Below are 86728 nucleotides of genomic sequence, written 5' to 3'. Positions count from 1 at the left end.
TGTCACCGATGTCCTTAGGCAGAACTGTCACCGATGTCCTTAGACATCACACATCCGGCGGAGGGTGTGCTGCCGGTATGTACGCACAGGCCCCGAATCGATGCTTCCCGTCGACCGGCAGGAGGCCGACCGGTGGAAGCTCGACCGCCGAGCCTCTAGCGTGTGGGTCCCAGTCGATCGAGAGGTGCGAAGATGACCAACGCCCGACCGTCAGACCCTGATCCCGCCCAGAGCCCGGACGTGGACAACACCGGTTCCGCGCCAGCGGGAATCACCCCGGATTCCGACTCCACCTCGATGCAGTCGGACAGCGCCACCGAGAAGCAGAGCCCGACGCAGCGGCAGAGCCCGACACCTCAGCCCGGCAACAAGGGCGCCGTCGTGTGGATCGTGGTCATCGCCGTCGTGGTCCTCCTTCTGGTGGTCGGGCTCGTGGGCTACGCGTTCGAAGTGTTCTAGAGCGATGCCTGCCTCCTTCGACACCGTGATCATCGGGGCGGGCAATGCCGGGGTCTCCCTGGCCGCTCGCCTCCAGCGCGACGGCGTACGCGGCATCGCGCTCATCGACCCCAGCCCGGTCCACCGCTACCGGCCGATGCTCAACTACGCCGCGGCGGGGCAGGCCCGCATGTCCCGCTACGAGCGGCCCATGGCGACGGTCGTCCCGGACGGGGTTGAACTCATCCCGCACGCGGCGACCCGCGTCGATCCGGACGCCCGGACCGTCACACTCGAGAGCGGCGCGTCCGTCAGTTACAGCGACCTCGTCCTGTGCCCCGGGCTCACCCCGCACTGGGACGACATCCCGGGACTGCAGGACGCCTTCGTCGACGGCTGGGCGGTGTCGGCCCACGTACCCGAGTACGCCGGCCGCGCGTGTGCCGCCCTGGTCCGCGAGCGCGAGGGGACCGTGGTGTTCTCGGTGCCGCCCGAGCCCGCGTCCTGTGGCGGGACGGTACTCAAGGCGATGTTCCTGGCGTGCGACCGGTGGCGGCGCAAGGAGGTCCTCGACCGGATCGACGTGCACCTGGTGACCCCGTTCGGAGGGCTGCTCGGACTGGAGGAGATCGACGCGCGGCTGCAACCGTTCATCGAGGACTACGGCATCACCGTCCACGCGAACACGCGCGTGGCCGCCGTCGACCACCGGGCCAGAACCGTTTCGCTGGACGGCCCGGCCCCGGTGACGCTCGAGCAGGTCAACCTGGCCTACGTCACCCCGCACAGCCGCACCCCCCGGTTCGTCGCCCAGTCGGAGCTGGCGACATCCGAGGCCTCCGCACTCGTCGACGTGGACCCCCGCACCCTGCGGCACGCCCGATTCGAGACCGTGTGGGGCCTCGGGGACGCCGCGACTGTCGGCACTCGCCCGTCCGGTGGTGCGTTGCGCGACCAGGTCGCGGTGGTCGCGGAGAATCTGCGCGCCGCCCGCGAGGGTGGAGCCCTGACGGAGTACGACGGCTACACCGTCATCCCCGTGGCCGTGAGCAGGAACCGACTGGTGCTCGACGAGCACGACCGGGACGGCCGGCCCGCCCCGTCGGTGCGCGGGATCGACCTCACGGTCCCCAGGCGGATGACCTACGTGTTCGACCGGTTCGTCCAGCCCGTCGTGTACTTCCGCAAGCTGCTACGCGGACGCGTTTGACCCGGTGACAGGCGCCGTCGCCGCGCCGGTCGCCTCCCCGGCCTGGACGTGGTCTCCCCCGGCCCCGGCCTGGAGGCGGTCTCCCCCGGCCCAGGCAGGGGCCTCGTGGGATCCGATCCCGGCGCGCAACGCTGCCTCGACCATGTCGTAGAGGTGGGCGACGACTTTCTCGAACTCGCTGTTGACCACGGTGTTCCGCGCGTCCCGGCGATCCTCGTAGACCGCGAGCGCGCCGGTGAACATCTGGGTCGCCAGGTCTATACGCTCGAACGCCACCCGTCGCGGCAGGTGGGAGCACACGTCCATGAGGCGGACCACCACGTCGTCGGTGGCGGTGCGCAGCTGCGCCTCCGGGATGCCGGGGGCCATGACCGGTCCGACCCGCTGCAGGAACCGCGCGTAGTAGGTGGACTCGGGCTGAGCCCGGAGCAGGTCGACGATCGGCTCGAAGAGAACCCGCACCAGTGACGTGAGGTCGGCACCCAGACCCTGCTCGTCGATCTCCACGAGTCGCTGCTGGCGGACCGCGTCTAGGGCGGTCAACCGACGGCGCAGCACCTGCAGGATGAGGCCGTCGCGGCTGCCGAAGTGGTACTGCACCGCCGAGTTGTTGCGCTGCCCCGCGGCGGTGGCGACATCGCGCATCGAGACCCTGTCCAGGCCCCGTTGGCCGATCAACTCCTCGGCGATCTCGATCATCGCCGTCTTGGCGTCCTTCGTCGGGATGGCACCGTCGGCCGGAACACCACTCATCACGTCCATCGTGCTCCTTCCGCTACGCGCCCATTGTCCACGCACCCGCCCCATTTCTGATCCGCCACGTGTGCGGGGACTCAGATCTTGGCGGCTCCGGGGCTCCACTTGCGGCCCGCCGCCTCGCCGAGCTGGTTGAAACTCAGCACGGTGAGGAAGAGGACGAACGCGGGGATCCCCACGAGGGCGGGGTACCTCTCGAAGTCCGGCTGGCCGGCGCTGATCATGTTGCCCCAGGTCGGTTCGGGTCGCGGGATGCTCAGTCCCAGGTAGCTCAGCGACGCCTCCGCGACGATCAGCACCGCCACGAGCATGAAGCTGTAGGACAGCACCGGCGCCACGATGTTCGGAGCGACCTCGCGAAGCATGATCCGGGTCTCGCCGGCACCGAGCGAGCGGGCGGCGGTGACGAACTCACGGCCGGCGAAGCTCATCGCGTTGGCGCGGACGAGCCGCGCAAAGGACGGCACCACCATGATCCCCAGCGCCAGGGTGACGTTGACCAGGGTCGGCTCGAGGACCGTGACGATCGCGATGAGCAGGATGAGCGACGGGAACGCCAGCAGGACGTCGCTGATGACGGAGACGATCCGGTCTGCCCAGCCGCCCTTGTAGCCGGCCACCAACCCCAGTGCGCCGCCGATGAGTGCGCCGATGACGACGCCACCGATGCCCACGACGATGGAGACGCGGGCCCCGTAGAGCAGACCGCCGAGGACGTCGAGGCCCTGACGATCGGTGCCGAGGGGGTGCGCCGTGAACAGGTCCGCGGGGAGCAGGGACCGGGTGGTCAGCGCGAACTGCGGGTCACGCGCCTCGGCGAGCGGCAGGAAGTCGACGACCAACGCTCCGAGGACGATGAGGACGGTCCAGCCCAGGGCCAGCAGGGTGCCGACCCCGGAGAGCTTCGGCAGGCGGCGCCGCCGACGGACGGGCGCCACCGCGCCGGCCGCGCCGGCCGCGCCGGCCGCGCCGGCCGCGGTGGCCGCGGTGGCGCTCGTGGCCGAGCCCGTGTCGGTGGCGCTGGTGGCCGTGTCGGTGGGCGTAGCGGTAGCGGTGGAACGGGTCGGGTCGATGTCAGCCACGGCGGATCCTCGGGTCGATGAGTGCGTAGGTGACGTCCACGGTCATGTTGACCACGACGTAGAAGACGGCGATGACGATCACGCCGCCGAGCACCACGGGAAGGTTGTCGTTCTGGACGGCGTCGACGATCATGCTGCCCATCCCGGGCAGGTTGAACAGTCGCTCGACGACCACCGTGCCGCCGATGAGGCGGCCGAGGCTGATGCCGGCGAGGGTGATGATCGAGACCGTCGACGGCCGCAGGGCCTCTCTGACCAGGACGTGGCCGGTGGGCATGCCCTTGGCGCGCGCCGAGAGGACGAAGTCCTGCTGCAGGGTCGAGATCATGTCGGTTCGCAGGACGCGGGTGAAGATCGCCACCTCCATCAGCGCGAGGGTGAGCGCGGGCAGGGCGATGCTGCGCAGGTTCTCCCCCAGCCCCTCGGCCAACGGCACGTAACCCTGGCGCGGGAACTCGGGGAGGAGGAGCGCGATCGACGCGAGCACCCCGCCCACCACGAGACCGGCGATGAGGGACCGACCCCACATGACCCCGGGGGCTCCGGGCCCGCCCCGTCGGCCCAGCGGCGACAGAGCCACCACGAGCCCGACCACGACGGCGACGCCGAGGATGAGCTGCTGCGCGAACGAGTGATTGAACACCAGCAGGTAGATCAACAGCAGACCGGCCACGAAGCTGGGGACCGAGATGAACGCGAACGCGACGACCGAGGCGACCCGGTCGAACACTCCGCCGCGGCGGTAGGCCGACCACACCGCGACCGGCACCGCGATCGCCAGCGACAGGATGATCGACAGGAACGCGAGCTGGAGGGTCACCGGCAGGGCGTTGCCGATCATCTCGGTGACCGGCTGGTTGGGGGGGATCAGGGAGTTGCCGAGATCCGCGGACGCCATGCTGCCGGCCCAGTCCGCGAATCGGGTCGCCAGTGGCTCGTCGAGACCCAGCTCCTCCCGGGCCGCCTGGTACTGCTCCGCGGTCGCGCCCGGCCCCACGGCGGACGCCGCGGAGTCCCCGGGAACGGCCTCCATCAGGAAGAACGCGCCGATGGTGGCGAGTATGACGACGACGGCCGCGTGCAGAGCGCGTTCGCCAATGAACCTGAGCACGTGGGGAGTCCCCTTCGTCTGAGTCACCGCCTGAGGCGGTTTCTTAATTGTCTTGACGTGGACACACTATGCCGTGATACTCGTCACAGCAACACGTTCTAAGCCGTTGTCTTAGACCCCCGTCCGAGACACCACACCCAGGAGGCAGCCATCGCCGCCGCAGCACCCAGCGCGCACGGGTCACCGGACCCTGACCTGCTGCTCGAGGTCCGCGACCTCCGCACCCACATCGACACCCCCGACGGTCGCATCACTCCCGTCGACGGCGTCGACATCTCCCTGCGACGCGGTGAGACGATCGGGATCGTGGGCGAGTCGGGTTCCGGCAAGTCGATGCTCGTCCGGTCGATCATGGGCATCGCACCGACCACGGCCCGGGTCGACCCGGCCTCGACGGTCCGCTTCGACGGCCGGGATGTGCTGTCCCTGTCCCAGCGGCAGGCACAGAAGTTCTGGGGACGCGAGATCGCCATGGTCTTCCAGGACCCGCTGACCTCGCTCAACCCGATCCGGACGATCGGCCGTCAGATCACCGACCCGCTGCGACACCACCTGGGACTGAGCCGCCGCGAGGCCACAGACCGGGCGGTCGAGATGCTGACGCGGGTGCGCATCCCCTCTCCCCGTGCCCGACTCTCCGAGTACCCGCACCAGCTCTCGGGCGGCATGCGCCAGCGCGTCGGCATCGCGATCGCACTGTCCTGCTCCCCCAAGTTGCTCATCGCCGACGAGCCCACCACCGCGCTCGACGTGACGGTGCAGCACGAGATCCTCGACCTGCTGCACGGACTGCAGGCCGACTCCGACATGGCGATGATCCTCGTCAGCCACGACCTCGCGGTGGTCTCGCAGCACACCGACCGGATCGGTGTCATGTACGCCGGCCGGTTCCTCGAGGTGGGTGACACGCGGGCCCTGCTCGACGAGCCCGCGCACCCGTACACCGGCGCGCTGCTCGACTCGATCCCGCGGCCGGACCTGCCGCCGCACACCCTGCTCACCGTGATCGAGGGACGCCCGCCCAATCTGCGCGAGATGCCCGCGGGCTGCCGGTTCGCTCCCCGCTGCCCGCGCGTGGCCGACGACTGCCTCGCCGTGGACCCGCCGCTCGAGGACCTGGCGACCACGCCGGGCGTGATGCCGCGGTTCGCCGACCCCGATGCCGGTATCCGCAGCACCGAAGTCCACCGAGCCGCGTGCCACCACCCGCTCGTCCCCGCCACTGCCAGCACACCCAGCGAGGCATCATGACCGTCCCCTCGAACGACCTCACCGGTTCGGCCGGGTCGGAGACCGCGGGCCGTCCGGCGGAAGCCGACCTCGTCGTCGTCGACACCGGGGCTGCCGACACCGACGCCGTCGACAAACTCGTGGTCGACGGCGTGACCGTCGAGTACCACACCCGCAAGGGCACGGTCCACGCCGTCTCGGACGTCTCCCTCACCGTCCCCCGGGGCTCCACACTGGCCCTGGTCGGCGAGTCCGGCTGCGGCAAGTCCAGCCTCGGGCGGGCCATGCTGCAGCTGCCCCGCCCCTCGTCCGGACGCGTCATGGTCGACGACACCGACCTGTGTTCGCTGTCCGGGGCGGCCCTGACCCGCGCCCGCAGGATGATCCAGATGGTGTTCCAGGACCCCGTCTCCTCGCTCAACCCGCGCCGCAAGGTCCGCGACATCGTGGCCGAGGGGCTGGAGATCCAGAGCGTCGACGGCGGTCGCGAGGAGATCCGGCGCCGTGTGGACGCCGCCCTCGAGGCGGTCGGCCTGGACCCCGAGCACGCCGGCGGCCGGCGCCCGTCCGAGTTCTCCGGCGGGCAGTGCCAGCGCATCGCCCTGGCCCGCGCCCTCGTACTGGAGCCCGAGGTGCTGGTCTGCGACGAGCCCGTCTCCGCACTCGACGTCTCCGTCCAGGCGCAGATCCTCAACCTGCTCGAGGAGATGAAGGAGCGCTACCACCTGACGATGGTCTTCATCTCCCACGACCTGTCGGTCGTCCACAACATCGCCGACCGCGTGGCGGTGATGTACCTCGGCACGGTGTGCGAGGTCGCCGACACCGAGTCGCTGTACCGGGCCCCGGCCCACCCGTACACGATGCTGCTCATCTCGTCCGCGCCGACGCTCGGCGGGACGCTCGCCGACACGCTCGGCGAGGACTCCATCACCGCGACCAGCTCCGAGCTGCCCTCGCCCCTGAACCCCCCGTCCGGATGCAGATTCCGAACCCGGTGCCCACTGGCCACCGACATCTGCGCCACCGACCGTCCTCCCTTGGTCGACATCGCGCCCGGCCACCAGGTCGCGTGCCACCACCCTCTCCAGGAGAATCGATGAAGCGCACCACCAGCGCCCTGGCCGTACTCGCGGCCGCCGCCCTGACCCTGTCCGCATGCGGCGGCGGGGAGGAGTCCACCTCCGCCTCCGGCGGCGCCGAGGGTCAGGCCCCCGACCAGTCCGAGCGGTGCACCGAGGACCTCGCCGGCGGCACGATCACCGTGGGCGAATTCTCCATGCTCCCGTCCTTCGCCCCCGGTCAGGGCCAGTACGGTGTCCGCGGCGGAGCCCAGTCGGCCGCCGTCTACGACCGGCTCATGGTGTGGAACCCCGAGGCCGAGGAGTTCGAGCCCAAGCTCGCCGAGTCCCTCGAGGCCAACGACGACAACACCGTCTGGACCATGACGCTGCGCGACGGCGTCACCTTCTCCAACGGCGACCCCCTCACCGCGGACGACGTCGCGTTCACGGTCGGCCTGCACAAGGACCCCGCCACCCGGTCGGTCGCGATGACCGAGGCCATGCAGATCTCCGACGTCCGCGTGGTGGACCCGCTCACCGTCGAGTTCACCCTCGCCGACCCGTGGGCCGGGTTCCCCATCACGCTCGCCGGCACCGTCGGAGAGGTCATCCCCCAGGACGCCTACGAGGCCGCCGATCCGCGGGACTGGGCGCGTAACCCGATCGGCGCCGGCGCGTTCACTGTCGCCAACTACGTCCCCGACCAGGAGACGGTCCTCGAGCCCAACCCGGACTACTACGGCGGCCCCGTCTGCCCCACCCTGAAGTTCATCCGCATCCCCGGCTCCCAGGGCACCTACGACGCCTTCCAGACCGGGGAGCTCCAGGTGGCCTTCCTGCGTGGCGCCAAGTTCATGAACATGGCCACGTCCGACGACGTCCGCGGCTTCGAGGAGATCATCAGCTCCGGCTCGGTGATCAACATGAACTCGGGCAAGGCCGGCTACGACGGCATCCTCACCGACGTCCGCGCCCGCCAGGCCGTGGCAGCCGCCATGGACCGCGACCTGTGGAACCAGCGCCTGTACGACGGCGAGGGTCAGGCGACCTCCGCCCTGATCGCCGAATCCTCCCGACTGTTCGACGGCCAGGAGGGCCCGGCGTACGACGTCGAGAAGGCCAAGGCGCTCGTGGCGGAACTCAAGGCCGACCGCCCGGACTGGGACGGTTCCCTGCGGATGCTCATCTCCGACGGTCCCGAAAACATCGAGGCGGGCGTGGTGGCCAAGGCCCTGCTGGACGCGGCCGGGTTCGACGTCCGGATCGACAACGCCCCGGTCTCCCAGGTCACCGCGCGTCAGTTCACCGGTGACTACGAGATCGTGATCGGTGGCCTGGCCACCTCGGACGCCGACCCGGCGGCCGCGTTCGCCAGCGGCATGCTCCCGACCGGCGCGACCAACCTCACCGGCATCGACGACCCCGAGCTCACCGCCGCGGTCAACGACCTCAAGGCCGCCGGTGACCTCGACGCCCAGAAGGAGGCGCTCACACGCCTGCAGGAGGTCTTCAACGAGGTGCAGCCGTTCACCGTGATGGCCAACGCCGAGCAGTACGTGGCCGTCTCCGACACGGTCGGCGGACTCACCCCGACCCTGTCCTCGACCGTCCTCTACGACGGGGCCTTCGTGAAGGAGTGACCGTCACGGGGGTGTCAGTCACGGAGTGACCACTCCCCCCGCGGCCCCGACGGGCCGCCCCCGCACCACATCGACGTGCCCCGGGCTCTCGCCCACCGGTGAGAACCCGGGGCACCTCTCTGCCGACAACACCGACACACGTCGGGCCGACCGGCCCGCCGCCCCTCACCACCAGGAGAAAAGATGACCCGCGCCACCAGCGCACTGGCCGTCCTCGCCGCGACCACTCTCGCCCTCACCGCCTGTGGAGGCGGCGGAGCCGATCCCACCGCATCGGCCTCCGGGGCCACCGCGCCGGACCAATCCGAGCGCTGCACAGCCGACCGGGCCGGCGGCACCATCACCATGGGCGAGTACGCCATGCTCCCGTCCTTCGCGCCCGGCCAGGGCCAGTTCGGCGTCCGCGGGGCCACCGAGTCCGCCGCCGTCTACGACCGTCTCATGCGGTGGAACCCCGAGGCCGCGGAGTTCGAGCCCAAGCTGGCCGAGTCCCTGGAGTCCGCCGAGGACAACACCGTGTGGACGCTCACGCTCCGCGACGGCGTCACCTTCTCCAACGGCGATCCGCTCACCGCTGAGGACGTGGCGTTCACGATCGACCTCCACAAGGACCCGAAGACCGTCTCCAACGCGATGACCGACGCGCAGCAGGTCGAGTCGACCCGCATCGTGGACCCGCTGACCGTGGAGTTCACGTTGGCCGAGCCGTGGGCCGGCTTCCCGATCCTGCTGGCCGGGACCGCGGGAGAGGTGATCCCCAAGGACGCCTACGAGGCCGCGGACCCCGCCCAGTGGGCCCGCAACCCGATCGGTGCCGGCGCGTTCACGGTCTCCGAGTACATCCCGGACCAGGAGCTCGTGCTGGAGCCCAACCCGGACTACTACGGCGGGCCCGTCTGCCCCACCCTGGAGTTCATCCGCATCCCCGGCTCGCAGGGTACCTACGAGGCGTTCCAGACCGGCGAGGTCCAGGTGGGGTTCCTGCGTGGCGCCAAGACCGTCACCGCCGCCCAGGACGCCGGCGAGCGGGGCTTCGAGACCATCACCAGCGCCGGCTCCATCGTCAACCTCAACGCCGGTAACGCGGGCTACGATGGCGTCCTCACCGACGAGCGGGCCCGTCAGGCGTTCGCCATGGCACTCGACCGGGAGCTCATCGATCAGCGCCTGACCGGCGGTCTCGGCCAGCCCACCTCCGCCATCATCGCGGAGTCCTCGCGCTTCTACGACGGGCAGCAGGGCCCCGAGTTCGACGTCGAGCAGGCGACCGCCCTCATCGACGAGGTCAAGGCCGACCGACCCGACTGGAACGGCGAGCTCACCCTGCTCGTGGCGGACAGCCCGGAGAACATGGAGTCCGGCGTGGCCGTCAAGGCACTGCTCGATGCGGCCGGCTTCGACGTCACCATCCAGAGCCAGCCCGTCGCCCAGGTCGTCGCCCGGCAGTTCACCGGCGACTATGAGGCCGTCATCGGCGGACTGTCCCCCTCGGACGCCGACCCGGCCTCCACCTTCGCCAGCGCCATGACGCCCGGTGGCTCACTCAACATCCCGGGCGTCGACGACCCCGAGCTCACCGAGGCCGTGACCGCGTTCAAGGCCGCCGGAGACCTCGAGGCGCAGAAGGCCGCCGCGACCGACCTGCAGGAGGTCTACAACCGGGTCGTGCCGTTCGCGGTGCTGGCCAACGCGCAGGAGTACGTGGTGGTCGACGACTCCGTCAAGGGCGTCTCGCCGAGCCTGTACTCCACGATGTTCTTCGACGGGGCGTTCGTCCAGGAGTGACCGCGCGGGCGGCCCGCCTCTCGAACGCCGGCGGCCCCGGATCCCGGAGACATCTCCACGGGATCCGGGGCCGTCGGCTTCTGCGCTCCGCCCCGCCCCGCCCCGCCAGAAATCCGCCCCTCCGAATTCGATGCGCGGCCGGGCCCCGCGGGGCGGATCGAAATCCGAAGGGCGGATCGGCGCCCAGCCCGGATCGGCGGCCAGCGATCGGCGTCCAGCCGGATCGGCGCCCAGCCAGGCCCCGTCACCGCCCGACGAGAGGCCGCCTCACCACCCCTCGTACCCCGGGGCCACGGTCGCCCACGGCGCGACGGCCTCGAGCTGCCCCGACAACCGCAGCAGCAGGTCCTCGCGGGCGTAGTCGGCGACCAGCTGCACGCCCACCGGCAGTCCCCGCTCGTCGGCGCCGAGCGGCAGTGAGATCGCCGGCTGACCCGACAGGTTGAACATGCCCGTGCACGCCGAGTACGCCGACGACCGCGTCCACATCGCGCCCGGGTCGGTGACGTCCAGGTAGCCCAGCTCTGGGGTCGTGGAGGGCAGCGTCGGCAGCATCAGCACGTCCACGCCGCCGGGCCCGAACAGCTCGGCCACGCGCCAGCCGGTCCGGGTGGCGGTCTGCAACGCTCGGGCCACGTCAGGTGCGGAGTGAGTCATGGCGTTGTCGAGGATCACCCGCGTCCAGGGCTCGATGTCGTCGTCGTCGAGGTCCCTTCCCAGCGCGGCGAGGCGCGCGTCGACGGTCGCCCGCAGCTGGGCGCCCATGATGACACCCACGGCGGACATCGCCTCCAGCACGTCGACGCCCAGCTCGACCTCCCGCACCTCGTGGCCGAGCCCGGTGAGCAGCCCGGCGGTGTGGTCGACGACGGCGGTGCACGCGGCGTCGGTGGGGAACGGCCCGGGCGCGACCCGCAGCATCCCCACCCGGAGACGACCCGGGTCGGCGCCGACCTCCTCGAGGAACGGCCGCGGCGGCGTGGGCGCACCGTAGGCGTCGCCCGGGCGGTGGCCGGCCACGGCGTCGAGCAGCGCGGCGCTGTCGCGGACGGTGGTGGTCAGGGCGTGGTGGTAGGACAACGGCGAGGCCAGTGCGTCGGGGTGCGGCCACGTGGGGACGCGTCCGCGGCTGGGTTTGAGGCCGACCAGTCCGCACATCGCGGCGGGGATGCGGATGGAGCCGCCGCCGTCGGTGCCGTGCGCGACCGGCACCATGCCCGAGGCGACCGCCGCCGCCGACCCGCCGCTCGACCCGCCGGTGGAGTACCCCGTGTCCCACGGGTTGCGGCACGGGCCGTGCAGCAGCGACTCGGTGGTGGTGGACTTGCCCATCTCGGGCACGTTCGTCGTGCCGAGCACCACCATCCCGGCCGCCTTGTAGCGCTGCACGACGGTGCTGTCCACGTCCGCGACGACGTCGGCGAGCAGCCGGGAACCGTCGGCGGCGGGCAGCCCGGCCACATCGGTGCCGAGCGCCTTGATGACGATCGGCACCCCTCGCAGCGGGCCGTCGGGAAGCCCCGCCTCCACCTCGGCGCGCGCGGCGTCGAAGCGGGTCGCGACCATGGCGTTGAGCTCCGGGTCGAGGCGCTCGATGCGGGTGATGGCCTCCTCCAGCACCTCGGCGGCGCTCGTGGCGCCGGCGCGGATGTCGCCGGCCAGGGCGAGCGCGTCGCGAGTCGGGGTGGGGGTGTCGGTCACGGGGTGGCCTTTCGTGGGCGCGGGGATGGTGGGACGACGACGAGAACGACGACGACGAGGTCAGCCCCAGCGGGACTGGCCGCCGTCCAACGGGATGGTCGCACCGCTCAGATACGAGGCCTCGCCGGAGCACAGCCAGGCGACGGGCCGGCCGATGTCGGCGAGGGGGTCGCCCACCCGGCCGGCTGGGATGCCGGCGACGAACTCGGCGGCCTCCTCCGGGTTGTTCTCCATCCACCAGTCGAGCCCGGGGCTGTGGGCGTGCGGGGCAACGTTGAGCGCGCGGATGCCCTCGGCTGCCCACTCGTAGGCGGCGGCGCGGGTGAGGGCTCGGACGGCCTCCTTGACCGCGGAGTAGATGCCGTAGTTGGCGGCGTCCCAGCGCACGGCGGCGGAGGTGACGAGGTTGATGATCGTGCCGCCTCCGCGCTTCGCCATCTCGGGCCGGGCGAGCTTCATCAGGGTCAGCGAGACGCGGGGGCCGCCCTCGAAGGCCTTGCGGAAGTCGTCGTCGGGGTAGTCGGACAGCGGCAGGGGCATGGCCATGTTGGCGTTGTTGACGAGGATGTCCACCCCGCCGAGGCGCTCTACGGCTGTGGCGATGATCTGTTCCGGTGCACCGTCGGTGACGATGTCGGCGGCGAGGCACTCGGCGGTGCCGCCGGCGGAGCGGATCTCCTCGGCGACGCGTTCGAGCTTGTGCATCTTGCGGCCGACCAGGAGGACGGCCGCGCCGGACTCGGCGAGGCCGAGTGAGATGCCACGGCCGACGCCCTGGCCGCCGCCGGTGACGATCGCGACCTTGCCGGCCAGCCGGTTGTCGCGGTCGGCTCCCGGCTGAGCGGTGGTGCCCGGCTGAGCGGTGGTGCCCGGCTGGGCGCCCGCCGCGGGCGTGGTCTGGGTGGGGTTCTCGGTCATGGGGTCCTCCGTGGTTGATCTGGATGTCGGCGAGCGGTGATCACGCCGTGACGATGGTGAGCAGGCCGGCGACCACCACGAGGGCGATCACGGCCGAGCGGAACACGTGGGTGGGCAGGCGTTGAGCGATCGCGATACCCAGCTGGTTGGCCGACACCCCGGCGACGGTGCACACCAGGAGAAGTGGTGCCAGGCCCGGCAGGTCGATGCCGGTTCCGGTCCACAGCAGCGTCAGCGAGACGACGCTGGTGACGACGAAGTAGCCCGCGAGGTCGGCGATGAACGCCAGGGGCGGGAGTCTGGCCCTGCCGAGCAGGAGTACGACGGGCGGCCCGTTGAGCGAGGTGGTGGTGGACAGGTAGCCGCCGATCGCCCCGACCGTGGCCGTGACGAGCGCCGAGGGCGGGCGGGCGTGGTGGGTGGTGGGCAGCGCCATCGCGAGGCCGCACAGGACGGTGATGGCGCCGGCGGCCGGCTGGAGGTGCTGCTCGGGCAGCAGGCCCAGTGTCCGTACGCCCAGCCACGCCCCCGGCACGCTGGCCGCGCCGAGGACCGCTACGCATCGCCAGGTGATGTGTCGGCGCAACTGCACGGAGACGCCGACCCGTGTGACCAGCGCGACCACCAGGTTGACAGCCACGGTCTCCGGCAATCCGATCCCCGCCGTGAGCATGAGCGGGGTGGCGATGAGCGCGGTTCCGAAGCCGGTGGCCCCGCCGATCACCGAGGCGGCCGCGACGCACAGCGCCGCGATGACGATCAGGCCCACACGTCACCTGCTCGTGCCGTCACGTCGCGTCGGCGGGTGCGAGGTGGTTGTCGTTGAGCTGGAAGCTGGGCACGTCCTTGAGGTTGATCATCGCCTCGTAGGTGCGCTTGTAACCGGTCTTCGTGATCATCCAGCGGCCGTCGATGCGCGCGTAGTTGTCGGAGTAGAACGCGCTGCCGAAGATCATCGTGTCGAAGGCGGGCACGATCACCCGGTCCTGCAGGTACCAGCGGCCCGTGGCGGTGTCACCGTCGACCTCGATCTCCGGGTGGTGGGCCTGGTGTTCGGTGATGACGTCGTCGGTCATCTGGCCCTGCAACCCTGTGACCACCTCGTCGCGACCGGTGTAGGACAGCCGCTTGCCGTAGGACGCGGTGACGTCGGGCGCCAGCGTCTGGGCGAGCTCGTCCCACAGCCGCAGGTCGACGCAGCGCAGGTAGCGGTACTTGAGTGATTTGATGGCGTCGATGTCGTCGCGGCGGTCGGGAGTGCTCATCGCGGGCCTTTCGGAAGGGGTCGGGGCGCGCGTGTCGCGCGCACAGCAGAGACTGTAGTCAATTGTGTACAGTTCGGGAATGGAAACCGGGAAGAATGCCGTCGGAGGCGCGTCGGGCGCCCGGAACGGCGACGACAACCGCCGCGACGACGACAACCGCGACGACGACAACGAGGGCAGCCCGTCCCCCACACGCCCGACCGGCCGCGACGAGGTCCGCTCGGCCGTCATGCGGGAGGCCCGCCGGTTGCTGTCCGAGCGCGGTCCGAACGTCCCGCTGCGCGATATCGCCGATGCGGCGCAGGTCAATCTCGGTCTGATCCACCGCCACATTGGCCGCAAGGACGCGCTGCTCACCGAGGTGATGCAGGACGCCGTGCGCTACGGCGCCGCCCGCCTGGAGAATCTCGACGACGCGGGCGAGGCCGTCCGCGGGATGCTTCTCGGCGCCTCGTCGCACCCGGAGATCAGCCGACTGCTCGCGTGGCTGGCCCTGGACCGGGAGGCGGCGTTCCCGCCGATGGTCGATCCCTCGCAGCGGCCGGCCGCCGCCCTGCGCCGCATGACCTCTCCACCTCCCGCCGGTGATGTCGAGCTGCTGCTGGTCTTCACCGCCGTGTACGGCTGGCCCGTGCTGCGGGGGGCACTGCTGGACGCGCTCGACATCCCCGAGGCCGACCGCGACGGCATCGACGAACGCCTCGCGGACCTGCTGGCCCGCGTCGTCACCGGCGCGGCCGGATCCGACCGGTAGCCCGGACGCCGGCCCGGGGACCCCGTGTCAGGCGTCTGCCGGGCCGGGCTGCTCCCAGGCGGCCGGGCCGGGTTGCTCCGAGGCGGCGGGCACCGGCTCGGTCGGCCCCTGGTCGAGACGGAACGGCGGGTACTCGTCGCGCAGGAGCAGGACGTACGAGGCGACGCGGCAGACCCAGCGGTTGAGGCCGACGTTCAGCGCGAACAGCCCCGGCGGGTAGCGCCCGGTGAACAGCAGGCCGATCGCGGCGATGAGGACCAGCAGTCCCAGCAGGGTGAAGCCTGCGCTGACCCCGCCGGTGTCGGTCGAGGCGTTGGCGGCCACCGAACCGCCGCCGGTGATGATCCCGACGATCAGCAGGTGCGGGATGACCAGCAGCCACCACTTGACCAGCACCAGTCCCCGCGACAGGTGCTCGGGGTAGACGATCTCCAGGTCGGCGGGATAGTCGACCCGACCGAGCGCGAACGGCGGGTAGCGGTCGGTCCCCAGGGCGGCGTACGCGTAGAAGCCGACCCGCCAGTGCCAGCGCATCGCCCCCTCGGTGAAGGTGAACCACGAGCGTGGGTAACGGCCGGTGAACAGGATCGTCAGGCCCGCGGCCACGGTCACGACGACTGTCGCGAAGCCGAGGATCGCCAGGACGAGGTAGTGCGGGATGGCGAGCAGCCACTTGATCAGCCACAGCCCGCGGGAGACGCCCGGGTCCAGGTGCCCGGTCAGCCGCAGCGGGTCAGGGCCTGTGACAGCGCCCGCCGCACCCCCGGCCGGGTCACGGCGATCCACGTCGCGCCCCAGTCCGGCCGCGCCGAACAGGATCAGTGGGATTCCCAGCGCGAGGGCGACGAGACCGGCGATGAAGGTGCCGGGATTGGCCAATCCGAAGAGCTCGGTGTGCGCTCCGGCCTGCACGTCTACCCATACCGGACGACTGCCGTCCCCGTTCATCACCACGATCACCCAGGTGCCGGACTCCGGGGTCACGGTGAGCGTCTGCTGCGCGGAACCGATGGTGGAGTGCTCCCAGAACCCCTCCTCGGCCGGAGGTCCGGGCACCCGCGTACCGGGGATCTCGTCGAGGTCGTCGGAGGGAGTCGAACTGGTCGACCAACCCGCGGTGTCGACCCCGTAACCCTCGGCCCAGGGGTCCGCCCCGAACACCGCGTGCGGCACATCGCGGAGGTATCGGTCGACGTCCTCGACGGACGCGATCCCCAGGAACACCCGCTGGCCCGGGATCACGGGGGTCGCGCGGACCTGGACGCTGATCACGTCCTCGGCGTCGATCGACCCCAGGGTGCCCTCACCCTCCCCGAGGTCCACGGTGAACGGAGCGGTCACGATCGCGTTGCCGACCGATCGGAACTCCTCGGTATCGGTGTAGGCGTACCGCCCGTCCCGTTGTGAGTTCTCGGCGGCGGTGAGGAAAATGCCCGCTGCGCTCAGCGCCAGGCCGAGCGAGGTGAGCAGCACGCCCACGACGAGCATGACCCAGTTGAGTGGACGGGTCCCCCGTTCCGATGGGGCCGGGGTCGCCGTGCCGGGGGTCGAGTAGCGGTCGGACGGAGAGGGTTGCGGAGCACCCATTGTGATTCCTCGGATGTAGGCATCACAGCCCGCACCGGGATCGGCGGAGCCGCTGAGAAATAACTATATAGTTATTTAGCGAGTACGGCGGTACCGATTGGGTCTCGTTTTGCCGACGTCGCCTCACCCACCCCACGAGGTTCCCCGACCTGCACCACTCGCCGCCGGGGTCCGTCACCGACCCCGGGCCGGGAACTGCCCTAGGGTGGCGGGGTGATCCGCCGACTCGTCTCCCGCCTCTACTGGTTCTTCAGTCGTTGGGAACTGTCGACCCGACCGGCTCCGGATCGACCGACGGTGCTGCTGGGCGCACCCCACACGTCCAACTGGGACTTCGTGTTGATGCTCGGCATCGCCTGGCGACTGGGCCTCGATATCCACTGGCTGGGCAAGTCCAGCCTCTTCACCGGGTGGCGTGGGCCGATCATGCGGGCACTCGGAGGGGTCCCCGTCGATCGGGCGAACCCTGCCCGGGTCGTCGAGGACATGGTCCGGCAGGTCGACGCGGGAGAGACGTTCGGCCTGGTCGTCACCCCGGATGGCACCCGCAGCGGCCACACGCACTGGAAATCGGGTTTCTACAGGATCGCCCGGGAGACGGGCCTGCCGGTGACGTTGGGTTACGTGGACCGCACCACGATGACGACCGGGCTGGGCCCGACGATCGACCTGACCGGTGACGTGGCGGCGGACATGGACCGGATCCGGGCCTTCTACTCGGACAAGGCCGGGTTCCATCCCGACAAGCGGGTGGAGCCGCGCCTGGTGGACGAGAGTCGGACGGCGACCCCGGACGCCGGGCTGCCGCAGGAGCAGTTCGACTCCTGAGATTCCGCTCGCGCCCGTCCGTGCGCGACACTGGTGACGTGGACGGCCTGCGCGTGACCCCGGGGCCCGGCGCGCCCCGTGGCCTCATGGTGCCGGCGGCGGAACTGATCGAGCGGTTCTCGCGCTCGTCCGGGCCCGGCGGCCAGCACGTCAACACGGCCGATTCGCGGGTGCAGCTGAGCATCGACCTGGGCACCACGACGGCGTTGGACGAGGTCCAGCGTGAACGGGTACTGCGCGCTCTCGCCCCGAGGCTGTCCGGCACGGTGCTCACCGTGAGCGCCGAGGAGCACCGGTCGCAGCGCCGCAACCGCGCGGCGGCTCGGCAGCGCCTCGAGGAGTTGTTACGCGAAGCGGTGGCGCCGCCGGTCGCCAGGCGTCCGACCCGACCCACCCGCGGTTCGCAGCGGCGGCGTGTCCAGCATGAACGCCGCCGGGCCGAGGTCAAGCGCAACCGCAGACGCCCCGGCCTCGACTGACACGAGCCGGAACGCAGGAACGAGTCAGCGCTGCGGCCCGGCCAGCCCCGTCGCGGGGAGCGAGACGAACCCGCGGGTGAACGGCGAGAGCGCTCGCACCGCCGAGCCCCGGTCGACCCCCACCGTCGGGTGCGCGACGTAGAGCTCCTCCACCGCGATCCGGGCCTGGAGGCGAGCGAAGTGCGAACCGATGCAGAAGTGCGGGCCGCGGGCGAACCCCAGGTGCCCGGCGATCTCGCGGGTGATGTCGAGTTGCTCGGCGGTGGGACCGAACTCGCGCTCATCGCGATTGGCCGAGCCGTAGAGCATCATCACCTTCTCCCCCGCCGGGATCGTCGTCCCGCCGACGGCCACCTCGCGGGCGGTCGTCCGCGCGAGCGCCTGCACGCTCGACTCGAAGCGCAGGCACTCCGAGAGCGCCCCGGGGATCAACCCGGGGTCGGCCGCGAGCATCTCCCGCTGCCGCGGATGGGAGTCGAGCAGCGCGACTGTGTGCGAGATGAGGTTGCCGGTGGTGTCGTTGCCGCCGGCGACGATGACAAAGCAGAAGCCGAGGATGTCCCAGTCGTCCAGCCGCTCGCCCTCGATCTCGGCCAGCGTCAGTGCGGAGATGAGGTCGTCGCCCGGGCGGGCCCGTCGCTCGGCGATGAGCTCACCGAAGTAGCCGAACATCTCCGCCACCGCGTCCACCGCCCCGCCCTCGAGACCAGCCGGGCGGAATCCCTCCTCCTGCAGGGTCGTCAGCGCGCTGACCCACGGGCCGAACAGCGGGCGGTCCGCTGCCGGCAGGTCGAACAGGTGGGCCAGCACGAATGTCGGGATCTGCGCGCTGAAGTCGCGGTGGAGATCGACCACCTCGTCGTCGTCGTACCTCTGGGCCATCTCCGCCAGCCGCCCCCGGACGAACTCGCGGATCCGCGGTTCGGTCGCGGCGACGCGCTTCGGGGAGAACGCCTTGGCCAGCAGCCGCCGTTTCCCGGAGTGCTCGGGCGGGTCCATCATGACGATCGTCGGCGCGAGGCCCAGCTTCTCGATCTCGTCGCGGTAGAAGGTCAGGCCGCTCGCGGAGGAGAAGGTCGCGGGGTCGCACACGGCGGCATCGACGTCGGCGTAGCGCGACAGCGCCCAGAAGTCGGGCTGGGCGGCGGTTCCGTCCCCGGGGTGGAAGTGCACGGGGTCGGTCTCGCGCAGCAGACGGTAGCCGGGGTACGGATCGGCGAGGTGCGCGGGGTCGAACGGGTCGAACGTGGGGGCCGTCGCCGGCTGCTGCATCATGGCGGGCTGTGTCATGGCGCGCGGGGTCATGGCGCCATTTAACACTGACTGTTAAACAATGGGAAGGGTCGATCTAGACTCGGGACGTGCCCCGCTCCACCGCCACCCGAGGATCCGCCACCTCACCGCGTTCCACTACCACGCGTTCCACTACCCCACGCGCCACTACCCCACGCGCCACCGCCACCCGGGACGCGCTCTACCTCGCCGGGCTGCGCCGCTTCGCCTCGGACGGCTGGCGGACGGCTCGGGTCCGCGACATCGTGGCCGATGCCTGCCAGGGCAACGACTCGGCGATCAATTACCACTTCGGCGGTCGCGCGGGACTGCTCGGGGAGGTACTGCGCCGCGGGGTGTCGCGGATGGAGGACGAGCGACGCGCGGACCTGCACACGTGGGCGTCGTCGCCGCCCGACCTCGCCGAGATCGTGCGGGCGGTGGTGTCCCCGTTGGCGGACCTGTTGGACGACGACGAGGGCCGCTGGACGCTCCGGGTGATCGGCCAGCTGGGAGCGCTCGCGGAGGTGGGCCGGACTGTCAGCACCGGACCGGTCGCGGACACCGCACTGCAGGACCAGCTGGAGATGCTGGTGGCGGCCGCGACCGCGGCGTGCGGCCCGGACCTGGCCCGCCACCGGGTCCGGCAGTTCATCGTGATGCTCACCGCCGAGCTCGCGGCGCGGGCGTGCGACCCCCCGGAGGTCGGACCCGCGCACACGACGTACGTAGCCGACCTGATCGACGGGTTCGGGCGAGGGCTCGCGCGGCCCGCTCCCTGACCACGGTTGCGCAGCGCACGCCCTGAGGCGTCGAACTGTCGGCCGTGACCGGGTCGCGCCCCAGGGCGGTCGTGCGTGTCCGGGTTGCAACCGAATAGCGGCCGAACCTCTCTCGACGACGGCACCGAATCGGCGCACACTCCTAAGCATGTTAGGTAAGCCGAAACGCGATAGGGTCGCCGAACGCCGTGAGGCAACGCGCCGCGAGATCATCGACGCCGCCTGGCAGGTGGCCCGTGAGCAGGGCTTGTCCCAGCTCACCCTGCGCGACGTGGCGGCCCGCGTCGGGATGAAGGCACCGTCGCTGTACTCCCACGTGGCCTCCAAGAACGCCATCTACGACGCGATGTTCGCCCAGGCCTGGGACGAGGTCTGGGACCGCATGCGTGAGGTGGACGCGCAGAGCCCGGCGGACGCGCGCGAGTGGGTGCGTCGCTACGCCCGCGCCTACTTCGACTACTGCCTGGCCGACCCTGCCCGCTTCCAGCTGTTGAACCAGCGCACCATCCCGGGCTTCGAGCCCAGCCCCGAGGCCTACGCACCGTCCGTCCGCGTGCTCGAGGGGCTCCGCGAACGCTTCGCCCGCCTGGGCATCACCGCGGACGAGGACATCGACCTCTACGTCGCCGTGGTGCTGGGACTGGCCGACGCACAGCTCGCCAACGACCCCGGGGGCGACCGCTGGGCTCGGTTGTTCGACCGGGCCATCGACATGTACCTCCACGACGTCGGCATCCCGTTCGGCGTCGCCACCTCCCCACCGGAAGGACAGCAGCCATGACCACCACGACCGGGCGACACAGCTCGAAGCGGGCCCCCCGCCTACCGCGGCTCGAGCGGGACGTCGCAGAACGACTCGCCGCGACCGAGTACGACCGGGTCGCCGCCACCCTCGACGCGCTGAGTCCCGAGCAATGGCGTGCCCGGACCGACTGCACCGAGTGGGATGTGCGGGCGATGGCCGGGCACATGCTGGGCATGATCCAGATGCTCGCGAGCTGGCCGGAGATGCTGCGCCAACAGGTCGTCTCCGCCCGGCGCGCCAAGCGGGAGGGCCTCCTCGCGATCGACGCGCTGACCGCACTGCAGGTCGCGGAGAACGACGAACTGAGCACGGACGATCTGATCCGACAGGTCCGCCGCCTGGCCCCGAAGGCCGTGCGGCACCGTCGGCGGGCGCCGGGCCTGGTGCGCAGGCAGGTCATGGAGGACAACGGCGAATGGTGGTCGATGGGCTACCTGTTCGACGTGATCCTCACCCGCGATCCCTTCATGCACCGCGTCGACATCGCCACCGCGACAGGACTGCCCATGACCGCGACCGCGGACCACGAGGGAGTGATCGTCGACGACGTGGTGGCCGAATGGGCCGGCCGCCACGACTCGCCCTACGACCTCGAACTCACGGGCCCAGCCGGCGGACGGTGGCAACGTGGCGACGGCGCGGGCGAGCACATCGTCATGGATGCGTTCGAGTTCTGCCGCGCGCTCAGCGGCCGCACGTCGGCCGACGGACTCCTGCGGACCCAGGTCCCGTTCTGATTCGGATCCGCCCGGACCGATGGACGGAGATGGCGAGATGATCACGCCCCATCCGAATCCGACCGACGGCCTCGACGTGGAACTGCTCGCCGAGGCCATCGATGCGCGGACGTCTGCCGCGGACGTCTGCGCCCGACGTTTGCACCGCCACCGCCGCCCTGCTGAGCCGCCGGACCGGCAGCAACCTCAACGTCCTCAAGGCACAGTTGACGGCGTGCCGGACCGCCTGCGCGGCCTGCGCCGACCTGCTCGCCGCGATCGAGCGAGCCTGCGCTCGGCGAACCGCCGGTGGGCACGCGCCGCCGGCGGCCACGTGGGCTGTCAGCTGCGAGTGGTGACCTGCTCGGGCGAGAGGTCCAGGCGGCGGAGCAGCTGCGCGTTGACCGCCACCACCACCGTCGACAGCGACATGAGGATCGCGCCGACCGACATCGGCATGATGACGCCCACCGGCGCGAGCACGCCCGCGGCCAGCGGGACTGCCAGCAGGTTGTAGCCGCCCGCCCACCACAGGTTCTGCACCATCTTGCGGTAGGTCGCGTCCGAGAGCGCGGCGACCGAGACCACCGAGCGCGGGTCGTCGGAGGCGAGCACCACTCCGGCGGAGGCGATGGCCACGTCGGTGCCCGCCCCGATGGCGATGCCCACGTCAGCCTGCGTCAGCGCGGGTGCGTCGTTGACGCCGTCACCGACCATCGCCACCCGGCGGCCCTCGTCCTGTAGACGCCGGACGGTGGCGGCTTTGTCCTCGGGCCGGACGCCGGCGAAGTAGCGATCGATGCCCAGTTCGTCGGAGACGGACGCGGCCACGGCGTCGGCGTCGCCGGTGATCATCTGCACCTCGACACCGCGGTCGTGCAATGCGGCGACGGCGTCCGCGGACTCGGAGCGGACCTCGTCGACCAGCCGCAGCGCGCCCACGACACGACCGTCGACCAGCACGTGCAGGATGGTCGCGCCCTGCGTGCGCCAGTCCCCGACCGCGCCCGCGAGCGCGTCCACCTCGACCAATCCCTCTTGTTCCAGCAGGTACGGCCCGCCGACCTGGACCAGCCGGTCCTCGACGCCGGCCTGCACGCCCACCGCCGGCGACGAGCTGAAGTCCGTCGCGGCGGGCACGTCGAGCCCCTGCTCGACCGCTGCGTCGACGATCGCCCGCGCGAGCGGGTGCTCGGAGTCCGATTCCGCGGCCGCGGCCAGGCGCACCACGTCGTCCGTGGCCCACCCTGCGACCGCCTCCGCCCCGGTGACCGCGGGCGTCCCCGTGGTCAGGGTGCCGGTCTTGTCGAACAGCACCACGTCGACCGTCCGCATCCCCTCCAGGGCGAGCCGGTCGGTGATGAGCACGCCACCGCGGGCCGCGCGCTCGGTCGCGATCGACACGACCAGCGGGATCGCCAGCCCCAGTGCGTGCGGGCACGCGATCACCAGGACGGTGATGACCCGCGCGACGATCTGGTCGGGCGGGCCGACGAACCACCACACGAGGGCCGTGATCACCGCCGCGCCGAGGGCGTACCAGAACAATAATGCCGCGGCCCGGTCGGCGATCCGCTGCGCCCGCGACGACGAATTCTGCGCCTCGTCAACCAGCCGCCGGATGCCGGCCAGTGCGGTGTCGTCACCGACCGCCGTCACCCGCATCCGCACACCCGAGTCCGTCGCGACCGTTCCCGCCACTACCTGCTCGCCCTCGCCCCTGCGGACCGTGCGGGACTCGCCGGTGATCATCGACTCGTCCATGCTCGCCGAGCCCTGGGTGATCACGCCGTCCGCGGGAACTGCACCACCGGGGCGGATGATGACCTCGTCGTCGTACCTCAACTCCCCCGGTGCCACCTCCTCGACCCGGTCACCCACGACGCGTTCGGCGCGGTCCGGCAGGAGGGAGGCCAGGGAGTCGAGCGCGGACCCGGTCTGGGCGAGCGAACGCATCTCGACCCAGTGGCCGAGCAGCATGATCACCACCAGCAGCGCGAGCTCCCACCAGAATTCGAGCTCGGCGCCCAGCAGGCCCAGCGTGGCGCCCCACGAGGCCAGGAACGCCACCGTGATACCGAGGCTGATCAGCAGCATCATGCCGGGTTGCCGTGCGCGGAGCTCGTCCACGCCACCGGTCAGGAACGGGCGGCCACCCCAGACGTACATGACCGTGCCCAGCACCGGCGCGACCCACAGGCCCCAGCCCGTGACCTCGTACCCGAGCAGGTGCCCGAACATCGGGGAGAACGCGACCGTCGGGATGCCGAGCGCCAGCATGATCCAGAACAGGCGGGCGTAGAGCTGCACGTGGTGCGAGTGGTCGTGGCCGGCGTGGTCGCGGCTACCAGCCGCCGGGTGGTCGGCGTGGCCGTGGTGGGCCATCCCTCCATCCGGATCGACGTGCTCCGCAGAATCGTGTCCGTGGCTCATCGGTGTCAGCCTCCCGTAGTCGCCGCTGACCTGACCGTGTCACGGACCCACGACAACGTCCAGCACGCCGACGTGCGGCGACCGCAGAACGACCCCGCGGCGCGCACCGGAGGATCGCGGTGACGTGATCATGTCCTCGCCCCGGATTCTCCGCGTCGGCCAGCTGGACGACCAGATGTGGATCGGCCGTCAAACAAGTTCTCGGAGTTCACAGCCCACCCGACCACCCATCGTGAAGTAACGCTCACCAAACCCGCCGCGATGTTATCGCTGGGAGCAGGGGTGGTGAGGGTCTCCCGCGGTTGCACCGGCCGATCCGCGGCGGTGCCTGACGCAGGGAGACACGATGGTCGGCTTCAGGCGGTCCAAGTACAGAATCCGCCACGGTGCCGGTGATGCCGCCGTTGCACCGGACGCCTCTACCCCGGCCCACGACGCGCCCGCCTCGGGTCCCCACACGGGCTTCGGCTGGGCGGTGCTGGGAGTGGCCGCCTTGTTGGGCGTGGTCTTCCTGGTGCCGTCCGGCCTGGAGAAATCGTCCGCGGTCGTCCCGACAACCTCCAGCGACCGCGCGTCGCAGACGTCGGGTCCACAGACCTGGGTCCTCTCGTCGACCGTCGCCAGCCCGGGTCCGGCGGCGGGCGAGTCGGAGTCTCTGATCATCCGGGTCCCGGCCGGCAGTCCCACCTCGGGTCCGGGGACCGACGCGCCGACCATCGCGCGGCAACCCGCCGACCCGTCTCCCACCGCCGCGGCGCCCTCGACCAGCGCGCCCGCGCCCGCGCCGGTGCCCGCGCCCTCAACCACTGTTCCGGCGAGTGAGGCGACCTGCCCGCAGCCCACTGTGACGGGGGTCGCGCCGCGACTCGTCGACAGACTGGGTGGGGAACTCGGGTCGACATCAGGCACCGGCGACGAGGCCGGCGGGCACTGCGCGGGCTGACCGTCGCCAGCAGAGCCCGGACTCGAGCCTGCCTAGAGGCCGTAGTCGATCAGCGGCTTGCCCTGCGCGTCGACGAGCACGGTGAGGCCGCCCCCGCTCCCGCCGACCGAGCGCCACAGGTAGCAGACACCGGTGCGGGTGTCGCGCAGGATCTCCACCGTCCCGCCGAATCCCATCGACTCGGAGTGGATCTTCTCGAAACGCTTGTCCTTTTTGGCCATGAGCCCATGGTGGCACCGGCGGGGTGTGCGGGCCAAAGGTGCGACGACGACGAGGTCACCCTCCCCTGGACCGGGCTCAGGAGTCGATGTGGCGGAACAGGCCGCGGGTGGCCTCGGCGACCGCCCGGTCGGGTGCCCGGAGTTCGAACGGGATCGCGGCGGCGGGCTCGGCGTCGCGCGTGCGAGTCCGGGCCTCGGTGGTCTGCGGGCCGCGGCGTCCGCCGATCAGGTGCACGGCGACGACCATCCCCACGAACACCATGACGGTGAACAGGGCGGGCAGCATCCAGGTGGTCCGGGAGACCAGGGCCGCGCCCGCGGCGAGCTCGGCGGAGGCGACCGCGGTGGACAGCGACGACCCGAGTGTCAGCATGCCGGACCCCAGCGCGAGGACCGCGGCGGTTGCACCGAGGGCGATGGTGGCGGCCGATCTGATCGTGCGGTGGCGACGTGTGGGGACCGTGCTCATGGTGGATCTCCTGTCTCGGCGTCTACACAGGATTCGGAGACCCCCGCATACCGGATGGGTCCGGGCCGGGGACGTCGTGAGAGACGGCCGAATCGCGGCTCAGGGTGACCCTGATCCGACCCTGAGATCGGGAGTGACCGGTGTGAACGGGGTGCTGCCGGGGGCTATCTTGGAGACGTCCCCACCCGCCAGCGACCCCTCGAATCGAGTCAGCATGGACGAGCAGTACGCGCGGCGGCCGGACGGGCCGTGGACCGAGGGCCGGTACGACCCGGCTGCGACACCGGACCACTCCAGCCCGACCAAGCAGTTCCCGACCGACTCGTCGGCCACGGCGCAGTTCCCGCCCGCCGAGCGCTCCGCGCCCCTCGAGCCCCGTCGTTTCGAGGCCGAACGCTACGAACCCCGGCGGTACGAGCCCGAGCCCTACGATCCCCAGCGTTTCGCCGCCCCGCCCCACCCGGCCCAGCCCTACGCGCGTCCGGCCGAACCGTTGGCCCACGAGGGCGGGTTCCCGTACGGCATGCCGCCCGCCGCCCCCTACGGTCCGACCGCTCCGTATGGCCCCACGACGCCGTTCGGGTACGCCGATCAGTACATCCCGCAGCACCTGCACGTGGCGCCGCACCAGTTCCCGCAGGGGCCCTACCCACAGCAGTTCGGCTATCCACCCATGCAGCAGACGGTGTACGTCCACGGCGGGCAGGTCAAGCGTGTCAACCACGCGTTGCACCTGATCCTCACACTGCTGACCGCCGGGCTCTGGCTGCCGGTCTGGATCATCCTGGCGATCGCCAACTCGTAGGTCGGCTCCTGACCTTCGAGCCGCGAGGTGGCCAAGACCTCGTCAGCCGCCGGCCCGCCACCGCCCGGTGATGAGCGAGGTCAACTCCTCGACCCACTCGTCGTCGAGCGCGGCGTGCGGGCTCACCAGAATTCGGAAGATCGCCGCCCCGGCGACGACCTCGGCCAGCACCGGGAGGTGGTCGCCGCCGCGTCCGGTCTGGCCGAAGCGTGACTCGAAGGCGGGCAGGTTGCCGGCGAGCCGGGCGATCATCCGGGCGTGCAGTTCGGGGTCCGCCACCGTGTCGGCGATGAGGCCGGGCAGGGCCACTCGCACCTCGGGCCGGTCGAACAGTTTGCGGACCGTCTCGACCAGCGCACGGATGTCGGCGGCGGGCGGGTCTCCGGCGGCGGCGGGCGGGTCTCCGTCGGCGGCGAGCGGATCCCCGGCAGCGGAGTCGGCCCCGACGCCAGCGCCATCGGGTAGCTCGAACGCCGGGATCGCGTCGGCCTCCAGCACCGCCTCGTGCACCAGCTGCGCCTTGCTCGACCAGCGACGATACAACGCGGCGGTGGTCGTCCCGGCGCGCGCCGCGATGGCGGACAGCGTGAGCGCGGGATAGCCCGTCTCGAGGAGGAGCTCACGGGTCGCGGCGATGATCGCGGCGTCGATCCGACCGTCGCGCGGCCGTCCGGGCGCGGACTTCGCCGATCCGCCGCGCGCGCTGTCGCCGTCTGCTGTCATGTTCTCACCCTAGTTCCGATACGCCGCACATCGTATTCCCCGCCGTCGGCGCGAGACGCCACCACCCAGCACCCCAGGGAGAGCCCCGTGCATCTGAGCCCGCTTGACGAATACCCCATCCACCAGACGCCCGCCCCCCTGACCTGGCCGGCCACTTCGGACCGCAACTTCTACGACCGCTCCTACTTCAACGTGCTGGACCGGCAGGGCCGCTTCATGGTGCTCACCGGGATCGGCTACTACCCGCGCCTCGGCGTGAAGGACGCGTACTTCGTGGTCCGCCGCGGCGACACGCAGACGGCGGTGCGGATGAGCGATGCCATCGACGACGACCGCCTCAACCCCCAAGTCGGCGGCTACCGGCTGGCGGTGATCGAGCCGCTGCGGGAGATCCGGCTGACGCTGGAGCCGACCGAGGGCATCGCCGCAGACCTGACGTGGCGGGGCCTGTTCCCCGCCGCGCTCGAGGACCCGCACGCGATGCTCACCGACCGGCGGGTGACGCTCCAGGCGAGCCGGTTCGCCCAGGTCGGCTCGTGGGAGGGATGGATAGAGGTCGACGACGACAGGCTGGAGGTCACCCACGACTCGTCGGTGGCCGCCCGGGATCGCTCGTGGGGTATCCGCCCGGTGGGCGAGGCCGAACCGGCCGGCAGGCCCGACACGGCCTTCCGGGGCATGTGGTGGCTGTATCTCCCGCTGGCGTTCGACGACTTCCAGCTGTTCCTCATCCTGCAGGAGGACCCCGACGGCCACCGCAGTCTCTACGACTGCACCCGCCGCTGGGCCGACGGCCGGGTCGAACAGCTCGACGGCGTGCGTGTGGCCGTCGAGTACACGCCCGGCACCCGGATCCCGACGGGCGTGCGTGTGGAGTTCATGAACCGCGCGGGCGAGCAGATCCGCCTGGAGGTCGAGTCCCGGCTGTACGCGCCGATCGCGTTCGGCTCCGGCTACGGCGGCGATTCCACGTGGGCACACGGCAGTTGGAAGGGCGAGGGCTTCACCGACCGCGTGACCTTCGACCTCACGGACCCGCAGGTCATGGCCGGCGCGGCGTTCAGTCTCATCGATCACGTGGGCCACGCGGTGTGCACGGAGGCCGACGGCACCACCCGCGAGGGTGCGGGCCTGTTCGAGCACGGGGTGATCGGCCCGCATCACCCGTCCGGGTTCTCGGACTGGACCGACGGCGCGGGCGCCGACGCGGACTCGGGGGCGCACGCATGAAGGTCATGACGGCACTGTTCGCCCCCACCGACGCGGTCCGGCGCGCCGAGGCGCTCAGGGAGGCCGGGGCGTCCGGCGTCTTCACCTTCGAGGGTCCGCACGACGTGTTCACCCCCCTCGTGTTGGCCTCGCAGGTCGGCGGCCTGGACCTGATGTCCAACGTGGCGATCGCGTTCCCCCGCAATCCCATCCAGCTGGCGCACCAGGCCCACGACCTGCAGACGCTCAGCGAGGGCCGGTTCATCCTGGGCCTGGGCACGCAGATCCGGGCGCAGATCGAGAAGCGCTACGGCACCGAATTCGACCGGCCCGTCGATCGCATGACGGAACTGGTCGGCGCGCTGCGGGCCATCTTCGACACGTGGGCCACCGGCGAGCGCCTGAACTTCCGCGGCGAGTTCTACCGCCACACCCTCATGACCCCGACGTTCGTGCCGCCGCCCACCCCGTACGGCCCGCCGCCCATCTACCTCGGCGCTCTCGGCCCGCGCCTGACCCGCGCGGCTGCCGAGGTCGCCGACGGGCTGCTCGTGATGCCGTTCGGCACCACGCGATTCCTCCGCGAGCACACCATGACGAACGTGCGGGCGGGATTGGCGGCCGCCGGGCGGAGCGAGGAGGATTTCGAGGTGGTGCCCGAGGTGATCGTGTCCGTGACGGACGACAAGAGCGACGACGACGACCACATGTCCACCCGCCGACTGTTGGCGTTCTACGGCTCGACGCCCGCCTACAAGCCGGTGTTGGATGCGCACGGCTGGGGCGATCTCCAACCCGAGCTCAACGCCATGAGCAAGCAGGGGCGGTGGCAGGAGATGACCTCGCTCATCAGCGACGAGATCCTGCACACCATCGCGGCGTGTGGCACCCCGGCCGAGGTCGCCGCCCACGTGCGGGACCGCGTGGACGGCGTCGGCGACCGGGTCTGTCTCTATCAGACGGGGCCGATCGCCACCGACGCCCTCGCGCAGATCGTCGACGAGCTGGCGGGCCGGCCGTGAACACCGTCGAGTTCGAGCAGGTCACCGACGACCGCTACGGCGGCAAGGCCGCGGGTCTGGCCGAGCTCATCCGCCTGGGCCTGGACGTGCCGCCGGGGTTCGTCATCGCGGACGCGGGGGCCGACCTCGTCGTCGTCGACCTTGTGTCCCGGTGGTTCCGACGCATGGCCGACGCGGGGGCCACCCCGGTCGCGGTCCGCTCCTCGGCCGCGGGCGAGGACGGCGCGCAGCAGTCCTTCGCCGGACAGTACGACACGGTGCTGGGCGTGGACTCGGCCGCGGCGCTGGCGGAGGCGGTACGCGCGTGTGTGGCCTCGGCGGCCTCGCAGCGCGCGACGGCCTATCGCGACGCGGACTCCGGCGGCACGAACCCCGACTCCCCCGTCGCCATGCACCTCGTGGTTCAACAGATGGTGGACGCCCGCGCGGCCGGCGTCGTGTTCACCGCCGACCCCACCACGGGGCGGCGCGACCTCATGGTGATCGACGCCGTCGCCGGGTTGGGCGAGTCCCTGGTGGACGGCACCGCTTCCCCCGACCACCTCGTGCTCGATTCCGACGGAAACGTGGCGGTCCGTGAGATCGGCGAGCGTCCGGTGCTTCTCGGCGAGGACATCGAGGCCATCCGGTCCGGTGCACTGTGCGCCGAGCGGCACTGGGGCCGGCCGATGGATCTCGAGTGGGCGATCGACCGGGCGGGGCGGCTGTGGTGGCTGCAGGCGCGGCCCGTCACCACGCTGCCCGCCGACCTCGGCGGGATGGACTCGACGCTCGCCGGCGCCGACCACGTGTACACGCGCTGCAACATCGGCGAGATGATGCCGGGCGCGTACTGCCCGCTCACCGCGTCGGTGTCGGGGTATGCGATCGACCACGCTATGCAGATGATCCAGGTGGTCGCCCGCGCGCAGCCGAGTTACGAACAGCCGTGGCTGCAGGTCGGCTACTTCTCCGGGCACATGTTCCTCAACCTCACCGAGGGCACGGCGCTGAGCTCGGGGCTGCTGGGCAACTCGCTGGAGCAGTTCTCCACGTCGATCTGCGGGCGGGTGGTCGACGAGCTGGTGCCCAAGCCGCCGCAACCCTTCCTGCGGCGGCTGAGCAATACGGTGCGCTTGTCCACGTTCGCGCTGACCGCGGGGTCGGCCGTGCGGCGGCTCGGCGAGCAGATCGCCGCGTTCGAGGTACCCACCAACGACGACCCACTACAGGTGTGGGGGCAGCTCGAGGACGGGATGCGCCTGTACTGCGAGGTGACGTTGACCCATGTGCGGTCGTCGTCGCGGGCGGCGGTCGCGGCCAACGTCCTGGAGAGCGTGCTCATGCGGCGGGCCGTGGCTGCGGGCGGCAGCGAGGACGACGGCCGGGCCGAGGCCTCCCGGCTCATGGCCGGTGCGGCAGATGTGGAGAGCGCGGTCATGCTGGCCGAACTCGACGCCGTGGTGCGCGCGTTGGCGGCGGACTCCGCTGCCGCCGAGCGGTTCCTCGGCGCGGATCCCGGCGCGGCGGTCGAGGCGGTGCTCGCCTCGGCCGACGGGTGGGGCGTCGCGCTGCGGCGCTTCCTGTCCCGGCACGGCCATCGGGGCTACCGCGAGCTGTGCATCCGCGACGCGTCGTGGGCCGACGATCCCGAGGGGCTGGGCGCGATCATGCAGGTCATGGTGCGGTCCACGCTCGAGCGGCGCGGGCAGTCGTCCGAGACCGCTGCGGTTCCGGAGCCGGAGTCCCGCGCGATCCGCCAGCTGGCTCGGTTGGCCCGGGGCGGGGCGCGGGGCCGCGAGGAGACCAAGTCGAAGATGGCGCTGATGGCGCATTCGCTGAAGCGCGGTTATCGACGTCTGGGTGAGGTGCTCGCGGCGACCGGCCGGCTGCCGGATGCGGATCTGGTGTACTTCTTCGACCGGCCCGAGCTGGCGCGGATCGTCGGCGCGCCCGGCCCGGTGACCGGCGGGCTCGGCGACCACGGCTCTGACGGAGACGCGCCGGCCTCTCCGGAGTCGCTGGTCGCGCGGGCGGTCGAGCGACGGAAGGCACTGGCGTTCCAGGATGCGTTGGAGTTCGCGGACGTGTCCGTGGGCCGGCCGGTGCCGCTGATCGCTCGACCACCGCGGGAGGCTGCAGGCGGCGAGATCGTGGGCCGTCCGGCGAGCCGCGGGACGGTGGAGGGCGTGGTGCGGGTGGCCCGGTCGATCGTCGACGCCCGCGAGGTGAAGGCCGGTGAGGTCCTGGTCGCGCCCGTGACCGACGTGGGCTGGACGCCGTACTTCACGGTGATCGCCGCCCTCGTCACCGACATCGGCAGCTCCGTCTCCCACGGCGCGGTGGTCGCCCGCGAGTACGGCCTGCCGTGCGTGGTCAACACCATCGACGCCACCCGAACGCTCCGCACCGGCGACCGCGTCCGAGTGGACGGCGACCGGGGTGTGGTGACGCGGCTGGAGGGGTGAGGGGCGGCCTCTCATCCACAAGACAGTTCCGCACACCTGCCTCTCGGCCGACGTGTGCAGAACCGTCTTCGCGATGACCGTCACCTCGACACCATCGGAACGTCGCTGTGCGTTCCACCACTGGCGCCGACCACGGGAGGCTGCTAGAGGTGGAGTCACGCGCCCCTGCGTCAGGAGGAGGACGAGATGATCACCGAGGACCGCATCGACCCGGACGAGTACACCCCCGGCCCGGATTCAGTCACCGCCGCCGAGGAGTACGAGCCCGAGGTGACCGTCGACGATCCCTCCCGCGAGGCGAACCCGGCCGACGTCGCCGAGCAGGCCATCGAACTGCCCGCTGACGACGGCGACACGGAGGATGACGACGACGAGGTCGCCTGACTGCGCGAAGGGTCGAATGTTTTCATTGCCGGGCGTACGGTCCGGGGACATGACATCCCTTCGAGCTCGTCTGGTGATGGCTGGACTGCGGGCGCGCCGCAGCAAGCGCTTCTATTCGGACCCGGATTCAATGCGGCAGTCGCTGCCCGAGGCGCAGAATCCACACAAGACCGTTCCCCCGCCGAAGCGGACCAAGGGCCTGTCGGTGCGTACTGAACAGGTCGGCGGGTACGGCTGCCACGTCTTCTCGCCGGAGGACCCCACCAAGCGCTCTGACACGTTCATCCTGCATCTGCACGGCGGGGCGTTCGTCTCGGAACCCGATAACCACCATTGGGACTTCGTGCGTGACGTAGTGCTGAGCACGGGCGCGACGATCGCGTTCCCGATGTACCCGTTGGCGACGAGGGCGGGACACAAAGAGATCCGTGACTGCGCGATGGCAGCATACGATCGCTTTCTCGCAGACCACCCGGGACACCGGTTCGTGTTCGGCGACTCAGCCGGCGGCGCGTTGGCGGTGTACCTCACGGAGACCCTGCAACGGCGGGGGGACAGCCTGCCGACAGCCCTGGTGCTGCTCTCGCCATGGCTGGACATGGAGGTGTCGGACCGGCGGTCGGAACAGATCGATCCGGACGACCCCGAGCTCGACATCGACGGGCTGCGCCTGGCCGGCGAGTGGTACGCGGCGGGGGACGATCCGACCGCGCCGGAGATCAGCCCCGTCTACGCCGACTACTCGCGATTCCCTCCGCTGCAGATCTTCACCGGAACCCGCGACATCCTCAACCCGGACGCGCACAGGGCCCGGGCCGCGGCCACACGCAGCGGCGTAGACGTGGAGTTCCACGAATACCCGGGCATGTTCCACAACTGGACCATGCAGCCGATCCCGGAGGGAGACCGCGCCCGCCGTCAGCTGTACGCGTTCCTCGCTCGCCACCAGAGCTGAGTCGCGCTATTCTGACCCCACCAGAAGGGGAGTATCCCTCACGCGCTTCGTCGTCATTCCGGCCCTCGGGCCCGGCGGAGCGGGCCGGACCGGCCGGGAGAGACCTTCGATCATCCACTGATCGAAAGGTCCTCGATAATGCACACCCCTCTTTGGATCTGGCTCGCGGTCATCGCGTTCATCGTCGTGATGCTGGCCATCGACCTCGTCGCCCACCGCAAGGCCCACGTCATCGGCGTGAAGGAAGCCGCGGCGTGGTCGGCGGTCTGGATCGCGCTCGGCGTCGGCTTCGGCGCGATCGTCTGGGCGGTCTGGGGCGCGGACTTCGGCCAGCAGTACTTCGCCGGGTACCTCATCGAGAAATCTCTGGCCGTGGACAACGTCTTCGTCTGGGCGATCATCTTCGCCCACTTCGCGGTGCCCGCCGAGTTCCAGCACCGGGTCCTGTTCCTCGGAGTGTTGGGCGCGCTGGTGTTCCGCGGCATCTTCATCGCGGGCGGCGCGCTGCTCATCCAGAACTTCTCGTGGATCCTGTACATCTTCGCCGCGTTCCTGCTGTACACGGGCTTCCGCATGATCCGCCAGCGCGACGAGCACCTCAACCCGGACCAGTCCCGAATTCTCGGGGCGTTCCGCCGGCTGGTGCCCATCACGGACACCTTCCACGGTCAGCGACTGCTGGTCCGCAAGGGCGGGTTGATCATGGCCACTCCCCTGCTGGCCGTGCTGGTGCTGGTCGAGACGACGGATGTGGTCTTCGCCGTCGACTCCATTCCCGCCATCTTCGCCGTCACCGACGAGGTGTTCCTGGTCTTCACGGCCAACGCGTTCGCGATCCTCGGGCTGCGCGCGATGTACTTCCTGCTCGCCGATCTGGTCCACCGCTTCGTGTACCTCAAGATCGGGCTGGCGCTGGTGCTGATGTGGGTGGGTGTGAAGATGCTTCTCAAGATCGACGTCTTCTACATCCCGACCCCCATCTCGCTGGCCGTCATCGCGACGATCCTCACCGTGTCGGTCGTGGCGAGCCTGCGGGCGACGCGCGGTCAGGAACGTCAGAGCCTGCCGACGCCGGCCGACCCACCGTTCCGCGTCGCCACCGCCGAGGAGGACGCCCAGCTCGAACCGCTGTTCCGTCTCGGACGCGAACACTCCTCTGCTTCCCGTGACGCCTTATAACTTCCTGCCAACGGGAGTATGGTCGGCCGTATCGCCGGTGACCGTCGTCACTAGCACGGGCCCCACCGGCGCCTCTACGGAAGGGCCGGCCATGAGTGCCAACAGCTTCGATTCGAGGGATTCGCTGACGGTCGGGGGCGTGGACTACGAGGTCTACAGACTCGACCGCGTCTCCACCACGGTCCCCCTCCCCTACAGCCTCAAGGTCCTGCTGGAGAATCTCCTCCGCAACGAGGACGGCCGGGTGGTGACGGCCGAGCAGGTCGACGCACTGCGGGAGTGGACACCCCGGTCCAGGCCCGAGCGGGAGATCCAGTACACACCCGCCCGGGTGCTGATGCAGGACTTCACCGGGGTGCCGTGCGTGGTGGACCTGGTGGCGATGCGCGACGCGATCACCGATCTCGGCGGCGACCCCAAGAAGATCAATCCGCTGATCCCCGGCGAGCTGGTGATCGACCACTCGATCATCGCGGACGTCTTCGGCCGCCCGGATGCGTTCCAGGTCAACGCCGAGTTGGAGTTCGGCCGCAACCAGGAGCGCTACCAGCTCCTCCGGTGGGCGCAGCAGTCGTTCGCCGACTTCGTTGTGGTCCCGCCGAACACCGGTATCTGCCATCAGGTCAACCTCGAGTATCTGTCCCGCGTCGTGTTCACCCGCGAGGGGTCCGACGGCACGATCCAGGCCTACCCGGACACCCTGGTCGGAACCGACTCGCACACGCCTATGGTCAACGGACTCGGCGTGCTCGGCTGGGGCGTCGGCGGCATCGAGGCCGAGGCCGCGTTGCTCGGCCAGCCGATGAGCATGCTCATCCCGGAGGTGATCGGGCTCAAGCTGACCGGCGAGTTGCGGGAGGGCACCACGGCCACCGACCTCGTCCTCACCGTGGCGGAGCTGCTGCGCCAGACCGGCGTGGTGGGCAAGTTCGTGGAGTTCTTCGGCCCCGGCGTCGCCGCGGTCCCGCTGGCCAACCGGGCCACGCTGGGCAACATGAGCCCGGAGTTCGGCTCCACGTGCGCGATCTTCCCCATCGACGACGAGACGCTGGACTACCTGCGGCTGACCGGCCGCCCGGAGCAGCAGATCGAGCTGGTCGAGGCCTACGCCAAGGAGCAGGGCCTGTGGCACGACCCGGACAACCCGGCCGAGTACAGCGAGGTCATCGAGCTGGACCTGGGGACGGTGGTCCCGTCGATCGCCGGGCCCAAGCGGCCGCAGGACCGCATCGCGCTGGGCGATGCGCCGGCCGTGGTGCTGGGCAATCTCGACGAGGAGAAGAACCGGTCGGAGAAGGACGACGGGAGTCTGGATGACGCCTCGGCGGACTCCTTCCCTGCCAGCGACCCGGTCTCCCCCGGTTCCACTACGGCGAAGAACGAGCCTCCCCGCCACTACTCCGAGGAGCAGCTGACCGCCAACGCCGAGCTCGGGTGGCCGAGCGATCCGGCGGAGATCATGATCGACGGCGACGAGTCGCCGGTGATCTTCGACCACGCGGACGTGGTCATCGCGGCGATCACCTCGTGCACCAACACGTCCAACCCCTCGGTGATGATCGGAGCGGCGCTGCTGGCCAAGAAGGCCGTGGAGCGTGGTCTGAAGCCCAAGCCGTGGGTCAAGACGACGTTGGCCCCCGGGTCTCGGGTCGTCACCGACTACTACGACCGGTCCGGCCTCACCCCGTACCTGGAGGAGCTCGGGTTCGATCTGGTCGGCTACGGCTGCACGACGTGTATCGGCAACTCCGGGCCGCTGACCCCGGCGGTGAGCAAGGCGGTCAATGACAAGGACCTCAACGTCGCCGCGGTCCTGTCGGGCAACCGCAACTTCGAGGGCCGCATCCACCCCGAGGTCAAGATGAACTTCCTGGCGTCCCCGCCGCTGGTCATCGCCTATGCGCTGGCCGGGACGATGCGCAAGAACCTTCTTGAGGACCCGCTCGGAACGGGCTCGGATGGAGAGCCGGTCTACCTGCGGGACGTGTGGCCCACCTCGGCGGAGATCAAGGAGGTCGTGGACGCCAATCTCGAGGCCGACATGTTCACCAAGGGCTACGCCGACGTCTTCGACGGGGACGACAACTGGCGCGGCATGGACGTGCCGGGGGGTGACAAGTTCGACTGGACCGAGGACTCCACCTACATCCGCCGGCCGCCGTACTTCGACGGCATGGCGGTCGACCCCGAGCCGATGCGGGACATCACCGACGCCCGCGTGCTGGCGCTGCTGGGCGATTCCGTGACCACCGACCACATCTCACCGGCCGGGGCGATCAAGCCCAGTTCGCCCGCGGGCGAGTACCTCCAGCAGCAGGGGGTCGAGCCGGCGAACTTCAACTCGTACGGGTCGCGGCGCGGCAACCACGAGGTGATGATCCGCGGCACCTTCGCCAACGTGCGTCTGCGGAATCAGTTGGCGCCGGGCACCGAGGGCGGGGTCACCACCCACTTCCCCAGCGGCGAGCAGACCAGCATCTATGACGCGTCGATCCGCTACGCCGAGGAGGGCGTGCGGTTGGTGGTGATCGCCGGCGCCGAGTACGGCTCTGGGTCGTCGCGGGACTGGGCTGCCAAGGGGACCTCACTGCTCGGGGTCCGGGCGGTGATCGCGCAGTCGTACGAGCGGATCCACCGGTCGAACCTCATCGGCATGGGAGTACTGCCCCTGCAGTTCCCCGAGGGCGAGTCCGCCGAGAGCCTCGGCATCAAGGGCGACGAACTCTTCTCAGTCACCGGGCTCGAGGGACGGGACAGTGTTCCGGAGGAGGTGACGGTCCGCGCCGGGGAGGGCGACTCGGCGATCGAGTTCACGGCCAAGGTCCGCATCGACACCCCGGCGGAGGAGGCGTACTTCGAGCACGGCGGCATCCTGCCGTACATGCTCCGGCAGATGCTCTGAGCCCGCGCTTCGAGCCCGACGCCTCTCATCGAAAAGAGCGTTCCGCACACGTTCCGCGAGAGGTGGGTGCGCGGAACCGTCTTGTCGATGAGGCGCGAGGTGGCTCGCGGAGTGTCGACGACGACGAGGTGAGCACTCACGCGCGCCCCGCGTCGTCGAGGACTTCCGAACCGGCTCAGGCCGCCCGTGAAGAGATGTGGTCGATCCAACCGGGGCCGCGTCCCTGCGCAGGTAACGTCCGACCACATGCAGCCCTCGCCTGATCAGGCTTCCGAGAACCCGCCCGACCAGCCCGAGGTCATCCTCGACCGCCACGGTGAGATCGCCGTGATCCGACTCAACCGCCCGAGCAAGCTCAACGCGGTGACCTACGAGAATCTGACCGACCTCATCACCGCACTCGACAACTGCGACGCGGATGATGACGTCCGCGCCGTGGTCCTCACCGGCACGGGCAGGGCGTTCTGCGCGGGAGCGGACATCTCCGGCGGGGGCGACACGTTCGCCGCTGATCCCGACGCCGACACCGGCGACGCCCCACCCGACACGGGCGGCCGGGTCGCGCTACGCATCTTCCGCATGACCAAGCCGGTCATCTCGGCGATCAACGGGTCGGCGGCCGGGGTCGGGGTGACCATGACCCTGCCGACAGACGTGCGTATCGCCGCGGACAACGCCAAGTTCGGGTTCGTGTTCACGCGTCGGGGCCTGGTGCCGGAGGCGTGCTCGTCGTGGTTCCTGCCCCGCATCGTCGGCATCTCCGCGGCGGTCGAGTGGGCCGTGGGCGGCAGGACGATCCTCGCCGCCGAGGCACTCGAGCGTGGTCTGGTGCGGGAGTTGGTCCCGGCCGACGAGGTTCTCCCGCGAGCCATCGAGGTCGCTCGCGAGATGACGCGCGGCACGTCGCCGGTGTCGGCCGCGCTGACCCGTCAGCTCATGTGGCGCATGCTCGGCGCGCCCGACCCCGAGGTGGCCCACCGCGCCGAATCGATCGGCATCTTCACCCGCGGCAGGTCCGCCGATGTCCGCGCCGGCGTCACCGCGTTCCTCGCCAAGGAGGATCCGGAGTTCCCTGATCGGGTCTCCGACGGGCTGCCCGACCTCTTCTCCTGACCCGACCTCTTCTCCTGACCCGACCTCTGCCCCACCACGGATAGGACCCCACCATGACTCCTGCCGATCTCACCGGCCGCGTCGCGATCGTCACCGGATCGACCGCCGGCCTCGGCGCCAGGTTCGCCCACGTACTCGCAGGTGCGGGTGCGACGGTCGTCGTCACCGGGCGGCGCACCGAGCGGATCACCGAGGTCGTCGAGTCGATCGGCCGGAGCGGCGGTAAGGCACACGGAGTCCGGCTCGATGTCACCGATCCCGGCTCGATCGAGGACTGCCTCACCGTAGTCACCGAGCAGATCGGCATCCCGCAGATCCTGGTCAACAACGCGGGCATCCCGGACGCGCAGCGGGCGCACAAGATGTCGTTGGGGCTGGTCGATGCGGTGCTGGACACCAACGTCCGCGGCCCGTGGCTCATGGCGACAGGTGTCGCCCGCCGTCTGATCGAGGCGGAGTTGCCGGGTCGGATCGTCAACATCACCTCGATGAGCGCTTACCATTACGACGGCAACGGGGCGGCGCTCTACTCGACCACCAAGGCGGCGGTCAGCCGGATGACCGAGGCCCTCGCCGTGGAGTGGTCGCGCAAGTTCATCAACGTCAACGCCATCGCTCCGGGGGTCTTCGCCTCGGAGATGACGGACGGCATGCTCGCCCGCGTGGGCGACATCGCACCAGGTCTTCCGCGCAAGCGTCTCGGCCAGCCCGAGCAGATCGATTCGACGCTGCTCTACCTGGTGTCCGACGCCTCTGAGGCGGTCACCGGCACCGTCATCAAGATCGACGACGGGCAGCTCCCCCGCTGACCCCCGCTGACTCCTCAGCCGACGAGCGGTCCCCTCACACCGTGCACTTGCTCAGGTCGTTCTCGAGGAGCTCCTTGCCCGCCGGGGTCACGTAGGTCGCCATCAGAACCACGTCCTCAGTACCGCGATTCCGGCTTTCATAGATCGTGCCCGCTTCCTCGATGTTCGAGTCCCCGACGCGGTAGATGCGGGGGCCGCCGGGGTGGCGATCGGAGTAGTGCGTGAGTTCGCCTTGCTTGACGACCGCGATGAGAGATCCGTAGTGGCAGTGTTCGCCGGTGCTCGCGCCGGGCTCGATCGTGATCTCGCGGAAGGTCACCGATACCCCCTGGTCGCCGCCGTCCACCTTGAGGTCGACGGGGCGGGCCTGCCGGCCCTGCACGATGTCGACGGCGAGGAAGGGCTGCGACCCCGCGATCGTCGAGGCGGGCGGGAGCACCTCGGTCGGGTTCGCGGTCCTCGCCTCGGGCGTCTCCGGCGTCGGGCCGTCCGAACTGCACCCGGCCGCGGCGAGGACGCAGACCCCGGTGAGTAGCGGGATGACGGATCTGGTCACTCTGAGGTGCATGGCGTGTTTGTCCCTGCGTCGGCTCGGACCGTAGGGAGATTACGGTCGGCCCTTTGCACGTTATCAGCGAACGAGGGCGATTTCCGGTCTACGTCGTCCCGCGCAGCTGCGATAACGCATCGCTTCCTGCGCCGATGACGACAACCGGGCCGACCCGCACGTCCGCGAATCGGCCCGGGAGCCGGTGATCAGTCCTCGCCGACCGAGACGGTGACGTCGATGTTGCCCTTCGTGGCGCGGGAGTACGGGCACATCTCGTGCGCCAGCTTCGCCAGCTCGTCGGCCTGCTCGGACTCGAGGCCGGGGATGATCACCTCGAGGTCCACGGCGATGTCGATGCTCTCCTCGCCCGAGCGCACCAGCGACACCCGCGCGCCCACGGACGAGCCGTCGATGGTGACCTTCTTCGCCCGCGCCGCGCTCTGCAGGGCGGAGTGGAAGCAGGCGGCGTACCCGGCGGCGAACAGCTGCTCGGGGTTGTTTCCCTCGCCCGAGCCGCCGAGCTCCTTGGGCGGGGCCATCTCCAGGTCCACGGCCTTGTCGGCGGTGGCGACGTGCCCGTCCCGGCCGCCGCCGGTGGAGAGGGCTTCGACGGTGTACAGCGCATCGGACATTCAGGATCTCCTCGGGTGGGGGGCGTGCAGGTGTGGCCCAACGTACGCCGCGGCAGCGGGCGATGTCGGGGTCGTGGCGCCCGGTCGGGGCGGCCGGAAGGGATTCGGAGTCACCCCCGCCGCGGACTACTCCACGCTCGGTCGAACCGCTCAGAGGTCGGCCGCGGCCGCGTACGCCCCGGCGAGCTGGCGGAGTGTGTCGTGGTCGCGTCCGAGCAACCGCATGGGCGAGCGACGGTCGGGCAGGGAGTCGGCCGGCGCGGTCCACCATGCGGTGGCGGCCTCGGGGTAGTGGCCGGCGTCGAGCATCCGGTTGATCACGGCGACGATGTTGTCCGGGTCGCGCGGGTCGAAGTGGTCGAGCTGGAAGCGCGGGTACACCCACCGTCGGTCGCCGCGGAGCACGATGAGTCGGCCGTCCCGCGCGAACGTCCGCAGCGCATCGGCAGGCGTGGAGGTGGACACCACGCCCCGCTGGACGAGGATCTCGCAGGCCTCGGACGAGCAGGCGTGGGGCACCTGCAGGACTGCGCTGTGGACTGCGGAGGCGATCATCGCGCGACGGGCAGCGGCGGCGGGGTCCGCGGGCGGGCGGAACGGGTCCCCGATCGGGAACCGCGCTGTCCGCAGGGCGCCGTCGACCTGGTCGGCCACCCTGAGGAACGTCCGGCGGCGCCGCAGTTCGCGCAGCATGACCTCGGTGAAGTGGCGGTCGTCGAGGTCCCGCAGCGCACGCTCCGCGGTGTCCTCGGACACGGACTTCCGGGACGCGACCCGGTTCTGAAGAGTCATCGCGAGCACCTCGCCTTCTCCGGCGAATGTTAGACCTCGCGTACGGCCACGGCGAGGGGCTCGGCCGACTCGAAACATGCTGGAAACGTGGGCCCCGGATCGGCCGCCGCCGAGATCACCACGGTCCCGTCATGACGACGCCCGGCCCAGGTCAGCGGCCTTGCGGCCCAGGTACCGACGCTCGGCCATCGACGTCGCCTCGGTGGCGGCCCGGCCGTACAGCTCGGCGGCGGGTCGGGGCTCCCCCGCCAGCTCGTGGAGGTACGCCCGGGCGGCGGCGAGCCGGGGCAGCGATTCGGGCAGATCGGCGAGCGCTGCCAGCCCGGCGTGTGGCCCGTCGGCGTGTCCCACGGCGACGGCCCGCCCCAGCCGCGCCACGGGATTGTCCGCCAGAGCGAGTAGCTCGTCGTACCACTCGACGATCTGCACCCAGTCGGTCTCGGCGGTCGACGGGGCGTCGGCGTGCAGGGCGGCGATCGCGGCCTGAGCCTGATACTCCCCCGGCTCCTCGCGTGCGAGCGCTGCCTGCAGGATCGCGACGCCTTCCGCGATCGCGCGGGCGTCCCATCGGGTGCGGTCCTGCTCGGCGAGGGGGATCAGCTCGCCGTCGTCGCGGGTCGCACCTCCGCCGCCGATCCGCGCCGCCCGGCGCGCGTGGTGCAGCACCATGAGCGCGAGCAGGCCCCGCACCTCGGGGTGGTCGATGGCCGCCGACAGCTGCCGGGTCAGGCGCAGGGCCTCGGCAGCCAGGTCGACCTCGCCGGTGTACCCCTCGTTGAACACCAGGTACAGCACCCGCAACACGGTCGCCACGTCGCCGGGCCGGTCGAGTCGCTGCCCGGCGACGGTGCGTTTAGCGCGGCTGATGCGCTGCGCCATGGTCGCCTCGGGGACCATGAACGCCTGCGCGATCTGGCGCGTGGTCAGGCCGCCCACGGCGCGCAGGGTCAGCGCGATCGCCGACGGCATCGGCAGCGCCGGGTGGGCGCACAGGAAGTAGAGCCAGAGGGTGTCGTCGCCGGCCGGAGCGGTCCCCGCAGCCGGGCCCGCGGGGTGGGCGCGGGCGGAGCCCGACGACGACGACGAGCCCGGCCCCTGCTCCTCCGCCGCCCGCTGCTCACGACGCCGACGGGCGCCCTCGGAACGGACGATGTCGAGGAATCTGCGCCAGGCCACGGCGGTCAGCCAGGCGTGGGGGTCACGCGGTGGGTCGTCAGGCCAGACGCGCAGTGCCTCGATGAGCGCCTCCTGGACGGCGTCCTCGGCCGTGGCGAAGTCGGCTCCGCGGCGGATGAGGATGCCGATGACCTGCGGCGTCAGCGTCCGGAGGTCGGGGGCGGTCATGGCACCGGCTCGTCTAGGCGTGGCCGGTGCGCGGGCTGTTCTTCTGCAGGCGGTCGATGTGCTCGGAGGCCTCGGCCTTCGTCAGCGTCGCCGGGAGTTCCTCGCCGGCCTCGCGGGCCAGGGTGTCGAGGTAGCTCTTCTGCGCCTCGGTCATGGGCTCGTCGCCGGTGACCCAGTCGTCGGGATCGCGCTGCAACGACCCGCCGTCGGCGGTCCGGCCCTCGGGGACGGGCGAACCGAGGGTCTCTTCTGCGCGGTCCCGGTCCGGGTCGGGCGTGGGGTTGGCCATGTCGGGGTTGGTCGTGTCCGGGTTGGTCATGTCCGCACGGTACGCCCGAGCCGGGGGCCGGACCACCGCCGCGAACGGACCCGTGGCGGTCGAGGCGACGAACCGCAGGAGGTCCGATCGGACACGCCCCCGTGTGCCGCCTTCTCGCTTCGCTCACCAGCTGACCTCTCGGATTCCGCCTGACCTGTCGGATTCCGCCTGACCCGTGGGGTCCCGCAGGTGAGTCGGAATCGGACAGGTCAGGTGGTGCGCCCGGCGCGGATCCCGTCGAGCGCTGGGCTGGCCGGGGCCTCTGCGGGTCCGTTGATGAGGACTCGGGCCCGCGATCTTTCCCGCGGACCCGAGTCACGCGACCGACCAGTCAGTCCTCGATCTCCGTGGGGGCGGTGAGCAGCGGCCGCAGTTCGAGCCACTCACGGATCGGTTCGCCGCCCGGCCCCGGGGCCGCGGACAGTTCGGACGCCAGCGCCAGGGCCCGGTCGTAGTCGGCCACATCGATGATCATCCAGCCGGCGATCAGATCCTTGGTCTCGGCGAACGGGCCGTCGGTCAGCGGCGGGCGGCCCTCGCCGTCGTACCGCACCCACGTCCCCGACTCTGACAGTGCGTGGGAGTCCACGTACTCCCCGGAGTCCCGCAGCCGGTTCGCGAACTCCTCCATGTACTGGAAGTGGGCGGCGGCGTCCTCGGAGTCCCATTCGCCCATCGGCGGGTAGGTGGGCTCCTCCGGCGCGGAGCCGCGATAGTGCTTGAGCAACAGGTACTTGGCCATGACTGAACCTCCTCGTGCTGTGCGACCCAGTGTGGTCGCTTCACTGGGGAGACGGAACAGTTCGCGGGTTCTCGACATCGGGGCCGGAGGCGGTCGGCGCGAGCTCGCGGGCTCGGGAACTACCAGGCCCCGTCTTCCACGGTGTCTCCCGAGGGGTGCTTGAGTTTCACGATGCTCTCGGGCGGAACCGGGGGATGCGCGTCCTCGTCGCCGCCCAGCGCCTGTCCGACGGACTTGACGCGCTTGAGCGAATCGGCGGGAGCGAGATCGTTGCGATCAGCGTCGAAGTAGTCGAACCAGGGCAGACCTGCCTCGGTGTAGGCGTCTCGGTCGACGGGCGTCGCAGGCGGCACCTCCCCCGTGATCTCCGTCCACTGCGCTGCCGAGCAAAGGTGCACGAAGACCCGCCCGGACCTGGACACGTCGTAGTCGCTCAAATCGCGGTCGTCCTCGTAGACCTCCTGGCGCATCCGACCACCGGCCCCGAGCCCCATGGCCGGTGCACTCTCTGTCAGCGGCATGCCGCTGTAGCAAATCAAGTCGTCGTCGTACGACTGTCCCCAGTTCTCGAGCGCGGCGGTCGTCAGGCCGACTGCGCGCAATTGCACGCCACCGTGCTCCTCGCGGCCAGTCACCTGTCCCTCCACCGTCGCCCCCAGGCCCAAGGGGACTGCGACGAACTGGCGGATGAACCCGTCGCCGGCGTTGATCCCGTCCAGCCAGGGCTGATCCGGCAACGATGCATAGTTCTGCGGGTCCTGCGACAGGGACTCGTCCCACTCCTCGCCGCTGATGGCGCACACCTTGCCGATGCCCACCTGCAGCGCAGCCGGCTCGCTGCTGTCCAGCGAGATCCACATGGCCTCACGCTGGTAGACGGGGAGCATGACGCCGCCGCGGGCCAGCCACTCCGCCGGGGCGGTGTCGGGGTAATCCTGAACTCTCCGGATCGGGAACAACCCGAGACCCGGCGGCAGGGGATGAAGCCCGTCCTCGGGGATACGCAAGGTGCGCTGGAACCCGATCCGTACGGGACCGATGTGCAGCTCTTTTCCGACCACTCGGACGTCGAACGCCTCAGACATGATGGCCTCCTTCGATGGACCACCCAAGTTGTATCGCGCGGGTCCGACAAGAACGTTGAAGAAGGTGATCGGCGCTGCCCGGTCTGCGGTCAGCAGCAGGAGCTGTCGGCGGCCTCCGCTGGCGCGTGCTCGCCCGGCTCGGTGGAAGCGGCTGCCGTGCCGCAGCACATGCCGCCGTCGGGGTCGACCCGATCGGCACCGGCCGGGCCGTCGAGGTGCTGGGGACTCGTACCGAAGGTCTCGGAGTCGGCGAGGACGGTGTAGACCTCCCACTTCTCCCCCGCCGGCCCGGTGACCCACACCTTGTCCTGGGTGGCGAAGCAGCAGGTGGTGCCGATCTCCTCGTCCGTGAACAGCCCCTCGCCAGTAAGGCGCGCGATCTCGGCGTGGACCTTCTCCGAGGACTCGACCTCCACCCCGAGGTGGTTGATCGAGCCACCCGTGCCGGGGTTCTCGAGCAGGACGAGCTTGAGCGGCGGTTCGGTGACCGCGAAGTTGGCGTAGCCGGGCTTGAGCTTGGCCGGCTGGACCCCGAGGAGCTTGGAGTAGAACGTGACGGCCTCGTCCAGGTCGTCGACGTTGAGGGCAAGTTGAACGCGGGACATGGCGGCCCCCACCTGTGTGACATATATCGAATTAGTTGGCTCCACCAGAATGCTCCTGGTCTTCGATATATGTCAAGAGGGTCGCTACACTTTGTTCATGCCCAAAGCGCTCCCCGTGATCGACGTCAGCGGGCCGATCTGCTGCGACCCGGTGTCGGCCGCACCCATGAACGATGCCGCCGCCCTCGAGCTGGCCCTGCGCCTCAAGGCCCTCGCCGACCCGGTCCGCCTCAAGCTGGTGTCGATCCTGCTCACCGACAGCGGCGACGGCGTGTGCACCTGCGATCTGGCGACGGGTGTCGATCTGGCCGAATCCACCGTCAGCTACCACCTCGGGCAGCTGCGCAAGGCCGGCATGGTCGTCTCCGAACGTCGCGGCATGAACGTCTACTACCGGGCGCGCGCCGAGTCCCTCGACGCCCTGCGGGGGGTGCTCGACCCGAACTGCTGCCGCTGACCGCCCGGCAGGCTGACCACTCAGTCGAGGCGCAAACCACCCCACGACCGCCGCGCCACGGCGGAGACTGTGTTCCGTGCACACGATCGAGGCGGAGGACTACCGGCGCGAGATCCTCGGCTACTGCTACCGCTACTTCGGCTGCTTCGCCGAGGCCGAGGACGCGACCCAGGAGACCATGCTCCGCGCGTGGAAAGCCAGGGACGGCGCCGGGTTCCAGGGCCGATCGTCCCTGCGTACGTGGCTGTATTCGATCGCCACCAACGTCTGCCTGGACATGACCCGGGCTCCACAGCGCAGGGCCCTGCCCACGGACCTCACCGAACCCGGCGCAGTGCCCGACGACCCCACGATGTTGGCGACCCTGCCCGAGGTCACCTGGATCGGCCCGGCGAGCGACGCGCATCTGGGGATCGATCCATCCGCCACCGCAGTCGTGCGCGAGTCCGTCCGACTCGCCTTTGTCGCCGCCCTCCAGTACCTGCCGCCACGGCAGCGGGTCGTGCTGCTCCTGCGCGACGTCCTCGACCACTCGGCCGCGGAGTGCGCCGAACTCCTCGGGATGACGCTCCCCTCCGTCAATTCCGCGCTCGCCCGGGCCCGGAAGACCCTGTCCCAGCACGAGATCGCGCTCCCCCACCCGACGGAGAACACCTCGTCGTCGTCGCCCCGCCCCGACCCGCACGTCGACGCGGGCCTGCTCGATCAGTACGTCGCGGCGTTCGAGGCCTACGACGTCGACCGGCTGGTCACACTCCTGACCGACGACGCCGAGTTCTCCATGCCGCCGTTCGAACTCTGGCTGCGCGGCTCGGCGGAGATCGAACGGTGGTGGCGCGGTCCGGGCGAGGTCTGCCGCAACGCGCGCACCATCACCACCTCCGCCAACGGCCGACCGGCCGTCGCGGTCTACCACGCGGTCGGCGACCAGCGCTGGGAGCCGTTCGCGATCCACGTCCTCGACTCCGACGCCGGCCGCATCTCGGCCATCACCCACTTCATCGGCGCGCACCACTTCTCCGAGTTCGGCCTCCCTGCACGGTTGCCGTAGGCGTGGAAAACGGTGCCCCCGACCCCGCCGGCCTGCAGGCCTACCGGCGCGGCCAGGAAATCCTCGCGGCACCGATCAGTTTGGCCGACCCATCTCGTCTACCCCTGTGAAGGCAGCTCCCCCGGCCACGGGCACCCGCTCGACCGGCCACCGAAACCCCGCAGGAGGGATCATCATGAGCCGCAAGATCACCGCGCACATGTTCTCCACGCTCAACGGCGTGTCCGAGCACGCGGAGCGCTGGCAGTTCGACGCGTTCGGCCCCGACGAGATGCAGTCCATGCAGCAGATGACCGCCTCCACCACGGACCTGGTGCTGGGCCGCACGCTCTGGCAGGAATGGTCCGGGTTCTGGCCGACGTACACCGACGACCCGTTCGCCCAGTGGGTCAACCCGATCCGCAAGCATGTGCTCACCTCAACGCTGACCGGTGAGCTGCCGTGGAACAGCACGATCGTCTCCGGCGACGCGGCGGAGTACCTCGAGCAGCTGCGTACCCAGCCCGGCGGGGACATCGCCGTGGGCGGCGGGATCGAGACCACCCGACGACTGGTCCTGGCCGGCCTGGTCGACAAGCTCACCCTGACCATCCACCCGGTGATCACCGGCGATGGCCGCAGGCTCTTCGACGACTCCGTCCCCACCACACGCCTGCAACTGCTGAACTCCACCCAGACCCGGGCGGGCAACATCCTCGCCACCTACTCCGTCCGCCGGGACATTGCCGACTGACCGGCCCGCCACCACCCACCCGCAAGGAGAACCCCATGTCATTCCAGGCCTACCTCGACACGATCGAGACCAAGACCGGACTCACGCCCCGGCAGTTGGTCGACGCCGCCACCGAGAAGGGCTTCGGCCCCGGAACCAAGGCCGGCCCGATCCTCGCGTGGCTCAAGGAGGACTACGACCTGGGCCGCGGACACGGCATGGCCCTGGTCCACGTCATCACCAAGGGCCCGAAGATCGACCCCAAGCACGTGAGATCGGGAGGCACCCACTCCGACGCCACCGACACGCTGTGGCTGGACGGGAAGGCCACGAACCCCGACAGGTGACAGCGCTTCCGACCCGAAGGACGCGCCCAAGGGCACCTCCCCGACGCGCGCTCAGAGGCATGGTCTAGAGTTCTTTCTCGCAACGCGGTAAGCGAGAGCGAGCCTGCGGAGCGATGCGGATGTGGCGCAGCTGGTAGCGCATCACCTTGCCAAGGTGAGGGTCGCGGGTTCGAATCCCGTCATCCGCTCTCATGTGACGACGACGAGGGCTTCCCGTCTCCTCCCGGCCCGCGTTCGCCGACCAGGCCGAACCGGCGGAACCGCCCCGCCACATTCGCCATTTCGCCGGTCGGCTCCGCCGCTCCGCACTAGCCTCCTGCCATGAGTAGAGGCGCGTCCCTCCTGCGAATCACCGTCGCGTACGTCATCGCCGTCGCCGCCGGTCTGGCATGGCTGGTGTGGGGTCCGGATACCGGGAGACTCTGGCTTGACGGACTGATCGCCGACCTCGTCGCGACGCTGGTGATTTTCGCGGCCAGCCGCGTCTTCGGGAACTCCAGCACCTACGACGCCTACTGGTCGGTCATCCCGCCGCTGCTGGCGTTCTACTGGTGGGTCGCCGCCGACGCCGGCGTGAACGACGTCCGCTGGTGGCTCATGATGGCCGTGCTGGTGGCGTGGGCGATCCGCCTCACCGCCAACTGGGTCCGCACCTTCCCCGGGATGCATCACGAGGACTGGCGCTACCCGCTGGTCCGCGAGCGGGCCGGGAGGTTCGGGCTCATCGCCGACCTCATGGGCATCCACGTCTTCCCGACCCTCGTGGTGTTCGCCGGCCTCATCCCCGTCTACGTGGTGGCCACGCGCGCGGGGCAGCCGCTCGGCTGGCTGGACTTCGTGGCGTTCGCCGTCGGCATCGCCGCACTGGCCCTGGAGACGGTCGCCGATCTGCAGATGCACCGCTTCCTCGCCACCCGCACGCCGGGCCAGGTCATGCAGACCGGGGTGTGGTCGTGGTCGCGGCACCCCAACTACGTGGGCGAGTGCGGCATCTGGCTGTCGATGGCCCTGTTCGGTCTGGCCGCGTGGCCCAGCGCGTGGTGGGTGTTCGTCGGCGCCGCCGCGATGCTCGCCATGTTCCTGGGCGTGAGCATCCCGATGATGGAACGCCGCAGCCTCGAACGCCGCCCCGAGTACGGCGACGTCGTGCAGCGCGTGTCCCGGTTCCTCCCGCGGCCGCCCGGGAAGGGCGCGTCCCGCCCGCGGCCGCCCCGGGACAGCGCACCCCGCGCGTCCCGCGCGTGACCCGACCCCGCGTCGTCATCGTCGGCCTGGGCGACACGGGCGTCCTCACCGCCATCGCGCTGCGCCGGTACGCCGACGTCGTGGGCATCACCGCCACACCCGAGTTCGTCAGCGGCCAGGAGCTCGGCCTGCGCCTGGCCCGGCCGGAGGCGTGGGCGCGGGACTATCGCATCGCCTACCGCCGATTCCGCGGCCTCGACCGCACGCGCATCGTGCACGGCACCGCGACCGGCCTGGACACCCGCGAGCGGCTCGTGCGCGTGACCCTCGCGGACGGCACAGGGGGTGACAATACAGCGGGCGACAGCACAGTGTCCGAGGAACCGTACGACGTCGTCGTCGTCGCCACCGGGGTGACCAACGGCTTCTGGCGCCACCCCGCGCTGCGGGATGCGGCGGGCGTCGACGCCGAGCTCGCCTCGCCGCACCGGCGACTCGCGTCGGCGCGCTCGGTGGCGGTGATCGGCGGAGGCGCGGCGGCGGTGAGCGCGGCCGCACAGGTGGCCGAGCGGTGGCCGGCCACGGCGGTGGACCTCTACTTCCCCGGCGGGCGCGCGCTCCCTCATCACCACCACCGCGTCTGGCAGCGCGTGCGGTCCCGCCTCGAGCGCCTCGGCGTGGGCCTGCACCCCGGGCACCGCGCGGACCTGCCGCCCGGCCACGACACCCGCCACCTCACCGGCGGGCCCGTCACCTGGACCACGGGGCAGCCGCCCGCCGACGCCGAGGCGGTGATCTGGGCGATCGGCAGCGTCACGCCCAACACCGCGTGGCTTCCGGACGGGATGCTCGACGACCGCGGATTCGTCGCGGTGGAGCCGTCGCTGCAGGTCACGGGTCACCCAGGCGTGTTCGCGGTCGGGGATGTCGCGGCCACCGACCCGCTGCGCACCTCCGCCCGCAACCGCGGACACGTCCTGCTCGCGCGCAACATCCGGGCGCATCTCGCGGGCCGACCGCTTCGCGCCTACCGCCGGCCGCCACGCCGATGGGGTTCGGTGCTCGGTCCGCTCCGCGACGGCCTGATCGTGTTCGCGCCCACCGGCCACGGCATCCGAACGCCGGCGTGGGCCGCCGACATCGTGTTGCAGCGCCTCATCACCCGCCAGGGGATCTACGGCGGGGTGCGGCGCCGGCCGCGATAACCCGCTCGCAGTGATCGCGCCCGCGGCGATTCGTGTACACACGGGCTATGACATCTACGCCCCCGCCGGACCCGGATCCCAGCGACTCCCCCGACCTCGACGCGGGCGGCTCCCCGGTGGGCCCCATGACGCCGGACTCGGATTCCACCTCGCTCGCCTCCGACAGCGCACGCACCGGGCAGAGCCCGACCAAGTCGAACTCGCGGGTCGGCATCGTGGTGCTGCTGGCGATCGTCGTCCTGGTGGTGCTGGTGCTGGTCCTGGGGCTCGTCGGGAGGGTGTTCGGACTGGGGTGACGACGACGAGGGCCGCAGCAGAGTCCGTTCCTGCCGCGGCCCTCGTCGCGTGTGGGGTCAGCTCCCGGCGACTGCGCCGATCAGCTTGCCGACGTCGATGTTGTTGATGAGGTCGGCGGAGAACACGGCCGGGTCGGCGCCGATGTCGCCCAGCGCGCTCGAGCCGGAGGTCAGCGATCCCAGGCCCAGTCCCTCGAGGCTGCCGGTGACGGACTCGGCGGGGTTGGGCTCGCGGATCGTCACGCAGGTGTTGATGGGGTTGGCGACCTTGCGGCCGCTGGCCAGGACGAGGGTCGTGGCGGCGCCGGTGTTGAGCACGTCGCCGGGGGTGGCGTCGTCGGGCACGCGGTAGGTGGTCTCGAGGGTGGCCTTGGCGTTGCCGGCGGTGGTCCACCCGGCTCCGGAGTGGTGGACCGAGTTGGTGGCGGAATCGTGGGTCACGTCGTCGGTGACCGTCGACCAGGTCTGGCCGCCGACCACGAACCAGACGCTCTCCCGCGCCCGGACCAGCTCGAACCCGGCCGGGTGGAAGTCGTCGATCCGGCTGACCAGGGCCCCGGCGCCGCTGACGGTGGTACGGAACGTCACGGTCCCGCCGGGGGCGGCGGTGCCGTCGCCCACGACCTCCTTGGTGAGGTGGTAGTCGGTCCACAGGGTGGACGCATCGCTGAAGGTCACGGTCTGCGAGGTCGCGCACTCGGCGGTGGCGGCGGGTTCCGCACCGGCGACGCCGGCGCCGGTGCCCGCGGCGAGTCCGGAGGCGACGATCAGCGCGGCCGCGCCTGTGGCGATGGATCGGAGGGTCCGTGACGTCATCGGTGTCCTGTCGGTCATGGCGAGGGCCGCTGGGGCCGCTCGATGGTGAGTAGATGGTCGCCGGAGGGTCGATTCGCGCCTGTCGGCGCCCTGCCGGCGCTCCTGATAGTAGGTCGGATCCATGCGTTCTGGACAGTTGTCCTTGTTCTTGACGGTGTGAACCTCGGGCGACGACGACGAGCTCCTCCCCTCCCCCGGGCCCCGCACCGTCGGGGAGTGCCGAACCTTTGGGACGGCCCCTCTGGACAGCCGGGGGATACTTGTGACGGGCGTCACTCGTCCGGTGCGTCCTCCGGCGGTTCAGCGAGGAGCGCAGTCATGAAGGCGGTCGTGTTCGAGGGTTTCAAGACCTTCCCCGTACTCAAGGATGTCGACCGGCCCTCCCCCGGCCCCGGCGAGGTCCTGCTCAAGGTGGCCGGCTCGGGCGCCTGCCACTCCGACGTGGGCCTGTTCCACGACTATCCCGGCGACCCCACGGGCTTTCTCACCCCGCCGTTCACCCTCGGCCACGAGGTCTCGGGCTGGATCGAGGAACTGGGCCCGGGCGTCACCGGATTCGAAAAGGGCGAGGCCTACCTGGTCTACGGCCCCATCGGCTGCGGCCGGTGCACGCCGTGCTCGCGCGGACAGGACACGTACTGCGAGGACGTGCCGTCGGTCGGCTACCTGGCCACCGGCCTGGGCCGCGACGGCGGCATGGCCGAGTACATGACCACCTACGCCCGCAACCTCGTCCCCCTCGGCGATGCCGACCCCGTCGCCGCGGCCCCGCTCGCCGACGCCGGCCTGACCCCGTACCACGCCATCAAGCGGGCGATGCCCCACCTGACCACGCCCGGGGCGACCGCACTGTGCATCGGCCTGGGCGGTTTGGGCCTGGTCGGGGTGCAGATCATCAAGGCCCTCACCGGGGCCACCGTCTACGCCACCGACACCAAGCCCGGCGCGATCGCCGCCGCGGAGGCCGATGGCGCGATCGGCATCCCGACCGAGGGCGCCGCCGAGAAGATCAGGGAGCTCACCGGCGGACGCGGCGTCACAGCGGTGTTCGACTTCGTCGGTGCCACGCCGACCCTCGAGCTCGCCGCGGCGTGCGTGGCCCAGCAGGGCTCGCTGACGGTGGTGGGCCTGGCCGGAGACGACTTCGCCTGGAACGCCTTCCGGGTGCCCTACGAGGTCAACTTCTCCTCCACGTACTGGGGCACGCTCGAGGACCTTCACGAGGTGGTGGAGCTGTACCGGGCGGGCACGATCTCCCCGGAAGTCCACGTGTATCCGCTCGCGGAGGCGCTGGAGATGTACCAGCAGCTCGTCGACGGTCAGATCAGTGGGCGGGCGGTGGTCGCGCCACACGGGGCATGACCCGGCGGGCGACACCGCGCACCGCCCGCCCCATTCTGAGAGGTGATCGCCAGAGCCGAGCCCGCCGCCGCGTCAGAGGAGCCAGTCCCGGGTCGCGCACTGCCCGTGACTGTCGGACCCGGCGGACAGGACGGTCCCGTCAGCGCGGAGTCCGAGACTGTGTTCGGACCCGGCGGCCACAGCGACGACGTCTCGCCAGGACGACACCTCGCACTGGCCGCGACTGTTGTTGCCCGCGGCCCGGACTCGTCCGCGGGAGTCGACGCCGAGGGTGTGCCCGCCGCCGGCCGCCACCCCGATCATGTCTCGCCACCGCGCCGAGTCGGCGAGTCCGCCGCCCACGTCGCCGACGGTGACCACCCGCCCGTCGTCGGTGACGGCGACGGTGTGCAGGTAGCCGGCGGCGATGCCGCGGATGCGCCGCCACCCGTCGACCTCGCACTGCCCCCGTCGGCTGTTGCCGGTGGCGGTCACCGTGCCGTCCGCGCGGAGCCCGACCGAGTGCCAGTCACCGGCGGCGACGGCGACGATGTCCCGCCATCCGCCGACCTCGCACGCGCCGTCGTCCGGGCGCCCGGCCGCGGTGACGGTTCCGTCAGTCAGGGCGGCGAGCGTGCGGCGCCACCCGGCCGCGATCGACGCGACGCCGGTCCACGTGTCGATGTCGCATTGTCCGTCGTCGTTCCATCCGGTGGCTACCGCGGTGCCGTCTGCGTGAAGGGCGACGGTGTGGGAGCGGCCGGTGTTGCGGGCGGCGTGGACGTTGCCCGCCGCCACGGCGATCACCCCGCGCCACTGCCCCACCGCGCATTCCGGCGCACCGGTCGGTCCCGTGGCGACCACCGTGCCGTCTCGACGGACTCCCACGGAGTGCCGGCGGCCCGCCGCGAAGACGGCGCGGTGGACCGACGCGGAGGTCATGGGCTCAACCTACCCACGCCGGCCTCCGCAGAGCTGCAGCTAGCGGTTGTCCCGCTCGCAGGCGATCCCGTCGCCGTCGCCGTCCATCGACGGGTCGTAGTACTCGCTGCCGCGGTGGATGGGGGCCACTCCGAGGTCCCACGCCTCGCGGCACCCCGAGAGCCGCCGGACCGGCGTGGTAGCGGGCGCGGTCACGGGCGCGGTCTGGACCGGGGCCGGCACGAACTGCGGCGCCCAGACCAGCGGGAACGGCAGGAGCGGCAGGGTGGCCGCGTCGAATCCCGTCGGGACCGGCACGACGATCGGTGCGATGTCCGGCACGGCGATGACCCCCGATCCGACGGGGATCTCGGCAGCGACGGCGAAAGGGGCGGCGCCGAGAGCGACGAGAGTCGCCAGGCCGAGAGCAGTGAGGGAACGACGGATCATGGTGAGAACCTCGAGGGGAAGGCCACCGCAGTGGCGCGGAAAAGTGAGCTCAGATTAACCGGGGAATGTTCACGTCGTTGATCGTTTCGCGCTCATGAACCCCCAACCCCGGACGTCTTCCACCCCACGACGCGCAACCCTCACACGACCCTCGTCTCGGGATGCGACTGCGAGAGCTCGTAGGTCTTGACGATCCAGAACGTCGCGAACGCGTAGAGCGCGGCGGTCTCGACCAGAAACAGCCACAGCGTCGAGTCCATCAGCCAGGCGATGAGGAGGGCGAGGGCCGGGAAGAGCAGGACCAGCACGATCAGGATCCGATAGCCCGTACGGTAGCTGCGCTGCAGCTCCGCGTTCGGGATGGACCCGATGGTCTCCTGCCCGTAGAAGAAGATCGACAGTGCCGCCAGGACGAAGAAGGACGCTGCGGCCACCGCGTGGATGACGCTCACCGCGTTGAGCCTGGGCATCGCCGGGTCCTCGGTCGGGAACAGCGCGACGACGATCGCGAGCGTGCCGGCGGCGTTGAGCAGCCAGTTCTCGCCGCGCGTGTAACCGCGGTACGCCACCAGTGCGACCCCGATCGCGACCAGCGTGCCCACGAACAGCCCGCGGGCCGGCGTGTAATAGAAGGAGCTCAGCGAGTCCGCCATCGGCATCTCGGAGTCGACCACAACCCAGGCCAGGAGCGCGGGCGGCAGGGCGACCGCGCCGCCCGCGATCACCATCCGCAGGACGAAGTACGTCTCGACGATGTACGCCGCCGGGGCGGCGCAGAAATGCGCCCGATCGCCCTGCGGTTCCCGATCACTCTCTGACTGCTGCATGTCCACACCTCGAATCCGCCCCGGTGTCAGCCTCGCAGTCGGGTGCCCGTCTTGGTGTAGATCCGGTTGAGGTGGCCCTCGACAGTCCGCTTGGACAGGTGGAGCTCGGCGGCGATCTCGGCGTTGCTCAGCCCCTGCCCCACGAGGTCGGCGATCTGGGATTCGCGGCGCGTCAGCGAGACACCGGACGGGACCGGGCCCGTGGGACCGCTGAGACGGGTGAGCCCGGCGAGGGGCCCGGCGAGCTCGGTGGTCGCGAGCAGCCGCTCGGCCTGGGAGTGGAGCTGCGATCCCGGCGTGGCCAGGTCACGGGCACGGTCGGCGGCCACCGCGGCCGTCATGTGCAGCCCGTACGTCCGGGCCCGCCGAGCCGCGTCCAGCAGCAGCCGGGGATTCCGGGCCACCATCGCCGCGGCCAGGTCGCGGAACAGCACCGGAACATCGCCGGTCACCTCCACCTCGGCCACGGCGCGGCAGATCTCGGCGTCGGCGGACAGGACGCCGGCCAGCGCAGCGCGGGTGGCGGCACCGAGGAGCCCCTCGTCGATCAGCGACAGGACGACCTCGCGGGCCTCGTCGGGGCGCCCGAGGCAGATGAGCACGCTCGCCTCGGCGCCGCGGATCTCCGGACCCACCGGCGAATTGGCGTACCCCGGGACGGCCCGCATCCGCTGGAGGTACTCCCCCGCCGCTGCCATCTGCCCCGACATCGCGGCGGCCAGGGCGTACAGGGACAGCGCACGCGACAGGAAGTCCTCGGGGCCGTCCACCTCGACGATGGCAACGGCGTCGGAAGCCGCGCTCACCGCGGACGGGAGGTCACCGGCGGCGAGGGCGATCTCGGCGTCGACCACACGGCGCACGCCGTGGTCGACGCGCACGGAGTCGTCCTGCTCCACGGCGATGACGGGCGCGAGCTCGGTGAGCAGTGCGGTGATCCCGAAGCCGTGCAGCATCACCGACACCAGCGCCGCCAGGTACTCCTCGGACGCCCACGCGTGGCGGCCCATCGAACGGGACCGTCGGGCCTGGCGCCGGATGACCGCCAGCGCGGCATCGGACTGTCCCATGGCGTCCAGTGCGAGGGCGTGGATCGACTCGAGGCGCCGCGCCCACTCGACCGGCAGCTCGGAGGGGAGGTCGGCGTAGGCGCGGGCCGCCTCGCGGTAGCGGCCCGAGTAGCTCAGGTGCACCACGGTCAGCGCGTCGAGCACCGCATGCCCGGGGTGACCGGCGGGCAGCCACTCGTGCGCTGCGTCGATCAGCGGCAGCGCCTGCTCGGGGCCGCGGTCGCGGTAGTGCGCGAGGTCGGCGCGCGCCGTGACGTTCTCGATCAGCACCCGGGTGTAGTCGGCCGCGCCGGGATCGTCGCGGAGGCACATCATTGACCGGTTGAACATCGCGGCGGCCTCGGGCAGCCGGTCGAGCAGGCGCAGGCACGAGCCCGCGATGAGGGCCAGCTCCGCCTGCTGCAGCGACGTGGTGGTGAGCGAGATGCGCTGGGCGGCGTCGTGGATCTCCAGTCCGGTGCGGTAGTCGTGACCGTCGAGGGCGGCGCGGGCGGCGACCAGCACGCATCCCGCGTCCATGGGGTGGGCGTTGGTCAGCGCCCACAGCACGATCCTCGGATCCGGACGGGGCCGGCCTTCGCCCGCCCGGTCGAGGACGGCCTGGTAGACCTCGCGACGCTGCCGGTGATCGGCACCGCCCCGCAGTGCGGCGGCCAGGACGGGCGGCTGGACGGAGAGCATCTCGACGCCGTCCTCGTGCCGCTCGAGCAGCAGCCCCCGGCCGAGCAGGTCGCCCACCACGTCGTCGCCGTGCAGGTCCACCAGATCGGTGAGCGGGATCCGGCGGGCGAGCGCGGCGGTGGTCAGCGGGCCGGTGTCGGCGGCGGCGCCCGGCGGATCGATCCACCGGTGCGGGTCGACGGCCACGCCGGCGATCGCGGTGGCGGGATCCTCGACCAACTCCAGCCGATCGCGGGTGCGGCGGGTGAGTCGGCGGGCGGCCAGGTCGTCGTAGGTGGCGCGCAGCGCGGTGAGATTCCCGTGCGAGCACGCCCACAGGGCCTCGACCAGCCGCGCCGAGACCGGCATCCCGACGGCCGCCGAGACCACCGACTCCGATTCGCCGCGGGTGAGCGGACGCAGCGGCAGTCGCGTGGTGCGGACGCTCACCTCGTCGTCGTATCCGGGGGGCAGTGCCGCGCCCACCCTGGCCGATGCCACCAGGACCGCGCCGTCGGGGAGCGTGCGCGGTGCAGGCCGCCCGCGGCCGACGCCGGGGTCAGCGCCGGGGTCAGCGCCCGGGCCATCGACCCGAGTCGGCGCACCGACACGATCCAGGTCGTCCCACACCACCACGGGGACCCCCGCGGCGCGCAGACCTGCAGCGATGTCGGCCGCGCACCGGCTGGCGCCCACGCCCGGAGGCCCCACGACGAGCACGCCGCGCCGCGTCTCGACGCACAGCGCGGTCGCGCGCGCCACGGTGTCGGACCGCACCGCCGCACGGGTCGTGTTCCACGCGGGCACGTGACCCTCCTCGCTGCGCCGCAAAAAATCAGGTGTGCCGCACTCTATCGACACCTGTCTGTGCAGTTAGACGATATGCGCAGCTCAGTTCCTGTCATCCGAGAGGTATCCCTCATGTCCCGTCCGTCGTCCGTCACCATCGCGTCGTGGATCTGGCTGTTCTGCGGCCTTTTCACCACGCTCACCATCGCCGACGTGCTCTCGGCGACCAATCTGCTGGCGTTCGTCGTGGAGATCGGCGGCACCGCGGACGAGCTGTCCGCCGTCCCGGTGATCGGGTGGTTGGGCACGATCATCGCGACGGCGCTGGCAGCGGCGATGATCGCGCAGGTGGTGGCCGCGGTGAAGCTGCGCGACGGTGCGCGCTGGGCGCGGGTGCTGCTGACGATCGCGGCGGGCATCACGCTCGTGGCCGCCCTCTGGGACATCACCCTGTGGTCGGCGTGGGTGCTGCTGGCGGCCCACATGGTGGCGCTCGTCCTGGCGTACGGCGACTCCGCGACCGCGTTCCTCGAGGCCCGGACCCCCGACCGCGAGTGGGATCCGGTCGACGCATGACCCACGCCGCCGACTGGGCGCAGTTCGCCGGCCGCGCGCTGCCCACCTGGTACGACGACGTCAAACTGGGCATCTTCGTCCACTGGGGGCCGTACTCCGTCCCCCGGTGGGCGCCCCGCGCCGGAGACATCCAGCAGCTCATCCGCGACGGCGGCCCGCGCCGCATGCTGCGCGAGAACCCGTACTCCGAGTGGTACCTCAACACCATGCGGATCCCCGGCAGCCCCACCGCCGAGCACCACCGGAGCACCTACGGTCCCGACTGCGGTTACCGCCACTTCGCCGAGGAGTTCACCCGCGAGGCGGAGGACGCGGACGTCGACCAGATCGCCGAGCTCGCGGCCGCCGCGGGCGCCGGGTACGTGGTCCTCACCACCAAGCACCACGACGGCTACACACTGTGGCCCGCCGCCCACCCGCACCCCACGCTCGGCGCCCACGGCTCGGGCCGGGACCTGGTGGGCGCGCTCGACGAGGCCGTGCGGGCCCGCGGCATGCGCACCGGGCTGTACTACTCGGGCGGCTACGACTGGCCCTACAACGACGCAACCCTCACCGGCCCGGCGGACCTGCTGCTGGCCATGCCCGACGATCCCACCTACGTCCGCTACGTGGAGGGCCACGTCCGGGAGCTCATCGAGCGCTACCGGCCGGCGGTGCTGTGGAACGACATCGGCTGGCCTGCGTCGGCCGACCTGCCCGCGCTGTTCGCCGACTACTACGCGGCGGTGCCCGACGGCGTGGTCAACGACCGCTGGGCCCAGACCGACGTCAAGCGCGGCGGGGCCGCCGAGGCGCTGGTGCGCGGCCTGGGGTGCCTGGCGCAGCTGGCGTGGAAGCTGCTGCCGGAGGACAGTCGCGAGCTGTCCTTCCCGGCCTCGCCGCACCACGACGTCACCACGCCCGAGTACGCGCGACTCGAGACCATCGCCGACACCAAGTGGGAGACGGTCCGCGGCGTCGGGCACTCCTTTGCCGCCAACCGCAACGAGGACCCGGCCGACATCGTCACCGCCGGCGAACTGGTGCACATGCTGGTGGACGTGGTGAGCAAGAACGGCAACCTGCTCATCGGCGTGGGGCCCCTGCCCGACGGCTCCGTCCCCGACGAGCAGCAGGAGCCACTACGGGCGTTGGGCCGCTGGCTCCACGAGAACGGCAGCGCGATCCGCGGGAGCCGTCCGTGGGCCGTGCCGGCGGGCGTGGCGGGGGACGGCACCGAGGTGCGGTTCACCCGCACCGGCGACGACGTCAATGTCATCACCCTGGGCACGCCCACTTCGGCGGAACTGGTGCTGCCCGGCCTGGTCGCGGGGCCGGATGTGCGGGCGCTGCTGGTCTCGACGGGGCAGACGCTGGACGTCGATGACCGCGGCGACGGGGTGTGCGTGCGGTTACCCGGGCGCCTGCCGGTCTCACCGGCGCACGTGGTGCGGCTGAGTGGGGAGATCAGTGCGGGGAGGTCGGCGCGCGGACCTGAGGCGCTCCCCCGGTGAGCGTCGGGAAGGGGCGACGACGACGAGGCCTGCCGACTCAGCGCTGCGTTTCTACTGCTCGCACTTCGTCAGATCCGTCTCCTCCGTCGGCTTCCCCTCCGGAGTGAAGTGGGTGATCATCACCACCAGGTCCTCGGACCCCTCGTTGACGGTCTCGTGGACGTAGCGGGAGTCCTCGACGACCGAATCGCCGGCGCGGTAGACGTGGACGCCGCCGTGGTAGGTCTTGGCGTAGTGGGTGAGTTCGCCCTGTTCCACCACCACGAGCAGCTGCCCATGGTGGCAGTGCAGGCCGGTTCCGGACCCGGGCTCGAGGGTGATCCTGCGGTGCGTCACCTTCACCCCGTCGGCGCCGCCGTCCACGGCCAGTTCGATGGGCTCGCGCTGTCTGCCTTCGGCGATATCCAGGGCGCGGAACGTCTCCCGCTCCTCGGCAGGGGGTTCGGTCGCGTGCTGACCGCATGCGGCAACCGCCAGCACTATTGCTCCGACGGCGAGTGAGACACCGCCTCGGATCGATGGGCACGTCATGGCCATTCCCCCGCGTCCGCTCGGACGGTCTCGGTTCGACAAGCTGGGCACAAGGCTAATCCACATCGAGCCCCAGGTGAAGGAACGATCACGAAAGCGGCCGGGGCCGGCCGAACCCCCGCCTCAGCCCGTCCGCTGCCGACCGGCCAGCTTGTGCCGGTCGAGCTCGCTCATCCCGCCCCAGACGCCGTAGAGCTCGCCCGCCTCCATCGCGAACTGCCGGCAGGTCTCGAGCACGGCGCAGCCGGCGCAGATCGCCTTGGCCGCCTCCTCCTTGCGACGACGCACCCCCTTGGGCTCGTCTTCCGCGCTGTAGAAGAGGTCAGGGTCCCCGACGCACGCTCCGTCGTCCCTCCACGCCCAGTACTCCGATGTGGGTGTCAGATTCCTGAACCGTGGCACTCGTACTCTCCTGTCGCGAAGGGCGGAAGATCAACGACGAATTGTCTATCGGCGCCACCCGCGGGCGCTTCACCCCTAGGGGTGTAACTTCGCCGTGCCAGGTCAGCGGGCGTTGCTACGCTCTGCGGATGCCGATCAGGGTCACAGTGGTCGATGACTACCTCGTCGTCGTCGCCGGGGTGAACGCCTTCCTCGCGCCCTACTCTGACCGGATCGAGATGGTGGAGAAGGAGTTGGTCTCCAGCGGGTCTGCCGAGGTGGACGTGGCCCTGTACGACTCGTTCGCCTCATCCCTGGGCAAGGACGACCGCCTCGAGAACCTCCTGAAGGATCCGACCATCGGGGCGGTCGCTGTCTACTCGTTCACCTCGGACCCGGCCGCGGTGCGCGACAGCCTCGACGCGGGCGCCCACGGGTTCCTGTCCAAGTCCCTGACCGCTCCCGAGCTGGTGAGCGGCATCGAGCAGATCGCCGCCGGGGACCGCGTCACCCTGACGGGAACGGGCCCACCGATCATGGGTCCCGACAAGTGGCCCGCCAAGGACGCCGGCCTCTCACACCGTGAAGCCGAGGTGGTCAGCCTGATCGTGCAGGGGCTGTCCAATGACCAGATCGCCGAGCAGTGCTACCTCTCGCTCAACACGGTCAAGACCTACGTGCGTTCGGCCTACCGCAAGATGGACGTGACCACCCGGGCTCAGGCGGTCGCGTGGGGCATCGAGAACGGCCTTAAGCCCGACCGGTAGGCCGGGCGCGGGCAAGGCCACCACGTCGCCGTCCGCCCAGGGCAGCAGCAAGACCCACCATCCATCCGCCACTTGCGTTGTGACCGAGCCAGCCCGTGAACACGGACGTATCCGCTGTTCAGGCGCTCAGACTTCATGCGTTCGGGGGACGCGACGCGACTCCGCCGGTTCCTAGGCTTGCCGGACAACTCTTAGAGAGGAACTGCCGGTGAAGCTCAGAAGACCTTTGATCGCCGTGGCGATGTCTACGGCACTCGCGACATCCGGACTTGCGCCGATCGCGCACGCTCAAGTCGCTGACGATCTGCCAGAGAGGAGGGCGTCGGCACCCAGTGGCAATTCTCAGAAGATGTCGATGCTCGCTGCCCCGGACGAAGTGGATGTCCGTTCGGCGATCGATGCGCCTGACGGGGTGGATGTCTCCATCAACGCCGACCCGAACGGAATCGCGGTCACCGGTACCGGTTATGGCCCGATGCCCACGAAGGATGGATCGGCGCTGGTGTTGTCTACTGGCCGCGCCGCAGACGCGTTTCGGCCCGGCGCTATTCCGGACGAGTTCTCCAGCACGGAGCTGGTCGACGGACCTCGGGGCGCCTCGGGCAACGACCTCACCCAGGTCACTCTCGACTTCACGCCTCCCAGCGGTGCGAAGTGCGTGGCCCTCGACGCGATTTTCGCTAGTGAGGAGTACCCGGAGTACGTGGGGTCGCAGTTCAACGACGTGTTCACCGTCGAGACTGTGGAGAGCGACGTTCGATACAACCAATCTGACTTCTCTATCACCGCGCCCAATAACCAGGCCTTTGATTCAGAGGGGCGTCTCCTCTCGATCAATACGGTCTACGGAATCGCTCCCGCCTCCGTCGTGGATTTCGGGAGCACCACGATGGACGGTCTCACCGAACAGCTCACGGCGACCGCTCCCGTGGAAGTCGACGGCGCGGGCGCAATGCGCCTGATCGTCAGCGTGCAGGATATCGGCGACAACGTGTACGACTCGGTAGCCCTGGTGGACAACTTCCGATTCCTCTTCAACGATTCGTGCAGCTCCGGTGCGACTCCGGTCAAGGACTCCGACGGCGACGGTCTGCCGGATGAATGGGAGATCAACGGAATCGATGGCCTGGACCTGCCCGCCATGGGCGCGGATCCGTATCGGAAGGACCTCTTCGTTCAGGCGGACTGGATGGTCCGACCCGCCGTGCCCGGTGGGTGGTTTGGCTTCGGGGCGAAACCGGCGGTCTCTTTCAAGCCGGACACGGACGCGATGCGCAGGGTCATGAGGGCCTTCGATCAGGCGCCCACCCCCGCGGTCCCCCAGCCAGTTGGGGCCCCCGCGATCAAGCCCGGGATCTCTCTCCACATCGATTCGGGACCTGATTCATACCTCGACGGTGCTACCGAGACGAAGTGGGGCGGCCTATCGCGCGCCAGAAAGGTTGAGCACACGGAGCTCCTTGGTTCCGAGGCTGCACCGACGTCATTGATCGATGACTTCAACAACCGCGCGCAGTTGGATGACGCCCGCTCCAAAGTCTTCAGGCACGCGTTGTTCGCGGACAGGTACCTCTACGACGGCGGTAAGAACTCGAGCGGCATCGCTTTCGAGAGCTTCGCATCCTCGTCGTATACCGGAACGAAGTTCATCGTCGCCAAAGGCTCGGATGCCATCACCAATCGGCAGTCCGAAGCCGGCACCTTCATGCACGAACTCGGCCACATCCTGGGTCTCGGTCATGGCGGAGGAGATCACACCAATTACAAGCCCAACTACGCGAGCGCAATGAATTACGCCTTCCAACTCGGCGGCATTCGGGGACCGCAGAAGTTGGATTTCTCGCGGGAAGTCGCGACGACCCTGGACGAGACATCTCTCTCCGAGCAGGATGGGGTCACCGGAACCACCCAGATGACCCAAACCTTCCGGTACTGCCTAAATCCGCTCATGCGTTGGGTAGATATAGGCGAGATTGACTGGAACTGCAATCTTTTCATCGATGGGGGCCGAGTCGAGGCAGACATCAACCGCAAGGACGTCGGGGCGGATGTCGAGCTGACGCAGCTGCACGGGTGGGACGACTGGGCGAACATCCGTTGGGATGGCTACGGTATCGGCGGTCAGGGTGCCGACGAGCCGTTCGAGGCCGCAGCGCCCACCGAGGAACTCGACTTCGACACTGCTGCCGACCTCGACATCCTGGCTGCACCCGGTTCGACCTCGGTGTCACTGGTCGGCCCGGGAACGCTCCTGACGGGTGTCGCCGGACAGGAGCTGCACGTTGACGTCCTCAACCCGAGTTCCGAGGAGGTCACCACGGAGGTTTCCCTTGCGATGCCCGGACTGGACTTCACCCACACCCTGCCTGTGACCGTTCCAGCCATGGTTGATGGGCAGCCAGGCCGCACCCGCATCGTGATAGACGCGCCGGCAAGCACCACACCAGGACTGGAGACTGGCTTCGTCAGCACCCCGGGTGAACTCGGTGTTGTCACCGAGTTCGAGGTCGAGTACCTCGAACTCACCGAGGAGCAACAGGCGGAACTTCGCAACTACCTCGAAGCTGGAAACGGACCGGAACTCGACCCGCAGGTACGCGCCTCCATTATCGATGCCCTCAGTGATGACGTTCCGGTTGACCCAGTTGATCCAGTCACCCCGTCCTTCGGGAGCCTCGGAAGTCTGACCGACATGTTCGACTCCTGATCCAATCGAAGTAGGGGCGGCCCGGCGAGCTCCCAGCTCGCCGGGCCGTCGAACGACATCGGTCTTTCGATCACGAGTATCAGCGTCTCACCTGCTGCTCACCGGAATCAGATGCCGCAAACCCGCACCGGGGATCAGCTCCGGCCACGCCGATCGAGCGGCACCACGGTGGGCGTTCCCGTCACCGGGTCGGCGGCGATCAGGCACGGGAGCCCGAAAACCTGCTCCACCAGCTCGGCGGTGAGGACCTCGGCCGGGGCGCCGGTGGCCACCACGCGGCCGTCCTTCATCACGACCAGGTGCGTCGCGTAGCGGGCGGCCTGGTTGAGATCGTGGAGCACGGCGATCACCGCGCGACCGCTCTCGTGCTGGTCTCGGAGCAGGTCCAGCACGTCGTATTGGTGCGCGATGTCGAGGTAGGTGGTGGGCTCGTCCAGCAGGAGGATGGGGGTCTCCTGGGCGAGCAGCATGGCGATCCACACGCGCTGGCGCTGGCCACCGGAGAGCTCGTCGACGAACCGGGTCGCCAGATCGGACACCCCGGTGGAGGCCATCGCGGCGGTCACGGCGGTGTCGTCGGCGCGGCTCCACTGGCGTAGTGGGCTGTGGTGCGGGTGCCGGCCACGCGCCACCAGGTCGTCGACCCGGATCCCCTCCGGAATGACGGCGCCCTGCGGCAGGAGCCCGATCCGGCGCGCGACCTCCTTGGTGCGCAGCCGGTGCAGGTCGTGCCCGTCGAGCAGGATCCGTCCCTCGCCGGGGGCGATCACGCGCGCCAGCGCCTTGAGCAGCGTGGACTTGCCGCAGGCGTTGGGGCCCACGATCACCGTGAACGCGTCCTCGGGCAGTTCCAGGTCGAGGTCGGTGGCCACGACCCGGCGTTCGTACGCGAGCCGGGCCCCCTCCACCGTGAGCCCGCGCCCGCGCCCGCGCTCGAGCTGGGCGCCGGCGCGGGCATCACGGTCGAGGGAGGTGGGGCGCATCAGCCCAGGATCTCCTGGACGTCGTCGAGGATCTCGCCGGCGCCCAGGACGCCGATGCCGACCATCCAGGTCTCGTCCTCGACCTCGTAGGTCTGGCCGGACTTCGCGGCGGGCAGGTCGCCCCACAGTCCGGTCACGGTCGCCATGGTCGTGGCCGTGGGGTCGCCGCCGGGGTTGGTGAAGAACACGATGTCGCCGGTGATCTGCTCGTACAGCTCCGGGGAGAGCTCGGCCATGGAGTACTCGTTCCACTCGCGCTCGCCCAGGTCGAAGCCCATCTGGGTCAGGATCGAGCCGGAGAACGTCTCGGGGCCGTAGAGGCGGAAGTTGTCCGGGCGGAACCGGACGATCGACAGGGTGGTGCCCTCGGCGCCCACCTGCTCGCCGACCTCGGCGATGCGGGTGTCGAGGTCGGCGATGAGCTGCTCCATCTCCTCGTCCTCACCCACGGCGGCGGCGGTGATCCGCGCCTGCTCCTGCCAGTCGGTGCCGGAGTTCTCGGAGTACACGGTGGGGGCGATGCCGGAGAGCTCGTCGTAGATGGCCTCATGCCGGACCTTGGCGCCGATGATGAGGTCGGGGGCCAGCGCGGCGATCGCGTCGATATCGGGCTCGGAGGTCAGGCCCACGATCTCGGCGTCCACGTCCCCGAGGTACGGCGGGGCGCCGGTGCCGGCGCCGGACTCGGTGATCCCGACGGGGGTGTGGCCGAGCGCGACGAGCGCGTCGAGGTGCGGGGAGTCGAGGACGACGACCCTCTCGGGCGTCCCGTCGATCACGGTCTCGCCCATCGCGTGGGTGACGGTGTAGGCGTCGTCCGAGGATGCCTCGGCGGTGTCGCTGCTGCCGGAGCACGCGGACAGGGCCACCGCGGAGGCGAGGGCCATGGCGATCAGGGCGGGCACCGAGCGGCGCCGTCGGGAGATTCTGGTCATGACTACAGATCAAACCACACAGGCAAGGCTCACCTAACTATGAGTCTGGTCTAGGGTTCCACCGTGGTCTCAACACGTCTCCCCGACCCCACCGGCGCCCGGCAGCCCCGCCGCGGGGCCGGGTTGGTCCCCGGGCTGATCGTGGCCGTGCTGGCCCTGGCGGCCGCGGTCGTGGCCAGCCTCGCGATCGGCGCCCGCCCGATCCCGCCCGCCGAGGTGGTGGGCGCCCTACTCGGCCAGGGCACGCAGAGCGTGGTGGGGATCGTCGGCGAACTGCGGGCCAACCGGACCGTCCTCGGGCTCGTGTGTGGGGCGGCGCTCGGGGCGTCCGGGGCACTCATGCAGGCCGTGACCCGCAATCCGATCGCCGATCCGGGGATCCTCGGCGTCAACGCCGGCGCCGCGCTGGGTGTGGTCGCCGGCGCGACGCTCACCGGGGGTCTGGGCCTGGCCTCCACGGTGTGGTTCGCCCTGGCCGGCGCGGGGGTGGCGTCCGCGATCATCCTGCTGCTCAGCACCTCGGCGCTCGCGGCGTCCTCCCCTGTTCGGCTCACCCTGGCCGGCGTCGCGCTGGCAGCGGTGCTGTCCGGTCTCAGCCAAACGTTCGTCGTGCTGGACGAGACGGTCCTCCAGGCGTACAGCTTCTGGCAGGTCGGGTCGCTCACCGCGCGGTCGATCGACGAGGTCACCGGCGTGATCCCGCTCGTCGTGGCCGGCGCGGTGATCGCCCTGCTGCTCCTGCGCGGCCTGGACGCGCTCGCCCTGGGCGACGACTCCGCCGTCGCGCTGGGAGTGCGCCCCGGGTGGGTGCGGGTCTGGTCGCTCGTCGCCGTCGCACTGCTCGCGGGGACCGCCACCGCGTTGGCCGGGCCCGTCAGCTTCGTCGGCCTGGTGGTGCCCCACCTCGTCCGTGGCCTCGTCGGCCCGAGCCTCATCCGGGTCGTCCCGCTGTCCATGGTGGTGGCGCCCGCGCTGTTGCTGGCGGCCGACGTGATCGGCCGGGTGATCGCGGGCGGGTCCGAGACCCCGGCGGGAGTGGTCATGGCGTTCATCGGCGCGCCGCTGCTGGTGGCGTACCTGGCCGCGGGCCGACGGGTGGGTGTCGCATGACGCCGACCGCCGGCACAGCGCTGCCCGGCGACGAGCGGCTCCTCACCGCAGGCGGCTTCTCCGTCCGGCTGCACCGGCGCACCGCCTGGGTGACCGCGGCCCTCGCCGTCGTCGTCGTCATACTCGTGGCCGCCTCGCTGGTGATCGGCGAGTTCATCATCTCGGTCCCCGACGCGGTGGCGACCCTGCTCGGCGACGCACCCGACCGCACCACCAACTTCTTCATCCACGAACGCCGCCTGCCCCGGGCGCTGGTCGCGCTGGCGGTGGGCGCGGCTCTGGCGACGTCGGGCGCGCTGTTCTGCGCGCTCACCCGCAATCCGCTGGCCAGCCCGGACATCATCGGCATCACCCAGGGCGCGTCGGCGGGCGGGGCGACGGTGATCCTCGTGCTGGGCGGCGGGATCGCGCAGGTCGCCACGGGCGCACTCGCGGGCGCGGCGCTCACCACCGGGTTCATCCTGGCCCTGACGTGGTGGCGCGGGCTCAGCGGCGCCCGCCTGGTCCTGCTCGGCGTGGCCCTAGGCGCCCTGGCGATGGCGTACGTGGCGCACCTGCTCTCCCGCGGCTTCGTGGCGAGCGCGGTCACCGCCCAGATCTGGCTCACCGGCTCACTGCAGGGTCGCGGCTGGTCCGAGCTCTGGCCGCTGGCGTGGGTGCTGCTCGTGGCGTCGGTGGTCATCGCGAGTCGGTCCCGGGCCATGCGCGCGCTCGCGCTGGGCGACGACGTCGCGGTGGCCCTGGGCGTGCGACTGCGGAGCACGCGGTTGGTCCTGTTGACGGCGGCCACCGTCCTCGCCGGAGCGGCGGTGGCGACGGCCGGGCCGATCTCGTTCGTGGCGCTGGTGGCTCCGCACCTGTCGCGGCTTCTCACCCGCAGCGACCGGGTCCTTCCGGCGGCACTGCTGGGCGGGGTGCTGCTCCTGGCCTCCGACCTCGTTGCGCAGCACGCGTTCGCCCTGCCGATTCCGGTGGGCGTCGTGACGGTGGTGCTCGGCGGGGCCTTCTTCCTGGGCCTGTTGTGGCGGGAGGGTCGCCGTGGCTGACCAGGCCGGCATGTCCGAAAAGGCCGACCGGCGCCCGTCCGCCCGCGAGGCCCGTCGCCCGCGCAACCCCCACCGCGCGGAGACCTGGCAGCCGACCGTGCTGCGCCGGGTCCGGGTGCGCGCGGTCGAGTCCCTGGCGCCCGAGCTGGTGCGCGTCACGCTCGAGGGCGACGAGCTCGGGGAGTTCGCCACCGACGCCGGCGACGCCGTGCGTAGTCCGTTCTTCGACGACGTCGTGGTCTTCTGCCTGCCCGATCCCGTGACGGGCGAGGTCACGCTCCCCGTTCCCACGCCGGGCGGCGGACTGGGTCACCCGCCGGGCGGCGCGGCACTGGTGCGGGAGTACACCGTGCGCTGTCTGCGCGGGGGCGCGATGTGCGTCGACATGGTCCGCCACGCCTCGGGCGCGGGGATGGGCTGGCTCGAGTCGGTCCGGCCGGGCGAGGAGGTGACGATCGTCGGCCCGCGTGTGAGCCGGGCCCTTCCCGCGGTGGACCGCATGCTCGCCGTCGGGGACGCCACCGCCCTGCCCGCGCTGGCCCGGCTGATCGAGGAGCGGCCGCCCACGATGGCGCTCGACGTGCTGGCCGCGGTGCCCGACCCGTCCGCGCTCCCCCGCACTGTCCTCCCCGCGCTCCCCCGCGCTGTCCTGCCAGCGGTGTACCCCGCCGACGCCGACCGCGTCCGGGTTCGGGTGGTGGCGGCCGCGCCGGGCTCGGCGTACGAGATCATCGACGCGCTGGCCGCGGCCGAGTTCCCCACCGGGTTCGCGTGGGTGGCCGGCGAGTCCGGGATGGTCACGGCCGTGCGCCGTCACCTCCTCGCTCGCGGCCAGGAGCCCGACCGCGTCCAGTTCACCGGATACTGGCGCCTCGGCGGGCCGCTGTAGCAGTCCGCCTGCCGAGAGTGCGCATGCCGATCTGATCCGGCAGCCGTCTTGAGCCGCGTAGGCGATGACAACCGCCGTGCGCGCCCGCAGTGTTAGAAATAGCGAACGGGACCGCTTCTGTTAGCTATTTCGAACGTTTACGATGTGTTTGATCCGCCGAACACCGGGAGCATCATGGCAACGCTCGCCGCCCAGGCCCGGACCGTTACCGACATCGCTACGTCGGTGAGGGACGCCCGTCTCGCCGCGGGGATGAGTCAGGCCGACCTCGCGGCGGCAGCCCCCCTCAATCGCTCGTGGGTGAGCCTCTTCGAGAGCGGACACACTTCCAACGCGTCACTGAGCAAAGTGCTCGCGATGATGGACGTTCTGGGCATCACGATCCGCCTGTCGTACACAGTTCCTGACTCAATGCCCCTCGTACTCGACTCAGCCCGTCGCCCACGGCGCTCGCCAGAAGAATCCGACACGGCCGATGCACCGGCGGGCGATGGCGAAGCCCTCACCGCCGCACATCCGGCTCCCCTCGCTGAAGGTGCCCGTGCAACTGCTCGCGCCATTCGGGAATCCCACCGTGCCCGCGCCATTGCTGATGACCTCGACCGGCGATCGTCCAATGCCTGACAAGGAATGTTCAGTGTCGGCAGGTTCTCGCCTGGTTCGGGTGAGCTCTCCGAGCTGCGGCAACGACGACGCCTGTCACCACCAGTCGAGCGGGGTGCCGTAGAGCCGGTCGTGCGGCAGGCTGCGGGCGATGAGCTCGGTGAGGGCCTCGTGGTCGTTCTTCAACGCGGCGCCCCGGCGGGTCGCCCGGAGCTCCCCTTTGTACTTGCGCACCAGCCCCAGCGCGCGGGCCCAGTCCCGCAGCTGCCAGATCGGGAACGTGAGGTCTTCGCGATTGTTCTTCCCGATCCACTTGCGGTCCCAGCCGGTGTCGGCCATGAGTTGCTCGACCATCGTCGGCGGCAGGTAGCCGGCCGCGGTGAGCTTGACCCCGTCGCCGACCCGTTCGAGCAGGATCTGCAGCTTCGCGGCTTCGTCCCGCTGGACTTCCCTGAGCGTGGCGGGCGTGTCGGCGACTCCGGCCACGCGCTGTTGCGCATCGTCGAGCTCGAATTCCTCCGCGTCCCACCCGGCCCAGAACTCGACCAACTCGGACTCCCAGCCATCCGGGTCCATGTCCCCCGAGATCCACTCGGTGTAGGACCACATTCCCCCGCAGTCCTCCGGAGGGCATGCCCGGCGACCGGCCACCACGGTCGCATCGGGGACCTCGCCATCGTCGTCAGGTTCCAGGACCTTTTCCACGGTGACGCGGTGCCACCAACTGTCACCGAAGTCGTACAGGTAGAGGAACTTGTCGCCAACACTGTGCGCCAGTTCGTCGAGCCGTACGTCGGCCTCGTCGAGCTCGCCCATCTCCCCGGCGTCGGGGTAGTCCATGGAGGCGAAGTGCTCGGCGTCGCGGTCCCGGCGCGACGACGCGTGGACGAACTCGTGGAGGTGACTGTTCGTCCAGCCCATGGCTTCCTGCAGGATTAGGTGCAGGCGCGGCAGCATGAGGTCGCTGCGCAGGTCCAGGCGTCGCCAGATGGGCGGGGACGAGTCCTGCAGCTCGACCTTGACACGGTAGATCACCGGTGTCTCGCGCCTCGGGTGTCGCCGGTTGACGGCCGGGCGTTCCCACGGGGACTGGTAGGCAGCCCCGGCCGCCAGCGAGGCCATTAACTCGGTCTGCGGGACTCCCGCGCTCGCCAATGCGTCGAGAACCGCGTGCTTCAACTCGTCTGCGGTGAGGTCGCCTGGTCCGTAGGGGCGATCTGTCGAGGGTGTCACCTCACCGACGATACGAGATGCGAGCGGCGTATCGGGACGCCCCCGTTCGGGAAAGTAGGCTCAGCTTTCGCCCTGCCACTCCACGTCCTGCACGACCTCGTTGCGTCGCAGGAACCACGGCGTGAAGGGCGGGTCGAACCGGGCGAACCTGGACGGGCCCGCAGCGACCAGCCCGGCGCGGGCGATCCCGGCCTCGAGGTCGGCCAGGTGACGTCGATAGGCCGACTCGCTCCACCGCCCTGAGTAGCGCACCGCCGCCGCGATCCGTTCGGGGACCTGCCTGACCCGCACCCGAGGATCGGCGGGGATCGGCGCGGTCGCGGCGGTCAGCGAGGCGGGCAGCACAAAGGCGACGACGTGCTCCCCGTCATCGGCTTCGGACTGGACCACCGGGGCGGTCATCGCGATCTTCTCGGAGCCGGGTGACTCCTGGACGACCGGTGCCGTCATGGCAATCGACCCGGCCGACTCGTTGTGACCGGTGATGTACCTGAAGAGCGCTCTGAACGCCTGGTTGCCGGCATTGCCGAAGGACCCGTGAACGGAGACCTCCGCCACGGCGTGGGAGGGGTACCGCCGCAGCTCGAACTCCGGGTACCGCTCGACCACCTCGTACGGCTGCTGCTCGGTCATGAAACGACGGTACGCGCGCAGGCCGCCAGTGGCGGCGCCGCGCATCCACTCACCGAATAGTTCCAGGTGGGCACGCCTCTGCGCGTCGTGGCGTGGGTAGTGAGCCGCGACGACGGTGACGACGACGAGGCCCACCTCCACCCGCCCGACCTGCCGCCGCCGGGTGGCGCGGAACCGGCCGGGTCAGCCCGAGAGTCCGCGGAGCCAGTCGACGATCGCGCCGGCCAACTCGTCCGGGGCCTCCACCGGCAGCATGTGCCCGGTCTCCGGAATCTCGACGTAGGTCACGGGACCACCCGCGTCATCTTTCGCACCAGCACCAGCTCCGGAGCCGGTCGACCCGGCCCCATTCGCCTCAGCCCACCGCCGCTGCTCCTCGGTGGGCACAACCAGGTCGTCCGACGCACCCACGATGAGTACCGGGACACCGCCCTGTGCGGGGAACTCGCTGCGATCCGGCCGGGCACCGATCGCCACCGAATGGGCGGCGAACCGCTCCGGCCCGTACACCCGTGCCGCGCGCAGCCGCTCGGCTCGAACCTCAGCGTCGTGGCCACGATCGCCGTAGTACACCGCCTCCATGCCGTCGAGCGCGATCTCCTCGTACGCCTCCGGGCTCAGTCCCGCGGCGCGGTCGGCTCGCGCCTTCGCCGACTCCGGGTCCTCCGCGCCCACCGGGGCGGTGACCAGGACGAGTCCTGCCAGCAGCGACGGGTGCCGCTCGGCGAGATGCATGGCCACCACGCCGCCGAGGGAATGCCCCACGACGACGCTGCCGGGCGCGACCCGGCCCGCCACCTCGTCGACTAGTGCATCGAGGTCGGCCACGGCCGGAAGGTCCAGCGGCGTGGCGTGAACACCGTCCGGCAGCGCGCGCATCACCGGCGCCCATGTCTGCGCGTCACCGTGGAGGCCGGGGAGAAAGACAATGTCCGTCATGGGAACCGACCCTACGCGCGACTACCGCGGGCACCCGGGCCCAAGAAAACGCAGGAGGAAACCCGATAGGCACGACGACGACAACTTCGTCTTCCCTCCCGCCAAGCCCGCCGCCCTGGATGCCCAGGGACGGGGACGGCTACTCCTGGCATGCCTCGGCAATATCACCGGCTTCGCACGGGTCGGCTTCAGGTGTTTCGCCAACCCCTGGTTCGACAGGCGGGTCGGCAGGGGGCTCGACGGGCTCCACTGTCTCCTCGGGTTTTTCCACCGCGGGAGCATTCTGGCCCTCGGGCGGGAGGGGAATGCCGTTCGAATTGGCACATTCCGATAAGTCGGCCACGCGTTGATCTGTCCGCGGGCACTGGTACGGGTACCTAGCCAACTGCTCGCTGAGCAGAGCTGCGCACTGCGGGTGGTACCCGTAAGAGCCGTCGCTGAACCAGCCAGTCTCCGTCCACGCTCCCCCGCCATAGACGCACTCGACGAGCGTCGGCCCGGAAGCAGCGGGAGTGGCCGCGGCCGGCGCCCCCGTCGCCGCAGTCTCCGTCTCCGGCACCCTTTCGACGGTCGTCGTGGTGGACGTGCTTGTGGTCGTCCGCGTCGACGAACTCGAAGTCGTCGCATCCGTGCTGGTCGGCTCGCCAGTCGCCGGTTCGCCCCCGCACCCGGCCACCAGGACGAGCGTCGACAACACGGCACCGACCGCCTTCAACCTCGAGGCATGCAATCGATGCCGGTGGGTAGGTGCACTCAATTGCGAACCCTTCGTCAGTGCCCGGCTGGGCGGAGCATCCCACCGATCATGCACTGAGCAAACGGCAAATAAGCGAGTTTCCCGGTTGGATGTCAACGCCGCTCCTTCACGACTGTTCAGGCCGGTCGCGCTAACTGAAACGCTGCGCCGTGCTGACAGCCTGGGGGCATGTCCCGCGGGGTGGTGGGGTTTCGGAGCCCGGGTTTTGGCTGACCGAGGTGTGGCGGTCCGCCGAACAGGGCGGGCCATCACGTAGTGGTTCGCGAATTACCGTCAGGTTGGATCCCCTCACGCACACCGAGTTCCTTCACTGTCACCGCTAGTTATATGCCAGCGCCCCGACGCAGAACTCGTCCTCCAGAAACGCATTGAACCTGTTCGCGGCGGACCGTGGGGCACCGGTGGAGATGTCCCGGTGTATTTCGTCGGCCCACGTGGTGTAGCCGTCTTCGACGTCCCGACACACGGAGAGCATCCCGCCGACGAACCCCTCGAAGATGCTCGGCGACATTCTCTGCCCGACCGCACCGGAGTAGCCGGTAGCCGCAGCTTCAGAATGAAGCCGCTCAAGCAGGTCACCGTAGGCGGAGGAGGCAGGGGGAGCAGACGTGGAGCTGACTTCACTCGGCGTCGGCGCATGGTCTTGTTCTGCGGCGGAGATACTGCTCGCAGTCTGATCGTCGCCTCTGTCGCCATCTCCGCCGAAAAAGCCTGCCAACGCAAACCCGGCTACGGCCACGGCCCCCACTGACATCGCGACCGTCAGGGCCTTAGCCGAACGCCGGCGACGCGCTTCTTCTTCTGTCAGGCGTGCCTCTTCCTCCGCGGCATACCGCTGGTATCTAGCCTCCGCCTCTTGCTTCCGTTGAAGCGCTGCCTCACAGTCATGACGCTCGAACACACGCAACTCGTTACAGACCTCACAACGATTCATTTGTCATTTCCTTCTCAGCGTTTGTATGCGTCGTGTCTCGTGCGGTGTGTGCATCCGGCGGCAGCGCCGCGCATTGGCATGGAACGACAACGCCGCCGCCCGTGCGGAATCGGAGGGGCCGGTGACCGAGCAGGTGGTCAGGGCCCTTCTCGCTACGAATCCTCTGATTCCGGCTTAGCCGATCGACGGGGCAGGAATCTCGACGCTCGCGAGTTGAGAGACCGCGGCGACTCTTCTACTGCGTCTTCGGCGGCCTCATCGTCGGTGCGCTTCCGAAGCAGTCGCTTGCTGAGCCCCTCCGCGGCCTTGCCGGTGGCCAGCCGCGCAGACTCAATCGTGTTGCTGCCTGCCTGCACTGCGCTGCCGAGGCCTTCACTCCCGGAAGCGACAACCTTGTCTCGCGCTTCGAGGGCGGCATCACGCCAGCGCCGGCCTTCGAGATCTGCTTGGTCGCCGTCGATGCCGAGAAGCTGCTGGAAGTCGATGACGTCGTTGTGGACCTTGTTACGCGCGCTCAACACCCGGGGTGCGGCCATCGGGTTGAGCAACAGCTTGGCGTCGGCCAGACCAGCGGCTGCATCCATGCGCTGGAGGAGTGAGGCGGTGCCGGTCGCGAGCTGGTCGAGCCGCCGCTGTCTGGCCAGCTGAAGTCCCTCACGATGGTCGTCGAGTTCACCGGGCGACGCGTCAAGAACTCGGTCGAGTTCCAGCACGGCGATCCCGTCCTGAAGACGGAAGCAGTGTGCAAGCACGGCCAGCCATTCCTGGACTGTCCGCTCCGCCTGCTTCGACACATCCGCCAGGTCATTCACCTTGTCCTGGCTCTCCAACTTCTCGGCGATGCCGGACAACTGCTTGAGCGCGTAGGCCTGCGTCCGCCCGATGGCGAGGCTCGTCGACTGCACCTTGGACCAGGTGATCTCGGAGACTCGTCCAACCGAGTCGCGGATGGTCATCGCTTCGTCGAGCACAAAGTCGACGCCGATCATGTCCGCGATCACGGCGTCCTTCTGGGCCCGCAGTACGTCGTCAACCTTGGCGTCGATGACGGCGAGGTAGTCGGTGATCTCGTCCATCGTCTGCTGCATGGCCATCTGCGCCATGACTCCGGCGGCGCCGGCCAGCATCGCAGGATTGGCGAGTGTCTGCCCGGGGCCGTTCACGATCTCGAGGATGCCCTTGATCTTCCCGTTGTCCTCGGTGAGGATCGCGCGGCTCACCTTTCCGCTGGAGCCCGTCATTTTCCGGCTCGTGTTGAACGCCGCTGCCGACTCCTTGGTGAGCTTGACCCAACGACCCGATTCGGCAGAGATCTCCGCCCCTGCTTGGGCGACGCCAGCTGCCGTATTGAGCGTGGAACTGATCCGCTTCAGATCCAACTCCTTCGATGGAAGGCCTTGCGAAGCCAGGAACTGTTCCACCGCGGTGCTGTCGCCGATCACGGCGACGCCGTCCCCGTCGTTGATCAACTCGATCTCGTGTGTCATTGACTACTCCAATGTGAGCGGGGTTCGCCCGCAGCCTGACGATAAGAATGCACTATCGGTACGACACTCGCTGGCGCCGGTCGGGCACCCGCTTTGTTGGACACGCCGGAATGGACCGGACCACCCGTCGAAGTGGTACCGATCCCCGCTCCGTCACTCCTCGCACAGACAGAACGGATGCCCCACCGGGTCGAGGTACACCACGAACCGCCCGTCGGGGCTGGGCTGGTGTTCGTGTCGGCGGGCGCCGGCGGCGAGGACGGCCGGCTCGGAGTCGGCGATGGAGTCCACGTAGAAGTCGAGGTGCATCTGCGTGGGGACCGGCCCCTCGGGCCAGGTCGGCGCGCGGAACTCGGGGACGGTCTGGCACGCGAGCGCGATCGTGCCCGGCTCGCCCTCTGGCGGCAGTGCGTCGACCCAATCCGAGTACTCGGCATCGTCACGAATCCGCCAGCCGAGCATCGCCGCGTAGAACTCGGCGAGCTCGCGAGCGTCGGGACAGTCTAGTGCGACGACCACGCGCCGCGCGGTGATCCCAGCCATGGCACCACGCTACGACCAGTATCCAGGCGCCTCAAGCATTCATGGACCGAGATTCCTCCCGGGGCCGGAGCCGGGGCGCTCCCCCGGTGCGCTCTGAGATTTGGCGACGACGACGAGGGCCTGCCGCCGCTCGAACCGGACCGCAGCCACCGATCCCGCAGAACTGGCCAATGCGTCGTCCGTTTGCAAACGTTCACGTTTTCCCAGGTGGCGGGGACGGCCACTCTCCGTTTGCGACCGCTCGTCGAGGCGGGACTGCGGCCGCCAGGGCCGGTTTCGCCTCGTCCGCCGGAGCCGGGGATCGCGACCCACATCGTGGAGATGGGCCGCAGCTGGGACACGCCGGGCCCGGACGGCAAGATCTTCTCGGGGATGCTCAATCCAGACAAGCGCTCCACCTGGCTCGCGGACACCACCAGCCAGCCGGTCAGCAACTTCATGGGCTTCGGGATCGACAAGAAGGTGGAGCGCTACGTCGGTGTCCTCGATGCCGAGAAGTTCTTGGGGGTCAAGGTCTACCAGGGCCGCGGCGTGGGTGGCGGTTCGCTGGTCAACGGCGGCATGGCGGTCACGCCCAAGCGCAGCCACTTCGAGCACATCCTCCCGAACGTCGACTCGGCCCAGATGTACGGCACCTACTTCCCGCGCGCGAACGCCACCCTCGGCGTGAACCACATCGACCAGGCGTGGTTCGAGTCGAGCCCCTGGTACCAGTTCGCCCGCGTGGGCCGGAAGACCGCGCACCGCTCCGGGTTCGCCACGACCTTCGTGCCCAACGTTTACGACTTCGACTACATGAAGCGCGAGGCGGCGGGCACCGCGCAGGCCTCCGCGCTCGGCGGCGAGGTGATCTACGGCAACAACGCGGGCAAGAAGTCGCTGGACAAGACGTACCTGGCCCAGGCCGCCGCCACCGGCCGACTCACCATCTCGCCGCTGCACCGCGTCACGGCCGTCACCCCGGCCACCGGGGGCGGGTACCGGGTGACGATCGAGCAGATCGACGAGCAGGGCGCGGTGATCGCCCCCCCAGAACATCACGGCCGACAGGGAGTTCTTCGTTGCCGGCAGCATCGGGCCAGCAAGCTGCTCGTGTCGATGAAGGCGCAGGGTCACGGGCCCGGACGACGAGTCCGCGGCTCATCGTCCGCCAGCGCATCTGGAGCGCGACGTGCTGGCGTTGTACCTGTCGGACCACCGACCGGTGCGACGGCTGGCCTTGGTCGGCCGCAGCGGATGGCACGGGATTGTGTGGACACCGATCTGGGGCCGGGTCTGGAGAGGATCGCCTGCGACATCGCGCAGGAGCGCGAGTTCCTGGCCGACCTGATCGATTCCCTGCATCTGCGGCGCCGGCCCCACCGGCAGGCCGCAGTGGCGGTGGCGGAGAAGGTGGGGCGGCTCAAACTCAACGAGCGGCTGACGGACTCCCCTATGACCCCGGTGCTGGAGGTGGAGCTCATGCGCAGTGCGGTGGTGGGCAAGCTCGGTGGATGGGAGACCCTCGCCGCTCTGGTGCCGGACCTGGGGCTGCCGGTGGAACTGTTCACCACCCTCGCCGAGCGCGCACGTGAGCACGCCGGCCTCTTCGGACGTCTCCATCACCACGTCTCGGGCAGCGCATTCCGCACTGGGGGAAAAAGTATGACGACGACAACACCCCCACCGCCAACGCACCCGCGGTCTCCGTGTGATTCGGAACTGGCGGAGGCGGCCCTGACGAGGCCGTTCTCAGCCGTCTGACACGGGCACTGTCGTGGAAGCAGGCGGCATAGCCGGCGGCGAACAACTGCTCAGGGTTATCGTCCTCCCCCGTGGCCCGCCGAGCTCTTTCGGCAGCGTGGGGCCAAATCAGCGTGGGAGAGCCGTGTAGAGCAGAGCTGGCCGCGCGGGCAGCGCGTCTACTTGGCGAGCTTTTCGCGGACGACCTCGATGACTCGCTCAACTTCTCCGTCGGTCAAGCCGTAGCCGCTAGGAAGAGTGACACCTCGCTTGAAAAGACCTTCAGATACTCCGTTCGCAAACACTCGAGAGTCCTTCCACACCGGTTGCATGTGCATCGGCTTCCAGAGGTGGCGCCCCTCGATGTCGTTCGCGTCGAGATGGGACACCATGTCGTTCGCCCGAATGTCACTGTTCACGCCCAGATCGATCGCGGTCAGCCAGCAGTTATCCGAGGTGCCCTCGACAGTCTCCGCCGATCCGAGGAAGCGTAGTCCCTCGATATCGGCGAACGCCTCGACGTACATGGCTCGGATTTCACGACGTCGGGCGATGAAGTCGTCCAGCTTCGCCAACTGTGCCCGGCCGATGGCAGCGAGGATGTTAGACATCCGATAGTTGTATCCGACCTCAGTGTGCTCGTACCACGGCGCCGGCTGGCGGGCCTGGGTCGACAGATAACGGGCCCGGCTAATCAGCTCGACATCGTCCGAGACCAGCATCCCACCCCCGGATGTGGTCATGATCTTGTTGCCGTTGAAAGAGAAAGCGGCCGCTCGTCCGTAAGCACCGGCAGCCTTCCCCTTGAAGGTCGCCCCGAGCGACTCTGCGGCATCGGCAAGCATCGGCACGCCCAACTCTTCCAACCCCGTCCCAAGTACGTCGTACTCGACGCATCGACCGAAGAGGTCGACAGGGATCGCAGCAACCACCTCGCGCCCCTCAGATTGCAGCGTCCGGACTGCCTCAAGCATGATCTCCGGTTCGACGTTGCCGTCCGACACTTGGGAGTCCACAAACACCAAATCTGCGCCGGTATAGGCGACTGCGTTCGCGGTAGCTGCAAAGGTCATGGACGAAAGCACGACGCAGGATCCCGGCTTCGCACCGAGTTCGAGCAGAGCCAGGTGAAGAGCCGCCGTGCCAGACGACAGGGCCAGCGCGTGGGCAACGCCTGTTCGCTCGCAGATTTCGGCCTCGAACGCATCCACCTCCGGGCCAAGCGGTGTCACCCACCCAGAACGGATGGCCCGAATCAGCGCCTCTTCCTCTTCAACGCCGACAGTCGCTTTGGACATCAGAATACGGGCCATGTGGAGCCTTTCAGCGAGCGGATCGGTTTGAGTCAAGTGTAGAGATGCCCTCGGTCACGCATCGGTGACTACCCTGTCCACTGCACCGCTAGAGTCAAAGTCCTACGTGCTTGCCGTGCACGGCAAGTGAACCTCGAATGCCTCAGGAGCCCTACTGATGACACCTTCGCTCTCAGGAGCAACCGTCGCCATCACCGGAGGGACCGGTTCTTTCGGTTCCACCATGGCGCGTCATTTGCTCACCCAGGGGGTAGACCAGGTGAACATCTTTAGCCGTGACGAGGCCAAGCAGGACGAGATGCGGTCCAAGATGGATGAACCTCGCCTCAAATTCTTCATCGGGGATGTGCGTGACCAGGAGAGCGTGGAGAGCGCGTTCGTCGGTGCCGACTTCGCGTTCCATGCTGCGGCCCTCAAACAGGTCCCGTCGTGTGAGTTCTTCCCCGACCAGGCGGTCAAGACCAACGTCAATGGCAGCCGCAACGTCATCAATGCCGCGCACAAGCACGGTGTCAAGTCACTCGTATGCCTGTCCACCGACAAGGCCGTGTACCCGGTCAATGCGATGGGCATGTCCAAGGCGCTGATGGAGAAGACCGCGCAGGCGTTCGCCCGCAACAACCCGAAGTCCGAAACCACGGTCTCCATCACCCGGTACGGCAACGTCATGTACTCACGCGGATCCGTGATCCCACTGTTCGTGCGGCAGATCCGCGAGGGTAAGCCACTCACGCTCACCGAAGGCTCCATGACGCGCTTCCTCATGAATCTGCAGGAGTCCGTCGACCTCGTGGAACACGCGTTCTTTCACGCCGAGCCCGGCGACCTGTTCGTCAAGAAAGCGCCAGCTTGCACGGTGGACACACTCGCTCGGGCCACCGCCCTCGTCATGGGAATCGACGACCCGGAGATAGTCAAGATCGGAATGCGCCACGGCGAGAAGATGTACGAGACGCTCCTCTCGCGCGAGGAAATGGCAAAGGCCACCGATCAGGGCGCCTACTTCAAGGTGCCGCTGGACGCCCGATCTCTCCAATACTCGGTCTACGAGGACGAGGGAGACTCCGGCGCTCGCGAAGCCGAGGACTTCGATTCGAACAACACCGAACAGATGACCGTCGACGAGACGGCCGCGATGATTACGGCGCTGCCCGAGATGCAGCAGGTCCTGTCGGAGGTCAACCGATGAAGATCGTCATTACCGGCGCCGGCGGCTTTCTCGGCTGGCACACGCGCCTCCGCCTTGCGGCGTTGACCGACCACGAAATTCGTCCCGTCACGCGGGAGAACTGGTCAGAGCTGACCGACCTCGTGGCAGACGCAGACGCGATCATCCATATCGCGGGCGTCAACCGAGCTGACAGCGACGACGCCGTGGAGCAGGGGAACATCCAGCTCGCCGCCGATCTCGCCTCTTCCGTGACCGATTCCGGCCGGGCCCTGCGGGTTGCGATGGCCGGCACCATCCAGGTAGAGCGGGACAACGCCTATGGCCGAGGCAAGCTGGCCGCCCAGAATCAGATCGCCGAAGCCACCCGAGCTCTCGGCGGGCACTTTGTCGACGTCCGCCTGCCCAACCTGTTCGGCGAGCACGGCGCCCCCAACTACAACTCCTTCGTCGCCACGTTTGTCAAGGCAGTCATTAACGGCGAGACACCACAGATCAATGACAATCCGGTGGAGCTTCTCCACGCCCAGGATGCGGCACAGGCCCTGATGGACGCCCTCGACACCGCTGAGGGCATGCTGCGGCCCACCGGTGAGCTGACCGGCGTCGTTGCGGTGTGGGATCTCCTGCAGGAGTTTCACCGCTCGTACGTGCCGATCGGCGGAATCCCGGACCTCAGCTCCAAGTTCCGGATCGACCTGTTCAACACCTATCGGACCGGACTGTTCCCCGAGCACTACCCCATTGCCCTCGTTCCTCACTCGGACCCGCGTGGCTCGTTTGTGGAAACCGTCCGCTGCTGCGGCGGCGAGGGGCAATCCTCGTTCAGCACCACGGTTCCCGGCATCACCCGCGGCGAGCATTACCACCTACACAAGATCGAACGGTTCGCCGTGATCCAGGGCAAGGCACGCATCAGCCTCCGCAAGATGTTCGAGGACGAGGTTCTGGACTTCGAGGTCTCCGGTGAGGCGCCGGTAGCGATCGATATGCCCGTGGGATGGGTTCACAACATCACGAACACAGGCGACGAACTTTTGCTCACGCAATTCTGGAGCCACGAGCTGTTTCGTCCGGATGCTCCTGACACATTCCCAGAGCCCGTCCGCCACACTGCCGAGGAGTCAGATCAGTGAAGATCATGACTGTCGTGGGCACCCGCCCCGAGCTTATCCGGTTGGCCCGCGTCATCCATCGTCTGGATGCGACGGCCGGCATCGAGCACATCCTGGTGCATACCGGCCAGAACTACGACTACACCCTCAACCAGGTCTTTTTTGACGACCTGGGAATTCGCCAGCCGGACCAAATGCTCGGGGTGGACACATCCAGCCTCGGCAGTGTTCTCGGTGGAACTCTGATCGCCGCAGAAAATGTCATGCGCGAGGAAGCTCCCGATGCCGTATTGGTCCTCGGTGATACGAACTCCTGCATCGCCGCCCTCATGGCTCGTCGCATGCGAATTCCGACCTATCACATGGAAGCGGGCAATCGCTGCTTCGACCTCAATGTGCCGGAGGAGACCAACAGGCGCATGGTCGACCATGTCTCCGACTTCAACCTCGTCTACACCGAGCACGCCCGCAGGAACCTCTTGGCCGAGGGGCTGCATCCCCGCCGGATTCTAAAGACCGGCTCTCCGATGCGCGAGGTCCTGAATGCGTACCGTGACCAGATCGACGCATCTACGGTTTTGGCAGACAAGGGTTTGGATGAGGGCAAGTATTTCTTGGTGTCTGCGCACCGTGAAGAGAACGTCGACTCTCCCGAGCGTCTTCAGATGCTGCTCGACTGTCTGACCGCCGTCTATGCCCATTACAAGTTGCCGGTGTTCGTCTCCACCCATCCCCGAACGCGGAAGCGGCTCGAAGCACTTCCCGACTGGACCGAGCCGGAAGGCATCACGTTTTCTGAACCGCTTGGGTTCCACGACTACAATAAACTTCAACTCTCCGCCGCGTGCTGTCTGTCAGACTCGGGAACCATCGCTGAGGAGTCTTCGATCCTCGGGTTCCCCGCTATCACCCTCCGCGACTCCATTGAGCGCCCCGAGGCTCTGGACACCGGGGGAATGATAATGACCGGGCTGGACGCCGGCGACGTCGTCGCAGCCGTCCAGGTGGCCATGGACTCTGGGTACTCCCGTGACGGCGTCAGCCACCTAACTCCCGATGATTATCTCATCGACAACGCCAGCGAGCGCACGGTGAAGTTCATTCTCTCGACGGCACATCGCCATCACCAGTGGGAAGGAATTCGGGGATGACGACGAAAATGTCCACGGTCGCCATCGACGCCTCGAACCTCCACAAAGGCGGCGGCGTACAAGTGGCGGCATCGTTCATCAACGAGCTAGCAGAACTTTCAAAAGACTCGAATTTCTGCGCCAGCTTTCCATGGGTCAGAGATGTCCACATTTCAGCCGCAACTGAGGTAGTCGACAATCTTTCCCCAACCGCCAAGGCTACATTTGCATGGTCCGAAAGAAATCGACGCCCTTTGTCGACTGACATCTTTCGCCCCCTCACGCCGGCCAAGCCAGACCTCAGATTTGTCATTTTCGGCCCCACATATGCACTCGACCGAGCAAAGAAGCAAATCCTTGGATTTGCCGATGTCACGTCGGTATATCCGCCGCTGCCGAATCAGCACACAAGAGGCTTGAAGTCGAAATTCCGCCCAGCCCTATCGCGACTATTCACATCCCGAGCAGATGAAATAATCGTCGAAACGAACGCGATGAAAGATCGACTCCGACAGGCACTCGGCACAAAATGTCCACCGGTCCAAGTCGTCAGCAATACCAGCAGTCGCACCTTCAGCAAAGCCCGCCGCCGGCAAGAAGTCATCACCAGCTCGCACCCAAAGGGAACATTCACCTTCATATACGTCGCTCGCGCATACCCGCATAAGAATCACGAATTCATTGGCGAACTTCTGGGGCGGCTAAATGACCACGGCACTCCAACAGAATGCCTAGTTACTCTAGACGAGTCCGAATGGAACGCCCTATCAAAGAAGACTCGATCTCATTGTCGGAATTTGGGTATACTGAAAGTCGAGGAATTGCCCGACGCCTACGCCTCTGCGGACGCATTGTTGTTCCCGAGTTTACTCGAAGCGTTTTCCGCAACGCCACTAGAGGCCGCAGCCATGCGCATCCCAATATTCGCGTCAGATCGCGACTTTGTCAGATCAACAATGGGAAATGCCGCGATCTACTTCGACCCCGAAAATGCGGAAAGTGCATCGGCAATAATCCGAACAGCAATATCTGACAAGAAAACATTGCACGCTAAAGTGGAACTCGCGTTCGAAACTCTCTCAGCCCTCCCCAATGCAAAAGATCGCGCAGTAAGATATGTACAGATAATCGACTCACAACTAAAACTCGCGAGATAATGGCACCTTTTCCGCGCATGCCCACCAGTGCGCTGGCAATAGCAGCGCAAGGAATAGTCAGCTTAAACAGCCTCGCCCTCGCAGTAGCGGTAGCGCGTAGCGTCTCAATAGTAGAATTTGCGTACTTTTCTCTAGCCATACCAATATACGCAATAGCACTCCGCGCAATCCGAGTGCTTTTTCTAATACCCCGTCAGATACGCTACCGCCACGAGGACATTCGCGACTCTGGCCGGGCAGTGTCCAAAGCAGCTACATTGCTATCGGTAGCGTTTTCTGTCCCGATTGCAGCGTTGTGCCTGGCACTTCCCCCGCAGTACGGGATCTGGATACTAGCGATTAGCCTCTGCTTGCCAGCGCTCATATTTTATGACGCGACCAGAAATGAGCAACTTTCACAGAGGAAATTTGGACGATTGCTTATTTCAGATTCCGTCTGGCTGATTATAAGCGTATGTCTCTTTCTACTTAGCCAAGTTCAAGATCATTATGCCGTGCCCCCCGCGGCCCTAATCATAATGTGGGCAACAGCGCCCCTAGTCCTGGGTTTTATCAACTATTATCTAACCCCTCGCCCTGCCAAAAACAGACACGAGATAAGACGCGAGTTCAGAGCGGCCAAAACTCGAACAAAAGACTGCGTTAGCGACGTTCTTAGTTCCACGCTCTCGGTACAAGCCTTGCCATATATACTTGCCGGGCTTGCCACACCAACACTGGTTGCAGGATTCCGGGGTGGCCAAACCTTATTAGGTCCAGTCAATACTGCGGTAATGGGCGTGACACCCCTTCTCCAAATGTCGACAGCAAAGACAAGCAGCGCTCGCAAGCCCTTCTTCATAACGATCAAGTGGTCAGTAATTGCGACCTTACCTGCAGCTGCTTTCGGCTTTGTGCTCTACCTTTTGCCTGATTCGATTGGGAGCGAGATCCTCGGTGAAACATGGAGCATTACAAAGGAACTCCTACTCGCCACGACCGCCACAGTAGCCTTCCGCATCCCATACTTGGCAGCCGTCACCACCTTGCGATCAATAGGTGAGGACAACCTGCTTGTTGGCATGCGCGCATTCTCCACCATCACACTCCTGATGTCCGCTACTCTCGGAGCAATCATCTACGATTCTTCGGGTGCCATTTGGGCTATCGCCTTATCGGCCGCACTTTCAAGCGTTCTCGGCATATTTACACTCCACCACTCCACCAAGAAGATGCATATGGCGTCGGCAGACCATACGGCACGGGATAACACGATATGAGCATTCAACGAACTGCAATTACATCCGCTGGTTCTTCAGGTAAGCGCGTTGGGCTACTTGCTCTCGGCATTTTCATGATTTGCTTAGGCGGCACTTACAGCTTCGCCAATCCGGACGGATGGTTCCTCTTCTCCGGATATCTATCCTGCTTGATAGTCAGCGTTCCCATGCTGCATTCTCAATATAAACTTGTCTCAACTTGGACCCCCCTTGCACTATTCGTTTACATTGGCAGCGGAGTTCGGTCGACATATATTGCATTCAATATCGATGGCAGCCGAACGATTAATGACCTATTCCTTCTAGGCGACAACGTAGATTCCTTCGTTAGACCTAATGTTATATATCTTGCGGGAATCACCGCACTTACGCTGGGCTACGGGCTTTATTTATCCACGCAGTCAAAACGAGTCTCGAAAGCTTATAACCTGAAGTGGGACATTGAATTCAGCTCGTACGCGACTTTTGGGATTAGCGCCTGCGCGCTAATAGGATTAGTAGCGTTTGTATTATACGTTCAGCAAACCGGAGGCTTCGCTTTAGATCAGATCTCCGCAAAGCGATCAACTTTGACCGGGCTAGAAGCCGGAGACTCATACGAATCTCATGGCGTCCTTCGTTTCCTAAATCGCTTCTCAACAGTCGCACTTTGGGTGGGCGTAGCGAGGCTTGAAAGTCGCAAAAATCGGCGACCCTTAAGAGGGGGGAAGCTCTGGATAGGAATACTGTTCCTGAACGCAATCCTTCTCCCAGTTTACTCGTCCGCACGCTCGGAAGTTGTGTGGATCATTGCCGTTTCTCTGATAATCCACCTGACTATTGGTAAACGCCGACTCGGGATTGCAGCTGCACTCACGATTGCGGGCCTCGTTCTAGCTATGGTCTCTATTCTAACGCAGTTGCGACCAGGCTCGCCCAGCGCAGAATCGGCTCCATCTTCCGGAATCTTCAGTCAGGCTGTCGCATTCATCGGTGAAGCTTTGGTATACAATCGCAATTTTGCAGACATCTCCACCAGTTCTCAGATCATAAATGCGATCCCGAATACGATCGCGTACGATTATGGTCAGTCTGTTTTCGCTTGGGCGGTTGCACCAATTCCCCGGGCGATTTGGCCAGCGAAACCAATCACGAGTTCGGGTCCCGAGATCGCGGCATTTGTGTTTGGACTTGAGAATACCGCGGTCTCGCCCGGCTTTATTGCGGAGTCATACCGCGCGTTCGGATTAGGCAGCCTTCTCGCGTTTTCGTTACTCTTGGGAATTGCTCTCTGCAAATTCGTCGACGCTCCTCTACGGAAGAGCCCAGCGTCGACAGTGTCGCTTATCGTCTACTGTGTGCTGGGTTTCAGGTTTGGAGGAATTGCACTTGCGGGCGGGCTCGGGTATGCGCTTTTCTTCTCCCTTCAGACAGCGGTAATATTAATTGTCGTACTCGCAAGCTGCTGCTCGATAGGCAAAGTGCACCGAAGCTCGGCCAATTTTTCGCAATAGTTTCCGCATCTAGTCTTTACGAGAGTATTGCAGGGCTGTTCGGCTCCCAGCGGCCGCTCCAAGCGCCACGAGCAAGTGAAGCGAGGGGGGCGCTCATGAATCTTTCTCACCAGACCGGAGATTATCGCGGGCTCTGAGACGATCCGTGGTACCGAGCCGCCGAAGTGGTCGAACATTGCCACGTGGGCGCGAAGCCAGGTGTCCTGCTTCATATCCAAAGTGGGCTCCACGAAGGCGTACCGGCTGAACGGTAAGCAGGCCACGAACAGATCGACCCGCGTCGACTCACCTGTGGCGGGGTCGAGGAGCTGCATCGTCGGACCCGACCAGTCGACCTCGACCGTCTGGCCGGCCTTGTGTCCCACGCGAGAGGCAATGTCAACGGCGGGCGAAAATTGACCCCTACGTGACGGGCGAATCTTGACCCCTCTGGTTGTTGGTCTGTGCGGTCATGAGGTCTCGGTGTCCGCGTACACCCTGATGTGTCGGTCCGGGGACAGGTTCATGTGTAGGTCGGTGTTCGGCGTTCCGTAGTTGTTCGCCGAGGTGGGTGGGCCACCCTTGGAGTCGTCTTCCGGCAAGTTGACG

84 protein-coding genes, 1 tRNA gene and 2 pseudogenes are annotated in these 86728 nt (G+C 68.9%); 48 read left to right on the top strand and 39 right to left on the bottom strand.

Annotated features, from left to right (window positions below):
* Positions 1–192 precede the first annotated feature (192 nt).
* Both AC3DE3_RS16655 and AC3DE3_RS16650 read left to right on the top strand, forming a co-directional pair.
* Entirely contained in the window at positions 193–459 is a 267-nt protein-coding gene (locus AC3DE3_RS16655; protein WP_488370753.1) for a hypothetical protein, read from the top strand.
* A gap of 4 nt (positions 460–463) precedes the next feature.
* Positions 464–1648, top strand: a complete 1185-nt coding sequence (locus tag AC3DE3_RS16650) for an NAD(P)/FAD-dependent oxidoreductase (protein WP_488370752.1) — start codon at positions 464–466, stop codon at positions 1646–1648.
* Here AC3DE3_RS16650 and AC3DE3_RS16645 read toward each other — a convergent pair.
* The 3 genes from AC3DE3_RS16645 to AC3DE3_RS16635 all read right to left on the bottom strand — a co-directional run bounded on the left by AC3DE3_RS16645 (position 1631) and on the right by AC3DE3_RS16635 (position 4597).
* On the bottom strand, positions 1631–2410 hold the full coding sequence (locus AC3DE3_RS16645) for a TetR/AcrR family transcriptional regulator (protein ID WP_488370751.1): 780 nt from the start codon (positions 2408–2410) through the stop codon (positions 1631–1633). The genes AC3DE3_RS16650 and AC3DE3_RS16645 overlap by 18 nt on opposite strands.
* Positions 2411–2481: 71 nt before the next feature.
* Positions 2482–3486: an ABC transporter permease gene (locus tag AC3DE3_RS16640; RefSeq protein WP_488370750.1), complete on the bottom strand. Its 1005-nt coding sequence runs from the start codon at positions 3484–3486 to the stop codon at positions 2482–2484.
* The gene (locus AC3DE3_RS16635; protein WP_260488612.1) at positions 3479–4597 is read right to left on the bottom strand and encodes an ABC transporter permease; all 1119 of its coding nucleotides are present in this window, start codon (positions 4595–4597) and stop codon (positions 3479–3481) included. Before AC3DE3_RS16635 ends, AC3DE3_RS16640 begins: the two co-directional genes overlap by 8 nt.
* Positions 4598–4747: 150 nt before the next feature.
* Between AC3DE3_RS16635 and AC3DE3_RS16630 the strand changes: the two genes are divergently transcribed.
* The 4 genes from AC3DE3_RS16630 (at position 4748) to AC3DE3_RS16615 (ending at position 10316) form a co-directional block, all read left to right on the top strand.
* Positions 4748–5848 carry an ABC transporter ATP-binding protein gene (locus AC3DE3_RS16630; protein WP_488370755.1) on the top strand — a complete coding sequence of 367 codons (1101 nt, stop codon included), beginning with the start codon at positions 4748–4750 and terminating at the stop codon, positions 5846–5848.
* The gene (locus tag AC3DE3_RS16625) at positions 5845–6930 is read left to right on the top strand and encodes an ABC transporter ATP-binding protein (protein WP_488370749.1); all 1086 of its coding nucleotides are present in this window, start codon (positions 5845–5847) and stop codon (positions 6928–6930) included. The genes AC3DE3_RS16630 and AC3DE3_RS16625 overlap by 4 nt, the downstream gene beginning before the upstream one ends.
* Complete coding sequence (locus tag AC3DE3_RS16620) at positions 6927–8531, top strand: ABC transporter substrate-binding protein (protein WP_488370748.1); 1605 nt, start codon at positions 6927–6929, stop codon at positions 8529–8531. The genes AC3DE3_RS16625 and AC3DE3_RS16620 overlap by 4 nt, the downstream gene beginning before the upstream one ends.
* Positions 8532–8714: 183 nt before the next feature.
* On the top strand, positions 8715–10316 hold the full coding sequence (locus tag AC3DE3_RS16615; RefSeq protein WP_488370747.1) for an ABC transporter substrate-binding protein: 1602 nt from the start codon (positions 8715–8717) through the stop codon (positions 10314–10316).
* Positions 10317–10583: 267 nt separating this feature from the next.
* Here AC3DE3_RS16615 and AC3DE3_RS16610 read toward each other — a convergent pair whose 3' ends face one another.
* From AC3DE3_RS16610 to AC3DE3_RS16595, 4 genes are read right to left on the bottom strand one after another with little or no spacing between them, the layout of a single operon-like run.
* Positions 10584–12017, bottom strand: a complete 1434-nt coding sequence (locus tag AC3DE3_RS16610; protein ID WP_488370746.1) for an amidase — start codon at positions 12015–12017, stop codon at positions 10584–10586.
* 60 nt (positions 12018–12077) lie between these two features.
* Complete coding sequence (locus tag AC3DE3_RS16605) at positions 12078–12935, bottom strand: SDR family NAD(P)-dependent oxidoreductase (RefSeq protein WP_488370745.1); 858 nt, start codon at positions 12933–12935, stop codon at positions 12078–12080.
* 40 nt (positions 12936–12975) lie between these two features.
* Positions 12976–13704, bottom strand: coding sequence for a sulfite exporter TauE/SafE family protein (locus AC3DE3_RS16600; RefSeq protein ID WP_488370744.1), 729 nt, complete (start codon positions 13702–13704; stop codon positions 12976–12978).
* Between the two features lie 19 nt (positions 13705–13723).
* On the bottom strand, positions 13724–14200 hold the full coding sequence (locus AC3DE3_RS16595) for a nuclear transport factor 2 family protein (RefSeq protein WP_256820360.1): 477 nt from the start codon (positions 14198–14200) through the stop codon (positions 13724–13726).
* A gap of 79 nt (positions 14201–14279) precedes the next feature.
* On the opposite strand from AC3DE3_RS16595, the gene AC3DE3_RS16590 reads away from it, so the two are divergent.
* Entirely contained in the window at positions 14280–14954 is a 675-nt protein-coding gene (locus AC3DE3_RS16590) for a TetR/AcrR family transcriptional regulator (RefSeq protein ID WP_260488618.1), read from the top strand.
* A gap of 27 nt (positions 14955–14981) precedes the next feature.
* Here the strand turns inward: AC3DE3_RS16590 and AC3DE3_RS16585 are convergent, their stop codons facing one another.
* Complete coding sequence (locus AC3DE3_RS16585; RefSeq protein ID WP_488370743.1) at positions 14982–16541, bottom strand: DUF4389 domain-containing protein; 1560 nt, start codon at positions 16539–16541, stop codon at positions 14982–14984.
* A gap of 213 nt (positions 16542–16754) precedes the next feature.
* Here AC3DE3_RS16585 and AC3DE3_RS16580 point away from each other — a divergent pair, with 213 nt between their 5' ends.
* Positions 16755–17369, top strand: coding sequence for a 1-acyl-sn-glycerol-3-phosphate acyltransferase (locus AC3DE3_RS16580; protein WP_260488620.1), 615 nt, complete (start codon positions 16755–16757; stop codon positions 17367–17369).
* A 38-nt stretch (positions 17370–17407) separates the two neighbouring features.
* Positions 17408–17848 carry an alternative ribosome rescue aminoacyl-tRNA hydrolase ArfB gene (gene arfB / locus AC3DE3_RS16575; protein ID WP_260488621.1) on the top strand — a complete coding sequence of 147 codons (441 nt, stop codon included), beginning with the start codon at positions 17408–17410 and terminating at the stop codon, positions 17846–17848.
* Between the two features lie 24 nt (positions 17849–17872).
* On the opposite strand, the gene AC3DE3_RS16570 is transcribed toward arfB, so the two are convergent.
* A complete protein-coding gene (locus AC3DE3_RS16570) occupies positions 17873–19138 on the bottom strand; it encodes a cytochrome P450 (protein ID WP_488370742.1) in 1266 nt (421 codons plus the stop codon).
* 71 nt (positions 19139–19209) lie between these two features.
* On the opposite strand from AC3DE3_RS16570, the gene AC3DE3_RS16565 reads away from it, so the two are divergent.
* From AC3DE3_RS16565 to AC3DE3_RS16550, 4 genes are all read left to right on the top strand, one after another.
* Positions 19210–19902 (top strand): TetR/AcrR family transcriptional regulator, encoded by a 693-nt coding sequence (locus AC3DE3_RS16565; protein ID WP_488370741.1) that lies wholly within the window; start codon positions 19210–19212, stop codon positions 19900–19902.
* Positions 19903–20050: 148 nt separating this feature from the next.
* Positions 20051–20683 carry a TetR/AcrR family transcriptional regulator gene (locus AC3DE3_RS16560; protein WP_260488624.1) on the top strand — a complete coding sequence of 211 codons (633 nt, stop codon included), beginning with the start codon at positions 20051–20053 and terminating at the stop codon, positions 20681–20683.
* Positions 20680–21444, top strand: coding sequence for a maleylpyruvate isomerase family mycothiol-dependent enzyme (locus AC3DE3_RS16555; protein ID WP_488370739.1), 765 nt, complete (start codon positions 20680–20682; stop codon positions 21442–21444). Before AC3DE3_RS16560 ends, AC3DE3_RS16555 begins: the two co-directional genes overlap by 4 nt.
* 101 nt (positions 21445–21545) lie before the next feature.
* Positions 21546–21782 carry a hypothetical protein gene (locus AC3DE3_RS16550; protein ID WP_488370737.1) on the top strand — a complete coding sequence of 79 codons (237 nt, stop codon included), beginning with the start codon at positions 21546–21548 and terminating at the stop codon, positions 21780–21782.
* Here AC3DE3_RS16550 and AC3DE3_RS16545 read toward each other — a convergent pair.
* The gene (locus AC3DE3_RS16545; RefSeq protein WP_488370736.1) at positions 21766–23856 is read right to left on the bottom strand and encodes a heavy metal translocating P-type ATPase; all 2091 of its coding nucleotides are present in this window, start codon (positions 23854–23856) and stop codon (positions 21766–21768) included. The genes AC3DE3_RS16550 and AC3DE3_RS16545 overlap by 17 nt on opposite strands.
* A 346-nt stretch (positions 23857–24202) precedes the next feature.
* On the opposite strand from AC3DE3_RS16545, the gene AC3DE3_RS16540 reads away from it, so the two are divergent.
* Positions 24203–24799, top strand: coding sequence for a hypothetical protein (locus AC3DE3_RS16540; RefSeq protein ID WP_488370735.1), 597 nt, complete (start codon positions 24203–24205; stop codon positions 24797–24799).
* 32 nt (positions 24800–24831) lie between these two features.
* Here AC3DE3_RS16540 and AC3DE3_RS16535 read toward each other — a convergent pair whose 3' ends face one another.
* Both AC3DE3_RS16535 and AC3DE3_RS16530 read right to left on the bottom strand, forming a co-directional pair.
* On the bottom strand, positions 24832–25020 hold the full coding sequence (locus AC3DE3_RS16535; RefSeq protein WP_260488628.1) for a DUF6440 family protein: 189 nt from the start codon (positions 25018–25020) through the stop codon (positions 24832–24834).
* 76 nt (positions 25021–25096) lie between these two features.
* Positions 25097–25489 carry a hypothetical protein gene (locus AC3DE3_RS16530; protein WP_488370734.1) on the bottom strand — a complete coding sequence of 131 codons (393 nt, stop codon included), beginning with the start codon at positions 25487–25489 and terminating at the stop codon, positions 25097–25099.
* 214 nt (positions 25490–25703) lie between these two features.
* Here AC3DE3_RS16530 and AC3DE3_RS16525 point away from each other — a divergent pair, with 214 nt between their 5' ends.
* The gene (locus AC3DE3_RS16525) at positions 25704–26294 is read left to right on the top strand and encodes a hypothetical protein (RefSeq protein ID WP_488370733.1); all 591 of its coding nucleotides are present in this window, start codon (positions 25704–25706) and stop codon (positions 26292–26294) included.
* Positions 26295–26336: 42 nt separating this feature from the next.
* On the opposite strand, the gene AC3DE3_RS16520 is transcribed toward AC3DE3_RS16525, so the two are convergent.
* A complete protein-coding gene (locus AC3DE3_RS16520; protein WP_488370732.1) occupies positions 26337–27017 on the bottom strand; it encodes a TetR family transcriptional regulator in 681 nt (226 codons plus the stop codon).
* Between the two features lie 87 nt (positions 27018–27104).
* On the opposite strand from AC3DE3_RS16520, the gene AC3DE3_RS16515 reads away from it, so the two are divergent.
* The 9 genes from AC3DE3_RS16515 to AC3DE3_RS16475 all read left to right on the top strand — a co-directional run bounded on the left by AC3DE3_RS16515 (position 27105) and on the right by AC3DE3_RS16475 (position 39037).
* On the top strand, positions 27105–28247 hold the full coding sequence (locus AC3DE3_RS16515; RefSeq protein WP_488370731.1) for an Rv3169 family protein: 1143 nt from the start codon (positions 27105–27107) through the stop codon (positions 28245–28247).
* Positions 28244–29248 (top strand): TIGR03617 family F420-dependent LLM class oxidoreductase, encoded by a 1005-nt coding sequence (locus AC3DE3_RS16510; protein WP_488370729.1) that lies wholly within the window; start codon positions 28244–28246, stop codon positions 29246–29248. The genes AC3DE3_RS16515 and AC3DE3_RS16510 overlap by 4 nt, the downstream gene beginning before the upstream one ends.
* A complete protein-coding gene (locus AC3DE3_RS16505) occupies positions 29245–31695 on the top strand; it encodes a PEP/pyruvate-binding domain-containing protein (protein ID WP_488370728.1) in 2451 nt (816 codons plus the stop codon). The genes AC3DE3_RS16510 and AC3DE3_RS16505 overlap by 4 nt, the downstream gene beginning before the upstream one ends.
* Positions 31696–31881: 186 nt before the next feature.
* Positions 31882–32079, top strand: a complete 198-nt coding sequence (locus tag AC3DE3_RS16500; protein WP_069390455.1) for a hypothetical protein — start codon at positions 31882–31884, stop codon at positions 32077–32079.
* 49 nt (positions 32080–32128) lie between these two features.
* Entirely contained in the window at positions 32129–33034 is a 906-nt protein-coding gene (locus AC3DE3_RS16495; protein ID WP_488370727.1) for an alpha/beta hydrolase, read from the top strand.
* Between the two features lie 138 nt (positions 33035–33172).
* Positions 33173–34213, top strand: a complete 1041-nt coding sequence (locus tag AC3DE3_RS16490; protein WP_488370726.1) for a TerC family protein — start codon at positions 33173–33175, stop codon at positions 34211–34213.
* 91 nt (positions 34214–34304) lie between these two features.
* Positions 34305–37115: an aconitate hydratase AcnA gene (gene acnA, locus AC3DE3_RS16485; protein ID WP_488370725.1), complete on the top strand. Its 2811-nt coding sequence runs from the start codon at positions 34305–34307 to the stop codon at positions 37113–37115.
* A gap of 246 nt (positions 37116–37361) precedes the next feature.
* On the top strand, positions 37362–38228 hold the full coding sequence (locus AC3DE3_RS16480; RefSeq protein WP_488370724.1) for an enoyl-CoA hydratase-related protein: 867 nt from the start codon (positions 37362–37364) through the stop codon (positions 38226–38228).
* Positions 38229–38281: 53 nt separating this feature from the next.
* A complete protein-coding gene (locus AC3DE3_RS16475) occupies positions 38282–39037 on the top strand; it encodes an SDR family NAD(P)-dependent oxidoreductase (protein ID WP_488370723.1) in 756 nt (251 codons plus the stop codon).
* Positions 39038–39071: 34 nt separating this feature from the next.
* On the opposite strand, the gene AC3DE3_RS16470 is transcribed toward AC3DE3_RS16475, so the two are convergent.
* The 8 genes from AC3DE3_RS16470 to AC3DE3_RS16435 all read right to left on the bottom strand — a co-directional run bounded on the left by AC3DE3_RS16470 (position 39072) and on the right by AC3DE3_RS16435 (position 45106).
* Positions 39072–39593, bottom strand: a complete 522-nt coding sequence (locus AC3DE3_RS16470) for a cupin domain-containing protein (protein WP_488370722.1) — start codon at positions 39591–39593, stop codon at positions 39072–39074.
* Between the two features lie 200 nt (positions 39594–39793).
* On the bottom strand, positions 39794–40219 hold the full coding sequence (locus tag AC3DE3_RS16465; protein ID WP_260488641.1) for an organic hydroperoxide resistance protein: 426 nt from the start codon (positions 40217–40219) through the stop codon (positions 39794–39796).
* Positions 40220–40369: 150 nt separating this feature from the next.
* Positions 40370–41011, bottom strand: a complete 642-nt coding sequence (locus tag AC3DE3_RS16460) for a hypothetical protein (RefSeq protein WP_488370721.1) — start codon at positions 41009–41011, stop codon at positions 40370–40372.
* Positions 41012–41140: 129 nt separating this feature from the next.
* A complete protein-coding gene (locus AC3DE3_RS16455; protein WP_488370720.1) occupies positions 41141–42355 on the bottom strand; it encodes an RNA polymerase sigma factor in 1215 nt (404 codons plus the stop codon).
* A gap of 13 nt (positions 42356–42368) precedes the next feature.
* Positions 42369–42674, bottom strand: a complete 306-nt coding sequence (locus AC3DE3_RS16450; RefSeq protein ID WP_488370719.1) for a DUF3072 domain-containing protein — start codon at positions 42672–42674, stop codon at positions 42369–42371.
* Between the two features lie 331 nt (positions 42675–43005).
* Positions 43006–43416, bottom strand: coding sequence for a YciI family protein (locus tag AC3DE3_RS16445; RefSeq protein WP_488370718.1), 411 nt, complete (start codon positions 43414–43416; stop codon positions 43006–43008).
* A 119-nt stretch (positions 43417–43535) separates the two neighbouring features.
* A complete protein-coding gene (locus AC3DE3_RS16440) occupies positions 43536–44501 on the bottom strand; it encodes a hypothetical protein (RefSeq protein WP_488370717.1) in 966 nt (321 codons plus the stop codon).
* A gap of 89 nt (positions 44502–44590) precedes the next feature.
* The gene (locus AC3DE3_RS16435) at positions 44591–45106 is read right to left on the bottom strand and encodes an ArsI/CadI family heavy metal resistance metalloenzyme (RefSeq protein WP_488370716.1); all 516 of its coding nucleotides are present in this window, start codon (positions 45104–45106) and stop codon (positions 44591–44593) included.
* 97 nt (positions 45107–45203) lie between these two features.
* Here AC3DE3_RS16435 and AC3DE3_RS16430 point away from each other — a divergent pair, with 97 nt between their 5' ends.
* The 8 genes from AC3DE3_RS16430 to AC3DE3_RS16395 all read left to right on the top strand — a co-directional run bounded on the left by AC3DE3_RS16430 (position 45204) and on the right by AC3DE3_RS16395 (position 50359).
* Positions 45204–45563 carry an Rv2640c family ArsR-like transcriptional regulator gene (locus tag AC3DE3_RS16430; protein ID WP_260488647.1) on the top strand — a complete coding sequence of 120 codons (360 nt, stop codon included), beginning with the start codon at positions 45204–45206 and terminating at the stop codon, positions 45561–45563.
* A 76-nt stretch (positions 45564–45639) separates the two neighbouring features.
* Positions 45640–46614 (top strand): sigma-70 family RNA polymerase sigma factor, encoded by a 975-nt coding sequence (locus AC3DE3_RS16425; RefSeq protein ID WP_488370714.1) that lies wholly within the window; start codon positions 45640–45642, stop codon positions 46612–46614.
* A gap of 175 nt (positions 46615–46789) precedes the next feature.
* The gene (locus AC3DE3_RS16420; protein WP_488370713.1) at positions 46790–47347 is read left to right on the top strand and encodes a dihydrofolate reductase family protein; all 558 of its coding nucleotides are present in this window, start codon (positions 46790–46792) and stop codon (positions 47345–47347) included.
* Positions 47348–47382: 35 nt separating this feature from the next.
* Entirely contained in the window at positions 47383–47673 is a 291-nt protein-coding gene (locus AC3DE3_RS16415; RefSeq protein ID WP_488370712.1) for a DUF4287 domain-containing protein, read from the top strand.
* 115 nt (positions 47674–47788) lie between these two features.
* Positions 47789–47861 (top strand) — tRNA-Gly (locus tag AC3DE3_RS16410).
* A 133-nt stretch (positions 47862–47994) separates the two neighbouring features.
* Positions 47995–48918 (top strand): DUF1295 domain-containing protein, encoded by a 924-nt coding sequence (locus AC3DE3_RS16405; RefSeq protein WP_488370711.1) that lies wholly within the window; start codon positions 47995–47997, stop codon positions 48916–48918.
* Complete coding sequence (locus AC3DE3_RS16400) at positions 48915–50063, top strand: FAD-dependent oxidoreductase (RefSeq protein ID WP_488370710.1); 1149 nt, start codon at positions 48915–48917, stop codon at positions 50061–50063. The genes AC3DE3_RS16405 and AC3DE3_RS16400 overlap by 4 nt, the downstream gene beginning before the upstream one ends.
* Before the next feature lie 47 nt (positions 50064–50110).
* Positions 50111–50359, top strand: a complete 249-nt coding sequence (locus AC3DE3_RS16395; RefSeq protein ID WP_488370709.1) for a DUF6480 family protein — start codon at positions 50111–50113, stop codon at positions 50357–50359.
* Between the two features lie 57 nt (positions 50360–50416).
* On the opposite strand, the gene AC3DE3_RS16390 is transcribed toward AC3DE3_RS16395, so the two are convergent.
* A complete protein-coding gene (locus tag AC3DE3_RS16390; RefSeq protein WP_488370708.1) occupies positions 50417–51175 on the bottom strand; it encodes a hypothetical protein in 759 nt (252 codons plus the stop codon).
* A gap of 318 nt (positions 51176–51493) precedes the next feature.
* On the opposite strand from AC3DE3_RS16390, the gene AC3DE3_RS16385 reads away from it, so the two are divergent.
* Positions 51494–52537, top strand: a complete 1044-nt coding sequence (locus AC3DE3_RS16385; protein WP_488370707.1) for an alcohol dehydrogenase catalytic domain-containing protein — start codon at positions 51494–51496, stop codon at positions 52535–52537.
* A gap of 72 nt (positions 52538–52609) precedes the next feature.
* Here the strand turns inward: AC3DE3_RS16385 and AC3DE3_RS16380 are convergent, their stop codons facing one another.
* The 4 genes from AC3DE3_RS16380 to AC3DE3_RS16365 all read right to left on the bottom strand — a co-directional run bounded on the left by AC3DE3_RS16380 (position 52610) and on the right by AC3DE3_RS16365 (position 57251).
* Complete coding sequence (locus tag AC3DE3_RS16380) at positions 52610–53458, bottom strand: RCC1 domain-containing protein (protein WP_488370706.1); 849 nt, start codon at positions 53456–53458, stop codon at positions 52610–52612.
* A 39-nt stretch (positions 53459–53497) separates the two neighbouring features.
* Positions 53498–53887 carry an excalibur calcium-binding domain-containing protein gene (locus AC3DE3_RS16375; RefSeq protein ID WP_488370705.1) on the bottom strand — a complete coding sequence of 130 codons (390 nt, stop codon included), beginning with the start codon at positions 53885–53887 and terminating at the stop codon, positions 53498–53500.
* A gap of 140 nt (positions 53888–54027) precedes the next feature.
* Positions 54028–54714 (bottom strand): hypothetical protein, encoded by a 687-nt coding sequence (locus AC3DE3_RS16370; RefSeq protein ID WP_488370704.1) that lies wholly within the window; start codon positions 54712–54714, stop codon positions 54028–54030.
* Positions 54715–54740: 26 nt separating this feature from the next.
* On the bottom strand, positions 54741–57251 hold the full coding sequence (locus tag AC3DE3_RS16365) for a helix-turn-helix transcriptional regulator (RefSeq protein WP_488370703.1): 2511 nt from the start codon (positions 57249–57251) through the stop codon (positions 54741–54743).
* A 114-nt stretch (positions 57252–57365) separates the two neighbouring features.
* Between AC3DE3_RS16365 and AC3DE3_RS16360 the strand changes: the two genes are divergently transcribed.
* A complete protein-coding gene (locus AC3DE3_RS16360; RefSeq protein ID WP_488370702.1) occupies positions 57366–57809 on the top strand; it encodes a hypothetical protein in 444 nt (147 codons plus the stop codon).
* Complete coding sequence (locus tag AC3DE3_RS16355; protein WP_488370700.1) at positions 57806–59305, top strand: alpha-L-fucosidase; 1500 nt, start codon at positions 57806–57808, stop codon at positions 59303–59305. Before AC3DE3_RS16360 ends, AC3DE3_RS16355 begins: the two co-directional genes overlap by 4 nt.
* A gap of 51 nt (positions 59306–59356) precedes the next feature.
* On the opposite strand, the gene AC3DE3_RS16350 is transcribed toward AC3DE3_RS16355, so the two are convergent.
* Together AC3DE3_RS16350 and AC3DE3_RS16345 are read right to left on the bottom strand one after the other, a co-directional pair.
* Positions 59357–59836, bottom strand: coding sequence for a cupin domain-containing protein (locus tag AC3DE3_RS16350; RefSeq protein ID WP_488370699.1), 480 nt, complete (start codon positions 59834–59836; stop codon positions 59357–59359).
* A 123-nt stretch (positions 59837–59959) separates the two neighbouring features.
* Positions 59960–60238, bottom strand: a complete 279-nt coding sequence (locus tag AC3DE3_RS16345) for a WhiB family transcriptional regulator (protein ID WP_260488670.1) — start codon at positions 60236–60238, stop codon at positions 59960–59962.
* 128 nt (positions 60239–60366) lie between these two features.
* Here AC3DE3_RS16345 and AC3DE3_RS16340 point away from each other — a divergent pair, with 128 nt between their 5' ends.
* Positions 60367–60984, top strand: coding sequence for a LuxR C-terminal-related transcriptional regulator (locus AC3DE3_RS16340; protein WP_488370697.1), 618 nt, complete (start codon positions 60367–60369; stop codon positions 60982–60984).
* Positions 60985–61333: 349 nt separating this feature from the next.
* A complete protein-coding gene (locus tag AC3DE3_RS16335; protein WP_488370695.1) occupies positions 61334–63691 on the top strand; it encodes a choice-of-anchor L domain-containing protein in 2358 nt (785 codons plus the stop codon).
* Positions 63692–63825: 134 nt separating this feature from the next.
* Here AC3DE3_RS16335 and AC3DE3_RS16330 read toward each other — a convergent pair whose 3' ends face one another.
* Positions 63826–64674, bottom strand: a complete 849-nt coding sequence (locus AC3DE3_RS16330; RefSeq protein WP_488370694.1) for an ABC transporter ATP-binding protein — start codon at positions 64672–64674, stop codon at positions 63826–63828.
* Positions 64674–65609 (bottom strand): ABC transporter substrate-binding protein, encoded by a 936-nt coding sequence (locus tag AC3DE3_RS16325; protein WP_488370693.1) that lies wholly within the window; start codon positions 65607–65609, stop codon positions 64674–64676. Before AC3DE3_RS16325 ends, AC3DE3_RS16330 begins: the two co-directional genes overlap by 1 nt.
* 63 nt (positions 65610–65672) lie before the next feature.
* On the opposite strand from AC3DE3_RS16325, the gene AC3DE3_RS16320 reads away from it, so the two are divergent.
* The 4 genes from AC3DE3_RS16320 (at position 65673) to AC3DE3_RS16305 (ending at position 69278) form a co-directional block, all read left to right on the top strand.
* Positions 65673–66719, top strand: a complete 1047-nt coding sequence (locus AC3DE3_RS16320) for a FecCD family ABC transporter permease (protein ID WP_488370692.1) — start codon at positions 65673–65675, stop codon at positions 66717–66719.
* Complete coding sequence (locus AC3DE3_RS16315) at positions 66716–67765, top strand: FecCD family ABC transporter permease (protein ID WP_488370691.1); 1050 nt, start codon at positions 66716–66718, stop codon at positions 67763–67765. The genes AC3DE3_RS16320 and AC3DE3_RS16315 overlap by 4 nt, the downstream gene beginning before the upstream one ends.
* On the top strand, positions 67758–68654 hold the full coding sequence (locus tag AC3DE3_RS16310; RefSeq protein ID WP_488370690.1) for a siderophore-interacting protein: 897 nt from the start codon (positions 67758–67760) through the stop codon (positions 68652–68654). Before AC3DE3_RS16315 ends, AC3DE3_RS16310 begins: the two co-directional genes overlap by 8 nt.
* Before the next feature lie 174 nt (positions 68655–68828).
* A complete protein-coding gene (locus AC3DE3_RS16305; RefSeq protein WP_488370689.1) occupies positions 68829–69278 on the top strand; it encodes a helix-turn-helix domain-containing protein in 450 nt (149 codons plus the stop codon).
* Positions 69279–69353: 75 nt separating this feature from the next.
* On the opposite strand, the gene AC3DE3_RS16300 is transcribed toward AC3DE3_RS16305, so the two are convergent.
* The 6 genes from AC3DE3_RS16300 to AC3DE3_RS16275 all read right to left on the bottom strand — a co-directional run bounded on the left by AC3DE3_RS16300 (position 69354) and on the right by AC3DE3_RS16275 (position 75783).
* On the bottom strand, positions 69354–70490 hold the full coding sequence (locus AC3DE3_RS16300; protein WP_488370688.1) for a plasmid pRiA4b ORF-3 family protein: 1137 nt from the start codon (positions 70488–70490) through the stop codon (positions 69354–69356).
* A gap of 60 nt (positions 70491–70550) precedes the next feature.
* On the bottom strand, positions 70551–71123 hold the full coding sequence (locus AC3DE3_RS16295; RefSeq protein WP_488370687.1) for an SOUL family heme-binding protein: 573 nt from the start codon (positions 71121–71123) through the stop codon (positions 70551–70553).
* 183 nt (positions 71124–71306) lie between these two features.
* Positions 71307–72062 carry an alpha/beta fold hydrolase gene (locus AC3DE3_RS16290; protein WP_488370686.1) on the bottom strand — a complete coding sequence of 252 codons (756 nt, stop codon included), beginning with the start codon at positions 72060–72062 and terminating at the stop codon, positions 71307–71309.
* 1076 nt (positions 72063–73138) lie between these two features.
* The gene (locus AC3DE3_RS16285) at positions 73139–73753 is read right to left on the bottom strand and encodes a hypothetical protein (protein ID WP_488370684.1); all 615 of its coding nucleotides are present in this window, start codon (positions 73751–73753) and stop codon (positions 73139–73141) included.
* 152 nt (positions 73754–73905) lie between these two features.
* Positions 73906–75240, bottom strand: coding sequence for a hypothetical protein (locus AC3DE3_RS16280; protein ID WP_488370683.1), 1335 nt, complete (start codon positions 75238–75240; stop codon positions 73906–73908).
* A gap of 153 nt (positions 75241–75393) precedes the next feature.
* Positions 75394–75783 (bottom strand): VOC family protein, encoded by a 390-nt coding sequence (locus AC3DE3_RS16275; RefSeq protein WP_488370682.1) that lies wholly within the window; start codon positions 75781–75783, stop codon positions 75394–75396.
* Between the two features lie 321 nt (positions 75784–76104).
* On the opposite strand from AC3DE3_RS16275, the gene AC3DE3_RS16270 reads away from it, so the two are divergent.
* Positions 76105–77526, top strand: a complete 1422-nt coding sequence (locus AC3DE3_RS16270; protein ID WP_488370681.1) for a hypothetical protein — start codon at positions 76105–76107, stop codon at positions 77524–77526.
* Between the two features lie 9 nt (positions 77527–77535).
* On the opposite strand, the pseudogene AC3DE3_RS16265 reads toward AC3DE3_RS16270, so the two are convergent.
* Together AC3DE3_RS16265 and AC3DE3_RS16260 are read right to left on the bottom strand one after the other, a co-directional pair.
* Positions 77536–77631, bottom strand: a pseudogene (locus AC3DE3_RS16265) (organic hydroperoxide resistance protein); the annotation flags it as partial.
* Positions 77632–77684: 53 nt separating this feature from the next.
* The gene (locus AC3DE3_RS16260; RefSeq protein WP_488370680.1) at positions 77685–78818 is read right to left on the bottom strand and encodes a DegT/DnrJ/EryC1/StrS family aminotransferase; all 1134 of its coding nucleotides are present in this window, start codon (positions 78816–78818) and stop codon (positions 77685–77687) included.
* Positions 78819–78975: 157 nt separating this feature from the next.
* On the opposite strand from AC3DE3_RS16260, the gene AC3DE3_RS16255 reads away from it, so the two are divergent.
* From AC3DE3_RS16255 to AC3DE3_RS16230, 6 genes are all read left to right on the top strand, one after another.
* A complete protein-coding gene (locus AC3DE3_RS16255) occupies positions 78976–80007 on the top strand; it encodes a polysaccharide biosynthesis protein (RefSeq protein ID WP_488370679.1) in 1032 nt (343 codons plus the stop codon).
* Positions 80004–81122, top strand: a complete 1119-nt coding sequence (locus tag AC3DE3_RS16250; RefSeq protein ID WP_488370678.1) for a polysaccharide biosynthesis C-terminal domain-containing protein — start codon at positions 80004–80006, stop codon at positions 81120–81122. The genes AC3DE3_RS16255 and AC3DE3_RS16250 overlap by 4 nt, the downstream gene beginning before the upstream one ends.
* Before the next feature lie 5 nt (positions 81123–81127).
* Positions 81128–82252: a non-hydrolyzing UDP-N-acetylglucosamine 2-epimerase gene (gene wecB / locus AC3DE3_RS16245; protein ID WP_488370754.1), complete on the top strand. Its 1125-nt coding sequence runs from the start codon at positions 81128–81130 to the stop codon at positions 82250–82252.
* Positions 82249–83388 (top strand): glycosyltransferase, encoded by a 1140-nt coding sequence (locus AC3DE3_RS16240; RefSeq protein WP_488370677.1) that lies wholly within the window; start codon positions 82249–82251, stop codon positions 83386–83388. The genes wecB and AC3DE3_RS16240 overlap by 4 nt, the downstream gene beginning before the upstream one ends.
* Before the next feature lie 773 nt (positions 83389–84161).
* Complete coding sequence (locus tag AC3DE3_RS16235) at positions 84162–84647, top strand: hypothetical protein (protein ID WP_488370676.1); 486 nt, start codon at positions 84162–84164, stop codon at positions 84645–84647.
* Positions 84644–86140 carry an oligosaccharide repeat unit polymerase gene (locus tag AC3DE3_RS16230; protein WP_488370675.1) on the top strand — a complete coding sequence of 499 codons (1497 nt, stop codon included), beginning with the start codon at positions 84644–84646 and terminating at the stop codon, positions 86138–86140. The genes AC3DE3_RS16235 and AC3DE3_RS16230 overlap by 4 nt, the downstream gene beginning before the upstream one ends.
* 131 nt (positions 86141–86271) lie before the next feature.
* On the opposite strand, the pseudogene AC3DE3_RS16225 reads toward AC3DE3_RS16230, so the two are convergent.
* Positions 86272–86520 (bottom strand): annotated as a pseudogene (locus tag AC3DE3_RS16225) (IS21 family transposase); the annotation flags it as partial.
* Between the last annotated feature and the right edge of the window lie 208 nt (positions 86521–86728).

Source organism: Dietzia sp. IBK-p2-16D (assembly GCF_057773085.1).
This window is presented reverse-complemented; position numbering and strand designations above follow the sequence as displayed.

What these genes read in the sequence shown, in the direction of transcription:
- AC3DE3_RS16540 (WP_488370735.1), top strand. Translation starts at nt 24,203, where the DNA reads ATGGTCGGCTTCAGGCGGTCCAAGTACAGAATCCGCCACGGTGCCGGT.
- AC3DE3_RS16305 (WP_488370689.1), top strand. Translation starts at nt 68,829, where the DNA reads ATGGCAACGCTCGCCGCCCAGGCCCGGACCGTTACCGACATCGCTACG.
- AC3DE3_RS16450 (WP_488370719.1), bottom strand. Translation starts at nt 42,674, where the DNA reads ATGACCAACCCGGACACGACCAACCCCGACATGGCCAACCCCACGCCC.
- AC3DE3_RS16535 (WP_260488628.1), bottom strand. Translation starts at nt 25,020, where the DNA reads ATGGCCAAAAAGGACAAGCGTTTCGAGAAGATCCACTCCGAGTCGATG.
- AC3DE3_RS16615 (WP_488370747.1), top strand. Translation starts at nt 8,715, where the DNA reads ATGACCCGCGCCACCAGCGCACTGGCCGTCCTCGCCGCGACCACTCTC.
- AC3DE3_RS16250 (WP_488370678.1), top strand. Translation starts at nt 80,004, where the DNA reads ATGAAGATCGTCATTACCGGCGCCGGCGGCTTTCTCGGCTGGCACACG.
- AC3DE3_RS16380 (WP_488370706.1), bottom strand. Translation starts at nt 53,458, where the DNA reads ATGACCTCCGCGTCGGTCCACCGCGCCGTCTTCGCGGCGGGCCGCCGG.
- AC3DE3_RS16260 (WP_488370680.1), bottom strand. Translation starts at nt 78,818, where the DNA reads ATGGCCCGTATTCTGATGTCCAAAGCGACTGTCGGCGTTGAAGAGGAA.
- AC3DE3_RS16520 (WP_488370732.1), bottom strand. Translation starts at nt 27,017, where the DNA reads ATGACAGCAGACGGCGACAGCGCGCGCGGCGGATCGGCGAAGTCCGCG.
- acnA (WP_488370725.1), top strand. Translation starts at nt 34,305, where the DNA reads ATGAGTGCCAACAGCTTCGATTCGAGGGATTCGCTGACGGTCGGGGGC.
- AC3DE3_RS16590 (WP_260488618.1), top strand. Translation starts at nt 14,280, where the DNA reads ATGGAAACCGGGAAGAATGCCGTCGGAGGCGCGTCGGGCGCCCGGAAC.
- AC3DE3_RS16255 (WP_488370679.1), top strand. Translation starts at nt 78,976, where the DNA reads ATGACACCTTCGCTCTCAGGAGCAACCGTCGCCATCACCGGAGGGACC.
- AC3DE3_RS16430 (WP_260488647.1), top strand. Translation starts at nt 45,204, where the DNA reads ATGCCCAAAGCGCTCCCCGTGATCGACGTCAGCGGGCCGATCTGCTGC.
- AC3DE3_RS16325 (WP_488370693.1), bottom strand. Translation starts at nt 65,609, where the DNA reads ATGACCAGAATCTCCCGACGGCGCCGCTCGGTGCCCGCCCTGATCGCC.
- AC3DE3_RS16435 (WP_488370716.1), bottom strand. Translation starts at nt 45,106, where the DNA reads ATGTCCCGCGTTCAACTTGCCCTCAACGTCGACGACCTGGACGAGGCC.
- AC3DE3_RS16510 (WP_488370729.1), top strand. Translation starts at nt 28,244, where the DNA reads ATGAAGGTCATGACGGCACTGTTCGCCCCCACCGACGCGGTCCGGCGC.
- AC3DE3_RS16285 (WP_488370684.1), bottom strand. Translation starts at nt 73,753, where the DNA reads ATGAATCGTTGTGAGGTCTGTAACGAGTTGCGTGTGTTCGAGCGTCAT.
- AC3DE3_RS16650 (WP_488370752.1), top strand. Translation starts at nt 464, where the DNA reads ATGCCTGCCTCCTTCGACACCGTGATCATCGGGGCGGGCAATGCCGGG.
- AC3DE3_RS16495 (WP_488370727.1), top strand. Translation starts at nt 32,129, where the DNA reads ATGACATCCCTTCGAGCTCGTCTGGTGATGGCTGGACTGCGGGCGCGC.
- AC3DE3_RS16395 (WP_488370709.1), top strand. Translation starts at nt 50,111, where the DNA reads ATGACATCTACGCCCCCGCCGGACCCGGATCCCAGCGACTCCCCCGAC.
- AC3DE3_RS16465 (WP_260488641.1), bottom strand. Translation starts at nt 40,219, where the DNA reads ATGTCCGATGCGCTGTACACCGTCGAAGCCCTCTCCACCGGCGGCGGC.
- AC3DE3_RS16340 (WP_488370697.1), top strand. Translation starts at nt 60,367, where the DNA reads ATGCCGATCAGGGTCACAGTGGTCGATGACTACCTCGTCGTCGTCGCC.
- AC3DE3_RS16525 (WP_488370733.1), top strand. Translation starts at nt 25,704, where the DNA reads ATGGACGAGCAGTACGCGCGGCGGCCGGACGGGCCGTGGACCGAGGGC.
- AC3DE3_RS16475 (WP_488370723.1), top strand. Translation starts at nt 38,282, where the DNA reads ATGACTCCTGCCGATCTCACCGGCCGCGTCGCGATCGTCACCGGATCG.
- AC3DE3_RS16605 (WP_488370745.1), bottom strand. Translation starts at nt 12,935, where the DNA reads ATGACCGAGAACCCCACCCAGACCACGCCCGCGGCGGGCGCCCAGCCG.
- AC3DE3_RS16445 (WP_488370718.1), bottom strand. Translation starts at nt 43,416, where the DNA reads ATGGCCAAGTACCTGTTGCTCAAGCACTATCGCGGCTCCGCGCCGGAG.
- AC3DE3_RS16595 (WP_256820360.1), bottom strand. Translation starts at nt 14,200, where the DNA reads ATGAGCACTCCCGACCGCCGCGACGACATCGACGCCATCAAATCACTC.
- AC3DE3_RS16385 (WP_488370707.1), top strand. Translation starts at nt 51,494, where the DNA reads ATGAAGGCGGTCGTGTTCGAGGGTTTCAAGACCTTCCCCGTACTCAAG.
- AC3DE3_RS16490 (WP_488370726.1), top strand. Translation starts at nt 33,173, where the DNA reads ATGCACACCCCTCTTTGGATCTGGCTCGCGGTCATCGCGTTCATCGTC.
- AC3DE3_RS16230 (WP_488370675.1), top strand. Translation starts at nt 84,644, where the DNA reads ATGAGCATTCAACGAACTGCAATTACATCCGCTGGTTCTTCAGGTAAG.
- AC3DE3_RS16355 (WP_488370700.1), top strand. Translation starts at nt 57,806, where the DNA reads ATGACCCACGCCGCCGACTGGGCGCAGTTCGCCGGCCGCGCGCTGCCC.
- AC3DE3_RS16460 (WP_488370721.1), bottom strand. Translation starts at nt 41,011, where the DNA reads ATGACTCTTCAGAACCGGGTCGCGTCCCGGAAGTCCGTGTCCGAGGAC.
- AC3DE3_RS16375 (WP_488370705.1), bottom strand. Translation starts at nt 53,887, where the DNA reads ATGATCCGTCGTTCCCTCACTGCTCTCGGCCTGGCGACTCTCGTCGCT.
- AC3DE3_RS16370 (WP_488370704.1), bottom strand. Translation starts at nt 54,714, where the DNA reads ATGCAGCAGTCAGAGAGTGATCGGGAACCGCAGGGCGATCGGGCGCAT.
- AC3DE3_RS16240 (WP_488370677.1), top strand. Translation starts at nt 82,249, where the DNA reads ATGACGACGAAAATGTCCACGGTCGCCATCGACGCCTCGAACCTCCAC.
- AC3DE3_RS16585 (WP_488370743.1), bottom strand. Translation starts at nt 16,541, where the DNA reads ATGGGTGCTCCGCAACCCTCTCCGTCCGACCGCTACTCGACCCCCGGC.
- AC3DE3_RS16390 (WP_488370708.1), bottom strand. Translation starts at nt 51,175, where the DNA reads ATGACGTCACGGACCCTCCGATCCATCGCCACAGGCGCGGCCGCGCTG.
- AC3DE3_RS16455 (WP_488370720.1), bottom strand. Translation starts at nt 42,355, where the DNA reads ATGACCGCCCCCGACCTCCGGACGCTGACGCCGCAGGTCATCGGCATC.
- AC3DE3_RS16360 (WP_488370702.1), top strand. Translation starts at nt 57,366, where the DNA reads ATGTCCCGTCCGTCGTCCGTCACCATCGCGTCGTGGATCTGGCTGTTC.
- AC3DE3_RS16570 (WP_488370742.1), bottom strand. Translation starts at nt 19,138, where the DNA reads ATGACACAGCCCGCCATGATGCAGCAGCCGGCGACGGCCCCCACGTTC.
- AC3DE3_RS16480 (WP_488370724.1), top strand. Translation starts at nt 37,362, where the DNA reads ATGCAGCCCTCGCCTGATCAGGCTTCCGAGAACCCGCCCGACCAGCCC.
- AC3DE3_RS16415 (WP_488370712.1), top strand. Translation starts at nt 47,383, where the DNA reads ATGTCATTCCAGGCCTACCTCGACACGATCGAGACCAAGACCGGACTC.
- AC3DE3_RS16270 (WP_488370681.1), top strand. Translation starts at nt 76,105, where the DNA reads ATGGGCCGCAGCTGGGACACGCCGGGCCCGGACGGCAAGATCTTCTCG.
- AC3DE3_RS16440 (WP_488370717.1), bottom strand. Translation starts at nt 44,501, where the DNA reads ATGTCTGAGGCGTTCGACGTCCGAGTGGTCGGAAAAGAGCTGCACATC.
- wecB (WP_488370754.1), top strand. Translation starts at nt 81,128, where the DNA reads ATGACTGTCGTGGGCACCCGCCCCGAGCTTATCCGGTTGGCCCGCGTC.
- AC3DE3_RS16555 (WP_488370739.1), top strand. Translation starts at nt 20,680, where the DNA reads ATGACCACCACGACCGGGCGACACAGCTCGAAGCGGGCCCCCCGCCTA.
- AC3DE3_RS16315 (WP_488370691.1), top strand. Translation starts at nt 66,716, where the DNA reads ATGACGCCGACCGCCGGCACAGCGCTGCCCGGCGACGAGCGGCTCCTC.
- AC3DE3_RS16625 (WP_488370749.1), top strand. Translation starts at nt 5,845, where the DNA reads ATGACCGTCCCCTCGAACGACCTCACCGGTTCGGCCGGGTCGGAGACC.
- AC3DE3_RS16530 (WP_488370734.1), bottom strand. Translation starts at nt 25,489, where the DNA reads ATGAGCACGGTCCCCACACGTCGCCACCGCACGATCAGATCGGCCGCC.
- AC3DE3_RS16295 (WP_488370687.1), bottom strand. Translation starts at nt 71,123, where the DNA reads ATGACCGAGCAGCAGCCGTACGAGGTGGTCGAGCGGTACCCGGAGTTC.
- AC3DE3_RS16280 (WP_488370683.1), bottom strand. Translation starts at nt 75,240, where the DNA reads ATGACACACGAGATCGAGTTGATCAACGACGGGGACGGCGTCGCCGTG.
- AC3DE3_RS16405 (WP_488370711.1), top strand. Translation starts at nt 47,995, where the DNA reads ATGAGTAGAGGCGCGTCCCTCCTGCGAATCACCGTCGCGTACGTCATC.
- AC3DE3_RS16620 (WP_488370748.1), top strand. Translation starts at nt 6,927, where the DNA reads ATGAAGCGCACCACCAGCGCCCTGGCCGTACTCGCGGCCGCCGCCCTG.
- AC3DE3_RS16330 (WP_488370694.1), bottom strand. Translation starts at nt 64,674, where the DNA reads ATGCGCCCCACCTCCCTCGACCGTGATGCCCGCGCCGGCGCCCAGCTC.
- AC3DE3_RS16645 (WP_488370751.1), bottom strand. Translation starts at nt 2,410, where the DNA reads ATGGACGTGATGAGTGGTGTTCCGGCCGACGGTGCCATCCCGACGAAG.
- AC3DE3_RS16235 (WP_488370676.1), top strand. Translation starts at nt 84,162, where the DNA reads ATGGGCGTGACACCCCTTCTCCAAATGTCGACAGCAAAGACAAGCAGC.
- AC3DE3_RS16275 (WP_488370682.1), bottom strand. Translation starts at nt 75,783, where the DNA reads ATGGCTGGGATCACCGCGCGGCGCGTGGTCGTCGCACTAGACTGTCCC.
- AC3DE3_RS16420 (WP_488370713.1), top strand. Translation starts at nt 46,790, where the DNA reads ATGAGCCGCAAGATCACCGCGCACATGTTCTCCACGCTCAACGGCGTG.
- AC3DE3_RS16290 (WP_488370686.1), bottom strand. Translation starts at nt 72,062, where the DNA reads ATGACGGACATTGTCTTTCTCCCCGGCCTCCACGGTGACGCGCAGACA.
- AC3DE3_RS16550 (WP_488370737.1), top strand. Translation starts at nt 21,546, where the DNA reads ATGCGCGGACGTCTGCCGCGGACGTCTGCGCCCGACGTTTGCACCGCC.
- AC3DE3_RS16655 (WP_488370753.1), top strand. Translation starts at nt 193, where the DNA reads ATGACCAACGCCCGACCGTCAGACCCTGATCCCGCCCAGAGCCCGGAC.
- AC3DE3_RS16500 (WP_069390455.1), top strand. Translation starts at nt 31,882, where the DNA reads ATGATCACCGAGGACCGCATCGACCCGGACGAGTACACCCCCGGCCCG.
- AC3DE3_RS16350 (WP_488370699.1), bottom strand. Translation starts at nt 59,836, where the DNA reads ATGACGTGCCCATCGATCCGAGGCGGTGTCTCACTCGCCGTCGGAGCA.
- AC3DE3_RS16335 (WP_488370695.1), top strand. Translation starts at nt 61,334, where the DNA reads ATGTCGATGCTCGCTGCCCCGGACGAAGTGGATGTCCGTTCGGCGATC.
- AC3DE3_RS16545 (WP_488370736.1), bottom strand. Translation starts at nt 23,856, where the DNA reads ATGAGCCACGGACACGATTCTGCGGAGCACGTCGATCCGGATGGAGGG.
- AC3DE3_RS16560 (WP_260488624.1), top strand. Translation starts at nt 20,051, where the DNA reads ATGTTAGGTAAGCCGAAACGCGATAGGGTCGCCGAACGCCGTGAGGCA.